Consider the following 94,225-nt stretch of genomic DNA (forward strand, 5'->3'; position numbering starts at 1 on the left):
ATCGCGGTACCACCCTAGTTGTGAAAAGATCTTCACCACTTTATTTGATAACGGTATAAACTACCGTCTTTCATTTCCTCATAATGTGAGATTTATGAAAGATGCTCCAGGACGAACTTCATGAATAATCTATATACTGATTCACACCAACCATCAGCTCTCTGAAATAGGGAGATATTCACTACTATACCCTTTCATTGCCCAAATATTATTTTCCGAATTGATTACTATCATTTTTATCACACATTAAAAATAGTGTCAACTTATATTTTGAATTTTTATGTATTACAATCTATTTAAAAATTCGAAATGTGAGTTTTAGTTTAGAAAACAAGTGGATTAGTACATAACGAATTCTAACAGGCAATAGAAAAAGAATTACGTATTATTGATACTTATTCAATAATACAACTGACCTAGAAACATAACCTGCCTCTATCTGTATTAGTTTTTTAAGAGTTTGATGGATACCAAGAAAATTTTGCATCACTATCCAGTGGCCTATTTTTCGTTTCTTCTTTAATTACACAAAACCATTCATTTAGAATTTGAGTTTTGGACAATTGAGCAGCAAGGCTATCTTCCCAAATTATATGTGAGAACCAGGCTTTCGTTTCCCATTCAAACTGCAATTTTGCGAACGAAATTATAGGGTGATCAGCTTCACGAAATTGCTCATTTACTGCCTTTGAAACTTCTAGGGCTTGCGGTAACAACTCGTTCTGAATTCTAATTCTTATCTTCTCATTTTCTAGCTGATCCCAGAAATACAATTGTCCATTTATTTGATAAAAAATATCAAATGAAGCCTCACCTTTCTTCAAATTCAATAATACGAAGGCACGTTCCACATCATTGTCAGCCGCCTTTACAGCATTAACAATTATATTTTGTGCCATTGATACCCAGTAACTAGTCGCTTCCTCTACCGGTGATTCAACATACAATTCTTCACTTAATTCATGAAGAGTGGCTTCTTGCTCATTTACTTTTTCAACTTTTTTAAAAAACCTATTAAAAAAACCCAAAACTTCCCCCTTATTACTATTTTCTATTTCACAAAATAAAAAATAGATTTTTCTTGCTCATCCACATTTACTCCTGGCGCGTATGTATGAACTTGTTGCAACACTTCTTCTATTAGCAACTCTAACTCCTGCACACTATTTTCTGGATTCCCTATTAATGTATCTGCCATACGTTCATATAATTTTTCAGGTTTAATAGTCATTCGTTCCACATTATTAGGCATCCATTTAAACGCCGGATGGTGTACGTACATTTTATTCAAACCAAATAAAACACCGAATACGTTCCTTTGTACTTCGCAAATAACGTCATAAAGCATAAGCCAATCTTTCCGTTTTAAAAGCGCCTTTCGATTGTGCCAACGATTACTTAACCATAGATTTTCTGAAATCATTCGTTTTGCTAGTTCATCTGGATATGCCGCTACTCTATCTTTTAATTCATTCACTTTCCCTTCTCCATACAAACTAACACCATCATGAACGGATGATACAATACATTGTTTTTCATAACTTATATCATATTGATTCACCACATCCGAAATCACTTTCTCTACTGTCTCTGTTAAAAAGTTACTAATCTCTAATTTGATTCCCTCTTTCGTTAAATACGTTTCCGACCATTCTTCTTCCTCATACGGATGATACGATAATATTGTCCCATCAATATGATGAATAGGAGCCCTACGGTCCTCATCTTCTGGCGGTGTTGACCATAAAATATGTAATTCTATATCTGAATGTTCATCTTCTAGCTTTCTAGCTACTGAACCTGCTAAAATAATAGCTTCTACTTTCGGATTTTGCCTATAAATCCCTGACATCTCTATTGCTTTCTCTTTTAATCCCATTTCATTTCCCCCTAAAATTGCAGTAATCCCCTATATTTCATTTATCTATTTCGATATTACAGCTTGCATTACCTTTTCAAATTTCTACCAAATTATATTTCTACCCAATAACGTTGAACAATTTCACCAGTATGAGAAGAAACTACTTCATTTTCTAACACACCACCAACCTTTTGAATCGTTTTAGCAGAACCGATATTGGATTTATCGCAAGTTATTAACACTTTCTGTAATCCTAATTTTTGCGCTTCAGCTAATGCAAGCTTTAGTTGTTTCGTAGCATAACCGTGGCGACGTTTATTTGGATGGACACTATATCCAATATGACCGCTTTCCCGTAATAATTCTGGATTTAATCTATGTCTAATATTCACAAATCCTATAAGTTCCCCTTTTTCAAAACTTAAAAACTGGCTAGATGGCACTCGATTAGCTAGTAAATTTTCTCCTAGTTCTTGTTTACTCACTTTTTCAAACCATTCATCAAGAGAATCAAAGTTTTGTAAAGAACTACTTCCATGTGGTTGTTCCCCTGAGTGTAAAAATGCGTGTCTATACGCCATAATATGCTCACTATATTCATGGATTGGTTTTAATAGTTTCATTGTTCTTCTCTCCCTCTTCATTCCATAAAACAAACACCTTAATAGCAGCTATTCACTATTAAGGTGTTTCTATCCTTTTTATTCAAATAACCCCATGCTCAAATAACGTTCACCTGTATCAGGCGCAATACATAAAACTTTTTTACCAGCGCCTAGACGTTTCGCTATCATGATTGCAGCGTAAACAGATGCTCCGGAAGACGGCCCAACTAATAATCCCTCTTGTCTAGCTAAGTTTCTCATTGTCGTTAAAGCCTCTTCGTCTGCAATTTGAATAATTTCGTTATACACTTCTGTATTTAAGTTTTTCGGGATAAACCCTGGGCTTGTTCCTACTAGTTTATGAGGACCTGGTACACCACCTGATAAAACGGGAGATCCTTTCGGTTCCACTACTGCAATATATAAGTTTGGTAATTTCTCTTTTAACGTTTCACCAGTCCCTGTAATCGTTCCGCCTGTTCCTGCCGTTGCAACAAAAGCGTCCAGCTCTCCATCCATTTGTTCGTAAATTTCAAGCGCAGTCGTATAACGGTGAATATTCGGATTAGCTGGATTTTCAAATTGTTGCGGGATAAAACTATTCGGTATTTGTTTTTGCAGTTCTAACGCCTTCGCAATTGCTCCTGGCATTCTTTGTTCTGCTGGTGTTAAAACTACTTCTGCTCCGTATGCTTTCAATAAATTAATACGCTCTTTTGACATATTATCTGGCATAATTAAAATCGCTTTATACCCTTTAGCTGCTGCATTCATCGCTAAACCAATCCCTGTATTCCCGCTTGTCGGTTCAATAATTGTATCTCCTGGTTTGATGAGACCATTTTCTTCTGCAACGTGAAGTAAATTATAAGCAGCGCGATCTTTCACACTGCGCGATGGATTAAACATTTCTAGTTTCACATACACATCTGCTGCGTCTTCCGGAATAAATTTAGATAATCGGACGACAGGTGTATCTCCTATTAATTCCGTAACGTTTTCACACAATTTCATAGCGCATCCCCTATTCTATCGTTTTCTTATCACTTGGCAGTAACCATGAAGTGAGTCCAATTAATGGTAGACAACTACATAATAGCATAATAAATTGCAGGCTATATATATCTGCTAATTTCCCAAGAACTACTGCACCTAATGCTCCAAGTCCAAACGCAAGACCTACGATTAATCCTGACACCATTCCCACTTTTCCAGGTACAAGCTCTTGTGCATATACAACAATTACACTAAAACTACTTGAACTAATAAAACCAATACATAAAAATAACGGTACAACCCACACGAGCGAAACGTGAGGTAATAAAAGTGCAAGTGGAGCTGAGCCAAGCATTGAAAATACAATTATCTTTTTCTTACCGAATCGATCTGCTAACGGTCCTCCGAAGAAAGTTCCTAACACACCAGCAATCATAAATGCGAATACGAAATACTGTGCATTTTTTATAGATAAACCGTAATGCTCTATTAAGTAAAATTGATAGAAATTACCGATACCAGCACCGTACCAAGAACGTACAAAAGTAAGAAAAACAAGAAGTATAATAACGAATTTAATGTGTGTACTTACAATTGCATTTTCCGCCTCAAGCGCAGCTCTCTTTTTCCTTCTTATAGCGCCGGTTGCTAATTCATTTTTGTACCAATTCGATACGAAAATTAATAATACAATTCCTACTGCTGCAAATGCTGTAAAACCTAATGAACCAATTTGACCGAGCGGAACGAAAATTAGCGCTGTAAAAATTGGAGCTAAAGAATTCCCCGTGTTTCCCCCAACTTGATAAATCGCTTGCGCTAACCCTCGTTTTGCACCTGCCGCCATATACGCAACACGAGCGCCTTCTGGATGAAAGACTGCGGAACCTAAACCAATAAATAAAACAGAAATAATAACAATAATAAAGTTTGGTGCAAACGCGAGTCCAATCATTCCAAGCATACTTGAAAACATCCCGAGTGGTAATAAAAATGGTGACGGCTTCTTATCTGAATACATTCCAAACACCGGTTGCATAATCGATGACGTCATATTTAACGCAAACGCAATCCATCCTACTTGCATATAGGATAAATTCATTGTTTTTTCCAAAATAGGAAACAACGCCGGCACAACTGCTTGCATCGAATCATTTAAAAAATGTCCAAAGCTAATCGCAAATAAAATTCGATATATTGTCGGTGTTTCTACAGTGTTTTTTTGTGAAACTGCCTGCATATATGAATCTCCCCTTTCTGTACAAAATATATATTTATTACAGTAGGTGTAATAAATTCTGAGTTTTGAAACATTTCTATTCTATACTGCTTTCATTTCTTTTTCCAGAAATATAACTTAACTCCCGTCATTGGCTTGCATGCTTGTAACTTTCAGCGATAAAACATTACAAAAAAAAGACAACCCAATCACATACTGGGTTGCCTCTTACATTAAATTGCAAAACGCTTATACTTCTCGTAATCGCTCGTCTTACATTCTACCTCTAATTTCGTACCTTCGTTTTCGTAACTCGTAGATAAAACGTGTGCATGATTATTGAAATACGAAACTACCTGTCCTTGATCATATGGAATTAACATTTCACACTTCGTATATTCTTTATAAATATGGGAGCGAATCATTTCTACCAGCTCTTCAATGCCAACATGTTTCTTCGCAGATAAATACACGCGATCTTCTTGTACTTTCGGAATTTCAACATCCACCATATCTGATTTGTTATAAGCATAGATCGTTGGAATATTTTCTACTCCAATTTTCTTTAACGTTTCATTTGTAATATCAATTAATTGTTCATAATTTGGATTTGCGTAATCTACGACGTGAATAAGTAAATCCGCTTCCGCTACTTCTTCTAACGTTGAACGGAACGCTTTCACAAGATGATGTGGTAATTTACTTACAAATCCAACTGTATCTGTTAATAAGAATGATTTATTATCTGGTAAATCAATATTTCGTACAGATGTTTCTAACGTCGCGAATAACATATCTTTTTCAAATACTTGCTTTTCTTCTGTACCATTATAAATTTCAAGCATTGCATTCATCGTCGTTGACTTTCCTGCATTCGTATAACCTACTAATGCTACAACAGGTATTTCATTTTTCTTACGCTGCTTTCGCTGCGTTTGACGCTGGGCAACGAGCGCTTCTAAATCTTTATTCAAAACTGAAATTTGTTCTTCAATTTTACGACGGTCTAACTCCAACTTCTTCTCACCGACACCTTTATTTTTCGTACCAACGCCGCCACTCTGTCTCCCTAACGATTCACGAAGGCCGATTAAACGAGGCATCATATACTGAAGGTGTGCTACTTCTACTTGTAGCTGTGCTTCTTTCGTTTTCGCACGTTGCGCAAAAATATCTAAAATTAAAATGGTACGATCAATTACCTTACAATCTAAATCCTCTTCTAAATTTCGAATTTGTGAAGGAGATAATTCATCATTAAAGATGACCATATTCGCATCTATTTCTTGTACATACGCTGCTACTTCTTCAATCTTTCCTTTTCCGATATAATGCGATGGATTTACTCGTTGTAAATTTTGCGTTACTTGCCCAATTACCTCTACATCACAAGCTTCCGCAAGATTTGTTAACTCTTCCATCGAATATGCAAAATCATCTTCATTACCTACATTTACTCCAACTAAAACTGCTCTTTGTAATACTTCTTCCATATATTTATTCCTCCATTTCGATTACGTAAAATAAAAAACACAGGTCGCGCTGCCTGTGTTTTCGTAAACGGATAAGGGTTCACCGAAGAAATAGAAGAAAGCTATGCTTTCATCCTATTTTATAGTCAAAAAGTCCCAAGATTGTATACGTATCCACAATAAGTGTTCACTTATACAATCCCATTCTATTTATAAAGGCAAAACAAAAAGAGGGCGTATTCGTCCCTCCCTCTTTTTCACATATAAGCTTAATAAAGGGTTCCTTTAAAATAGGCAGACCAATCCCGTTCACTCTGTACACAGACAGAGCCTTTGAGCGCTATTCAATTATTGGCACAAAGTATTGAGACGTAATCTGATTAAGATCAAAGGAAGCCCCTCCGTTCATTTTAAGTTACATAAAGTGTAGCATAAGTAATTCGCTTTCACAAGGTTTAACAACCTATATCACACTAAAGAAAATCGTTATATTTTTACTTTAATCGTCATTTTTTGCGAGTTTTTCTCACAATAAAAATAACAAAAGCAATTATCCATAAAAGCCCCATGGAAATAATAGCCACTTGCCACAAACTCAAACCGCTCACCATCTCACCCTTTAAATCCACTTTCTTCGTCGGAACAGACTCTTTTGCAATTTGACTTAAAACCGATTTGTCCGCCCCTGCCTCATCCAATCTCTTCGATCCACTACAACTATGTGTATGTAATTGTTTTTCTGATCCTCTTTGAGTAGAAAATACTAAGTACTCTCCTCCTTCTACAAAGCGAAACATACAATCACCACCCTTTGTATATACGATAATTTGCGAAGAAGTTGTCCCTTTCCAAATTTTCTTCACCTCAAATAACACTTCAGTTCCGACCTCTTCTTTCCTTCCAACCTCAATTACTTTCCCCTCAAACACTACATCGTTTTTTTGAAATGCATCTTCTGTTGATACTTTAATACAATCACAAGCATAAGATTTCTCAGGAAAAATAATAAGAATAAAGCTACAAATGATGATGATGATGATAGGAAACATGTGTAAAATTCTTTTCAAGGAGCTGAACTCCCTTCATTATCAATTTTAGAAACTTCTCGTATATTATTTTTACAGCACTCGCCAAATTCCTTCATAGCAAGTTAATCATTATCGTTTTAATACAACAAAAATCTTTATTGACATTTTTATAACCTAATATTAGTATCAGGTTATAAAAATAAAAGTTAGGAGATGTTCCTATGCATTCTAAATCTCGTATTACTGCAATTGGTACTTATGTTCCAGATCAAATATTGTCTAATAACGATTTAGAAAAGATGGTCCATACGAATGATGAATGGATTGTACAAAGAACAGGAATGAAGGAAAGAAGAATCGCTAGCGATGAAGAATACTCCTCAAACTTAGCCATTAAAGCAATTGAAAATTTATGTACAACATATAAGAAAAACTTAGAAGATGTCGACTGTATCATTGTCGCTACTACTACTGCTGATTACGTTTTCCCTAGTGTTGCTTGCCAAATACAACAATACTTCAACATACCTCATACACTAGCTTTTGATTTAAATGCAACTTGTGCTGGTTTTACATATGGACTACACGTCGGTAATAGCTTAATCACTTCTGGATCACATGAAAAAGTACTTGTCGTAGCGACAGAGACATTATCTAAAGTTACTGATTATACCGATAGAACGACCTGTATTTTATTCGGTGATGGTGCTGGAGCTATTTTATTAGAAAGAGATGAAAACACCCAAAGCTTTATCGCTGCTCACATGGGAACAAACGGTGATGGCGGCATTCATCTATATAGAACAAACTTATCTACTACTATGAATGGCACACCACTGCAAACAAATGAAAAAATCGTTCAAAATGGAAGAGAAGTATATAAATGGGCAACACGCACAGTACCAAAAGGCATAAAAAATTTATTACATACCGTAAATATGCAAGTAGATGATATAGACTGGTTCATACCCCACAGCGCTAACTTACGAATGATCGAATCTATTTGCGAAAAATCTCAAATTCCAATACAAAAAACATTAACGAGCGTGGAATATATGGGGAATACCTCTTCAGTCACCATTCCACTCGCTTTAAATTTAGCTATAAAAGAAGGAAGGTTAAATAACGGAGACACACTTTTACTATACGGATTTGGTGGCGGACTTACGCATTTAGGACTTATTGTAGAGTGGAATTTAATTTAAGTGTGTAAAAAGAGGTTCTAGTCAGTAACTAGAACCTCTTTTTCATTTAATTTCTTGCCCCTTTTCGAGACCATATCACAACAGGAATAAGTAATAACGCTAACACGCCTCCAGCCAATGACAATGCCGCATAACTTGAATTCGCTACTACCATACCTGACATTGCTCCACCAGAAGCTCCAGCTAGCGCAATAAAAACATCTATTTTCCCTTGTGTTTTAGCACGTGTAGACGGTGTTGTGGAATCAACGATTTGTGCTGTACCACTTATCAATCCGAGGTTCCATCCTAGCCCAAGTAAAGACAGAGCAACGATTAATAATAATAAAGAATCACTTGGCGCTATCGCAGCTATGACACCCGCTGCAAGTAAAATCACTCCACCAGCTATGCTCATTGTAGTTCGGCCAATTTTATCAATTAACATTCCTGTAACGAGAGATGGAAGATACATTGCACCTACATGAAAACCTATCACAAGTCCTACTGCACTTAAACCGTGACCGTGGTGTCCCATATGAACTGGCGTCATCGTCATAATCGCAACCATCACTATTTGCGTAAGTATCATTACGATTGCTCCAACTGTAATACCTCGTTTATTTTCTTTCGCTTCTTCTGTTATTGGTTGTCCTTTATATGTATGTTCCTGTTTATATCTTTCTATTATGTTAGCAATAATCAAAGGATCTGGACGAAGCATAACAAAAAGAACTAGACCCGCCAGTATAAATGCTGCTGCCGATAGTATGAACGGACCTGCAAGTTTAGGAACTCCAATTGATTGAGCAAAACTTCCCATTACCCCTACTAAATTTGGTCCTGCAACTGCACCAAAAGTCGTCATTACCATCGTAATACTAACAGCCGTTGCTCTCTGCTTCTTATCTGCTAAATCTGTACCTGCATAACGAGCTTGTAAATTCGTAGCTGTACCGGCACCATATATGAGTAAAGAAATAAGTAAAAGAATAATGCTATTTGTTAAAGCTGCCATTACAACACCAATTGCTCCAAATCCACCTACTATAAACCCTGTTGCAAGACCTATCCGGCGTCCATATCGTTGCGAAAGCTTTCCTACTATGAAAGCTGCTAATGCCGATCCCAATGTAAACATAGCAGTTGGTAATCCTGCAAATGCATCTGTTCCAAGCATTTGCTGCGCAAGAAGTGCACCTACTGTAATACCAGCAGCTAGTCCTGCACCGCCAAACATTTGTGAAATGCTGACGATTATTAACGTTCGTTTGTATAGTTTTTGTTGCTCTTCTTCTGTGTACACATGATTATCTATTAAAGCCCCTGCCTTATCTAGCAATTCTCCATCCTCCTTTTAAAATTAATCCCTCTTGTTAATGTACTATGTATAACGTTACATATTCAATGGCATTTTCCATTCATCCCTTTCATTCTAAAAAACTTTCTAATCATACTCGACTTATCCCATGCTATATTAAAAATACTACTATTCACAATATGCAAGGAGAAAACAATGAAAAAAACAGTAGAATTATGTGAAGCTTGCAAACATGATCCAGTATATAAAATAGAAGAATCCGATCAAGCAAATCAACCTTATAAATTATGTAACCAATGTCATGAGCCTCTTATTTCGTTATCTTTACATCCTAAAGAATGGTACCACCTTGTAATGATTCACTCACCTTATAAATATTATTTGCATGATAGTTTTTATGAAGAAGATGGTAAAGCGAAGCAACCAAAATTAGAGATGAATGAGCACAAACTTACACCCGTGCCCACTTTAGAAGAAGTTCGCTCTAGTTTAGAGGAATTACTTGATTACACCATGACTAGATGGTTTCTTCAAGAAGCAGAAATTGAAGCTCTTAATAGGTACGATCAAAACGAAGTACTAGATGCTGTTATAAACCGCTTTTCAAACACAATGAATGGTGTAATTAAAACTAGATTACTTGAGATTGTTATATGTATACTAGGAGAATTCGCCTCAGATTGGATAAGAAAACTGTGGAAGGCATTTGATGAAGATTTACTTGCACCTCTTTCTCACGCTGCAGCTTATTGTTTACCATTTGAAGAAGCCTTTCCTTTAGTAATAGAAAGGCTAAAAACAGTATTAAAAAGTGAGCTTCCGACCACTTCCTTCATTTGTCTGCATTCTTTTCAATCATCAGAAACATTAGATTGGATAGAGGAACATGCAGTATCATTTCATAACGATTGGGCGCGATTAGCTGCAGTATCACAACTAACTTGGAGACGAATTAAGTCTTGGCTAACAAAAGGACACCCTTTAAGTTTAATAGCACTTGATGCAATGGTTAGCTGTATACCTGCAAATGAAGATGTACTACATGAAATGGATCCAAAAATTTTATTAGCAGATCCGTCAGAAATAAAGTCAACCTTAATAGCTTACAAACAAAGAGACAATGTTCCAACTGTCAAAAGAAGTGTTGAAACTATTTTAGAAAACAAGACAGAAATATTTCAATACATGAATCCTTTACAAATATCTATCAAAAAGAAACCACAAAACTTTTTAGTTATGGATGGCACAGTACAAATCCATGAAAACAGACTGGATGAATACGTAGACTTCATTAATACAAACAACTTTACTGATGTTTACATTAATGATCTTAGGTATAGTTTGCACCATATTAATTTTCTTGAACACTGCCCGCAAATTGAAAGCTTACACATTAGTAGTATATATATTACTGATTATTCAGCCCTATATAAATTAAAAAACTTAAAATCTTTATCACTAGAAGAACCACAAGTTCCACTAAACTTAACAGAGCTAGAAAGCTTTACAAATTTAGAGGAACTTCACATACAGTGTAATAAAAACATTAAAGGCTTCGAATCTTGTCCTAACCTAAAAGAACTATACATTTGGAAATACAAACCGAAACAAAAGAACCTTGAAGAATTAATGTCTTTACAAAAAATTGAAAAACTAAGCATTACACAAGGGAACATTAATTCATTAAAAGGATGTAGGTCATTACCTAAATTAAAGCATTTAGAACTCAATTATTTAAGAAATTTAGAGCATATTGATGAAATTGAAAACAATGCTTCAACTTTAAAATACATCGAATTCGACCATTGCAGTAAACTTAAAAACCACGAATATTTGCGCTATTTAACGGAATTAGAAACTCTCATCTTATCAAGTTGTGGTAACATACGAAATCTACAATTCATTAAAGAACTACAAAAATTAAAACATTTAAGCTTCGTGGATTCTACGATTGTAGACGGAAATTTAGAATCTTGCGTCGGAATTGATTTTGTTGGTTTTAATAATAAAAGGCATTATAGTCATAAATTTAAAGAATTAAATCCAGATTTTTCATACTAACGTAAGGAAAACAGGCTAATAGCAGCCTGTTTTCCTTTACGCTTCTTCTACTATCCGTCCCCTTCTCTTTTTACTCAAAGCTTTCCCTTCCCAAAACAACAAGCTTACGAAAGCACAAATTAAAATAATTGGCACACTTGCTTTATATAAATCTGTAAAACTCATAGCCATCTGATTCTTGGCATAATGATTCACATCATTCGAAAATGTGAGTACCTCTTTCTTTATACTTTCCTCTTGTTTTTCAACTTCTTTTGTCACTTGCCTCATAACTTCTTCTCTTTTTACATCTCTATATTCTACTGGAACTTCTCTTAATATTTCAGCCGTCTTGTCGCGAATCAATTCTTCCTTTTTCTCTTTACTTAATCCCATTGCCATTGCATTTTGTTTTTTATTTATATTAGACTCTAAACTTTGATTCTCTATTTTCTCTTTAGTCATTTGTAAAATTTCAGCTTGCTCAGCACTATTCACATGAATATTCCGCACCTTTTCTTCTGCATAACGATATACCTTTTCTTTATTTACAGTTAAATTGTGAGTTAAGTTAGAGACAAATATTGCGACCGCCAATACAATTCCAACTTGTCGTAACATTGATACAACACTTTGAGAAGCAGTTAGTAATTCTCCTTCAAATGAAGACGCACTTAAAACTGTAATTGGCCCCACTACTAAACCATATCCAACACCTAATATCATACATGGAATAATAATTTCTATATTTGTTGAATGAACATCGATCATTTGCAACCAATAGTAGGCTAGCCCCATAATAAGAAATCCTGACAAAATAATAGTTACTTTTCCGAGTTTTTTAATTAAAGTTGCTGCAACTGGTGAGACAAAAAATATCATTGCTGAAATAGGTGTCACTAAAAAAGCCGCTTCAATTTCCGTTCGACCTTGTAGTTTCGTCAAGAACGTCGGAAGCAATACAGTAACTCCAATTAAAAATAAATTACTTAATATAACAACGATCGACGCTCCGACAAACATTCGATCTTGAAATAACTTTAAATTCACCATTGGGTTATGAATCTTTCGTTCTACTAAAACAAATAGAATAAGAGAAATAGTACTAATTGTATAACAAGACAAAGCAATATTACTTTGCCATCCCCATGTATTACCTTTTACTAATATGAGAGTAAATGAAAAAATTGCTGTGCTACTTAATAGTAGTCCTATCCAATCTATTTTTGAGATAATACGTTCTTCATTTTTTATTTGTAGCATGATGCAACATAACACGATTCCTATTATACAAACCGGAACATTAACGAAGAACACCCATCTCCATCCTAAATTTTGCGTAATAATTCCACCTATTACTGGTCCCATAGCAGCTGACAATCCTTGTGTTACTCCTAAAATCGCAAGCGCAACATGCCTTTTAGCTAATGGCATAGCTGATACACCAATTACCATACTTGTTGGAAATAAAATCGCTGCCCCAATACTTTGTATAAAACGAGAAAAAATAAGAAAATCACCTGTATTAGCAAAAGCGCAAAGTACCGATCCACCACCAAAAATCACCAGACCAAGAATATACATCTTTGCTTTTCCAAAGATATCAGCTATCCGCCCTAACGGAATGGCAAGTACTGCAATCGTCATTGTATAAACATTTAATACCCAAGACATCTTTTCTAATGAAGTATTTACACTCGATTGTATTGCCGGTAAAGCTATATTCATAATTGTCGTATCAATCATACAAAGAAAGATACCTAGACACATTAAAAAGACAATCTTAATACCCTTTGATTGCTCCATCTTTATATACCCCTTTATTTATTGTGAACGCGTTTTTCATTCTTCTGTTTTATTGTTTTCTTTCGCCTCTAACTCTTCTAATTTTTTCTTCAAAGTCTCCACTTGTGCACTATACGATGCAATACCTACGTCTAGTGAAATTTCTTCGACGAAAGTAATACCTACTCTCCACTTTTCATATTTCAATCGAAGATCTGCAATGTACGCTTCTTTTCTTTCAATTTCATCTTTAATCCATTTTTTTATTGTTACATCATCACTATAGTTACCAAAATACATTCTCATTAAAAAATCCGAACGTAAAACATCCTTCTCTACAGGTGTCTGCATGTATTGATAAAATTCTTCACGCCCTTCATCTGTAATAAAGTACATTTTCTTATTCGGTTTTCCCTCTTGCATGACAACCTCTTTTTTTATTTTCCCCTCATTCTCCAATTGTCGTAACGTTGGATAAATCATTCCAAAACTTCCATCAAAAAAATGAGTAAATACGTCTTCAAACACAATTTTAATATCGTAACCAGACAATTCCTTTTCCATTAATAAACCTAAAACAACATCTCTTCCCTTCAAAGTAAAACCCCCACATATTATATAATCAATAATCATATTAACAATGTTAATATGATTATTGATTATATACCTTATTCTGTTAATTGTAAAATGTTTCTAAATAAAAAAGCCCCATAATTTGGTTTCACCAATTCACAGGGCCATTTTCTTATTTACTCTTTAACACCTACATCTTGCAAAACTTCAATATCCTCTTTCATTTCATAATAATAAGAAGGCAATTCTATACCATGTTCTAAGAAATAATCTTCTATGAATGAAATAATGATTTTTAACGTTTTCACACGGGCATACAATTTATCGTTACTTTCAATAATATGCCACTTCGCATTTGGCTTACTTGTTCTTTCAAACATGTCTTCCATCGCTTCAACATACTCATCCCATTTTTCACGATTACGCCAATCTTCGTCTGTAATTTTCCATCTTTTCAAAGGATTTTTCTCTCTATCTTTAAATCTCTTTAACTGTTCCTCTTTACTTATATGATAGAAGAACTTCCCTATTATGTAATGGTCATCTGTTAGTAGTTTTTCAAAATCATTAATCTCATCATATGCTCTCATCCACTCTTCCTTTGTAGTAAAACCTTCAACACGCTCAACTAACACACGACCGTACCATGAGCGATCAAAAATAGTAATTTGCCCGTACTGTGGAATTTTGCGCCAGAAACGTTGCAAATAATGGTAACGTTTTTCATGAGGTGCAGGCGCTCCAATTGGATTTACTTGGAACCCACGTGGGTCAAGATGTTCCGTCACCCGCTTAATTGCCCCACCTTTACCAGCCGCATCCCATCCTTCCATAACAAGCATAACCGCGATTTTTTCTTCTTTCAAAATTTGTTGTAATGCTAATAAGCGCCTTTGATATTTTTCGAGTTTCTTATTGTACTTAGATTTTGATTCAATTTTTTTCGTTAAGTCTACTTTAGCAAGATGTCCATTTTCCATAAAACAAATCCCCCTTGTTGTATGACAATGTTATTTTAACATATTTTTGGCAATTTTTTCATATCCTAAAAAGCTGTGTAGAAACATCTCTACACAACTTCCCTCTCTAATTTCACAATATACAAGCACATTTAACTACATTAAAATAAATAATTTATACGGAACTCTTAGTATATTCTTTTTATTAAAACGTAAAAATAGCCCTTTTAAAAAGGGCAGCAATCTAAGTATAGAAAAAATAAATTTATTCTTTCTTACTACATACGTAATTATGCCAGCTATAAGAGTAGTGAATAAGATATTAATTCAATACTCACAATACCCACTTTACATTATATGGTATATTCACTCGTAAAAAGAAGATAATAACAAGTAAATCCATTAAAGAATGGGAGCTCTCAAAAAATGAAACGAAAAATATTAACTCTCTTTACGCTTATATGTTTAGCACTACCAATGCAAGCTAGTGCTTACACATTTCAGTCACTACCGATTGCGTCAAAGTCTAAACAATGGTATGTCGAAATTGATAAATCTCATAACTCAAACAAGCAAGCAATCCAGCCGAAACAAGGTGTATTTGATACGTATAGTTTACTCGTAAAAAACATCGGTCATGATGTATCAAACGTATCCGTGGAAATACTTGATAACAATCCTACCTCTAAGGCTACCTTTAAACCTACTACACCTAATGAAAATATTTCTAAAAGTCATACAAGCTTTGACTACATGGTATTCCCATTAGACTTTAATAGTCATAATTTTAAAGTTGTGATCACTTGGGAAGAAAAGAATTTCTCTTATAACGGCCATCCGGTAAATGAAGGTAAAAAAATGAAACAAACATTTGTATTTAATGAAGAATAAGTCCTAATTTCTTTAGGGCTTATTCTTCTTTTTTGAAACCTGCTTGTATCGCTTCCGTCACTTCTTTTGTGATTTCTAATTTTGTTGCTTCCATACTAATTTTTTTGTGCCAAATATGTATGGAAGGCTTTTCATTACAAAGTTGTTTTATTAATACTGGTTGATTATATGCTAGGTTATTTTCTATATAGATCTAGCCCTCTTTTCCCATATAATCAATTAAATCGACGAATACTCGGTACAGACAATGCTATTCCAATTGTTAAAATTACTAAACTAGCTAGTGTTATAATAGTTATCTCGCCACCTATGACAGCAGCTAACCAGCCTACAACTACATACCCTAATGGCAATAAAGCAAAAGAACCCAACATATCAAGGCTTGCCACCCTTCCGAATGCTTCTTCCGGTACGAGTTCCTGTAAACTCGTTTCCCAAATGAGTCCAAATATCATCATGCCGAATCCTTCAATTGCCATTAAGAATATTAAAGCAGGTGCCCAAGAAATGAATGGCATAATTAATAAAGCAATGCCACTAATTAAAACACCTCCATAAGCCAGTAATCCTCTCTTCTGCCACCGCTCTTTCCCACCAAATATCAATGCAGCAATTACAGCTCCACCACCAGAAAAGGCCATTCCAAGTCCATACACGTAAGCTTCAAAATGATGATGAACATTAAATAACCATGGAATTAATACGACGATAATGCCGGCATAACAAATATTTATAAAAGAAAAGACTAAAATTGTAATCCATAGCCAAGGATGACTTTTTAAAACGAAAACACCTTCCATAAACTCTTGTTTGTAATCAATGTTACTCTTTTCAATAGACTTTACTTTTTTAAACTTAATTTCTTTTAAAAATAATAAACATAAAAATGATAATAAGTACGTTACTGCATCTAGTCCGAAACCTATCCCTGCAGACGCAACCGATACGATTACCCCACCAAGTGCTGGTCCAATTAATCGTATACCTTGATTACTCATTTGAGTGAGTGCGTTAGCTGCATTACGAATTTCAGGAACGAATACTTTCGCCCTTACAGCAGAATATGCTGGTTGGAATATCCCTTCCATAAGTCCGTATAAGGCAACGAGAATGTATAAAACTGTAATTGTTAATAAATCCATAAATATAAGCGATGCAAGTAATAGCATTAATATACAGCGGAGTATATCCGTAAATAACATTAATTTAACCCGATCAATTCGGTCTACAATTAAACCTGCAAACGGTAAAGCGAGAATATTAGGTAGCATGTACATCGCCATTGTCATTCCCATCACAACTGTTGAGCCAGTTAATGAATACACAACAACCGGGAGTATGACCATAGTTATCGAACTACCTAAGACCGAGAGTAATTGTCCAATCCATAAAAATTTAAAGTGTGGTGATACTTTAACCGGTAATAATAATTTACCAACATAACCTAAACTTTTCTCCTTTTGTATTTCTCCTTGCATGTCTCTCCCCTCTTTTTGAATGACTATAGAATTCACAATGTATAACTGAAAATTTATAACATTCCATTTCTAATTATATAAGAAACAATTATGTTATGGTAAAATTATCAAAAAAAATATAAAGGAGAATACATCATTATGCCTCCAAATTCACATAACATCGAACACCAGATCTATACAATGTGTATGATCCAACGTAACAATGAAGTTTTACTCATAAGACGCCCCAACCATCGAGGTTTCCCTGGCTACATAGCTCCTGGCGGCAAAGTAGATTTTCCCGAAAGTATCGTTCAAGCCGCTATAAGGGAAGTAAAAGAAGAAACTGGATTACTTGTTTCGGATTTAAATTTTAAGGGATTAGATGAATATGTAAATCCGAAAGGGAATGTTCGGTACATGGTATTCAACTACTGGACAGACTCATTTGAAGGTGAACTTCTTTTGAACCCTCCTGAGGGCGAATTATTATGGATACCAATCGATACAGCACTAAAGCTACCTATGCAAACTTGGTTTAAAGAAAGATTCCCATTATTTTTTGAAAAAGGCACTTTTGAAATTCAACGTGTTTGGGATGATGAGCTAGATAAACAAGTTTCTATGACAATTACCCATACATAAAAAAGCTTGGAAACCTATCCAAGCCTTTCTTACCTCTGTGCAATTCTTTCAATCTTATAATGAATATGTAAAAATTCAAGTCCAAATAGCCACATGCTATGATGAGCTGTTAACATTTCATCCTTACCCTCTGTAATGATGAAAGTCTCTGCTAACGGTAAACGGATTGTTAAGAACCGAGTATGTAAATAAATCCCCTCATCTCCCTGGACATTTTCTCTTAACTTACTAGTAATGATTAAATCATGATTATCATTACATAGCCTCAAAATACCAGTCATATTCGAATAAGGTAAAGGCAAGGCGATATTCATATATGTCTCATCCTTATTTGTATGCTTTGAATAAAGAGCTACAAAAATAGATTCACCTGCTTCATTTTTCCTTAGCCAAGCTCTTACATTCTCTCTTCCATCTTCCTCATCCATTACACCAATGATAGAGCCATGCATCGGTTCCCACTTGTCGCCCATTCCTAAATGTATTTGTCCTACACGCTTGCTCATTTTCTCATAACAAAATGCAAATGTGCGGAACCAATGAGCCCATTTAATATTCGATTGCAACTCATACTCTGTTGTATTTTCATAAAAATGAATAATGGTTAAAGGAATCTTCGTTGCTTCAAATGCCTCACTATGAAAATCATTCATTTTATCAACTAAACCATTGTATTCCTTACTGTCTACTAAATTTCTGCCATATAAAAACGCTTCACCAATTGCCACATTTCCTCTTAACTTACTCATTGGTTTTCCGTAGTATTTATAATTCGGAACACTCTTTTCGATCATCCAGCCAACAAATGCTGGTAACGCTACTCCAATTCCATTGACAACACCGTGAATCCAAACCATTTGGGTAATTGTAATCGTCATTACATGCTTCAAATTCCCATATGAGTATATGAGTGAGAACATAATTGTAACCATGAGCGTACTAGACGAAATGATTAGAAGAATCTTTGCACTGATAGTATTAAATTTTGCTCTCCAAACGTAAAATCCATATCCATAAATCGCACATAAATATAGAAACACTGCAAAAAATTCAAATATTCTCGAGTATGTAATTCCTATTGCAACTGTCATAGGTGAAATCATAATGATAAACATAATAGCATCATATACTTTACTTCTCTTTTCTCTTTTTCTCCCTATTAAACCAGCTGATAATGGCAATAGAAACGCCGAATAATGAAAATGTGCAGCTGTGAGTAAAACAATGTCAGAGCTAAAATGCATAATTGAAAGTTTTGCTACTGAAGCAAAAAACCAAAAACCACCTAAAAACAAATAAATAAACGCACTATCTATGGCGGTCTCTTCTAACGGCTTCCATCCTCTTTCTAGCAATCTACTTACACCAAATAACGCAACAATTCCTGTATACACAAACCAAACTAGCGCAAATACATTGTAATTTGTGACGAAAGCTAGCATTGTACAAATTGCTGCGATTGGATATAAAAACGATACGAATTTATAAAATAATAAATACGATCCATCTCTTTTTCTTTTATCAATAATACAAAACGATATTGGTATAAATAATAAAACAGATAATAATATAATTGCTTCAACAGGATTTGTATTCGACCGCTCACATAATAGAAAAACAACATAACAAGCAAGCCCAAATATTATATTTTTCATATCGTTTATTTCCTTTCCACAAATGTTCCCTTATATGAAAAAAGCGAGCCAATTAACGGGTTTCGTACTTGTACATGAATTCGAAAACATTGTAGTTCATCATCATAACTTTCAACAATTTTTGCTTCACCATACAAAAATTTTGGTAACGGAATTTTTCTTCCAAACATATAAAACCATTGTTTCTTTGAAGAAATATGCATTGCACCTAACTCATCGATATGAAAATGCAGTGTAGAAACGAGTAAATGTGGTTCGCCAAAATAATCTACAATTTCATTTTCTTTTTCATCCAATTGCATAACTGCATTAAAATATCTTTTCTTATTATGAAAATAAAAAGTACGATTCCACCTTACTAATTCTTGTCCATATTCATCTCGCTCAGCTGTATTTTGTATCGTAAATGGAATTTCCTCTCCTCGTTCTGAGAAAAACATTCGAAACCTCGATGCAATTTTTAATATGAATTTTACGAAAAAAGAACCACCGTAAATTTCATCCATCTTTCCTTCCCCTGTAAAACTATTTTCTTCTGTAATCGCATAACGCTTCTGCAATTCAGGATGAAGATTTTTATAGATATCCCCTAATAATCGTTCATACATATTAGCCATACACTTATCCCTTTCTCGTCCTCTTGCAATTTTTCGCGCTTGGTAAATCGAAACTATTTATATAACCGACAATTGATAACCCCATTAGAAGAATATTTAATGTAATCGGATTAAACGGACCTGTAAAGCTTGCAATATTCGTAAATCCTGCCGCTATCGTTAAAACCAATAACACAATAATATGCAGGATAAATAATTTTCGTTTTGTTAGTGGCAACAGCCATACGACACCGAAAATTATTTCTAACACCCCAATTATTTTAAGTATATATACACTATTTTCATTTGAACCGATTAATACAGAAAGCATCTTTACTTCTTCTGAATGAGTAAACAGTAGTTTTGGCACTATCCCTTGATATATCCATACAAAAGCAAATAAAAAACATACGAGCCAATACGTCATTGTTCTTCTAATTAGTAACCTAGGATGAAGCCCCTTTTCTAACCATAATTTTAAGGCATCAAAACTCCAAGCCGTCGCCCAACCTAATAACGGACGAAAAATATAGGAATCTATTACATTTCCTATACGACCAAATCTTGTATCATAATCATATTGTGTCTCAAAATGGATGTATTCTTTATTCGGCGTATACTTCCAATAACCACGTCCTATTTGAATAAGAGATAATGTATTATCCGTCCAAAATTTTAAAGAGGAAATTCTTTCACCAGTTTCTTTTCTTATTTCACCTATTGATTCCCCTTCTCCAGCTATTTCAAGCCCAAATCCAATCTTTGTTTTATACAAAAACTTCTGTGGTTCTCCTTCTTTTTTCTCTAAATACGAAATTTCAGTAAAGCGAGCATCCCACTCTGTATGTATATCTGGTTCTTGCGTATATTCCCATAATTTTTCCATCGTCGTTTTCATTTTTGTCGCAACATAAATAGGCTGTTTCCTTTTCATTCTCCCACCTCCTATGCACTATAAGTTTAATGTACATGCAATGAATTTATTTTGCTACATTTTTCACAAACTTCCCTGGAAAAAGAAAGAATTTTAAAAATATATATAAAACACTTGATTCCCCGAAAAATTTAAATTATTATAAAACAAATGTTACCAACAACTTCATAAATCAAACACTCTCGCCTAAAACGTGAGATAGAGGTTGCGATACTTATGAGTATTCTAATGGAGACACAGAGATGTCTATGAACTTAGATGAAAGGAAGTATTGCCGAAATTGATAAGTTTCTCTGCATTTATCAATTGGGGCTGTTTTCGAATAGAAACAGAACTGTCATATGTACAGACGTGTATGTATGAAGAGCTATCTACAAAAAAGAGATATCATTTTTTATGATATTCCTTTTTTGGCGGTTTTTTTATTAGCTCCGTTTTCTGTTTCCCTTTTCCTGTAACAGCACCATCCTCACTTATTTGAGATGGTGTTTTTTGTTTGTCTTTCTGGTAACTACAGGAGTATTGGGATTTATATATTTTCTAATCTATTCTTAAAAATAGACGAAAGAAGGAATTTGTAATGGAAACAATTGTTCAAAAATTTGGTGGCACTTCTGTCGGAAGCGTCGAGCGCATTCAACATGTAGCAAATTTAATTATTGAAGAATATGAAAGAGGTCATAGCGTTGTCTCTGTCGTTTCAGCAATGGGAAAAAGCACGGATGAACTTGTCGCACTCGCTAACGTTATTACAGAAAATCCAAGTAAACGTGAAATGGATATGCTTCTATCTACAGGAGAACAAGTAACTATTTCATTATTAACAATGGCACTGCAAGCAAAAGGCTATCGTGCAATTTCATTAACAGGGTGGCAAGCTGGTCTTACGACAGAATCTGTACATAGTAGTGCACGGATTACTGACATTCATACAGATCGTATTCAATCTTATCTTGCTGAAGGCACAATTGTTATCGTAGCTGGTTTCCAAGGTATAAGTGTAGAAAATGAAATTACAACGCTTGGCCGTGGTGGCTCTGATACGACTGCTGTCGCACTAGCCGCTGCACTTAAAGCAAAAAAATGTGATATTTATACGGATGTGACAGGCGTATATACAACGGACCCACGAGTTGTAAAAGACGCTTACAAATTAGACGAAATTTCTTATGACGAAATGTTAGAGCTTGCAAATCTTGGTGCTGGCGTATTACACCCGCGAGCTGTTGAGTTTGCTAAAAATCATAACGTAGTTTTAGAAGTTCGCTCAAGTATGGAACAAGAAAACGGAACAATTGTAAAAGGAGAATGTAACATGGAACAACAATCAATCGTTAAAGGTATTGCATTTGAGGATAACATTACACGTGTCACAATTAAAGGACTAGAACAAGGATCGCTTTCAACAGTTTTCTCTACATTAGCAGCAGCACACATTAATGTAGATATCATCATTCAAAGTATTACAAATGAAGGAACTGTACATCTCTCCTTCTCCATTCACTCGAATGATTTAAGAGAAACTTTAAAAGTTTTGGAACAAAATCAAGAAACTCTTCACTACGAATCTGTAGAACATGAAAATCACTTAGCAAAAGTATCAATCGTAGGATCTGGCATGGTATCTAACCCTGGTGTCGCTGCAAATATGTTTACTACTTTAAAAGAAGAAGATATTCATATTAAAATGGTAAGTACATCAGAAATTAAAGTGTCTGTCGTTATTGACCGCCTTCATTTAGTAACAGGGGTTGAGGCGCTGCATCAATCATTTATGGCGAAAATTGAGCCTTTAGTGCAAATGAGCTAATTTGATATGCTCAGTAACACTTATAAAAAAATCATATTAATCTACTTCCTTCCTATTAAATAAAAGCTGTTCGTTAACAAGATGCTATATGACATATAAAAAAACACCTTGTCACCTTTTCCTATACTACGACAAGGTGTTTTTGACTGAAAGGAATTTGTAACTACTTAGTAGTATAATTATGAGGATGATTAAATAATAAACTTTTATACATAAGGAGATAAGAATATGGCAAAAAACAAATTACTACGAATGGACAATGTCAGCATCGTTGTAGAATCCCTTGATAACGCAATCTCTTTCTTTGAGGAGATTGGCTTGAACCTCGAGGGGCGAGCCACTATCGAAGGTGAATGGGCTGGTCGCGTAACTGGACTCGGCTCTCAGTGCGTAGAGATTGCTATGATGGTCACTCCAGATGGCCACAGTCGAATTGAACTTTCGCGATTTCTCACCCCTCCTACTATAGCAGATCACCGAAATGCTCCTGTAAACGCCCTCGGTTATCTACGCGTCATGTTCACCGTTCAAGATATTGACGAAATGGTATCCAGACTCACTAAGCATGGTGCAGAGCTCGTTGGCGAAGTAATTCAGTACGAGAACTCGTATCGTCTCTGCTACATTCGTGGAGTCGAAGGAATTTTAATCGGTTTAGCGGAAGAACTCGGTAATAAATAAGCAAGTGACGTTTTGTAAAAAGGCACTATCATTGAATAAAACGTAGACTCTTAAGCGACTTTATTATTATATTTTTGACCCCGTCCTAACTTTAGAACGGGGTTATGCTTGTTTGAGCTTTTAAAATTAAATAACTTTATTATCATTTTACATATAGATTTCAAGGATCTACCCAATTAGCTTTCATATTACCAATATCCCAAAATCATTATAAAACAATTAAAATATTCGTTATACCCTTTCCTAGGAAATATAACTAACTCTTCTCACTTTTTATCACATATATCTTTTCGCTCTTTCCCTTGAAAAAATGATCTATATTCATTCAAAATAACTTTCTTAACATCAGAGTAAAAAACCATCATGAATAACGCCATTCCTAATACAACCACCTGTACTTTTTCATAATCAATAAACGCACTCATAATTAACAAACCAAATCCAATATAAAAACCAAACTCATTCTCTTTTTCAAAATCCTCATCTTCTTCATCAATATGTATTTTTTCTTTAATATTCTGTTTCCCTTTTATTAACTCATCAAGCGTAACATTGTACATTTCGCTTAGTAAAATTAGATTATCAATATCAGGATAACTTTTATCATTTTCCCATTTGTATACTGCTTGCCTTGTCACACCAATCTTTTTAGCAACATCCTCTTGCGAAAACCCCTTTGATTCTCGTAGTTTTTTTAGCTGTTCTCCTATGCTCATAACGTCCCCTCCTTTAACAAATTATTCATAAAAAGAGATATAAATGAAAGAAACCATTAGTAAAACTCTCTGTAAACCATTCGTTTACACAATTAAAAAAAGAGGGAATAGCTCTATATTTAAGCTATTCCCTCACTTCTATTAAAACAGATGAATGTTTTCTTTTTTACAAGCTGCACGTAAATCGTCAGGCCATACAGAAGATTGAACTTCACCGATATGTGCTTTACGTAAGAAGTACATGCACATTCTTGATTGTCCAATGCCACCGCCGATTGTTAATGGTAGTACGTCTTCTAATATACCTTTATGGAAATCATACTCACGTTTGAAGTCTTCACCAGTTTTGGTTAACTGCTCATCAAGTGATTTACTATCAACACGAATTCCCATTGATGATAATTCAAATGAAGATTGTAGTACTGGGTGCCAGAATAAAATATCACCGTTTAATTTCCAATCGTCATAATCAGCCGCGCGTCCGTCATGCTTTTCACCTGAACGAAGTGCATCACCAATTCCAATAATAAAGACTGCACCGTGTTCTTTTGCAATTGCGTGTTCACGATCTTTCGGTGTTAATTCTGGATATTTATCTTCTAGTTCTTGAGAAGTAATGAAAACAATCTCTTCTGGTAAATACTTTCCAAGGAACGGATATTTTTCAAATAAGTGATCTTCTAAATCTTTGAATATTCCATAAATTGTTTGTACTGTTTTTTGTAAGTAATCGACAGTACGCCATTCTTTTTGAACGATTTTTTCCCAATCCCATTGGTCAACGTAAATGGAATGCGTTGCATCAAGTTCTTCATCACGACGAATCGCGTTCATGTTTGTATATAAACCTTCACCAGCTTCATATCCGTATTCATGTAATGCAAATCGTTTCCATTTCGCTAGTGAATGAACAATTTCTAATTCTTCTCCTGAATGTAACATATCAAATTCAATTGGGCGTTCTACACCGTTTAGGTGATCGTTTAATCCTGATTTTTTCGTTACGAATAATGGTGCAGATACGCGGAATAGTTCAAGGCGTTTTGCTAATTGGTCCTCGAAGAATGTTTTAACTTCCTTAATTGCGATTTGAGTCTCTCTTACTGTCATTAATGATTGATACATGGTGGTTTCCTCCTAAAATGTTTGGATGTTGTGAAAAGAAGCCAACAAAAAAAGCCCTTCTTTCCCAAAAAACTGGGACGAAAGGCTTTGGTTCCGCGGTACCACCCAAATTAGCAACAGAGGTTGCTCACTTATACAATACGGAGATGAAATATCTCGATACTGTTCTTCTTGTAACGGCGAAGTTCCCGGCTAAGTCTACTTTCCTATAAAGGATTTCGGTTAGCAACTCCAGGAGGTTCTTCATAATAGGCTTCGTATCAGGCTCACACCACCCCTGACTCGCTTAAACTACGTCCTACTACTACTCGTCCTTTCATAGTCGTTTTGTTGTCACATCTCTGAAACATTTTATTAATGATTATTCTATACAAAAAATAAAGAAAGTCAACAAAAAGTTTTAAAATGTTTTTCAATTCTTTATTTTACGGCTTTATTGATTGTTGTTAATTTAACATCTTTACTTTTTCTGCCTCGTCAATCCAAAAAATGTTTCACTGACCGAAACTAACGTATACACAACAATTAATGTGATCGTTCGGAATATAGAATCCGCAGTATTTCTTATTATTTTCATTTTCTTTATAATTCCTTTCAGTTTACTTGCAATTTCATGATATACTATAGCATTCAAGCAGTTTATTTTTACTTAAAGCAATCATAGTCATTTATAAAGAGTATTTTCTAAATCATTGACTATTATCAAATAAGATTTTTATATAACGGAGTGATCATATGAGTAAAACGAAAGCAAAACCGAAAAAAGGTGTAGGACAAGGTACAGGAAGTAAAGGATGGAACCGTTGGCAATCAAGTGCAAAGAAAAAGGCAGCTGCCAAACCATACAAAAGTAAAGGTACAAAGAAGTAATTTAAATAACATTTGATTTCTTTACTTTGTACAAAACAAAATATAATTATTACAACAAAAAAGCTATGCCCTCATAAATTTGAAGGCATAGCTTTTTTTGTATTAAATCATTAAAATATCTCGAATTTCTTCCTCTGTGATTGAGGACAATTTCTCTTCTCCCGGCTCAATCACTTCAGCGATTAAATTTTTCTTACTTTCTTGCAGTTCATGCATTTTCTCCTCAATTGTTCCCTGAGCTACTAGCTTTATAACTTGCACTGTATTTTTTTGTCCCATTCGATACGCCCTATCGGCCGCTTGTTGTTCAACAGCTGGATTCCACCATAAATCATATAATATTACTGTATCTGCACCAGTTAAATTAAGTCCGGTACCACCAGCTTTTAAAGAAATGAGAAATAGATCTCCTTCTCCTTCGTTAAACCGATCGCACAGCTCTACACGATCCTGCGCTGGTGTACTCCCGTCTAAATAAAAGTATGGAATTGCTTGTCGATTTAACTCACGACCAATAATGGAAAGCATCTTCGTAAATTGAGAAAAAATTAATATTCTCTTCCCTGTACTTCTACATTCCTCTAAAATCTCTAACAGTTGTTCAAATTTAGCTGAACTTCCTTTGTAATCATCAACAAATAAAGCGGGATGACAACAAATTTGTCGCAATCTCGTTAAACCAGCTAAAATTCTAATTTTATTTTTACGTAACGTGTCTTTGTCTAAATGCTTTAACGTTTCTTCCCTTAACTTCGCTAAATAAGCAGCATAGAGACTCTTTTGATCGGGTAATAACTCCGATGATTGTAAGTGCTCTATTTTCTCTGGCAACTCATTTAATACGTCCCCTTTTAATCGTCTTAATACGAATGGTTTCACTCGCTTCGCTATATCTTCACGCCTTAAATCACCGAACTCTTTTCTTCCTGGTAATAATTCCGGGAAGATGACATGGAAGATAGACCATAGCTCTTCTAATGAATTTTCTACAGGTGTACCAGTTAGTCCGAAACGGTATTCAGCTTGAATTGTTTTCACAGCTCTTGCCGTTTGCGTTGTAGGGTTTTTAAACGCCTGTGCTTCATCAAGAAATAGTGTATGAAATGGTCTTGCATATAATCTTATATCTCTTCTCAGTAATGGATATGACGTGATTACGACATCAAATTCCGTTATATCTTTCAAAATTTTCCGGCGCTCTGCTTGGTTTCCATCTGCAATAACTGCTCTAATATGCGGGGCGAATTTTTTCAATTCACTAAACCAATTATAAACAAGAGATGATGGTGAAACGACTAATATTGGCAGTTTCTTTTCTCGAATCTCAGTCAAAACAGAATCTATAAAAGCAATGCTTTGCAACGTTTTTCCAAGTCCCATATCATCTGCTAAAATACCGCCAAAACGGTAATGAGCAAGTGTTTTCATCCATTCGAACCCATATACTTGATACTTTCTCATTTCTGCATTTAAAGTATTTGGCACAGCAAACTTTAATTTTTTCGGGTTTTGAATGTTTTCTACTAACTCTTGAACAGAATCATCCAAACTTAAAACATTGCCTTCATGAAGTCCGTTCATCCATTTTACACTTCGAATAAGCGGAACATTTACCTCTTCTCCATGTAAAAATTCTTTCCGAATACCTGATTCTTTTATAAACTGATTAATTTCATTAAACTCTTTACTCTCTAGCGATAAAAACGAACCATTCGCCAATCGATAATATTTACGTTTCTCTTCAAGGGCCGCTAATACACCTTTAATTTCTGCTTCTGGTATTCCTTTTATATCAAAACGAAATGACAACCAATCAATTCTTTCTTTTCTTCTCACTCTAATAAGAGGAACTGCATCCCCTTTACTAATTCGCAATTTGATTGCTGTCGTCGCATAAATATCAACTAAACCTTTTAATGTTGGCACAACGTGATATAAAAAGTTATACTCAGCTTCTTCATTATGCATAAAGTAACCGCCTTCTGTTTTTGCAAAGGCACTTTCACTCATAATGTCTAAAATCTCTTTTTCTTTTTTCTCATCACGATTAAAAACAGACGGCTGTCCATCCTCTTCTAGCGGATTAATCATGACGTACCCATAGTGAAATTCAAGACCTGCTAATAAGCGATTTTTCACGCGGTCTAAATACAATTTCGCTTTTAGCGAAGGTGTTTCAACACGATCCGATATTACTTCATCAATGTGTACGGTTCCGAGCTTCATTAATCCTGGTACAACTTTCACGACGAAATGTTCCATCTTACTTTCTGGAATATAAAACTGATTACTATTTGAGCGACTCATCATCTTTTGTAATTCAATAAGTCGCATACAATCTTCAATGTGTAAGTGATATAATTTCCCACCATAAAGTGCATTGTTATACATATCCATAACTTGTACACGATTTAGACCATCTATATGAAGTGTAAATCCGCCATTATTTCCCTTCGTAAATTCAAAGTGTAACGGCAACAAACCTTTTGAAACTTGTAATCCCTGAAACAGTTGTTTATTTTGTTTCAGCTGTACATATTCAACTTTAGAAAGTGAAGAGAGCATATCTTTCCATGAAGCTGGTGGTATAAATATCATACTTTCATCTTGTTTCGCATGTACTTCTAGCGCATCCTCATACATTTTTTCGTTATGATACATTTTAATGAGCTGCTGAATAATTGCATCCGTTTCTTGTTTAAAACTATGTACATCTGGTGTATATGTAAATTCATTTGAACAATGAAAAAACTCTCTTTTCTCCACCTTAGAAAGAAATTCTCTAATATGATTTATGAAATACACTTTGGCAAGTTTCAATTGAATTCCAAGTAGAGCCCCACCACTTCTCGTAGCTACTGGTCTACATATAAACTCAACATCTAATATTTCACGTGTATCAAAACGGTGTTGTTTACTTTTTGGCCTCAGTGGTTTGTCTGCAAACAGCTGAAACATACCACTTGTCAATTGATCGCTTCTGTTACTAGTGGAGCTCATTCCACCTGTTTGTTGATTATAGTTTATTTGTATTAATACTGCTGCAACATGTTGACAGTACGTTTGAAAAGACGCTAATGAAGGACAACTACATTTCGCAACAACATCACCCTTTTTAGCTTTTTCTACTGTAACATGGAAATCCTCGTTCCCTTTTACTGTCGCCTCGCAAATTTCTTTATTTTCATCATAATGATTTATTATCACTTTATTTGATTTATAATAGGCTTCACCTCTTTTATATGAGGTCTCTCCGCACACTTCTTTAATAATCGATTTATTCAATGTGAAACTCATCGCTTTGACACTTCCTTAATATAAAACCATTTTCTCTTACTTAACATTTTACATGCTCCACGAGAAAATATAAAATGTTGATTTAACAAAAAAGATGCTTATTTATAAGCATCTTTTTCACTCTATCTCCATCAACCTCTTCGCCTCAAAATACAACACTTGAATAAACTTCTTCGTATTAATTCGCGTATGACCAGAAGGTGCGAGTTCATCTTTCGTCATTTCTGTCATCCGTTTTCTAACTACAGTGAAATCGAAAAATTTTGGAGCATAGCTTTCAAATTTTGGATTTGAAAAGTCTGTTAATCCTAAAGAAGCCAAATGATTTAACGACTGATAAATAGCTCGACGTACTCTTTGTTCAGACGCTTTTTTCTCTTTATCAATATCCGCATCTAAAGCTATATCCCCTAATTTCCTTATCGTAATATGATGAAAAATTTCTTTTAACGCAGGAAAGCCAAACTCAAATGCCTGTGCCTTTTCTTGACCATATAAATATTCCAGCATACTAAGTAAATCTTTACTTCCATTCTCTCCCGCAATACCGAGTTCTGATAGTAAAAAGCGCCCTAAATCCCCTATCTTTTTTCCTTCTTGCACTGATTCAGTACGCAATTGCGGTGTTTCCCACTGAAACACGTTATTCAATGATTTTTGAATATCATGTATAGAACGCTCCAATCTAATACGCTCCATCACTTTGCGTACAACAGATACAACTTCGATTTTATTTAATGGTTTTGTAATATAATATTCTACACCAAGTGTATATGCCTCACCTATAAGCTGCTTCGATTCCACCTGAGAAATCATAATGATTTTCCCCGTAAAAGTTGATGCAATGTGACGAACTGTTTCAATTCCGTCCCTCATCGGCATCAACAAATCAATAAATAAAATATCTACTTTTTTAAAATTTAGTTGATCGGCTTCAATAAAAGCTCCGTCATCCGCCTCACCAATTACTTCTCCAAGATCTCCATCTTCAATAATTTGCGAAAGCATCGAACGAAAAACTTCATCATCGTCTACGATATAATAAAACAAATCTATTCCCCTTCCCGCTTTAAACTATCCTCCGGTAAACAAACGATAAACTTACATCCTCTTTTATTTTCTCGGTCTTCTAATTTCACTTCTCCGCCTAGCTCTGTTACCATTTCATTTATGTAAGAAAGCCCAATACCAGTTGACGGTGTTCCCGTTTGATCATACTTGGAAGTAAATCCTGGCTTAAATACTAATTTCTTATACTTTTGTGTAATACCAGGCCCATCGTCAATTACTTCAAAAAATATATGCTGATTTCTTTTATATAGCTTAATAATAACGAAACCTTTATCTTCAATTGCTTCAACAGCATTCGCAACTAAGTTATTAAAAATTGATAGCACTGTATACACATGGTATGCAGCATGCTCACCTTCTATATGTTTAGAAAAACGTATATCCTTTTCTAGCATTTCAGCATACTTCTCATTTATTCTAACAATCATCTCTGCTAACTCATGTCCTTCTACATATTCAGCCACATTTTTATCTAATAACAGTTTAGATAATCCTGCAAATATCCTTTGATTATCCTTTTTTATTTCATGCACTTCCCCTGCTATTTTCAATGCTGTTTTACTATTTGAATCAGCGCTTACTTGTAAATTCCGATATAGTTGATATGCTTCTTGTGTAATTAACTCCGCATTTTGTAACGTCTTTTTCAAATGAACAGATTCCACATATAAATTAGAAAGATGCATTAACATATTTTCATTTTCTTTTCGAACTTGCGATTCTTTTAATTTCGTTTCATATAAATTCATCATATTTAAAAAACCAAGTGCAAAGAAACTACGAAAAATAGCAATAATAATAAGTTTATTTACTTCAGAAATCGTTATTGTTGTACCGAGTACTAACATGTGATAAAACGCAAGTTCTGACATACTTGCAACAATTTCAATTGAAATTCCAAGGCATCCAATAATGATTGGTTTCTGATGGAACTTATTTACCCTGCAAAGCGAAAAAAGACTGCCATAAATAAAATAATAGAAGAACACAGGATAACGCAAATAAAATGATTCTGTCATATAAAATGAACCTTGCATAATCCAGTCAAGACATACTCGGAATAAGACTACAGATATACCAACAAGAATACCTGCAACTCCTGCTGGTACTCTTCTTAAAAATAATAATAAAAAGAAGAATAGCGGTGTACCGAAGCTAACTCGAAACGTATCATTAAAGGGATGAAAGTTCAGCTCCCCAGCAATCGGAACAACGACCATTAATATAATTAAAAGGGACATATCTTTCTTCCATAATTGATTCCAATTCAAAGGTGCCACTTCCTATACTTTTTTCAGTAGTAAAAGCGAAAGCCCGCTTATTGTTATAAACGGGCTTCGTTTCTATATTCTAACCTTTTCTACCGCTTTTATTTGGCGATACTCTGGCTTCCACATTGCTTCTTTCACTGCCATCTTGATATCGTTATCACTTAAGTTCACTCTTGCAACACCTTCTGCAACTGCAACTTTCGCTACTTCAATTGCAACCATTTCTGAGATATTACGTAATTCTTCGACCTCTGGTAAAATAGGTGCTCCTGGCTGACTTGTATCTACCATACTTGCAACTGCTTCAGCTGCTGCTGCGAACATTCCATCCGTCATAACGCTTGCACGTACTACAATTGTTCCAAGACCAAGCCCCGGGAAAATAAGTGCATTATTTGATTGTCCAATCACATACGTTACACCGTTATATGTAACTGGTTCAAATGGACTTCCTGTTGCAACTAACGCTCTTCCTTCTGTCCACTCGATTACATCTGCTGGTTTTGCTTCAGCAAGCGGTGTTGGATTCGACATTGGTAAAATGATTGGTCTTTCTACGTGAGAAGCCATTTCTTTAATAATCTCTTCTTTAAATGCGCCTGCAACAGTTGATGTACCAATTAAAATTGTCGGTTTTACATGTTTCACAACTTCAGCAAGTCCGATCACATCATTTTGCTTCCACTCACTTACTTCCGCTTCTTGTCTTGCGTACGGAATTTGGAAATCAAGAAGATCTTCCATATTATCTGTAACTAACCCGTTACGATCAATACACCAGAAACGCTTATATGATTCTTCTTCAGATACGCCTACGCGGACCATCGCATCTCTAACTTGATCTGCGATACCGATTCCAGCCGTACCAGCACCAAATACAACAACGCGGTGTTCACTTAATGGTACACCAGAAGCTTTCACTGCCGATAATACTGCGGCAAGTGAAACTGCACCAGTACCTTGAATATCATCATTAAACGTACAAACGTCATGACGGTATTTATCTAAAATTTTTCGTGCGTTACGAGAGCTAAAGTCTTCCCAATGTAAAAGTGCTTTCGGGAATTGTTTATTTACTGATTGTACAAACGTATCAATAAATTCATCGTAAGCTTCACCTGTTATACGAGGATGACGATTTCCAATATAAAATGGATTGTTTAATAGTTCCTCACGGTTTGTACCTACATCTAAAATTACCGGTAATACGCGGCTAGGATCGATTCCAACTGCGGCCGTATAAACAGCTAATTTTCCGATTGCAATGTTAATACCACCAACGCCCCAGTCACCAATTCCTAATATGCCTTCTCCATCTGTTACAACGACTAAATCAATGTTCTCAGCTGTTGCACTAATATTGGTGAATGCTTCTTCAATACCTGATGGATCGTTAATCGATAAATAAACACCACGTGGTTTACGATATTCATGACTATATCTTTGAATTGCTACACCGACAGTTGGTGTATATACAATCGGTAACATTTCACGTAAATGATCTGTTAATATACGATAAAATAATACTTCATTTCGATCATGTAACGCAGTTAAGTATACATTCTTTAATAAATCATCCGGCTGAGAACTAAATTGTTCGTATGCTCGGCGTGCCTGTTCTTCTAACGTTAAAACCGCTGGTGGTAATAACCCTTTTAAACCTAACTCTTCTCTTTCATTTTGTGTGAAAGCTACCCCTTTATTTAAAAGTGGTGTTGATAATACTTCTGCTCCTCTTAATGTTGTTTCTAATGCACCATTAGAAGCTACTGTAAACTTGCTCATAACATCCCTACCTCTATTCATATATAGCATTTCTATATTGTAAACAAAAAAGAGGGGCTTGTCCCCCTCTTCTTTTAATTTTTCTTTAAAAGAGTTGCTCCTGCAATCCCCGGATGTGTCATTTCGAATGGATCTAGAATTAACTCTAAGTCTTCTTGTGACAGTACACCATTTTTAACACAAAGTTCTCGAACGGATTGCCCTGTCGCGATTGCTTCTTTCGCAACGCGAGCTGCAGCTTCATAACCGATATGAGGGTTCACGGCTGTAATAATTCCTACACTTTTCTCAACATACTCTTTTAAGCGATCTTCATTCGCTTCAATTCCTTTTAAGCAATTATCTGTAAAGGCACGGAAACCGTTATTCATAATGCTAATTGATTGCAGTAAGTTGAAAACAAGTACTGGTTCCATAACGTTTAATTCTAATTGTCCTGCTTCTGAAGCAAGGCAAATTGTATGGTCATTACCAATTACTTGGAACGCAATTTGATTAATAACTTCTGGCATAACAGGGTTTACTTTCCCTGGCATAATAGATGAACCTGGTTGACGAGCTGGTAACATAATTTCTGCTAAACCAACACGTGGACCTGATGCCATTAAGCGAAGGTCATTCGCAATTTTAGACATATTCATCATACATACTTTAAGTGCTGCAGATACTTCAGTATAAGCATCCGTATTTTGTGTCGCATCTACTAAATCTTCTGCACCAACAAGCGGTAATTCACTGATTGCAGCTAAATGTTTTACAACTGCTTCAATATATTCTGGATCTGCATTTAAGCCTGTACCAACTGCAGTTGCCCCCATATTTACTTCATATAAATGTTGACGCGATTGTTGAATTCGTTTCATATCACGTTCAAGTACGCGAGAGTATGCTTTAAACTCTTGTCCAAGACGAATTGGCACAGCATCTTGTAAATGTGTACGACCCATTTTAATAACATGGTCAAATTGTTCTGCTTTTAATTCAAATACATCATGCATATAACCCATCGTTTGTAATAAGCCTTCTAATGCATTTAACGTTGCGATATGAATCGCCGTTGGGAATGCATCATTTGTTGATTGCGCCATGTTTACATGACTATTTGGACTAATATAGTGATAGTCTCCCTTTTCCATTCCTAATAATTCAAGAGCACGATTGGCAATGACTTCATTTGCATTCATGTTCATTGAAGTACCTGCTCCGCCTTGAATTGGATCTACGATGAAATGATCATGCCATTTTCCATCAAGAATCTCTTGAGCAGCTTCTGCGATCACGCCACCCTTGTTCAATTCCAATCTTCCTACATCTGTATTAGCAAGTGCTGCTGCTTTTTTTACAATTGCGAATGCTCTAATTAAACCTTCATGGATTTTGTATCCTGTAATTGGGAAGTTTTCAACTGCACGCATTGTTTGTACGCCATAGTATGCATAGTTTGGTACTTCTTTTTCACCTAAAAAATCTTTTTCAATTCGAACACCATTTTTAACTTCAGTTAATGTTGCCATGATTATTCACTCCTTAACGATTTCTTATGCTGCTTTTGTTTCTTTGACTGTTTCTACATATTGTTTTGCTTTCTCATTATCGAATTCGCCTTCCCACTTCGACATAACAATGGCCGCTAATGCATTTCCTAATACATTGACAGATGAGCGAATCATATCTAAAATGCGGTCAATTCCCGCAATTAACGCGATACCTTCTAGTGGTAGCCCCATTGAACCTAACGTTGCTAATACAACAACGAACGATGCACCTGGAACTCCCGCCATACCTTTGGATGTTAACATGAGAACGAATAATAACGTTATTTGCTCCGTTAGTGACATGTGCACACCGTACATTTGTGCAACAAACAATGCCGCTAACGCTTGATAAATAGCCGATCCAGTCAAGTTAAATGTATAACCTGTCGGAATTACGAAAGAGGCAACTGCCTTTGGACAACCGAACTCTTCCATTTTTCTCATTATATTAGGTAAAACAGCTTCTGAACTTGCTGTCGTAAACGAAAGAATCAGTTCTTCTTTTAAAATTTTTATTAATGTAAAAATGTTTACTCCAACCATTCGTGCATTAATACCTAATACAATCACAACGAATAGTATAACAGTTACGTATACAGCTAGCACTAGTTTTCCTAGCGGAAGTAATGTTGCTACACCAAATTTTGCAACCGTAACGGCAATTAATGCGAATACACCAAATGGTGCAAATTTCATAACTTGATTTGTAACCCAAAACATTGCTTCGAGTACACCTTCAAAGAAGTTAAAAACAGGCTTTCCTTTTTCCCCAATTGCCGCAACTCCTAAGCCGAATAATACTGAGAAGAATATAATCGGTAATAGGTCACCTTGTGCAATCGATTCAAATACGTTTTTCGGCACAATGTGAACAATTGTCTCAGCAAAACCTTTCTTCTCCGTTGCATCTGCTGTTTGTTTATAAGAAGAAATATCACTTTGCTGTAAATTACTCATATCAACACCAGTACCTGGTTGGAATATATTCGCTGCAAGTAATCCCATTAAAATAGCAATCGTCGTAATAATTTCGAAATAAAGAATTGTCTTACCGCCCAGTTTCCCAAGCTTTTTCATATCTCCTACACCAGCTACTGCAACAATTAATGCTGAAATAACAATTGGTACTACAATCATCTTAATTAAGTGAATAAATATATCCCCAATTGGTGTGATATAAGAAATCGCCGTTTTATTGCCATAAAAGACTGCCCCTACTACAATCCCTAAAACAAGCGCGACAAAAATTTGTGTTGCCAATCCGAATTTTTTCATTTATGTTCATCCCCTTCATGCGAACGCTTTCAATTTGAATTTATAAAAGCTACTCACACATCTTATAAGCGAACCTACAAAATCATACAAAAACCTACAAGTTTGTCACAAAAAATTCGAATATTTTTCTTCTTTTTTTCATTGACACCATTTTGTAAAAAAACGATAAAATAAACTTGATAAGTAATCAGATTGTTTCGTATAATCAAAAAGATATATACTTACAACAAATCAAAATGAAAAGGAGTGGATGTTATGAAAAACTATACAAAACAATTCGTCCTATCTTCTTCTTTTCTTTTTCATTTTCTTAAAAAGGAACAAAGGCATTCGCCTTTGTTCCTTTTTTATTGCGATCTATATAGGGGGAATTGTTATGAGACCATATAAACGTGTCTTAATTAAATTAAGCGGCGGTGCACTTGCCGATCAAACTGGAAATAGCTTTAACTCCAAACGATTAGAACATATCGCAAACGAAATTTTATCCATTGTTGATTTAGGTATCGAAGTATCCATCGTCATCGGTGGCGGTAACATTTTTAGAGGTCATCTAGCTGAAGAATGGGGAATTGATCGCGTAGAAGCTGATAATATCGGTACACTAGGTACAATCATTAACAGCTTAATGCTTCGCGGTGTTTTAACAAGTAAAACAAATAGAGAAGTACGCGTTATGACGTCCATTCCATTCAATGCAGTAGCTGAACCATACATTCGCTTGCGTGCAGTCCACCATTTAGATAACGGTTATATCGTTATCTTTGGAGGCGGTAACGGCCAACCGTTCGTGACGACAGATTATCCAAGTGTACAAAGAGCCATTGAGATGAATAGTGATGCCATATTAGTCGCAAAACAGGGTGTCGATGGCGTCTTTACAAGTGATCCAAAGCATAATAAATCAGCAAAAATGTACAGCAAACTAAACTATAATGATGTTGTTAGACAAAATATACAAGTTATGGATCAAGCGGCATTACTGCTTGCCAGGGACTACAATTTACCAGCACATGTCTTTAACTTTGATGAGCCTGGGGTCATGAAGAAAATATGTTTAGGCGAACATGTGGGGACATTGATCAATGATGATGTTACGATGCTGGTGCATGAGAAATAATGATTTCCCACCAAAAAGGGTGCCTTTTGTAGGCACCCTTTCCTAATTCATCGTTACAAATAAAAATCAACCAATCCCGCCACTTTTTCCTTACAACGTTCCCAAAAAGATAACTTCTCAAAAAACTCTTTCGTCATTTCTTTTGAATCACGAAAATCCTCTGTTAATGCTTTATTCACGTCCGATACGATAGTCCCGCCATGAATATACAAATTCATCTCATCATTTATATAGAAGCTACGGGCAGTAAAGTTTGTTGTACCTATAACAGTTAACTCATTATCAATTAGCATTAACTTTCCATGAAACATCCCTTTTTTATAACCATATACCGTAATCCCGTTATTAACAGCTTGACGTATGTACGGATATGCCGCCTCTTTAATAAGGGGGATATCTGGTTTATATGACCAAAGTATTTTTACTGTAACACCACGTTTTTGCGCTTCAATTAAAGCATTCATTAATTCTTTATTTTTCGCTATAAAATAAGGTGTTGTAATGACGATTGAATGCTTCGCTTGCTTTATTAACTGTATATATGTTTCAGCGACGTAATGCCCATTGTAACTAGTCATAGTATGTAATGTATTCCCTTTACTAGCGTTATTCGTACTCCTCTTTATCTCTTCTTTCGTATCTCGTTTCCAATCTAAAGCGAATTGCTGTTCTAAATCTTTTGCTCCTTCTCCTTTAAGCCGCACATGATAATCACGCCAATATCCAAATCGCTTATCTTTCCCTAAGTACTCATCTCCTATATTAAATCCGCCTGTATAGCCAATTTCTCCATCAATTGTCGTAATACGGCGATGATTCCGATGATGAAGTGAATAAAATCCGAATGGCAATGCAGGTTTTCTACTATATGTAAAATGTACACCACTTTCCCGCAATTCATTTATCATCTTCCTTTCAAATGATAAATCATTAATGCGATCAACTGATAAATAAACGTTTACTCCTTCTTTTGCCTTCTCTTTTAATAAGTTTAAAAAAGTATGGCTACTTTTATCATCCGACAAAATGAAGAAATAAGTGTAGATGGAGCTTTTCGCTTTTTTTATATCTTCAAATAGCTGCTCATATAATGATTTTCCTTCTACATATAATTGAAAGTCACTATAGTGAGATGCATACTCTGTCGGCATGTTTTTCCCAGCTTCCATTTTCCTACCTAAGGTAACATCGATATGCATCCAAATTAAAATAAAAACAAAAATAGCAATAATAATAGAAGTAACTCGCAATATTTTTTTAATCATTTTGATTTCCTTCCAATCAAATTACTTTCTACTCTGTAGTGTTTCATTTAAATATGTTTTCATACGAAATGTATTTCTATTGATACCAAACGATTAAAGGAGAGAGAAATATGAAAAGAGGAAAAATCCCTATTGTTTTTATCCCAGGTCTTTTCGGTTCAATGAGTAATATTATTATTCCAGGTACTGGTGATTGGAGTTTTGGACTTTCTGCATTTGTTTACGAACCATTCATCATGATGTTAGAAAGTATAGGGTACGAACGAAATAAAGACTTGTTCATCTGTTTTTATGACTGGCGGCAGCGCATTGTTTTTTCTACACAAAAATATTTATTACAAACGATTGCCTATGCTAAAAAAATTACAGGGTGCGATAAACTAAATCTAATGTGTCATAGTATGGGCGGGCTTCTTGGACGTTCTTACGTTCAAAGTGAAACATATAAAAATGATGTGAATCAACTTATAATACTCTGCACACCAAACGCTGGATCTCCACCAAATTATAGTTATTGGACTGGAGGTAGTCTCCCTATCCATGCCTCTTCTAAAATAAATATCGTTCATTTTTATATGGAACAATATATTCGTTACTTAAGCATCTTACATAAAATGAATAAGGTTGAGGCGATACATCTTTACTTTCCAGGATTACAAGATGTTATTCCTTGTAAAGATTACGGAAATTATTTATTTATAAGATCTGACTCTTCTCTTACATTTCTTCCTTATAGTAATATGCAAACGAAAAACCCTTTCCTCGATACATTAAATGAAAATAGATTTATTATACAAAAAAGAAGTATTGAAACTACACTCATTGCCGGAGATGAAGAGGAAACAATTCAATATTTACAAGTTATCCCTTCACACTCCAAACTGAAATGGACAGACGGCAAAGTCGTCGGTGATTTACTTACAAAACATGGTGACGGTAACGCTGTTTTACATAGCGTTTTTCTTCTAGAGGGAAATAAATATGTTGTGCATGCTTCACATAACGAAGTGCTCTACAAAAGCATTCCTATATTACAAAAGATACTCTAAATTACAAACAAAAAAGGTATGGCATTAAGCCACACCTTTTCACATTAAACAAAATTCCTCGCATCATTATTTCTTCCAAACTTATAAATCGCAATTAAGAAGAACGCAATTGCAAAGGCAAATAAAATTAAAATGTTTAAATACAACTCCGAGAACGGTATTCCTTGTTGTAGTTTTGATACTGTATCTAACAACCAGCGCTGCGGAAGAAAATTAGCTACTTTTTGTACTGCATTTGGCATAATGTCATATGGGAAATAACATCCAGCAAGTAAGCATGTTGGTACAATGACCATGTTTTGCATCGCATTTGCCGATGCTGAGTTTTTCGAAAAAGCTACAAGGACTAATGATATTCCAATTGCGATTAATGCAAATAGCATTAGTACGCCCATCATCACTATGAAAGGCATATTGATATTCGTATGAAAAACATTCGTTAGGAATAGGATTGTAATCAAAATTTGTACTGTTAGTATTATCATATTTACCCCGACATTAGATAATATGAATTTCTTCCCATCTATCGGCGTTGATAATAGTCTAAAGTACGTTCTATTCTCTTTTTCTTTTAAAATATGACCTGATAAGTTCGCTGCTGAAAACAGCATAAACATAATAAGGTAACCCATCGTTTGATTTGTCATATCTTTATTTTTCGAAGTATCTTCTAGCGTCTCAGTTTTCATTTTAAATGAACCTTTTTGATATCCTGCGTACATATTATCAAATATACTTTGATCTGTTCCTGCTACTTTACTAATAGCTGCTATATTATCAATATAATTATATAAATATGTTTTTATAAATCCTGTTACTTGATCACCTTTAATCGATGAAATTTCAATATGATCTGGTTTCCCTTCTCGAACACTTTTTGAAAACCCAGAATCTAACGTAATAACTCCATCAAGTTTTTTGGAAGTGAGTTTATCTTCTACTTCAGACTCCTTAACCTTACTTACATTCACATGATTTAATCCTTCTAAAAACTTTATCGTATCATTTGCTATCGGCTCATTTTCTTTATTTACAATCCCAATATTTAACGTTCCTTGCCCTGCATTTCCGTATATCGAGAAGGAAATGAGCGTCCCTATTATCGGCAAGCTAATTATAATGAGTAAACTTTTTTTATTTTTCAAAAGCACAGATAACGTTTTTTGTATGAGCCATAAAATATCCTTCATACTATAGCCCCTCCCGTCTACGTAATGCAATAATCGCAATTAATAAAAAGAGTGCTGATATTCCAAGGTTTAAAGAAATGACTGGGAGCGCTGCCCCTACATCATTCGCATAAATAATTTTCATAACAGCTGTATTTGCCCACGTTAATGGTGATAAATTCGTAACGAAATTTTCTTCTACTACGAAATATGCACCACCAAAAATAGAAGCTAATTGCACAACAACCATAATAATTGCCCTAGACGCTTCAGCTGTTTTCGTAATATATCCGATTCCTAAACCGAAGCTAATTGCTAGAAAAACTTGTGTTAATAAAATAAGAAATATGATTCCAAGATTGTCGCCCCAATTCGCTTGAAAAACAAATTTACTAAATAACATGACGAGTAATATGCACAGGGCATTTGCTACTAGGCTACCAAGTACTTTTCCAATGAATATTTCAGCTTTACTTATAGGTGCAGCAATGAGACGATCTCCTGTTTTACGTATTCGTTCTCCTCGAATTAAAGAACTCGCCCCCATCGCAGCATATAGTGCAATCATCGTTGTCATTACAACCGCATAGTAATCCATAGAACCTGGTTTTTTCGCAGCTTGTAAGGATGTTTCTTTTATATAATCATTATGATTTCCGTTTGAAATAACTGTGTTCACCTTAGTAGGATCTACTTTTGCAACTTCGACCGCTACATTGTACTTATCAACAAATGTTGTAAGCATTCCTTCCACAATACTTCCCTCAATACTACTTTTGTCACTTCCATAAAATTTTGCACCATCTTTATTTAACTCTACATAAGCAGCATATTTATTTTGCTTCACTTCTTCTTTCCCATCTATACTGCTGGAAGCTTTTTTAAAATGAATACCTGATTTATCGACTTCTTTCGTAAATGCTTCAAATGATTGAGAAAATGTGCTACTCGCTTCATCTTTGTATAGCACTTGTATATCCTTAATCGATTGACTATCACTATTAAATGCATTACTTAACGCTGTTCCTAACACAAGCATAAGCACAATCGGAAATGCTAACATAAAAACTAAAGTTCTTACGTCTCTGAAATCTCTTTTAATATGCATAATTGCAATATTGAAGATGTTCAATTGATGAACCTCCCTTTACCTTTTCTTCATTTACTTTTTATTTATCTCGTAAGTTTCTTCCCGTCAATGTAAGGAATACTGTTTCTAAGTTGGGAGCCTGCTCCTCTAATGAACGAATTTCAATATCATGATTGATACAGTGTTGAATGATTTTATTTAAATTATTTAATCCCGCATCAGAATTCACTTTAATTACGTTTTCTTCAATTTGAACTGCTTTCACACCGTTTATCTCTTTTAATTTTTCTACATCTAAATTCTCTACCGATTTCACTTCAATCCAAATATCTTTCGTGTCAGTAATAATTGCTTTTAACTGTTCTTTCGTTCCTTCTGCAATTACTTTACCGTGATCTACTATCGCTATTTTCGTACAAATCTCTTCTACCTCTTCCATGTAGTGACTCGTATAAATAATTGTACTTCCCATTTCATTTAATTTACGTACTGACTGCAAAATGTAGTTTCTTGACTGTGGATCAATTCCAACTGTCGGTTCATCCATAATAATTAACTTCGGTCTATGTGCAATTGCACAAGCAATATTCAATCTCCTTTTCATACCACCAGAAAAGTTCTTCGGATAGCTTTTCTGTTTATCACTAAGTCCTACAAATTGAAGAGCTTCCTCTACCCTAGCTTTTAATTCGGCTCCTCGTAATCCGTACAATCCAGCAAAAAATTTCACATTTTCATAGGCAGTTAGCTCTTCATAAATCGCAATATCTTGCGGAACAATACCGATATTCATTTTCGCAAATCGATTATGTTTCTTTATATTTTTTCCTAGTATGCTAATTTCACCTTCATTACTTCTTAACAAACCAGCAATCATATTTATCGTTGTACTCTTACCAGCACCATTTGATCCTAAAAAGCCAAATATTTCTCCTTCTTTAATAGATAAAGACATATTATCAACTGCGATGAAATCACCAAATTTTTTCGTTAAATTTTTAATTTCTAATGTATTCATCATTTTCACCCCTATTTCGGTTTCTCTGCTTTTAGTATAAACAAAAAGAATGAACCTGCTCAGTGCAGAAGTTCATTCTTTTCACATGAGAATATTCACTTTTTTCATATGAGATGGTTCATCCTCGTACCATTCTCTTTATATTGGCAACAACATCGTTACTGAAAAACCACTTGTCCCATCTACAATAATTTTTCCGTTTACAGACGCCGTTCGCTCCTCCATCCCCATAATACCGAGACCTTTTTTAACAAGAGCTACCCCTTTTCCGTTATCCTTCACTTGTACCTTTACCATCTTGTTAAGTACATGAATATCTATAGAAATGACTGTCGCATCAGCATATTTCATTGCATTTGTTAGTGCTTCTGTAACATTCTCACCGATAATTTTCCACTGAATGGGAGAAATCATATCTAGGTTCCCTTTGTACACGAAAGGAATATTCACATCATTCTTACCGGCAAATTCCTCTATGAATAATTTCATGCGGTGAATGCCAATTTGCTCAGTTGGTGGCTTCATATTTTTTAATGTAATGCGAATACTTTCAATTCCATCTTTTGAAATATGAATTGCATTTTGTAATAACTCCGCAGATTTTTCTTTATCTATCCCCATTAATCTCTTTGCTGCTTCCATTTGAATTAATGCACCCGTCATCGAGTGGCCAATTTTATCATGAATTTCTTGAGAAAGTCGATTTCTCTCTTCTAACTTAAATGTGTATTCTGATTGCCTTATGTACTCTTTATTTTCATGTAAGCTTCTCGTCAATCGCTGCATATCTTTTCGCATCTTATCATTTTGTGATTCAAGCTTTAATAAGCGCGATATATACCGTTCTGCCATAATTAATACGAGGAAAGAAAATGCAACAATTAATCCGTATGTCATTCGAATGCTTTCATTTGTAAAAATAATAGGAATCATCATAATGATAAATAGCTGCCATTTCTTCTCTATATAACGGAATATAATTTCATATAAGTTCAATGGTAAAAACAAAATAAAGAACGAATGAATCTTCCATGTAAATAACATAACTAGACCAATTGATACGCAAGTTAATATGTTTTTGTACGTAGCTTTTTTAAATATAGAAATCAGAACGTTTACAGAAAGATATAAAAGCAAAGTAAGTATAATCCATGGTAAGTTCTCTACATTTAAATAAATGTAACTAAACACAATATATATAAAGACAATTAATTTACTTACAATTAACCAAAATTCCATATCTTTAATCTACTTTCCCTGTCAAATAATAAATCGCAATTTGTGTGCGATGTTCCAGTCCAGTTTTCCCTAAAACTGACGTAATATAATTTGCAATTGTTCCTTCTGATATGAAAAGTTGCTTCGAGATTTCTTTATTCGAAAAGCCTTTTGCAATTAATGCGATAATACTCAGCTCTCTTTCTGTAAAAAGACTTGTATCTATTTTACATTCTTCCTCTTTACTTTCCATTAAATTAGACTTAATTTTATCGAGAACTACATCTTGCATAACTGTTTGGCCGTTATATACTCCTTTTATCGCATCACGAATACGCTCTGGATCATTATTTTTCAATAAATAACCTTTCGCTCCGTTCTTCACTGCATCCAAAATATATTCATCATCATCAAACGTCGTTAAAATAAGCGGTTTTGTTTTCGTCTCTTCACAAATGAATTTCGTCGCCTCTACCCCGTTCATATTTGGCATACGAACATCTAATAGAGCGATATCAACGTCGTTCTTTTTGCAATACTCCACTGCTTCTTTCCCATCATTTACTGTATCTACAACTTCAAACTCTTCATATGTATTTAAAATAATTTTCATGCCTTCTCTAATAAAAGAGTTATCATCTGCTATTAATATTTTAATTTTCATGTTTGTTAGTATGGACCATCCCTACTAACATTCACATCCTTTCTTCCCGTAACATTTCCTACTTGCTCATTATATACTTCTCTTTACCATTTTTTCACACCTTTTTTCATCTAGCTCTCCTGCAAAAAATATATTATTCTTTTTTTATAAAATGTGTAGGGTGACTTATCATTCTTTACGTCTATATAATAGAATGCGTCAAAAAGGAGGGAGAGACCGATTGAGGAAAAACAATTAATTGAAAAAGCACAGCAAGGAAGCGAGCATGCTTTTCGTATCCTTGTACAAACATATCGTCATTATATTTTTCAAGTTATCTTTTCTATTTTAAGACATGAAGAAGATGCTAAAGATGTTACACAAGAAGTATTCGTAAAAATTCATACCTCTCTCCCAAATTATCAATTTCGCGGATTAAAAACGTGGATGGCACGTATTGCCACCAATCACGCTATTGATTATAAGAGAAAGAAAGCTAGAGAACACGAAGAACTCTCCTTATGTAAAGAAACAGAGGAAAATATAAAATCCTCTCATAACATTGAAGCTTTACTATTGACGAAAGAGCAAAAATTACTCATTGCTCAAAAACTGAGAGAACTTCCGGAAAATTACCGTGACGTTGTTCTCGCGCATTACTTAGAGGAAAAAAGTTATCAAGAAATTGCTTTCCAAGAAAACATCGAAGTGAAAACAGTAGAAATGAAACTGTATCGGGCAAGAAAATGGATAAAAAAACATTGGAAGGAGGAAGAGTTTCTATGATGCATTATTCAAAAGAAGATTGGCGCAATTATACATTAGATTTTATAGAAAACAATGAACGTGAATCTATGGAAGAACACCTTTATGAATGTGATCATTGTTTAGCACTTTATATGGAAAGTATTGATGAACAACATGAAAACCTTCCAATGATAAATGATGATTCATTTACGAACGAAGTTATGACGCAAATTAATTTTGAAACGCTACAACCTAATGAAAATATAAAAACAAACTCACTAAAACGCACAATTATTCACTACATAATTGCGACTGCAGCTACAATTATTTTTATGGTAAGTGGTTTATTCCAATATATTTTTACAGCGACATCAAATTTCGAGAAATCTTCAAAACATAACGAGTCTTCTATCTCACAACAAATTGTAAACAAATCGGTAGATACATCAAAAAAGGACGGAGGTTTAAAGCATGAATAAAAACCCCTTTTTAGCACTTGTATTAGGGCTAATTCCTGGGCTTGGACATTTATACTTAAAAAAGCTAGGACGGTTTATTCTATATAGCGGAGGATCTTTATTTCTATTCTCCTTTGCAGTATTTTGTACCATAGTAGTAAGAGGACGTGATATTGCTTTTCTTTCTCTATTTTTACTAGCTGTTCTATGGGTAATTAACTTACTAGATTTAGTTATCACCATTATAAAACAAACGAAAAAACAAGAAGCTGGAGAATTGATAAATTCTTCTAAAGAGAGCGAACGATTTTATATCATTCTCCTATCCATCATCCCTGGACTTGGCCATTTCCAATTAGGACTTATGCAACGCGGCCTTACGTTTTTAGTCGCTTGCGCTGGCTTAGGCAGCATGATTATATTTGTAACATTATTAACATCTCAAGGAAGTTTCCTTATCTTTCTTATTACGTTACCTGTTTTATGGATTTATAATTTCTTTGACGTTGTTCAGCAACTACAGAAAAAAGAACGCGACGAGCAATTAATTGACCGTACTATTTTCGAAGATTTTGAAGAACATCGAGAGCAAGGAAAGAAAAGTAAAACATTTGCTTCTATTTTAGCGATGTTCCCTGGAGCAGGTCATATGTATTTAGGTTTACAACGCCGTGGTCTTCAACTTATGGCAGCCTTTTTACTATCTATTTATTTACTCGACTTATTAAGACTTTCTGCGTTTTTATTTTTAGTACCAATCATTTGGTTCTATAGCTTTTTTGATGCGTTACAGCAAACAGCAAAATACGGAAAAGAACGAGTACAAGACGAACCCATTATCGATTATTTTATAAATCATCAAAGATGGATTGGTATCGGATTAATTACGCTCGGTGGTTATTATTTATTAAATCAAACAGTCCTTCCTATTTTGAATGATTATTTTGTAACTATATTTAATATTCATCTTAGTGAACTATATTATCGCTATTTCCAGACATCTATCGTTGCGCTCCTTTTAATTGGCGGCGGCTTTAAATTGTTACTTGGAAATAAAGAAAACAAAGGTGGGACAAGCGAATGAGGACTTGGCGTGTTGGAACATTCTCAATGGGGCTTTCTATTATATCGTTAGGATGCTTTTTACTATTTTCAGTCGTAAAAGGAATTCAAGTATTAGATACATTAACTGCATGGTGGCCAGTTTTACTTATCATACTTGGAGCTGAAGTTTTACTATACCTTCTATTTTCTAAGAAGGAACAATCATTTATTAAATATGATATTTTTAGTATTTTCTTTATCGGTGTTTTAGGAAGTGTCGGAATTGCTTTTTACTGTTTATTATCAACTGGATTACTAGAAGAAGTTCGTCATTCTATTAACACAACGAGGCAAACGAGTAATATTCCAGACGGACAATTTGATATACCTGAATCTATCAAAAAAATCGTAGTAGATGCGGGACATCAACCTCTAACGATAGAGGGAAATAATACAAATCAAATTCATCTTTTGGGAACTTATGAAATGACGACGAAAGCAAATGAAAAACTCAATTTAAAACGAGATGATTTCCTTTCGGTTCAAACGGCTGGAGAAACGATGTACATCGCTTTAAAATCATTACCTGTTCAGCATACGTTATTTAACTCAGCACCACAGGTGAAACCAACGCTTGTTCTTCCGCAAAATAAAAATGTGGAAATTCGCGCTTCAAATAACGAGCTATCTCTTTATCCTGGCCAATTACAAAATAATTGGTTTGTACAAAACAACTCAAGTGTATCTGTTCATTTAGCTAAAGAAAGTGATGTTTCTTTAACAGCAATAACAAATCAAAAAGAAACACACGGAAACACACCTTGGGAGCAAGTAGAAGATTTAACGAAAAAAGAAAATAATTCTTCAGAAGAACATCCAGAATTAAACGAGCAAGAACATTGGTATAAAAATTCGATTAAAACTGGAAATGGGACGTACAGGTTAAATATTGAGAAAGCTTATAATTTGAATATGAGCGTTATCGAAAAATAAGAAAAACCTTCCACAATTGTGGAAGGTTTTTCTTATATAATCGCTTTAATTCCTTCTAAAATTAATCCAATCATAAATCCACACACAGCACCGTTCACACGGATCCACTGCAAATCTTTACCGACATTATTTTCAATCATTTCGATTAATGTTTTATCATCTAACTTATCCAGGTTTTCTTGTACAAGCTTACCGATTTTCGAATGGTTCTTCTCAACAAGATTCACAACTTGTTTTTGTAACCAATCTTCTATTTTTTGAACAGTCATTTCGTCTTCTTTTATTTGATTCATTTGTTTTTGTAAAAATGGAATAACATATTTATCAGCAAATTCTTCATTTTTTACAAAAGTAACTGCTCTTTGTTGCACTTGCTCCAGCATCTCTTTTATTTTGTCAGTAGCATTCCAATTCGCAATCCACTTTTCTTTCCAATTTTCTAATCCCTGTAATAAAGCTTCATTTTCTTTTACATTTATAATTTCTTGACGAATCTTCGCCAATATAAGTTGTCTTGTGCTATTATCCGCATCTTGTAAGCTGTTAATATTACTAATGATAAACTTCTGCAAAATGCCACCAATTTTATCTTCATCTACAATATTCATAAATGATTTCAAAGTAAACTGCAAGAACCCATCTACTTTTATATTTTCCATTGCCTTCATACCTAAGCTTCCGAGTTGGTAACGAGCTTCATCTTGCGCTGTCCAATCTTTCACTTTTACTAATATGTGATCAAGTGTCTTTTCATCATATTCTTGCACAACTAATTGATCAACAAGCACTTGTAAAATGTTACTTGTATTAATTGTATGTAAATATGTTTTTAATTCTTTTTCAATAATAACAGCTAGCTTTTCTGTATCTATTGTTACAATCGCTTTCTCTGCAATCGTTACAATCCCTTTTTTCACAGCATCAGACTGTATTTCTCTTTCAGCAATTTGCAGCACCATTTGTGCTAACTGCATCTCTTTTACTTTATTCGTAATACTTTCTTTCGTCAGCCATTCATTTTCTAACGTATGAATAAGCCCTTTCGTTACCCGTTTACGATTTTTAGGTAGCAATGCGGTATGCGGAATTGGGATCCCCATCGGATGACGGAACAATGCTGTAACCGCGAACCAATCCGCAAGTCCACCAACCAATCCGGCTTCAAATCCCCCTTGTATAATCTCCCCTGCTACCGTTCCTTGAAAAGGGATAGAAGCCGCAAAACCGACACCCATAACCCCAAGCGAAATACCCGCTATATATTTAGTCTGTAATGACATCGTATACACATCCTCTTATTATGTAAAATAAAGCTTTTTGTTGTATTTATTCAATATTAGTTATCCTTTATATATACTATAAAGAACTATTATGAAAATAACAAAGATTTTTATGTACATGAAAAAAATGAGGCTACAACTAGCCTCATTTTTCTTATATTGTTAATTCTAAACCTTTCTTATAATAATCACTCATTACATCTTGTGGAACCATACTTCCACCCGTTCCCCACACAATATGAGTACCTTTTGTCACCTTCTCTGTTAACTGTTGCTTTTGTAAATACTCATCTTCTTTACATACTTTCACTGGCCCTATCATACCTGCTAGTGCAGAAGGCTCTAAATAAATATTCTCCGTATCAGCCAGTTCTTTTAACAATCTATATAACTCTTCATCGCTTACTGTATAATTTCCACTTAAAAATGGTTCCATCGTTTTCCCAACAAATCCAGACGGTCTTCCTACCGCAAGTCCATCCGCATCTGTTACATTATCAATTCCGATATCTTGAACAGCAATTTTGTCATGAAGGCCTGTCATTAAGCCGAGTAACATACATGGAGAATGTGTTGGCTCTGCAAAGAAACAATGAACGTTGTCTTTATACAATAACTTTAAACCAAATGCTACTCCGCCAGGTCCGCCCCCGACACCACATGGTAAATAAACGAATAGAGGATGTTCTTCATCTACTACAATCTCTAACTTTTCTAATTGCTTTTGTAATCGTGATGCCGCTACTGCGTATCCTAAAAATAAATCATGTGAATTTTCATCATCTACAAAATAACAGCTAGGATCAGCATCAGCTTGCCTTCTTCCTTCTTCTACAGCTTTACTATAATCATCTTCATATTCAATAACATTTACACCTTTACTTCTTAATAAATCTTTTTTCCATTGTTTCGCATCTGCTGACATATGAACAGTGACATTAAAACCTAGTTTTGCACTCATAATCCCAATACTCAATCCTAAATTACCTGTAGAACCTACCGCAATTGAATATTTCGCGAAAAACTCTCTACATGTATCACTATCTAAAATAGAATAATCATCTTCTTCTGTTAACATTCCATGCTGCAATGCTAGTTGTTCAGCATGTTTCAATACTTCATAAATGCCGCCCCTAGCTTTTATTGATCCTGATATCGGCAGATGACTATCACATTTTAATAATAATTCCCCTAAAATAGGTTGCTCGTAATTTTTCTCTAAAGCTTCTTTCATAGAAGGTATTTTCACTAAAGGTGATTCAATTATGCCGTTCGTCTCTTTCGTTTCAGGAAAAACTTTCGCAATATATGGTGCAAAACGCTTTAATCTCTCTTCCGCGTCTTTTACATTTCCTTCATTCAGTGGCGAGTCTTTTATTGCCGTCTCATACTTTTTCGTATTCGGATTCATCCAAAAGACTTCTTCCGTTGCGATTAGCTTGTTTAATAGTGGATATTGTTCTTTTAATTTCTCTATTTCCTTCATTCCTCTTCCTCCTCATCACCTTGTAGCTTGCGATTTAATAAATTATAATTAAATTAATTTTAATATAGTTTAACATAAAAATTAATTTTAGTTTAATTTATTTAAATATAATTTAATATTCATTAAGGAGATTTTCATTATGGAAAATATAGATATTGGTAAAAAGATTGAAAAACAAAGAAAAGAAAAGGGTTTAACTAGTAAAGAACTAGCAAAGATGGCCGATATTACACCATCTATGTTAAGTCAAATTGAGCGCGGGTCTGCTAACCCTTCTATTCAAACATTAAAAGTACTTGCTAAAGCTCTTGATGTTCCAACATTTAGTTTTTTACTGGAAGAAACAAATACAGACGATTTAATTGTACGTTCCCATAAACGAAAGAAAATGATTATCGATAATTTATCATATGAAATGCTTTCACCTGATTTTACTGGAAATTTAGCAACAGCAATTCTGACTATCCCGCCTAATACAGCTTCATCAGAAAATGTACTAGAACATAAAGGAGAAGAATTAGCATTTGTCTTAGATGGGAAAATCACATTATATTTAAACGAGGAAGAATACATATTAGAAACTGGCGATAGTGTAAAAATACCTGCTTATTTAAAGCATAAATGGGTGAATCATTTTGAGAAAAATGCGGTAGTTTTATTTTCTGTTACTCCACCGATTTTTTAATATATCAATAAAAACAGGATGATTCTTATAAAATACGGATTATCCTGTTTTTATTAAATAAGAAAGTGAAATTTTTGTTAAAAACTTAACAGTTGGACCCAATCCGAACAATCCTACTAAAAACATATTTACAAGTGAAACTATCCCTCCCCCATTAATGTTAACGTATCATGAGTCAGATTCATCCCACCACTACCAGAGGCATTTGTAATATTTATATGGAAGTTAATTGATTTTTCGGAATTTTGTTGAAAAATATGGTAAAATCATTCTTATACTTCTTCTATTTTGCTATTATAGAAATAATTAAATTAGGATACTTTTATCGGATGGGAGAATATATAATGAGTGTGTTATTAAAAGAACATGAACAGATTGTCAACGAATTAAACATTTTATATCAAGTAATGGTAGCGGAGCAGTTAATTGAAGCGAAACAATTAAAAGAAAAAATAGAGGAACAGATTAATAAAATTGAAGCTGATTAAAATCTATCGCTTTACTACTCCCTACTAAACTTTAAATATAAGGTCCTAACCGATTGGACAAACATTAAGTATGATACTTTTAGTCAAATTGTGCGTTTAGACAATCCAATAACTGAAGACTTTATTACTTATTATTATCACTTTTTTAAAGCTGAACATGCTACCATGATTGGAAATTATGATGAAGCAAAAAAAGAATACGAAAAAGCTGAATCCCTTTTAAAACATGTACCAGGCGAACTAGAAGAAGCTGAATATAAATATAAATTCGCTATATTTAATCACCATACAAACAAACCACTTACAGCAATCAATTATGCAAATCAAGCTAAAGAGATCTTCTCAAAATATCCACGTTATGAAATTAAAATAGCTCTATGCGAAAATATTTTAGGCTCATGTTCTGTTTATTTAAAACAATTCGAGCAAGCCGAAGAGAACTATAATTCAGCAATCAATATTTTACAAAAACTGAAAGACGACACACTAATCTTAAAAGTTCGAAATAACTTAGGTTGGCTCTACTCTTCTCAAAATCTATCAACCCTTGCTATTAGACATCTTACAATAGTTACAAACAAATTACCTAAACACCTAAAAGCCAATTTTCTACAAGCAAAAGAACATTTTTGTTTAAATGAAAAAGAACTTGCAAACGTTTGGGTTCAAAAAGGCTTAGAAATTTGTAATGAATTAAATAATCAAGAATATAAACACCACTTCACTATCTTAAAAATACAACACACTGGTATTCTAGGCGACTTAGAAAATGCAATCATTGCAGGCACTACATATTTTAACAGTAAAGAATTATACGATTATGTACAAGAATATTACGAATTATTAGCAGTAGAATTTCATAAAGTGAATAAAATAGAGAAATCTCAAAAATATTTTTTCAAAACTTACGAAGCAAAACAAAAATTATTAACTAAGGAGGCACTAAGATAATGAAAAAGATTAGTTTAGCTATTTTAACCTTTACATGCATACTTGCTTTTGGATTTAATAATTTTACTGAAAGTCAACAAGCAAAACAACTTCCAAAATGGGATACAGATAAACAAGAAACACATGCAGACCTATAGAAACCTAAAAACCCCTAATAAAGGGGTTTTTAGATTTCTACAATATAATGATTTAGCATATGATGAAGAAATACGCTTATAAAAGATAGCCATACACAGATACTCTCTGTACATGGCTATTTTTATTTTTTCGGTATCAACAAAATCCCTAAACTAATAATACAAAAGCTCATTATTTGCTGTATTGATAGACCGAATAAAACTGAATTTTGTTCACTAATGATTGAAATAATGATATGTGAAGACCCCACAATAATTAGAAACAAACTTATATTCTTTCCATTTCCGAGCCTTTCATTTTTCATCCATAACAAGCCCATTATACAAAGAGCAAGGATGATCTCATATACGAAAATAGGGTGATATAAAAGTTTAGATTCATATATTTTCATTCCCCATGGTAGTGTCGTTTGTGCACCTACTTCATGATGTAATAGAAAATAAAAGATAATACTCACACACAGACCAAAAGGCAATGCATCAAGTAAAATACGAAGCGAAAATTGCTCCTTTTTACTTTTCCAAACAATGTATACACTCGCAATCACGCATCCTACTACAATATGTTGCATACTTCCAACAGCTAATATTGCTTGCACTGGCGCCACAAAAGCCCATACAGGATTTAAAATTGCTGGTGCAAACTTCCATACAAATACGATGATAAGAAAAGCATTTGTTACGGCATCCATCATTTTTTCATATAATACATTTTGATGCCTCATCTTTCGTTTCATCAACATAAATCCAAATAGACTTCCAATTATAAGAGATATGGGTTGTAACCTCACGATCCACTCCATCGTCACGAAATCTCCTTTTAATTCTCAATCAATTTCTTAAATTTCTTTTCTAATTGATCTGGTGGTAATACACCTCGTACATGATCTACTATAATTCCATCTTTATTAACAAAAAATGTCGTCGGTAAAGAGAATACTTTATAATCTAGTCCAGCTACTCCGTCCATATCTAATAGAACAGGAAACTCAAACCCATAGCGATTAGCAAATGCGCTTGCTTCTTGTACTGGGTCACTAACAGTTGCATTCACCGCAAAAATTTCAACATCCTTTTTATATTTATCATACATATGAACTAAGTCAGGTGCCTCCATTTCACACGGCCCACACCATGATGCCCAAAAATTAATAATATACGGTTTTCCCTTTGCATCATTTAACGACTGCAACTTTCCGTCTAATCCTTTTAATGTGATGCCAGGTGCTTTAAAACCTACTTGTGGTAATACTTCTTTCTCTTGTAACTCTGCTTGTTTCGCTCTTCTTTCCTTCTCTTCTTTCTTTGAATTATAAAAATTGATCCCCGCCCAAACGAGTGCCCCTACTAGTATAATAGCAATTAGTTTCTTCACTCTTTTTCCTCCTTATTTTAAAATCCTGTAACTCCACACCAAATAGACGAATAATGAACACTGTGATTTCCATCATTTGATTTGTATACAATAAAACACCTGTAATATATGATAAATAAGATGTATATAGCGGTAAAAAGCATGATGACATAAATGACAACACCTTAACTCACACTACATAGAGTAGTGTTTATTCTTAAAAAAAGAGGCTATATGCACTCTCCGACAATAAGTACAATCGACACACAGAATAAACCTATTGTTACATATACCGAATTCGTATGTAACGGGATATTAAGCTTCACAACTTCTTCATTTAACACTTGCTCGATTCGTAAATTTATTGCTGTTTTTGCAAATGAAGCTGTAACACATTGATTTTCCATTGTCTTTATTTTAATTAATTTTAATAACGCACTACCTAACTCAAATGAAGACTTCATTTTTTGCATCGCATATTTATCTGCTGCTAACTCTTGATACGTATGATATCGTTGTAACAATCCTTTTAATATCGGAATGTACAACATCCCTTCTGCTAATAACGTAAAACAAAATAATTTTAGCGGATCCCAATTCTTTTGATGATATTCTTCATGGAAAATAATTGCATCAATTTCTTCATCTGAAAACGTCTGAAGCAAACCTTCCGACATGACAACTTTCGGACGGAATAATCCAATTGTAAACGCTGCAACTTCCGCAGTCGGCAGTATATGTATTTGTTTCCCTTTTCTAATGAATGGGATAAGTGGTTTTTGTAATTTTTTACCATTAAAAAATTGCCGCCAAATTCTTTTACACACGGTCAATACAGTAATTAATAATAACCCAGCTATTATAATACGAACCATTGATAGTTCTTTCATATGTTTTTCTAACTGAAACAAGCAAAACTTTGAAAGGAAGAATGCCTTATTTTGAAAAAGAAATGGATATGTAACGTAATACAATAACAAGCTGAAAAAGAGGGTACTAACAATGAGCGCTAACAATACGATTTTACGCATTTGCCATTTCATTTCATCGATCCTCTTTTTTTAACTGATTCAATTTGTCTTCTAATTTTTTTATTAAATTCGGATCAGCCTGCTCTAACTCATCTATCATATGAGTTACAACTAAATCTCCAAATTCCCCCACTAATTCCTGTGTCATTTTCTTCGTTTGATTGGATAAGAATTCTTCTTTCGTTTGTATAGCACGATATATGCCACTTCTTTTTACAGTCTGTTTTTCTAGGTGTAATTTCTCTACTAGCCTGTTCATAACTGTCATAACAGTATTAAAATTCACAGGCGATTCTTCACTTAATTTCTGCTGGACTTCTTTAATAGTAATACCTTCAGTAGACCAAATAATCTCCATAATCTTCGCTTCAAGCGGTCCAAAGAAATGATTTAATCCTTGCTCATTTAACCTATAGTTTTGCGTAAACATCGTATGACTCCTTTCACACTACGAATTGTAGTACAAATTAAATGAGAGGTCAAACACGAGTAATATAAACTAAAATTCACTACCTATAAATACGTACCTCATTCTATTCATTATAAGCCTAACTTATCTCCAAATGTATCAAAGAGATACTGCTCTAATATTTGCACACTAAACTTTTCATTACGCCCAAGTGCAAATAATTCCCGATCTTTCGCTACGATAGTATCTAATGGAATAGCTACATTATCCACGATTTTTGTAATTTCAATTATATTACTTTTTACATTTACTTCTGTTTTAAATTCAACGTTTTCTAACACTATATGTGAACGTCTTCCTGATGCAAAAAAAGTAAAATTAGGATTTTTAACAACGCCAATTTCAGTCTCTAACGCATATAAATAGTGAAAAATTACATCTCTGTGTCCATCTTTTATTATTTTTTCATCCTTCTCATCGTCTAAGTATTCTTTCAGCTTCGTTGTAAATTCAAATCGAAAATCCACTTTTTTCACGCTCCCTCTTTATATTTCATATTAAATAAATATATTGAAATAATTTTACCATATTGTAATACAAGTTCCTATTAAAAGTAAAAACTGTTTTGGAAAATCACTATTATTTCCGATGCCCTTTTAAAATATAAGCATAAATTCAATATGAATTAATGCGTCATTATATCTATTTAAACATATTTTTTCCATATTTTGAAACATTAGTATGAAATATTATATATCAATGAAAGGTTTTTAATTCATTGATATATATAGTCAGTGTTTTCTTTACTATTCCGATATACTTAAGCTATATTTTCTAATTATTGATTACATTACGGAAGGAATGTAACTCTCTTCTATCGAATTTTTATATAACAAAAATGATTAGGTGGTGCTTTACTATGAAATTAGCTGTCATTGGTGGCGGTGATTTACAAGATTCAAATCACTTGCCTATTAATGAACGCCTTATAGAATTAACAAATAAACAGTACCCAAAAATATTGTTTATTCCAACGGCTAGTCATGATGATGAAAGCTATATAAAATTATTTTTAGACACGTTTGAAAAACAATTACATTGTGAAGTACAAATTTTACGTACTACAACAGATTCACCTTCTAAGTATGAAATAGACGAGATGATTCATTCAGCCGATTTAATTTATCTAGGTGGCGGGAACTATATTCACATGCTTACGCAATGGAAAGAACATAGACTCGATGAAAAATTATTATTGGCTCTGCAACAAGGAACACTTATTGCTGGTTATAGCGCTGGTGCTATGTGTTGGTTCACGTCTAGTATCCGATCAGATTATGAAGGTGCTGGTTATATAGAGAGTAACGGATGGGGGATTGTTAATAAAAGATTTTGTCCACATTATAATCAATTAAACAGAATGAACGCCTTCCATTCCTTTTTACAAAATCATCAAGGGAATATAGAAGGAATTGCACTGGAGGATAATTGCGCTTTATATATTACAGAGGAATCCTTTGAGATTATCGGTGAACCGGAAAAAGCGTGGGAGTTTTATATGAGTGATAAAACACTCATTAGACAACATTTTGATATAACTTTAAAAAGCTATTTGTAAACCTGCACTTACGAAAAAATGTCCCTAAGTCTAATAACTTAGGGACATTTTTCTATTTAACTAACTAATCGTGTAATTCGTTTCTTTTGCCATGAAAGCTTATAATATGCATACTGTAATATTAAGCTGACAATAAATGCTGCTGGATACCCGATCCAGATGCCTTCTATTCCAAGACTTGTATGGTAAGAAAGATAATATGCTACGGGTACTTCTACAAGCCAAATTGAAACAACTCCAATAACAGTTGGCCAAAGTACTGTACCGCTCGCTCGCATTGTCGCACTAATAATTTGTGCATGACCGAAAATTAAATAACTCCATAACGTAATCATAACTAAGCTATGAGCAATTTCAATTGTAGTTTGACTCGTTAAAAATAGTGATAAAATATCTCTTGAGAATAAGTAAATAAGAGATATTAACACACCACCGATGACGTAGTTCATAATAATTCCGGCCTTCACAACTTTCTGCAATCGATCAAATTGATTCGCCCCAATTGATTGTGCTGCAAAAATAGAAACTGTAATACCAAGGCTAACTGCTGGCATTTGTACATAACTTGCAACTTGATTCACAACGCCGTAAGCAGCTGTTGCATCCGATCCGTAACGATTTACAAATGCGATTACCGCAATTTCAGATAATGAAACTAATATCATATTAATACTCGCTGGAATACCGAGCCTTAACAATAACTTTAATAACTCCCCATCCATTCGAAGATATTTTCTAACCGTTCCATCTAGTTGTAATGGGTGATTTTTCTTCTTTAAATACACGAGCATGACAATAAACGTAATAACTGTGGATATAACAGAGGCATAGGCTGCTCCATACACATCTAATTTCGGAGCTCCTAACCATCCAAAAATAAGAATCGGTAATAAGATCATATTTAGCGCTGTACTTACAATTAAAAAGTAAAATGGCGTTTTAGAATCTCCTGTACCCCTCATAAATGTTGTGTATGCGAAATATAAAAATAATACTGGCATCGATATAAATAAAATCCGTGCATAATGTACACTTATTTCAATAATATTTTCTGGCGTTCCCATTAGACGCATAATATCCATCGCAAAAATACTGCCTATTATCGCTAACACAAATCCAATAATAAAGGTAAATGTCAACGTCGTACCAACGATAGCTTTTAAACGATCTTCGTTTTTAGCACCAAACGCCTGACCAATTAAAATAGAACTACCCGAACCTATTCCAATTACGAATGAAACAAGTAAAAAGAACAAAGGAAAGAATGCTGATATAGCCGCTAAATCATTAACTCCAAGCCATCTTCCTACTACTACCATACCAAATAATTGTCCAACTGATTGTAGTACATTACTTAATAATAACGGTACTAAAAACATCGACATCGATTTCCAAATCGGTTTACTCTCACTTTCCAACTTATGCGACTCCGCACCTTCTTTATTGTTATCTGCAGGTGGTTTCAAATTTCATTTCTCCTTTTATTAAAAATCTTTTTTCAATATCTATCTCTTTGTATAGTTGTTATTATACTGTGCTTCTATTCATTTTCTTTTCGCATGATTATAACTTCACCCAATATTGACTTCCATCGGCTGTTCGATCTAAAAATCCATATTCGATTAAATATCTTCTTAAAGTTACGAAATCAGGGTATACATTTTCTATCACTGTATTTACTTCTTTTTCAGTATACTTTTTATTACTATCAAACTTCTTTACTAAATGACGTAATATAATTAATTTACGCTTTTGTTTTTTCGGAAATTTAGAAAGAGGTCCATCTAATCCTTCTGTAAAATGAGCTTTTAATACTTCATCATTTTCTTCTTCCGTAATATTGTATCGATCATCCACCATCGTTGCTGTTCTATGAATTGGTACAAATTTCGTTTGTACTTTTGATTTTTCTTCTGATAATTCCATTAGCGCTAAAAATACTTTTGCTTGCTTCATTTTCTCTCGCAGTGTAAATCGATGATTACGAATTGTTGATGTACTTCCGCCATCCATCTCTTTTACTATTTCTTTATCATTCAGTCCCATATGGAAAAATCGAACCATTTTCTTTTGTAAATCTGTTAAACCAGTAAATTTCTTATCCATATTTAATAAATAATCAAACATAGACGTATGCTCATTTTGAATATGCAATTGGACGAATTTCTCTGCTTCATACAAAACTTGGTTATCTTGATAAATAACACCTTTAATAAATCTTTCACCACAAGCTAAGCAAATGTACTCCTCTTTTTCTTCATCAAACACATACCCTTTCTTTAATTCCTCTATTGACGCATCCCAAAACTGCTCCGAAATATCAATCACACTAAACACTCCTTCAAAATGTTTATTTGAAAACCAAACAAATTACTATAACGTTTATTATCACTTCATCATCTTATCACAACAAAAATAAACATTTCAATGTTTCGTTTACCCATTTTATAAACTTTTATAAAAACATCTATCGAAAGGGTTTAATACAACGAAAAGCGAATGTGTTTATACAAATTCATTTTATATGATGTGGAATAGAACATGAATATTCTTCAAGACCCTTGGTTTATCGTTAAGCAAATTGCACGGAATACTTATACGATTAGTAAATATGGAACCGGTATTCACTCATTCCAAAACTTCAGTATTCAATTTTAACTACAAAAAAGATGTTTCCGTATAAGAAAACACCTTTTACTTTTTATCCCGCATTAACGGGCAGTAAGACCCCCACTGATTAAAGTTTCACTTTATATATTCTATTTACAGTCTCTACTAAAACCTTACTTGCTTGTACAAATACATGCTTTCGGTTTCTATCTTCAACAAATTTATTAGCGCAACTACTCATAATCATCATACAACCAATTATGACTAACGCTATCTTTCTATTCTTGTAAGTCACTTCATGTCACTCCACTATTACAAAACTTCTTTTGAATTTATCCCATCAAGAAATTTTACATGAATAATAAAACGTGTGAATATGCAATTCTGCATATTCACACGTTTTATCACAATGTTATGATTTAATTTAGTTAAAGAACAAGTATACCGAGGTGACTAACTTGAAGTTTAAAGCGAAAAAAAATCCATTCCACGTCATTTTCATTACATTATTTATAATTATTTTTTTCGTTTCGTTATTCTTCCAAAATGAACATTCTATTTTTTTCACTCTCATGATGCTATTAAATGTCGTGAATCTTTCTTCATTCTATTTTTCTCACTACAATATAACTGCATCATCTCTTATTGTAAAACACGGTTTCATATTTCATACTGAAATTCCATTTGAAGACATTCGTCACGTTAAATACTCCGGTAAAAAACTTCATTCAAAAAAATGGACTAGACAGCAATTAGAAATCCATTACAATTTATTTGACTCAGTAACAGTTTTTGTACCCCAAGAAGAAGAAAAGTTCATTTCACTCTTAAAAGAAAACTGCCCACAGATGAAAGTAATGAATACGCCTGCTAACAAATAATATTTTTTGAAGCTTGCAGTATTGCAAGTAGATGAAACATAAAAATGAACATCAAAAAAGCCAAGATTCTATACTAAGAACCTTGGCTTTTTCTATTACTCTTTTGGAGCAATCATTTTCTTTGGATCTACAATTTCATCAAATTGCTCTTCTGTTAGTAGTCCAGATTGCAATGCTGCTTCTTTTAAAGTTAATCCTTCTTTATGAGCATGCTTCGCAATTTTCGCTGCATTTTCATATCCGATATGTGGGTTTAGCGCTGTTACAAGCATTAGTGAACGATTCACATTTTCATTAATTACTTCTTCATCTGCTTCAATACCAACTGCACAATTGTCATTAAACGAAACAATTGCATCCGCTAATAAGTGAGCTGATTGTAAGAAGTTATAAGCAATAACAGGTTTAAATACGTTTAACTCAAAGTTACCTTGGCTCGCAGCAAATCCGATTGTTGCATCATTCCCCATCACTTGCGCTACAACCATCGTTAATGCTTCACTTTGCGTTGGATTTACTTTACCTGGCATAATAGAGCTTCCTGGTTCATTTGCTGGAATAATAATTTCTCCAAGACCACTACGTGGACCACTTGCAAGCCAACGTACATCGTTAGCAATCTTCATTAGATCCGCAGCTAATGCTTTTAATGCGCCGTGAGTATATACAACTTCATCATGGCTCGTTAATGCATGGAACTTATTTGGTGCAGAAACAAATTGTTTACCTGTAAATTGACGAATTTCCTCTGATACCATCTCACCAAATTTAGGATGAGCATTAATACCTGTTCCAACCGCAGTTCCACCAATTGCTAACTCTTTCATATATGTATTGCTCTCTGCAATCATACGCTCTGTTTTCTCAAGCATACGGTGCCATCCGCTAATTTCTTGCCCTAAAGTTAACGGCGTTGCATCTTGTAAATGTGTACGACCAATTTTTATAATATGTTCAAATGCAGTTACTTTTTCTGCTAAAGTTTCTTTTAATTTCGTAATTGCTGGTAATACGTGATTTTCTACTGCGATTACACAAGCTACATGAAGCGCCGTTGGAAATGTATCATTTGAACTTTGTGACATGTTCACATCATCATTCGGATGAATATGTACGTCAGATCCCTTCTCTTTCAAAATTTGATTCCCACGATTTGCAATTACTTCATTCACATTCATGTTTGACTGTGTACCACTACCTGTTTGCCATACGACAAGCGGAAAATGTTCATTCCATTTCCCTGCAATCACTTCATCAGCAGCTTCTACAATCGCTTCTGCTTTTTCTTCTGATAGCTTTCCTAATTTTTGATTGCTAAGCGCTGCACTCTTCTTTAAAATTGCAAATGCTTTTACAATTTCAAGCGGCATTTGCTCTGTTCCAATTGGAAAGTTTTCTTTACTACGCTGTGTTTGTGCTGCCCATAATTTATCAGCTGGAACTTTTATTTCTCCTATTGTATCTCTTTCAATTCTGTACTCCATGTTTTCATCCCCTTGAAAATATAATACCTACATCTCTTATAATAACAGACTTTCTCTTAAATGATAAGAATTCTCAATCTTATATATAGATATTCTATATTTATTTTTAAAAATTTCTCTTGACCTAAACTTAAGTTTAGGCTGTATCCTTTTCCTTGTAACCGACTATAACACTACTGGAGGAATTCAATATGAAAAAATATGCTTTTATAACAGGTGGGAATAAAGGAATTGGATATGAACTTGTTCGTCAATTAGCAGAAAAAGATTATCACGTATTTTTAGGTGCTCGTAATGAACAACTTGGACAACAAGCCGTAGAATCTTTAAATGTTTCAAACGTTTCCTATATTCAAGTAGATATTTCAAATGCACAATCCATTCAAGAAGCAACAAAGAAAATTTACGAAACGACTGACCACTTACATTTATTAATTAATAACGCAGGCATAGCGCTAGACTTCAATACGCTACCTAGTGAATTAAATATTGAAACTTTACGCCAAGGATTTGAAGTTAACTTTTTTGGAACTTTCCAAATGATGCAAGCCTTTTTACCATTATTAAAGAAATCAAGCAACAGTAAAATCATAAATGTAACAACTGACATGGCCTCACTAACAATGTTTGCTAATGGTGAAACACATCCAATTAATACACTAGGATATAATTCTTCCAAAACAGCTATTAATGCTTTAACGTTAGCTTTTAGTAAAGAACTTGGTACTAACGGACCAGAAGTTTTTGGGGTAACTCCTGGTTTTACAACTACGGATCTTAATGGAAATTCCCCTGGTGGCCATACAACCACTGAAAGTGCTAAAATTATTATTAAATATGCATTAAGTGAAACAAATTATAATGGTAAAATACTAAATAAAGATGGCATTATACCTTGGTAATAAAAGGATGAATGATATGTATTATACAATTGGGCAAGTCGCCAAAATGCAACACTTAACTATTTCTCAAATACGTTATTACGATAAACAAGGACTGTTCCCTTTTCTTCAAAGAAATGAAAAAGGAGATCGAGTTTTTGAAGAAGAAGCACTGAAATATTTAGAGATGATTTTGTGTTTAAAAAACACTGGTATGCCAATTCAAAAAATAAAACAATTTATCGACTGGTCTATGGAAGGAGAATCTACTATCTTTCAACGGCTGGAATTAATGAAACAACAAGAGACCAATGTCTTACAGCTCATTCAAGACACTGAAAAAAACTTAAAAAAGATACAACAAAAAATTGCTAAATACGAGAATGAAATAACTTCAGAAAATGCTATTAAAAAATAAAAATCACCTTCTACATATTGTAGAAGGTGATTTTTATTTTATGATGCTTGCTTTCCTTTATCTGCATCATCTACATACCAGATGAATTTGCCTGTATATCCATAAATAACTGCTAAAATTAACGATACGAAGCTTAACCACATAAACGGAACGTATGAAAACGTTGCTACCCCTAAAATACCAGCCATAAAAATACCATTATCAGACCATGGAACCATACCTGAAGTTAACGTTCCACCTACTTCTGAGTTACGCGCTAATACACGACGGTCTATTTTTAATTTATCATAGCTATCTTCCATAATTTTTGGTGTTAAAATTAGTGATACATACATCGCACAACCAAATATATTAGCTAAGAATGCCACGATTAATGTAGACAATGTTACATTACCTGCAGAATTTAATTTCTTCTCGAATTTTGATACGATTACTTTTAAAACACCTAATTTTTCAAGTAATCCACCAAATCCTAAACCGAAAATAATAACGGCTACTGAGCCAAGCATGCCGTTAATTCCACCACGGTTTAATAACTTGTCAACAAACTCAACACCAGATTGAATTGAGAATCCGTTATAAGCTGTTCCAATCGCCTCTCCAAAGTTCATCCCTTGGAAAAGAGTTGCCCAAATTGCACCAATTAAAGCTCCCATTGCAATTGTTGGCATAGACGGTTTCTTCATCGCTAATAGAACGATAACAATGACCGCTGGAATAAGCATCCATATTTTAATATCAAATTGCTTTAATAAAGCTTCTTTTAAAAATTCTACTCGATTCAAATCTACATTATCGCCGCCATACATCCAACCAGCTACAGTAAACATAATACTAGTAATAATATAAGCTGGAACATCTAATACGAGCATAGCTCGAACGTGAGCAATAACATCTACTTTCGCCATAGAAGCTGCAAGAACTGTGCTATCAGAAAGTGGTGATAATTTGTCGCCGAAATAAGCTCCTGAAAGAACTGCACCAGCAACAAGCGGAAGTGGTAAACCAAGTCCTTCACCAATCGCCATCATAGCAATACCTGCTGTTCCCACTGTTCCCCAAGACGTTCCTGTTGCGATAGAAGTTATAGAACAAATAATTAATGTTGCTAATAGGAATATGCTAGGGTGAATAAATTCTAATCCATAATAGATTAATGTTGGTACTACCCCACCAGCAATCCATGTTCCAATTAAAGCACCTACTGCAACTAAAATCAGTATTGCTTCTAATCCGTTAGAAATCCCTTTCGTAATTGCATCTTGCAATTCTTGATAACGAAATCCTAATCTTAATCCAAGCGCAATTACTAAAAACCATGAAATAAATAGCGCTAATTGAATTGGGAGATCAAAAATCGTTTGGAAGGAAAAGACAACAGCAAGAAATAGTAATAAAAGAACTATGATTTCTAGCATCGATGGTAATCTTACACTTTTCATTTTTTTCTCTCCTTACAAGTCGATAACATGACGTATGTCGTCTTACATGTATGTAATATACAATTAGCGAAGACAAAACAAAATTTTCATATTATTTCGATTTATTTTTCCAGTATAATATATTCACAACCCTTTCTATTGTAAAAGTAGATTACGTTTTTCGCAATGAAAAATATAAAAAATGTTGTATTTTTATTTATCCCGATATTTTCGGTCAATAAGACCCTTGTATCAAAATTCAGTAAGTGCAAAGCACCTAGTTAAGAAATTAACTACTGTAAAATCCCGGATTGACATGAACGTATTAAAGCTTCACTTTATTTACAAAGAACAATCCCATACTAACTTTTTTAATATTTGCTGCAACAAAACTTTTTACAACTATCTTCGCTTTTTAATTCACACCATTATTTCCCACACAAAAATAGGGCACACATCATTAAAATGATGCATGCCCTACCTTTATTTATACATATTTTGTATTTCTTCTTTATTTTTAAGTATTTCCTCAAACTTATCACTACAACCCTTCGGAAATAACACTCCCAGTCCATATGAATGTGCAAATTGAAAATGAGGGTACTTCGCTTTTACCTCATCCCAAAACTTATATACGCCGAAATCACCACTTCTAACTTCAATATCATGAAATAATACAATACCGTTTTTCGCGACTTTCGGTAGCCAAGTGTTATAATCGTGAGAAACAGCTTGATACGTATGATAGCCATCAATATGCAAAAGATTTATCGTTTCATCTTGAAACCGGTCTACAGCATCATCAAAAGTAGATCGAATTAAATTTCCTATATTAAGGTAGTTATCACTCACTACTTTTTCTACTATTTGAAAAACCCCTTCTCCATATGGACCTGTATGCCCATCTCCAGCCCAAGTATCTACTGCAAAGCATTTAGTCGATAACCCTCCATCTTTTACTCCCTGACAAAAACTGAAGAAAGAAGCACCTAGATGTGTACCTAACTCAACTAAAGTTTCTGGTTTTTCAAATCGTACTAAGTCATATGCAAAATCTAAATGTCCACTCCACGCAGATTGTGACCGAATAATAGGACTAAATGTTTCAAATTCAAATGATGGTTTATGAGTAACCCAGTTCATCGCATAACTCCTTCTGCACATATTTTTAACAAACCAAATTACTCTTATCTTTATTTTTTTATCGCCTTGATTATGATTCTATTTCATGAAAATATGAAGAATTTATTCTTTTCTATTGCGGTAAAGCATCATATACATATGGGTCAGTTGGCTTATTAATTTTCTCGATTTTGTTTACTTTTACAAGTGGAAAGACTGTTCCTTTATATGTCGTTTCATCTAATAATCCTGTTATTTTCACCCATGTTTCTTCTGATATTTTTTCAACATTTTGCCCGGTAACAATCATCCCCCAGACTGATGCATCCGCAATACAACAAGTTATGCCATATCGAGCCACTACTGCTTTATTACCCGTCACATCCTTATCCTTATATATAAACCCTAAGAATGTAATTTCTTTCCCTTTAAACCAATTAACATTTTGACCAATTACATTCATTGTTTGAACATAGTCCTTATCCTTTACTTGCAGTTTACTCTGTCCTAACATACTTTTTACTACTTGCTCTTCCGTTTTATAAGTCGTTGATAAATTTGATGTTTCTTCTGGATCAACGGATACTTCTCGCCCATCAAAATTAACCTGTTCCCCCTCTTTTTCATTCCTTTCCAGACTTCTCGCCTGTACACTTTGATTCATACCCCTTTTTCCTGCTAAACTTCCATCAATTGTTACACTTCCAAAGAGAAAAGCACTAACTATCGGAACAACAAATAAAACATATACAAAGAAACTTTTTATCCCTGATTTTGATGTTGTATGATGTTTACAACAATTACAATCATGCTGTTTCTCTCTTCCATCTCCCCAAACTTGTACAGTACCAAAAATTAAAATCACTACAAAAGCTATATACGTAAATTTAATCATTTTTGGAGCGATAAAATTATAAATATTCCCTGTTACAAGTAGTTTAAATAAGAGCATTGCTAAACCAATTAAAATAATGCCACGAATATAGCGATGATATGCCTTCTGCTCCTCTTTCTCCATTCTTTCTCACCTCCTATAACATTATGATTTGCATGATGGTATACACAGATACAATCACAATTCCTATCAAAAAGAATACAAATCTCTTTTGAAAATATGCAAATAGCATTAACGTATTTTTCATATCAAGCATAGGCCCAAACACAAGAAATGCGAGAAGTGCCTTTACTGAGAAAACATGTCCAAAAGATGCCGCTATAAAAGCATCTGCTGCAGAGCAAATTGATAAAACATAACCAAATCCCATCATAATAAAGGGGGCAATTACTTCGTTATGTGCTATTGTATCCAGTACATTCCGATCAAAAAACGTTTGAAATACACTTGCTAAAAAAGCACCAATCAATAAATACTTACCAGTATCAAAAAACTCATCTACAATATGATTCATAACATCTTTCCAACTCTTTTTTCTGCTTGTTTGAACTGAAACCTCTACATCTTTTAAAACATTTCTTTCGCGATAGCAATAATACACAATTAGACCTATGAATAGAGCAACTAAAATTGTTATCCCAAAGCGTGCATATACTACATAATCATTTTTTGGAAACGCATATACAGTAGATAAAAGAACAACTGGATTCATAATGGGTGCACTCAGTAAAATAACAATGCCTACATGAAGTGGTAACCCCTTTTGAATGAGCCTTCTTACAATTGGTATAATGACACATTCACACATTGGAAAAAGAACTCCCACAAATACTGCCGGAATCATTGCAACAATCGGAGATTTCGGCATTACTTTTTGAATCATATCTTCCGTCACAAACACTTGAATAAATGAAGAAACAATTACCCCTAATAAAATAAAGGGTATTGCTTCAAAAATGATACTTAAAAATACTGTATTCACATTCAACCATTCCTGTGGCATATTTTTGTGCAAATTTGCTAGACTTGTAAAATCTACAAAAAATAATAAAAAGAGAAACATAGCGATAAGAGCTATGCCTATTAATTCTTTTGAAACTCTATTAAAGACCAAGCTTCTCGCCTCCATTTTATTTATATGTAAACATGTGCTTGTCCAAATGCTTCATACCACAGCACAAATTTTATAGTCTATTTCTATTCTTAAATCGTAATCATTATGATTTATTCTTGCTTTTTCTTTCCCCATCGTTTAACATAAAACGTAATCATTACGATTTAAAGGAGAGATCATTTCATGAAAAAAGTACCTATCACTGTATTAAGTGGTTTTTTAGGATCTGGAAAAACTACCTTACTACATCACATTTTGACTAATAAGAATAACTTAAAAGTAGCTGTCATCGTTAATGATATGAGCGAAGTAAACATTGATGCATCTCTTATAAAAAAGGGTGGTTTTTCACGTATGGAGGAAAAACTAGTAGAAATTCAAAATGGCTGTATTTGTTGTACACTACGAGAAGATTTAATGATAGAAGTGAATCGTCTTGTTGAAAATGGTGATATTGACTATATTATTATTGAATCTTCTGGTATAAGTGAGCCTATTCCAGTTGCTCAAACGTTTACTTATACAGACGAAGTTCTTAACATTGATTTAACGAAAAATTGTCGCCTCGATACGATGGTTACAGTTGTAGATGCAAATAGATTTTGGGATGATTTTGCAGACGGAGAAAGTTTATTAGACCGAAAACAAGCAATCGATGAGAATGATACCCGGGAAGTTATTGATTTATTAATAGATCAAATTGAGTTTGCAAACGTAATTATTCTTAATAAAATAGATTTGCTAGAAAAAGAAGATGTGATAGAGCTTCATCATTTACTAAAAAAATTAAATCCTAATGCAAAAATTCTTGAAGCTTCGTTTAGCAAAGTACCATTACAAGAAATTTTAAACACAAATCTATTTAATTATGAAGACGCTAGTCAATCGGCCGGCTGGATACAAGAATTAAATAGTGAACACCATACACCGGAAACGGAAGAATACGGTATCAATTCCTTTGTTTACCGTCGCAAATATCCTTTCCATCCCGAGCGCCTTATGAATTGGCTAGAAAAATGGCCTTTAGATGTTGTAAGAGCGAAAGGGTTCTTCTGGCTTGCATCTCGTAATAATATGATAGGACTTCTATCTCAAGCAGGTTCCTCTATTACAATTCAAGGAGCCGGTGAATGGATAGCCGCATTACCTGAAACTGAAAGAAATCAAATGATTGCAGAAGAACCAGAAGTATTGAAAAACTGGGATAAACAATATGGAGATCGAATAACTGAGCTCGTATTTATCGGTATTGATATGAATCGTTCTGTGATTGAACAATCATTAGATGATTGTCTATTAACAGAAAAGGAAATGGAACAAAAGTGGAATACATTTATTGATCCTATTCCGGCTTTTACTTATACTTCATAACAATTAATAAAAGGCTTCAGTAGAATGAAGCCTTTTTACTTTATAGTACTCTTATTTAATAAGTTTGCTTTAATTATAAATACAATTGTACCTAAAACAATTAATATAGCATATACGATACCAACTACATCACCTATTTTTTCTAAGCCAAGCGGTAATATTATAGTAGCAACTCCAACTATATAAGAAAATGCTCCTGAAAGCTTCGCTAATTTATTTTTATCTCCAACAAACGTTTCTTCTTGATACCCTGCTAGCAAAAACAACCTCTTTTTCACATGTATTTGATACCCTAAAAAAATGATAAGTAACCCTACAAATAAACAAACTAAAAATCCTGCTAACATATCCTTCCCCCTCCTCTACAATATTTTACTATACATAAAAAAATTTTTAGTTAGAAATTTCAGTTTATTAATAAGTCATTCTGTGATATATTGCATATTGTATTCAATTTGTATTTTTAGAAAGGAGAATTTTAGATCATATGGATTCAAATCGATTAAAAGGAATTATAATGGTCATAATCGGTGCTTGTTTATGGGGCTTGTCTGGTACAGCTGCACAACAACTTTTTCAATATGACAATGTTTCAACAGAATGGTTAGTTACGATCCGTTTACTTATATCTGGAATTATTTTGCTCATGATTTCCTCATTCGGAACGAGACAAAAAGAGATATTTGGTATTTGGAAGCAAAAATCTGATGCTATTAAAATGATTTTGTTTGGTCTATTCGGTATGCTTGCTGTACAGTATACGTATTTCGCTTCAATTAAAGAAGGAAATGCTGCCGTGGCAACATTATTACAATATTTAGCTCCTATATTCATCACTGTATACTTGCTTTTCAAATGGAATGTTCGTCCATCAAAAATTGATTTCATTTCAATTACTCTTTCATTAGTAGGCACTTTTCTCTTACTAACAAACGGGTCTGTTCATAACTTGGCTGTTTCTACACCAGCTATTATTTGGGGTATTTTATCTGGATTATCTCTCGCTTTTTATAGTTTATATTCAAAGGAATTGTTAGAAAAATGGTCTTCCTCTGTTATCGTTGGATGGGGCATGATTATTGGGGGTATTGGTGTAACGATTGTGCACTTTATTTCTACAAACGAATTCATTTTATTATCAACTATGAAATATGTAAAAATAAGTACCCTACCGCTCATCACATTTGTCGTCATTTTCGGGACACTTATTGCCTTTTATTTATACTTAGACAGCATACGATACCTGACTCCGAAAGAAACAACATTATTTGGTTGCACAGAACCACTCGCAGCTATTATTTCTTCTGTACTTATATTGCACGTGCCATTTCAATCTTTTCAGTTATTAGGCGCTTTTTGTGTCATTGTAATGGTGCTCATCTTAAGCCAAAAGCCGGATGAAGGGAAACAAAAATTAAAACTTGTTCATGCAAAAAAGGAAAATATACAATGAAAGGATTGAATTCACTATGCCTGTCCCTCAAAATTATAAAAAACCAGGAAGAATTTCAGCAAAATCACTCGTTTTAAATCAACTACAAAATTGGATTATTGAAGGTGTACTAAAGCCCAATGAAAAAATTAATGATGGGGAATTGGCTGAGGCACTAGGAGTAAGCAGAACACCTGTAAGAGAAGCACTTCAAATATTAGAGCTTTCTGGATTAGTGGAAATGGTACCAGGGCAAAAAACGAAAATTGCTCCTATTAATTTAGAAGACGTATCTATCATTTATGAAACGATGGCTGGTCTTCACTCTATTATAGGAAAGCAAGCTCTTCAAAACATTACAGACGCTGATATTCAACTACTTTCTGAAATAAATAATCATTTTCAGCACTCTATAGAGAAAAAAAATGCAAAACAAGCTTTAGAATTAGATATACAATTCCACAATACAATTTCTTCTATTGCTAAAAACCAATATATTGAACCCTTTCTAGAAAATATGCAACTTCACGTTTTACGTCTTGAATATTTGTTTTTCCAAAACTTTGTTCCAGCAAGTCAATCTATTGAAGAACATCACTCTATCATTCAAGCATTACAAAAGCAGGACGAAAAACAAATGGAACAAATAATGACTCAAAACTGGCTCCGTCCCATGAAAGAAATAAAAAAAATAATTTCTACGAAATAAAAAGAGATCTGGTTACACAAAATCGTAACCAGATCTCTTTTTACTAATCTATATAGTTATGCCTGAATATTTGCATAACCTTCCATATCTTCGTACTCTTTTTCCAATTCCTCTAAAGACAGCTCGTATAATTGTTGGTCGCGAATCTTAAACACACCTGCTCCAATTAACTCATCAATTAAATGCCTCTTACGATTTTCAACAGCAAAACGGAGTTGACTACTCATCTTTTAAAAAACTCCTTTCTACGATCATTGAAAATGATAATCTTTATCAATTACCACTTTTGATTATAAAAGATGACTCTTTATAAGTAAAGTAATTTCATGAAATATTTACCTTGCAAAGTATTTGTGGCCACATTATATATATGTATGCCGTGCGAAAAATGTTATGACACTTTTTCTTATCCTTTTTCTTTCATACTTTGCAAGTTGTCTCATCATGATGAAATTCACCATCTATTTCTACTTGAATGGTGACATGTTCTACATGAAATTTCTCCTTTAATACATACGTAGCCTCTTTTAATACACTTTGCGTTTCATTCCCTTTAATAATAAGATGACATGTTAATACTTGAAAATCTGATGTGACAGACCATATGTGCAAATCATGAACTTCTTTGACAATCGGAATATTTAATAACGTACTTTTTACCTCTTCAACATTTATGTGCTGTGGTGCACCTTCCATTAATATATGAACCGTATCACGTGTTACACGCCATCCACTAATAATGACTAAAATAGACACAAAAATACTAGCAATCGCATCTGCAGCAGTCCATCCGAAAAATTTAATAAGTAACGCAGCAATGATCGCTCCGACGGAACCCAATAGATCGCCTAGTACGTGTAAGAAAGCACTTCTTAAATTCAAATTACCTTTCACATCTCCGCCTCTCATTAATATCCAAGCTGATAAAATATTAATAAGCAGACCAAGGACTGCAATAATGAGCATCCCATTACTAGCAATCTCAACTGGTTCTTTAAAACGACGGATTGCTTCAATAAAAATGTATACCGAAATGACAATAAGAACGACACCGTTACATAATGCTGCTAACATTTCGACTCGCTTATATCCATATGTTTTCACAGTTGTTGCTGTTTTTTCTCCGAGCTTAAACGCAAGTAAACTTAAAGCTAAAGATACTGCATCACTTAGCATATGCCCCGCGTCAGATAATAGTGCTAAGCTATTTGTTACAAATCCACCAATAACTTCTGCAATCATAAAACTTGTTGTTAGTAGGAAGGCAATTAGTAACGCCTTTTTATTTTTTGAATGACCATGATCATGCGAATGTCCCATACTTATACTCCTTTAAGTACAATATCTGTATGTTAGTATGAAACAAACTCCCCATCTTTATCCCGAATCGACTGATTGTAAACGCCCGCTTCCTCTGTATACACACTTCGCTATTTTTTAGACAATCCCTTTTTCTCAAATAAAACAAGACTACTTCTTTTTTATTTTCATATTGTTTACTAATGAAAGAATTTTAAGGGGGTTACTTAAATGAAACGTTTATTTCTCTGTATGGAACGTGAACTTGTTGTAGTGAAAGAACAATATGATAACTATGAAACGACTTACCACTTACAAAATATGCAACCTACCTGTATCGCTGTTGATCCGTTCCACCCAAACCGTGTATATTGCGGAACATTTGGACGAGGTCTATGGTTAAGTGACGATAGCGGGGATTCATGGAGACCAATTGGAGATTCTTATCGTTACTTTGATTTCCCTAAAGAAGATGGTATTTTACACTCCTCTATCACTTCCATAACAATAAGCTCAAATGAACAAGTGAACGGATATGGGGTCGTTTATGTTGGCACAGAACCGAGCGCTTTATTTCGCTCTGAAAATGGTGGTGAAACGTGGACTGAACTTAAAAATATGAAATCATTATTATCTTCTTATACGTGGGCTTTCCCGCCTAGACCTTTTACCCATCACGTACGCTGGATTACAGTTGATCCAAACAACCCTAATACAATACACGTTTCAATCGAAGCTGGTGCTGTTATTCAAAGTAATGATAAAGGGCATACATGGATTGATAAAAAATTCGGTGCTCCTATCGATGCTCATCAATTACTTATGCACCCTGAAGCACCAAATCGTCTTTATGCATCATGTGGTGACGGATTTATGGGCGGACCTGATCGTGCTTATCTTGAAAGTTATAACAATGGAAACAGCTGGATCTCATGTAGTGAAGGACTTGAACATCATTATTTATACAGCATGGCAATTGATCCAGCTGATTGTAATACGATTCTAGTTTCTGCCGCGCCAAGTGCTGATCTGGCTCATCACCGTATCCCTTATGAATCTTATATTTATCAAAAAACGAAAGATACTCCGTTCCAGCAAGTACAACAAGGACTACCATCTGCAATCGGTACAGTCATTTCGATGTTTGCGACAAACAAGGCTGAACCACATACGTTTTACACGTTAAATAACAATGGCGTCTTTCAATCCAATGATAGCGGCGAATCGTGGGAACAACTAAATATTCCGTGGAAAGATGAATATAAAACGCAGCATCCGCATGCATTGCTCGTTACTAGTTCTTAACGAAAAAAAGACTGCCTAAATGGTTTTAGGCAGTCTCTTTTTTATTTCTTTAAATCAATGACAATATCATCTAACACAATATCTTTACTCTTCGCTTCTTTTTTCGGCACTTCTATTTTCTTCTCTTTCCCATTCACATACTCTACTCCACCATGATTTTCAGGTGTATGTACTCGCAAGTGCACGCGAGGTGTAACGATAAGCTTTGTTGCATTTTTGTTTAGTTTTTGGAAGGTGGCACTCCAATGGATATTGTAAGGATCGTTGCCACTTCCCCCATTTCCTTCACCCGAATAAATATTCCCTAAATCATCCTTAACCGTCAATTCAACATCTACACTATCCCATTCTTTCCTCGCGCCCTTAGAAACCTCTTGATTGTAATAAAGAATAAATGAAACTGGCGATATTGCGACCTTTTCCATATTTGCTTTTATACCTTCTTTTTCCGAACTCCCACCAATTGTTCTCTCTTTACTATCCACTGATTTTACAGTTAAGGCGAAATTCCAATTACCTTGTATTGATTTTTTCCTATCTGGCATCTCTATTCTCTCTATATTCCATCTAAAGTTTACTTTGTCCTTTTTATTGCTATCATGATGCGTCGTTGTTACCATACCTACATACTTTTTTTCATTAACTTTAGTCATTTTACCACTGCCTGAACTACCATGAGCGTCCATTATATCCAATCCACCTAATATGATAGGATCCTCCCCTAAGTCCTGCTCACTTTCCAGTGAATACGTTATAGATAATGTTCTGCCATCAGAAATTACATCATTAATTGTAACCTTAACTCCATTACTCTCTCTCGTCATATTCAACTCAGTCGAAAATTCTTTATAATTTTCATATAACCCTGTTCTACCATTATCTAAAAATCGGAATATGTCACCTACAATTGGCAATCCCCCCGCATATGTAGGAAATCCGATACCGAGTGTTGCAACTGATAATCCTACTAAAATAGATGCAGCAGCGACACCTTTTTTCCAACTTTTCATCTTTTTCTTCGTACGTATCGATTGTTTTACATTTCGTTTTACTTTTTCCTTTTCAATTTCAGAAGCCTCAATTTCTTCTAGTTCTTTTTCATCTATATCAATATCATTTAATAGTTCATAAATGTCTTTCATATCGCACTACCTCCAAAACTAATATTCGTAGCATTTTGTTGTAGTTTCTTTTTCCCCCGGTACACTCGATTATCAATTGCTGCCCGAGTTAATCCTAACTTGTCACCTATTTCCTCTGTCTTCATACCAAGTAAATATTTCATAATGAACACCTTTTGATCTAGCGGTTCTAATTGATTAATGAGCTTCAATAATTCTTCCCTATCTTCCATAAAGATTAATTCGTCTTCTGCTGATTTTTCTGTACTGATATGAAACTCATCTGAAATGATTTCTACTGTTTTAGTCGATTTCCGGTAATAATCAATTGCTTTAAACTTCGCAATCGCTGCAATCCACTTTTTAAAATCGCTCGGCTCTCCATGAAATTTATTTGCGTTATTCCAAATGGAAAGAAATATATCGTTTATACATTCCTCTATGAGTCCATCATTTTGAATTGGAAGTAGAACTTTATGCGTGATTCCCTTTATGAGTGGTAAGTATGTATCGACAACAAATTCTAACGCGTCTTCTTTTTGCCGTTGTAATCTTTTTATAAAATTTTTCTCATTTGATTTCATGTAGCGATTCCCCTTATTGTTTTGTAAAAGCTTTTACACCCTATATAACGTCTGAGAAAATTTTTTCTCTCATCTTTTTTATTTTTTGTATGTAATGGAATACTTTTCCTTAGCCATTGTCTCACATAACTATGCGTTCAAAGAAAATTTTCTCAAGTCTACAATTTGGTTCATGTAGTACACTATTTATATAGTCATTCTTTAACTTGGTGTATATTTTATTTCGTTAATCTACTATTTTAAATTAGGAGATGAGATATGTATGTGTGGAATTACAGGTTGGGTAGATTGGAAAGAAGACCTTTCAAATCAACATGTTATTTTAAAAAAGATGGCAAATAGTATTCAGCATCGTGGTCCGGATGCTGAAGGATTTTGGTTTTCACCTCGCGCAGCTTTTGCACACCGCCGATTAATCGTAATAGATCCTAAAGGAGGAACGCAGCCAAAAACATTTCGTGCTGGTGATTATACGTATGCTCTTACTTATAATGGAGAAATTTATAATTTCCGTGAACTTAGAGAGCAGCTTCAAAAATGTGGGCATGCATTTGAAACCCATTCAGATACAGAAGTATTACTACATGCTTATTTAGAATGGAAAGAAGACTGCGTACGACATTTAAACGGAATTTTCGCTTTTGCCTTATGGGATGATCAGAAGCAACAATTGTTTTTAGCAAGAGATCATTTAGGTGTAAAACCACTCTTTTTTACAGAAAGAAATGGCAGTATTATTTTCGGCTCTGAAATTAAAGCATTATTAGCGCATCCATCTGTCCCTGCTGAAATTGATGCGGATGGAATAAATGAAGTATTTGGATTAGGCTTATTTCGCACTCCAGGATGTGGCGTCTTTAAAAATATTCAAGAAGTACGTGCTGGACATTCTATAACATTTACACGTCATAAAAAAGTAGTTACGAAGTATTGGAATTTAGAAAGTAAGTTCCATACAGACTCTATAGAAGATACATCTTCGCATATTTTATCTATTTTACAAGATACAGTAAAAAGACAATTAATTGCCGATGTTCCTCTCGTTTGTATGTTATCAGGCGGATTAGACTCTAGCGGTATTACTGCACTTGCGGGTAAAGAATTTGCTGCTGAAAATAAAACACTTCATACGTATTCTGTTGACTTTGTAAATAGCGCAAAAGACTTCGAACTGACATTTGCTCGCACTGGTTTAGATGCACCTTGGGTAAAACGCGTTTCTGAACATGTCGGGACAGCGCATCATGATATTATTCTGAATGCTGAAGAATTAGCAAATCAATTATTCGTTCCCCTTCATGCAAAAGATTTACCGAGTGCTGGTGAAATGGAAACTTCACTATATTTACTATTTTGCGAAATGAAAAAAGATGCGACCGTAGCTTTATCCGGCGAATCGGCTGATGAAGTATTCGGTGGATATCCTTGGTTTCATCAAGAAGAACTACTATATGTAGATAAGTTTCCTTGGCTAACAAATTGGAAAAATACATCTCCTCTTCTACTAAATGAAGTAAGTAACCAATGTAATCTAGAAGACTATATTGATACACGATTCCAAGAGGCGGTACTTGAAGTACCTACTCTTGAAGGCGAAAGTAAAAAATCCGCGAAACAACGTCAAATGTTTTATTTATTTTTAACACGATTCCTTCCTTTCTTACTTGACCGTAAAGATCGCATGAGTATGGCTGTTGGATTTGAAGTTCGTGTACCGTTTTGTGATTATAGATTAGTTGAATATTTATGGAATGTTCCTTTCAACATAAAAAGTATTGATAATATTGAAAAAGGCATTTTACGTAGAGCACTACAACCAGCTTTACCTGACGATGTACGCAATAGAAGAAAAAGCGCTTATCCAACTTCACAAGATCCACTCTACTTACAAACAATCCGTAATTTAACACTTGATATGTGTAACAATAAAAACAATCCTATTTTCTCACTTATTAACCATTCCATCTTACTTTCAATTGCTGATCAAAGTAATAAAGAGATTAACAATTTTGAGGCAAGAAGTGCCATGGAGTATATGCTACAAGTAAATGAATGGTTGAAAACATATCACATCCATATTGCTTAACAAAAAGGAGTTCAAGGATAAAAACCTTGAACTCCTTTTATATTAATTAGCACATTGTTTATTATCAGTATCAATAGACCATCCAATAATCGTGGCACAGTCTCTACCTTTCCACTGCAGTACATTTGTTAATACGGGCTCAATCTGTAAGCTATTTCCGTCGTGCAATATTTCTACTAAAGATTGATCATCATCAAACCTTCGTTTGTCACACTCTAAAATACCGTCCGTTGCCATTACAATGTGATTCATTCCTTTTTCTAATCCTCTTACACCTGACGTAAAGCAAGGTGTATTTGCTGCAAAAATATTTTTCCTGCCAATATATTCGTAATTCTTCCGCTTATTTAATCGTCCTTTTCCATTTTTCGTTTTCTCAGAATGGAATAAATACGCGAAGCAATCACCAACTGATAACCAATATAAAAATTCGCCTTTTCGTAAACAAATTAAGCAAGCGAGTTCCTCATCATCTTGATCACACTTTTTAATAAATAACTCATCTGTAAATAACGCTAATAAGTACATATGTGTATGATGAAAAGCTAAATGTATTGGATATGAGAATAACTCTTTTAGTTTTTCTTTTCTTTCCGAAATCGCTTCTATTATATAATCTATATTTTTTGTTTTGTGATGTGTATCAAAAATCATAACAAATTCAAATTGTAATTCAGGATCCCACCAAGCCAGCACCGCATCTCCTCGTTCATATGCATCACTCTCTTGATTTCCCCCATATACGCCGACTGAAAGAGGACCACATTTTTCAACATGTATTTCATCTACATACATCTGTTCATGACTAATCCATTTGAATGTATTCACAGCTATCATCCTCTCTCTTGCTAAATGTATACCTTTACACATAGATTACCTTATATTTCAATAAAAATAAACTTTTTCAACATTTTTTATCCAAATAAAAGGATTTTATTTCTAAAACAACGAATATATCTTACTATACGATATAAAAAGGGGATTTATTATTATGAACAACATTAATCAACATTGGGAGAGCATTTATTATCACTTACGATACGAATACGAGGACAACCTTTCCCACCAAGCAATTCGTATTTTACAAATCGTTTCTCGTGAGAAAGATATAACAATTGGAAAAGTCGCTACTGAGCTTAGTCTTTCTCATAACACAGCGTCTGAACACATAAAGCGCCTTATTCAAAAGGGCTTCATCATTAAAGAGCGAAATAAAAAAGATGAAAGAGTTGTAAACCTTACATTAACAATTGAAGGAATTGAAGTATTAGAAAAACATACTTTACTAGATAAAGAAAAGATAAAAATATTAGAATCACAGTTATCAAAAGAAGAACAACAATTAATTGAAAAAGCATTTTCGTTATTAGCGAAGGAGGCAAAATATGCATTTCCTCGTTAAAGTAATCGTTTCGGCACTTATTATCGGCATTATCACTGAAGTCGCTAAACATTACAGTACGATAGGTGGCTTTATTGCTGCCCTTCCTCTCGTGAGTTTACTTAGTCTATTTTGGATTTCATTCGAAGGCGGGAATAAACAAGAATTGAGTCAATTTGCTTTAGGGGTATTATATGGATTCCCCGCATCAGCACTACTATTATTTATCGTCTATATTGGTTTAAAAAATTCATTTACACTTAGTACATCTGTCCTACTCGGTATAGGTGTTTGGTGTATCGTTTTTGCTTGTCAAAAATTATTTCAAGCTTAGGAGGAATTAACATTCATAAATTTGTAGAAATAATGGGGCAAAATATAGAAGTACATATAAAAGGAAGTGGTAAACAAACTGTAGTCATTCAAACCGGAATGAGTTGCTCATTTTATGATTGGTTTCCTATTATAGAAAAGCTTTCAGAGCACTTTACAGTCGTTTCATACCATCGCCCAGGTTACGGAAAAAGTGATTTAGGCAATCAGCCGCGTACAATAAGGCAAGTTACAAAAGAGCTACATATGTTACTAAACAAACTAGCTATTCAAGAGCCATTTATTCTAATCGGTCATTCCTATGGAGGATTATGTGCACAACATTTTGCGATGTTACATGAAGATAAGCTGCAAGCACTTATTTTAGTTGATTCTACTTCGATGAACTTACACCGTTTAGATAAACTTCATTTACCAATTTCTGATCAAACTGATTCTGATGATGTTTGGTTTCAAAAATATAATATATATTCCAAAATGGATGTAGACACACTTTATAATGAACTAAAACCTGTGCTCACCGATCAATCAAAACAGCAAATTGAATTCTCTACCTCGTCTTCATTATATAAAGCGACAGCTTCTGAACTATCGGAGTGGAAAAACTGTGCTCTCTCACTAAAAGAGCTATGTAAAACATTAGAAATACCATTAATCGTTATCGGTAGAGATCCTCAATATTCTATTACTCAATTGACTAATGGCGGCATGCCAAAAGTGGAAGCAACACAACTTGAAGCAATGTGGCAAGAACTAATTCACGAACAATTACACCTCGCAACTAACAACCAATATATTCTTGCCGAACATGCTAGTCACGGTATAGAAAATGATCGACCAGATATTATTATTGAGGCAATTCATTTCTTACAAATAAAAAAAGGAAGCAACTAAAGCTGCTTCCTTACTTATCTATTCATAATCTTCTTCATCATCGATTTCTTCGTAATATGAACTTCCATTACTTACATATATAGGGCCATTCGCAACATCAATACGTAGTACCCACGCCCATGGCACAGCTAAACGTTTATGTATCGCTCGCCAAAAGCTCATTGATTTTCTTTCGTACTCCTGGAACTCCTGAAGTAACTCTTTGTAGGAGGAACCGTCTAACTGAATATTTGCTTCTAACAAACGAGAATGGGCATAGTACTGTAACTCTAGTTCAGCAGCAATTTCCATTTCTTCTTCCGTTGCCATACCAATAATTGTTCCATCTTCTGGTGCAATTTCATATACGTTTTGAACTTCAATAAGCCCTTCTTTCTCTTTCTCAAACATGTAAACAGCCTCCTTTAACATATATTTTTTATGTTACAAAGTCATACTTCTACAATAACTTCTCTCTTTCCTCTTTTTTTGATAAACTTTTACAAAATATTTAACCGATGACCTGTTTTCTCTATTCTTTCAGCAGAAATGAAACGATTTTTATCAAAATTTAATTGATACACATCAGGCATATGAAGTGTTTTCCAAAACTCAAAGTCATATTTCGAATTAAAATAATTCATGAGTAATACCATAATATTTCCATGCGTACCTATTACAATATTCTTACCTTCATATTGTTTTAATATATTTTGCATACATATTACAGCGCGCCTTTGTGCGACATCATTCGATTCTCCGCCTTCGTATGCAAAACTCCAATCTTCCCACACATTCTGCATAGCATCATTAAAATTTGATACCGGTTCTGTGCTCAATAATCTTTCACGCAAATCTTCTTCTGTTTGTATTAATAATTTATATGTATTCGCAATTCCTTGTACAGTTTGGATTGCTCTTTTATACGGGCTAGAAATCACAACATCAATATGTTTATCTTTTAATAAGCGTGTTACATTCTCTGCATCTAAGTAACCTTTTTCAGATAAAGGTCGCTCCCGTTCTTCTTTTGTATAGGTAGAATGGGCATGGCGAACGAAATAGATTGTTGTCATTTATTCATCTCCTTTTTCCGTTTCTACCCAAATTCAATACATTACCATCAAATCCCTTTACCTTTATAATAAGTGCTTTCAAATTTAAATGTTGATTTTCATATTAATAAAAGGGAAACACCCCATATGGTGTTTCCCTCATTTAAAATAGACTACATTCAATTAAATACTTTATCAATTTTATTTCTATCGTATTCTAATATCCAATCATTATATGTATTATAAATATCCCTAATTGTATCAGGAGAGGTAGCTAATACATCACAACCTCTATCATCATAAACGTGAAATATAGTATTCTTGTTAACATTTATAAAATACACCCTATGAAAAATACTCGGTTTTATTCCCATATCTTGATTACAAATTGCTTTTAGCATAGGAATGTATGTAAAGTCAGAGATTTTACATTTCAAAGTATATCTATGTGTTTTATATGCTCCATCTTCATCTTCTTCTGGAAAAACATAAGGGATTGTATTTTTCTGTAACTTAAACAAATCGGACTTCTCTTTGACATACTTAGAAAAGATATTCAATTTCTGTTTGAAAATTTCACCGTTTGCATAGTCATTTACATCCACTACAATATAAATATCATCTTTTGTTGAATGTAAAAACTGAAATAAAGTAATCGTCCTTTTATAAACGCCTTCTAAATATAGACAATTTTCATAAATGTTATTACAATCATAGTCCACACCTAATCTAAAACGAATACCAATATCCCAATTATAAAATAGAGGTGGTCTAAGTTCTAAATTCGGAAACGTTTCAAGCATATACTCATTCAACCTCATCTCAATACCTACCTTTAATAGTATGTTGTTTACATAATAAAATTATTTTATTATAATTTATTTCTAAACTCTTCATCTGTTATAGCATCTTGAATAAAATAATTTATATTATTTCTCAGCTTTTGATATACAACTTGATCTTCTATATCGTTAAACATAATTACAACTTCTACTTTATTCCCCTTCTTATCTGTAGTATACAAGCTTTTTGTCAATACGAATGCGGTAGAACCACCTTTTTGCCCCGCAAATTCTAACTTACTATTATTAACTGTTCCTTTGAAAATATTCTCGATTTCTTCTTGCATTAATTTAGGAAAATAATTTCTACTATTTATTTTTTCCATTATACTCATATAATCTTTAGCGTTTGCACTCACTAATCGATCTGACCAAATTCGCTGAAATTCCATATCTACCTTTAATGGAATTTCACGTTTTTTCCATTCTTCTTCATCTTTCATCCATTCATGAATTTGTAACACATGTTTATTATACTCATCCTTTGACATGTTACGTATCATTTCTAATGATTGATTTTCTGGCTTATGAAGCTCTTTTTCTACATACCCTCTCATATATAGTGAAGCTGTATACGAAGAGAACTTATCATGACTAGTAAGCTCTAACTCTTTTATACTTTCATTTACTCTTTCTATTCCAAGCTTATCTAACAAATATGTTGTATTTGCGTTAGAACTATAATGAATCATTCCTTTAGCGACTTCTTCTAAAGCGATTTGTCCATTTTTCACTAATTCTCTCGCTTTGGCATCTTCTAACCAGTTAGGATGTGCTCCACCATCAGTATCTTTAACGTAATATTTTTCTAGCTCGTGCAATGAAATTTGTTCATCACGACTTATTTTTCCTTCTGACACTTGCTTAGCAAATTCAACTGCTATTACGATTTTTGCCGTACTCGCTAATGGCAATTTTTTATTTTCATTTATAGATGTTAATATCTCACCATTTTTTCTAATCAGTAATGAACATGTCTCATCGTCTTTATGTTCTTTTATATAGGTTAATACGTAATCAGAATCTTTTTTTGACAAATAATACTTCATTATGACAAAGAAAGCTATAATTGCTACTATAATCACTCCTGCAACAATTCCTATAATCTTTAATATGGTCACAATATACCTCCTCTAACAAATTTCCTTCTATATCATAATTATACCGAACTAAATTACAAAATTATACAAAACAGAATAACTCTTCCTACACATAAAGAATTATTATTTTATTTCACACTGTATTGCACGAAAAAATCTCATGAATATGTCTAACATTCACATAACAAAAAAACATGCTTTCATGATGAGAGCATGCTTTGTGATATTCTTCACATTGTTTCGTTAAAAAATTATCTTTTTATTTACCATGATGTAACATTAAATCACTAAGTTCTTCTTCAATATGATTTAATTTCGCAACGCATTCTTTCCATTTATGAATATAACGTGAAACCCCAACGAAAAATAAAACGATAATTGTAGAAAGAATAATACCATACACGATTGCTACAGTACTCATAGTTACACTTCCTTATAATTAGTAATGTTGTTATTAGTTATATTTTTATTATAAACCTTTTTCTTTTAAAATACTTCAATTTCAACTTTTTGTAACAAAATTGATTTTTCTAACATTTCGTTCGTAAAAATGGCATATTTTTCACAAATTATACAAAACTTCACCATATGTACTATTACCATATGAGTTATATTATTAAATAGAATAAAGGGGATGATATACTATGACGACTTGGTTTATTGTGATGTTAGTTGTATTTGGAGCATTTAAAATTATCGTTTCTAGCCTTCCTAACACTGTTATTGAATCCATTATTAGCAAGTACGAAACACATCCACAACTTGACGAAGAGAATGTGACTATTACAATTCACGGAAATAACGTAGAAGGCGAAAAGAAATCAAAAATTATTCATGATTTTAACGAAGGTTTATTTTTAGATCGCTATTATGCACCACCCCATAATGAAGGCACTCCTTTAATTATCAATGCAAAACGTGGTAAAAAAGATTTCACATTTTATATTTACAGTCATGAAGAGCATGTTGATGTTGTAAAACAATATAAAAAGAAGGTAGTTGCTTATAGTTTACGCTCTAAAAATCTTCAAAACAGTGATATGTTCGTATCAGCTGATTTGTATAGTGATAATAAAGTTATTGAATTTTGACTAAAAAAGATAAGAGCCTTACTACATTCTATATGCAGCAAGGCTCTTTAAAGTTGTTTCAAATTATATCCATCTGCTTATGTAATGCTTAAAAAATGAATAATAAAGTTGTTTACTTCTTATTAAACTAACGCCCCCGTTAGTTTAAGTGTAACTCTTCACAATTATTTGATATTATATAGATAAATAGAAATATAAATCAGAATTTAGTTTATAGTTATAAAAATAAGTTATTTATACCCTTATAATTCTTCAGAAAGGAGAGTGTATGAAAAAGACTATTGTTTTTGTATTAACGATATTTATATTATTCTCAGGATTCGCAACACAAAGTTATGCGTTGTCAGATTCGAAATCTGTGGCAATACAAGCATTGCTAGATGATGCCTGTCGTACGTCAGGTGTGCCTGGAATGTCACTCTCAATACTTGCTGATGGTGAAGTGTTCTACTTTTCTTCTGGGTATGCAGATCTTGAAAAGGGACTGTCTGCAAGTGAAAATACACTCTATGAGTTGGCCTCGGTGAGTAAAGCTTTTACTGGTATGGGGATTTTGCTATTGGAAGAGCAAGGGCTGCTATCAATGACTGACCCTATCCAAAAATATTTACCTTGGTTTACGTTAAAGTATCAAGGTAAACCTGTTGATATGCAAAACCTTACACTAAATAACTTTCTTCACCATACCAGCGGCCTAACAAATATTAGACATCTTCAAAATATTCCACAAGGTAATACGCCTGATATGTTGCAAAAGACCGTGGAAACGCTGGTAGATGCAGAATTGGCGTTCTCTCCCGGTGAACAATATAACTATGGAACCGTTAATTATGACGTATTGGGTTTGGTTATTGAGATTGTATCACGACAAAGCTATGAAGACTTTATGAAGGAGCAGGTATTTATACCCTTAGGTCTTCACCAGACGTATGTTTATAAAGAAGATGCTCAAGCCACTGGACAGTTAGCACAGGGCTACCGTTCTTCCTTTTTTATAACAACTCCATTTAACGCTCCGGATTATGCTGGGAATAAACCTGCCGGCTATATCATTTCTAATACAAAAGATATGGCGCGTTGGATGGGCATACAGATGGGTATTGTGCAGGACATACCCGAAATATTTCACAGGGCTATCGAAAAATCACATAGGGGTGATATGTCTGTTTCGGCTGTCAATGATATGTATTATGCGGCAGGTTGGTCGGTAAACGCCGAACAAACGTTTATAGAACACACTGGGGGTAATCCAAATTTTAGTACCGAAGTAGCCATACTGCCAAATGAAAGAACAGCCATCTGCTTACTGAGCAACGGCGCAAATACCAATATAAACCTGGTACTAAAAGTTAAAAATATATTAAACGGCAATCTAACTCAGTCATATGAGATAAGCGGCACACAGCTTTTGGACATCATTTTGTCGTCTACCACAATTATTCTTTGCCTATTAGCCGTTCTGTTATTTTTCTTAGGATTAAGAAAAAGGAAAACGAATGAGCAGCAGCCAATGACAAAAAAGAGAACAATCGTAACAATTATTTTCCTAATCGCTACGATTGCCCAGTGTATAATGTTTTTTGCCCTCGATTGGTCAACGATACTTATTTGGCAAACATATAGTGTTCTTACAGCTTTAATTTCGTCAACATTATTAACAGCAAGCATTACTTGGTTTGTATATACTCACCGATTAGATGCCTCGGTCCGAAAATAAGTATAATGTTAAGTAAATAAATCCTAATTTATCGATATTTTTAATTTAAAAAACAGAAGACACCTCGGTGTCTTCTTTAATGTCATCGACACTTCTCCTAGTTAAACCCACTTGCTATTTCTTCCACTAACCTGCCTCGTTAGTAGAAGAAGGATTTTTAAACAACTATATTATTTTTTAAATGACTTTATTGTAAATTAAACAACTTTATTATCTCTGTACATGATTTAGCTTAATACTCATATATAAAAAGGAATCCACGAAATATGGATTCCTTTTTTCTCATTTACTGAAAAATAAGCTCTGTCTTTAAACTATCTTTCGGTAACAACCAGTCTTTTTTCTCTAAACTCCCCATTAATAATTCCCTTTGTTTTGTCGCAATACTTTCTTCATTTGTTTTAAATGACACTTCTATTACGAAGTCATCTTCTAATTTTCCGGTATTACTTAATGGCCAAATTTCAATATTTGCTTTTATGTTTTCAAACTCTCCTGTATATCGTTTCATTAATACAGGACCGTAAATACGAGAATTCTTTAACATTTCTTCTCCCCAATTTGTATACAACCATTTGTTCATTTTCCCTGGTAATTTTTCTATTAACATGTTTTGAGCAGCTTGTTCATTTGGTAAATCAAGTATCCCATATCCTTTAGTACTGTAGCTTTTCTTATTTGAAATGCTTAATGTTTTCTTCTCAAATCCCCAATCTATTTCCGCCTCATAACTATCCGTATTACTATCGAATCCTTCTTTTTTAGCTACTTCTAGTGCATCTTGAATTACACCATTTTGAATAGGATATCTTTTTTTATATGTTAGTTCAAAATCTTTACTAAATTCTTTCTTTCGAATTCTAGCAAACCAACCTTCATCGCTTAAACTTTTATTCGCAGTATCTAAAAATTGCACTTGTATTCTTTCATATTTTGTACCAGCATGGAAATGTTCTAGCACCTCTTGCTTCATCTCTTTGTTATAACCTAATACTTGTTCTGGCTTTAATAATAACTTCACTTCAAAACTAGGTTTCATTGGACTAGCAGTAAACCCTTCCTTAACGTTATAAAGGAAACAACAAAAGAAAATGCTTACGAATACAAATACTTTTTTCATATACCTATCCCCTTTGTATTTTAAATGACTTCTATACGTTCCATTGCAAGTGAATATACATTTTCATATCCTGCTGTACTTAGCTTTTGTTGTAATCGATCTGTATCCTCTTTCAAAGCGTGTACTAGCACCGTATGTTCTGGTAATAATGTATTTAACATCTCTTTAACGTCTCTTATACTTTGGTGAACTTTATACGGAACTCGCTTCACCCTACATGTACTCCTTACAGGTTCTTTCATAACTCTTTCTGCAAAACTCCCTTTCGCAATGTGCCCAGTAAAAATAACGGAATTACGTTTTTCATTCCGAAGCTGTTCATAGTATAACTGTGCTCGTTTCGTTTGCATATTCGCATCACTCATTACAACTATTCCGTAACTATTTTGCATACTAATGTCATTATCCATCACTATTATGTTTCTTTTTAACCTCTCCATAATCCATTTAAATTCTTCATTATTTTTTATCCAATCTTTATATGCGAACATCTCTTCAAATCCAGCCAAGATTTCTTTATCTACTATAAGAGGAAATTCTTTATATCGTTCATATAAATACAATACTATATCTTGCGCCCTACCAAGTTGTGGCAGCGGTAATAATGCTATTCCTTTATTTTGCATAACTCGTTCAATTTCTGCACATAGATCGTCTAATCTTTCATTTTGCGAAACATCATCTGTGTGATAAGCGGCATCTACAATTGCAACTTTTATATTGTGGCCCAATTTCTCAGGTAAATTAGCTCGTAGTATATTAGACTCTGCTGAATAGTCGCCTGAATAAAATACGTATGTATTACACATATCAACTAAAAACCAAACAGCTCCTAATACATGCCCACTATATCCCCATTGAAACCGCAATGTAGGAGTAATTTGTATCCATTCATTTGGATTACTAATCTCATCAATACATACATAATTTAAATCTTTTATATTTTGGTCGATATAAGGTAAATTCCACCCTTTCATCACATTATAGTTTCTCCATTTTTCATAATATAACGGCAGTTGCTCCTTCGTATAACGAGTCGTCCAAATTTTTTTCTTATATCCATACTTCGCTAATAAAGGTAAACCCATCGTATGATCTTCATGAATATGTGATAAAAATACCGCATCTAAAAACGGAACAGCTTCTCTCTCTATTTTTGGATAACTATTCTCATATGATCGATTAATACCACAATCAAATAATATTTTCGCCTCTTTATTTTTTACAAAATAGCAGGAGCGACCGTATTCTCCTGCTCCTCCCCATACTTCCACTCTCATCATGCTACCCCTTTTCGTTTTTGCTCCATATGTTGCAGCAGTAATAAGCATATTGTTGTAAGTCCAACAGAAACAACGGCCATCGCCATTCCTATAGATACTTCACCCTGTTCAAATTGAGCAAAAATAAATGTTGCTGACGTTTCTACTGATGGAGGTAATACGAGAAGCGATGCTACTAACTCTCTTATCGAAATTGTAAATGTCATCGCCCATCCAGCAAGAATACCCGGGATAATAAGAGGCAATATTATTTTTCTAAAAATATAAATATAATTTCCAGAAAAAATACTTCCGGCCTGCATGAGAGAATCATCAATTTGTCCAAGTGATGATTTTACATACTGCACTGTGTAAGGTAAAAAAAGAACAACATACGTTACGATAACCATGACTGGTGTATTGTAAATTGACAGGGGCATATATGGTGAATTCCAAAACAAAATAAGACCTACCACCATAACGATTCCTGGTACCATATTCGGTAACATACCGCACATATCAAGCCACTTTTCAGAGGATTTTTTCCCCTTTCGAATCATAAGTGCCAAAAAGACTCCAATAATTACCGCAATAATCGCTGTTACGAGCGAAAAAAGAAAACTATTCCATAAAGCCTCTAATCCCGGAGATCCCATCGTAAACAATGCCTCATAATGGCTTGTTGTTAAGTTATTTACATGTAATCCGCCGCCTCTTAATTTTGACAAAGAAGCAATAAGTATAGAAAAGTATGGAATTCCAATTGATACGATTAATAAACCAATTACATACATCCATGCTACAACGCGCGTAAATATAGACAATGTATACCTTTTAGATTTCACACCTTTTCCACTAACCATTGCATATGAATACTTTCGATTCAATACATTTTGCATATACCAAATGAGCATACAAGCACTAAGTAATAAAGAAGATAATGCTGTTGCACTACTAAAATCAATTGGCCAACTCGAAATAAATTTATGAATTTCTGATGTTAATACGTGAAATCCTATTCTACGTCCGAATGTAGCCGGTGTTCCAAATTCAGCAATCGTCTTTACGAAAATGAGTAAAGCACCCATTACATAACTTGATACTAATAACGGCAATATTATTTTTCTTAAACGATAGAAAAAACTTCCGCCATGAACTGCTGCAGCTTCTTCTTTACTACTCCCAATCTGAAGTAACGTATTTTTCAGCATGAAATAAAGGAATGGGAATAAATGCAGGCTCATAATTAAGACCATACCTCCTAAACTAAAAAACGATGATGAAATCGTCTTTAGCATCGGAAGAAATTGTTCAAAATAGCCGTTAGGTTGCATGAACAAAACCCAGCCCATCGATCCAATATACGGCGGTGTCATAAATGGAATCATAAAAACAATATCTAACTTACTATACTTTCCTACATTTGTTTTGCTCATAATAAATGCCAATGGAAATGCAAATATTGTAGCTCCTATTACAACAAGTACACCTAGAAGCATCGAATTTAGAAAAATCCCAGCTAATCCACCACTCTGCATCACTTCAAAAGGCTTTAAAAAATTCCAACTGCTATTTTCATATACACTAGAAAATAAAATAAGAAAAAGTGGAATGACGATTAACATCACCACAAGTAATAACGCTACCGTCATTCCAACTTGTCTTACTGATACGAATCGATTTACCATGGAATCACCATCTTATTGAAATACTTTCTTAAATTGTTTTCCTATTTCATCTTGCTCTTTCTCAACTGTTTTCCAATCAATATTTAATACTGGAATCTCTTCTACATTTGGTCTATTTTCAGCTTTTATATCTGTTCTACCTGGCAATAAATACGCTTTAGCAACTTGTTTTTGCACATCATCTGATAATAAATAATCAATAAACTCTTTTGCACCCTCTACATTTTTACTATCCTTCATAATCCCCGCTGCACGTGGGCTAATAACTGTTCCGCTTTTTGGATATACGATATCAACAGGTTCCCCCTTTGCTTTTGCGCTGTACGTCATATAATCAACACCCGCAATTACCATATCTTTCGCACCTGTTACAACTGGATCTAACGCTTCCTGATTTGCTCCTGCTACTGTAACTTCATTTTTCTTAACCTGCTCAAGTAAATTCCATCCATCTTGTCCATTCTTTTTCACGTATCCTGTTACAAAATCTAATGCTGAACCTGAAAGTGCTGGATCTGGAAGGTTCGCTTTCCCTTTCCATTCTCCTTTCGTTATATCGCTCCAATCTTCAGGTGCTGTCTTCACATTTTTTGTATTGTATACAATTCCTAATGCTGAAGCACTATACCCGAAATAATGTCCTTGATCATCTGACCATTCAGAACGCAGCTTATCAGCTTGTTTCGCTTCTTTATAAGCTAACGTTTGCCCCTCTTTCTTTAACCCTTCCATCGCTGGTAAAGAAGCGAGTACGACAACATCAACGACTGGATTTTTCTTTTCAGCTTCCATTCTCGCTAAAATTTTTCCAGTTGTCCCTTGAAACATTTCCACTTTTATACCAGTTTTCTTTTCAAAGTCCTTTTGTATTTTTTCTGCTAATCCTTTTGGTCCTGCACTATATACAACAATTTTCTTTTCATTCGAATTTTTACTCTTTGCATCTGCATTACCTGTCTTTGAACTACAACCTGTTACTACAGTAGAAAATAGTAAAGTACATACAAATAAAGACTTAAGCGAACTGAATTTCTTCATACGATTCTCCCCCTATATGATGAATACATTTTTTTGGTACATATAACGATACTGGTTTCCCGATGCTTAGCTTACTATTGTTATAGGCTGTCCAGATGCCTAAAGTCCCCATATTTATTTTCACTTCATAACGTTCCCCTACATATGTAACGTGCTTAATTTCACCTGTATACATTTCGCACACATCATTTTTTGTCCAACTCACATGCTCTGGACGAATCATTTTTTTACCCTCTACAAGCCAATTCGCCTTACCAACAAATTTGGCAACAAATTCATGAGACGGTTTCACATAAATATCTTCCGGTGTTCCTTTTTGTAATACTTCTCCTTGTTTCATGACAATAATTTGGTCTGACATTGACATTGCTTCTGTTTGGTCGTGAGTGACATACAGTGCAGTTAAACCAATGGAATGAACGATATCCATAAGCTCTATTCTCATTTCTTCTCGCAAAATTGCATCAAGTGCACTTAGTGGTTCATCAAACAAAATAAAATGAGGTTTTGTTACAATTGCTCTAGCGAATGCGACACGTTGTTGCTGTCCACCAGAAAGTTCGTGTGGATACCTTTTCTCCATACCTTGCAAGCGAACTCGCTTTATCGCATCTTCTACTTTTTCTCGTAAATGATTCGTTTGCTTTGTAGCCCTTAAACCAAATGCAACATTTTCAAAAACAGTCATGTGCGGCCATAAAGCAAAATCTTGAAATACCATACCGATATTCCGTTCATGAGGAGATGTCTTTATCTTTTTTGTAGCAGAATACATGCACTGGTCTCCAAAATATATTTCTCCCTTATCCGGTTCTTCAAGCCCTGCTATCATTCTAAGTAAAGTCGTTTTCCCACACCCCGAAGGCCCTAAAAGTGTAGTGAATTCCCCTTGTTTCATTACAATCTGCAACGGCTTTAACGCCTGTGTTTTTCCAAATGTCTTTTCTAATCCACTAATTTTAATATCCATTGCTTCACCTCTCTCCCCTCATTCTTAACCTGCTTTCATTCTATATGGAAGATTTATACTGAATGTTAATGTACTGTAAAGATTAAATTAAAAAACTTCTAATAAACTATTTATTTCTATAGATTTTTTCTATAGTTAAAATAAAAAAGGCGGCAATTCATAATGAATCTCTTAAAATTAGAAATTGTAGTACTTATTAAGAAATACAAAAAGCTTACAATCGTTGCAGAAAAACTTGGCGTTAAACAACCAACTATTACATTTCATATAAAAAGCTTAGAAGAAGAACTCGGTGTGTCTTTATTCGAATTACGTTCTGGAAGGTATTTCTTAACAGAAGCTGGTGAGGCTTTGCATCATTATGCTTCTAAAATAGATGCACTTATGAAAGAAGCTAGACGTGTCACGCAAGAGTTTAAAGATTTTCATAAAGGTGCTATAACAATTGGTGCTAGTTATGTACCAGCGACTTATCTTTTGCCAGAAGTCGTTCATCAATTTCAATGTGAATTTCCCAATATAAAAATAACACTACTAGTGAAAACAGCCCCTGAAATTCGAATGATGCTACAAAATCACGAAATCGATCTTGGGATAATTTCCGATGCTCCATTTGATGAACCACTTTTAAAACAAACGAATATAATGCCCGATACACTTGTTCTTGCCTTTTCCAAAGAACATCATTTTTCAAAGAAAGACAATGTATCGTTACAAAATATCGAAAAGGAACGCATACTATTGCATCGTAATCCATCTACAACGAGAGATTTACTTACACAATGGACGTTAGCGCACAACATTACATTCCAATCTGAAATTGAATTAGACTCATTAGAAACGATGAAACAAATTTTAAAATATGGTAATGGAATTGCCTTTATTTCTAAACTTGCTATCGAGCAAGAAATACAACGAAATGAGCTATGCTATATACCAATCCCTGAATTTGAATTTCAGCGTAACATTTATACGATTCATCATGAGGACAGATGGAATTCTAAAATCATTTCTTTTTTACTACAGAGCATCACTTCATTTGCAACAAAAAATTAAAAGGCTGTCGTTATGCACGACAGCCTTTTAAACTATAAATCTATTTATTTTTCTTT

Annotated in this window: 91 protein-coding genes, 1 pseudogene, 1 riboswitch and 2 other annotated features; of the genes and pseudogenes, 31 read left to right on the forward strand and 61 right to left on the reverse strand. The window is 34.0% G+C overall.

Annotation, left to right across the window (positions count from 1 at the left end; genetic code table 11):
• Positions 1-207: a binding site (T-box leader), on the reverse strand. This feature is flagged as partial in the annotation.
• A 245-nt stretch (positions 208-452) separates the two neighbouring features.
• From MR170_RS05875 to MR170_RS05905, 7 genes are all read right to left on the reverse strand, one after another.
• Complete coding sequence (locus MR170_RS05875; protein ID WP_242307692.1) at positions 453-1,028, reverse strand: hypothetical protein; 576 nt, start codon at positions 1,026-1,028, stop codon at positions 453-455.
• A 23-nt stretch (positions 1,029-1,051) separates the two neighbouring features.
• Entirely contained in the window at positions 1,052-1,879 is an 828-nt protein-coding gene (locus MR170_RS05880; RefSeq protein WP_016082090.1) for a DUF4037 domain-containing protein, read from the reverse strand.
• A gap of 92 nt (positions 1,880-1,971) precedes the next feature.
• A complete protein-coding gene (locus tag MR170_RS05885) occupies positions 1,972-2,484 on the reverse strand; it encodes a GNAT family N-acetyltransferase (RefSeq protein ID WP_016082091.1) in 513 nt (170 codons plus the stop codon).
• Positions 2,485-2,562: 78 nt separating this feature from the next.
• Positions 2,563-3,480, reverse strand: a complete 918-nt coding sequence (gene cysK / locus MR170_RS05890; protein ID WP_000762271.1) for a cysteine synthase A — start codon at positions 3,478-3,480, stop codon at positions 2,563-2,565.
• 10 nt (positions 3,481-3,490) lie between these two features.
• A complete protein-coding gene (locus tag MR170_RS05895) occupies positions 3,491-4,702 on the reverse strand; it encodes an MFS transporter (RefSeq protein WP_001149415.1) in 1,212 nt (403 codons plus the stop codon).
• A gap of 212 nt (positions 4,703-4,914) precedes the next feature.
• Positions 4,915-6,174, reverse strand: a complete 1,260-nt coding sequence (hflX, locus tag MR170_RS05900; RefSeq protein ID WP_000393282.1) for a GTPase HflX — start codon at positions 6,172-6,174, stop codon at positions 4,915-4,917.
• A 485-nt stretch (positions 6,175-6,659) separates the two neighbouring features.
• Positions 6,660-7,220 (reverse strand): cobalamin biosynthesis protein CbiN, encoded by a 561-nt coding sequence (locus MR170_RS05905; protein WP_242307694.1) that lies wholly within the window; start codon positions 7,218-7,220, stop codon positions 6,660-6,662.
• Between the two features lie 182 nt (positions 7,221-7,402).
• Here MR170_RS05905 and MR170_RS05910 point away from each other — a divergent pair, with 182 nt between their 5' ends.
• The gene (locus MR170_RS05910; RefSeq protein WP_071730922.1) at positions 7,403-8,386 is read left to right on the forward strand and encodes a ketoacyl-ACP synthase III; all 984 of its coding nucleotides are present in this window, start codon (positions 7,403-7,405) and stop codon (positions 8,384-8,386) included.
• A gap of 46 nt (positions 8,387-8,432) precedes the next feature.
• On the opposite strand, the gene MR170_RS05915 is transcribed toward MR170_RS05910, so the two are convergent.
• Positions 8,433-9,707 carry an MFS transporter gene (locus MR170_RS05915; RefSeq protein WP_016082095.1) on the reverse strand — a complete coding sequence of 425 codons (1,275 nt, stop codon included), beginning with the start codon at positions 9,705-9,707 and terminating at the stop codon, positions 8,433-8,435.
• A 174-nt stretch (positions 9,708-9,881) separates the two neighbouring features.
• On the opposite strand from MR170_RS05915, the gene MR170_RS05920 reads away from it, so the two are divergent.
• The gene (locus MR170_RS05920) at positions 9,882-11,747 is read left to right on the forward strand and encodes a leucine-rich repeat domain-containing protein (protein WP_242307697.1); all 1,866 of its coding nucleotides are present in this window, start codon (positions 9,882-9,884) and stop codon (positions 11,745-11,747) included.
• 36 nt (positions 11,748-11,783) lie between these two features.
• On the opposite strand, the gene MR170_RS05925 is transcribed toward MR170_RS05920, so the two are convergent.
• The 3 genes from MR170_RS05925 to MR170_RS05935 all read right to left on the reverse strand — a co-directional run bounded on the left by MR170_RS05925 (position 11,784) and on the right by MR170_RS05935 (position 15,064).
• On the reverse strand, positions 11,784-13,532 hold the full coding sequence (locus MR170_RS05925) for an MDR family MFS transporter (protein ID WP_016082096.1): 1,749 nt from the start codon (positions 13,530-13,532) through the stop codon (positions 11,784-11,786).
• A 36-nt stretch (positions 13,533-13,568) separates the two neighbouring features.
• A complete protein-coding gene (locus tag MR170_RS05930) occupies positions 13,569-14,108 on the reverse strand; it encodes a PadR family transcriptional regulator (RefSeq protein WP_000678333.1) in 540 nt (179 codons plus the stop codon).
• A gap of 152 nt (positions 14,109-14,260) precedes the next feature.
• Entirely contained in the window at positions 14,261-15,064 is an 804-nt protein-coding gene (locus tag MR170_RS05935) for a polyphosphate kinase 2 family protein (RefSeq protein ID WP_242307700.1), read from the reverse strand.
• A gap of 405 nt (positions 15,065-15,469) precedes the next feature.
• On the opposite strand from MR170_RS05935, the gene MR170_RS05940 reads away from it, so the two are divergent.
• On the forward strand, positions 15,470-15,934 hold the full coding sequence (locus tag MR170_RS05940; RefSeq protein WP_000823337.1) for a hypothetical protein: 465 nt from the start codon (positions 15,470-15,472) through the stop codon (positions 15,932-15,934).
• 215 nt (positions 15,935-16,149) lie between these two features.
• Here MR170_RS05940 and MR170_RS05945 read toward each other — a convergent pair whose 3' ends face one another.
• Positions 16,150-17,412 (reverse strand): MFS transporter, encoded by a 1,263-nt coding sequence (locus tag MR170_RS05945; RefSeq protein WP_242307703.1) that lies wholly within the window; start codon positions 17,410-17,412, stop codon positions 16,150-16,152.
• A gap of 138 nt (positions 17,413-17,550) precedes the next feature.
• Between MR170_RS05945 and MR170_RS05950 the strand changes: the two genes are divergently transcribed.
• Positions 17,551-18,036: an 8-oxo-dGTP diphosphatase gene (locus MR170_RS05950; protein WP_088115715.1), complete on the forward strand. Its 486-nt coding sequence runs from the start codon at positions 17,551-17,553 to the stop codon at positions 18,034-18,036.
• A 29-nt stretch (positions 18,037-18,065) separates the two neighbouring features.
• Here MR170_RS05950 and MR170_RS05955 read toward each other — a convergent pair whose 3' ends face one another.
• From MR170_RS05955 to MR170_RS05965, 3 genes are read right to left on the reverse strand one after another with little or no spacing between them, the layout of a single operon-like run.
• Positions 18,066-19,691 carry a YndJ family protein gene (locus MR170_RS05955; protein WP_242307705.1) on the reverse strand — a complete coding sequence of 542 codons (1,626 nt, stop codon included), beginning with the start codon at positions 19,689-19,691 and terminating at the stop codon, positions 18,066-18,068.
• 5 nt (positions 19,692-19,696) lie between these two features.
• Positions 19,697-20,308, reverse strand: coding sequence for a DUF4166 domain-containing protein (locus MR170_RS05960; RefSeq protein ID WP_029441962.1), 612 nt, complete (start codon positions 20,306-20,308; stop codon positions 19,697-19,699).
• A 4-nt stretch (positions 20,309-20,312) separates the two neighbouring features.
• A complete protein-coding gene (locus MR170_RS05965) occupies positions 20,313-21,221 on the reverse strand; it encodes a DoxX-like family protein (RefSeq protein WP_016082102.1) in 909 nt (302 codons plus the stop codon).
• A 191-nt stretch (positions 21,222-21,412) separates the two neighbouring features.
• Positions 21,413-21,599, forward strand: a riboswitch (Lysine riboswitch).
• A gap of 202 nt (positions 21,600-21,801) precedes the next feature.
• Here MR170_RS05965 and MR170_RS05970 point away from each other — a divergent pair.
• Both MR170_RS05970 and MR170_RS05975 read left to right on the forward strand, forming a co-directional pair.
• A complete protein-coding gene (locus tag MR170_RS05970; RefSeq protein ID WP_071730914.1) occupies positions 21,802-23,031 on the forward strand; it encodes an aspartate kinase in 1,230 nt (409 codons plus the stop codon).
• 228 nt (positions 23,032-23,259) lie between these two features.
• Entirely contained in the window at positions 23,260-23,712 is a 453-nt protein-coding gene (locus tag MR170_RS05975) for a VOC family protein (RefSeq protein WP_242307707.1), read from the forward strand.
• A gap of 266 nt (positions 23,713-23,978) precedes the next feature.
• On the opposite strand, the gene MR170_RS05980 is transcribed toward MR170_RS05975, so the two are convergent.
• Both MR170_RS05980 and asnA read right to left on the reverse strand, forming a co-directional pair.
• Positions 23,979-24,428, reverse strand: a complete 450-nt coding sequence (locus MR170_RS05980; protein ID WP_016082105.1) for a helix-turn-helix domain-containing protein — start codon at positions 24,426-24,428, stop codon at positions 23,979-23,981.
• A gap of 141 nt (positions 24,429-24,569) precedes the next feature.
• The gene (asnA, locus tag MR170_RS05985) at positions 24,570-25,553 is read right to left on the reverse strand and encodes an aspartate--ammonia ligase (RefSeq protein ID WP_000284912.1); all 984 of its coding nucleotides are present in this window, start codon (positions 25,551-25,553) and stop codon (positions 24,570-24,572) included.
• A gap of 70 nt (positions 25,554-25,623) precedes the next feature.
• Positions 25,624-25,882 (reverse strand) — a binding site (T-box leader).
• A 406-nt stretch (positions 25,883-26,288) separates the two neighbouring features.
• Between asnA and MR170_RS05990 the strand changes: the two genes are divergently transcribed.
• A complete protein-coding gene (locus tag MR170_RS05990) occupies positions 26,289-26,423 on the forward strand; it encodes a DUF3934 domain-containing protein (protein WP_000047588.1) in 135 nt (44 codons plus the stop codon).
• A 102-nt stretch (positions 26,424-26,525) separates the two neighbouring features.
• Here MR170_RS05990 and MR170_RS05995 read toward each other — a convergent pair whose 3' ends face one another.
• The 6 genes from MR170_RS05995 to MR170_RS06020 all read right to left on the reverse strand — a co-directional run bounded on the left by MR170_RS05995 (position 26,526) and on the right by MR170_RS06020 (position 36,657).
• On the reverse strand, positions 26,526-29,720 hold the full coding sequence (locus tag MR170_RS05995; protein WP_242307710.1) for an SNF2 helicase associated domain-containing protein: 3,195 nt from the start codon (positions 29,718-29,720) through the stop codon (positions 26,526-26,528).
• Positions 29,721-29,837: 117 nt separating this feature from the next.
• Positions 29,838-30,770, reverse strand: a complete 933-nt coding sequence (locus tag MR170_RS06000) for a response regulator (RefSeq protein WP_016082107.1) — start codon at positions 30,768-30,770, stop codon at positions 29,838-29,840.
• 2 nt (positions 30,771-30,772) lie between these two features.
• Positions 30,773-32,071, reverse strand: a complete 1,299-nt coding sequence (locus tag MR170_RS06005) for a sensor histidine kinase (protein WP_080681731.1) — start codon at positions 32,069-32,071, stop codon at positions 30,773-30,775.
• A 63-nt stretch (positions 32,072-32,134) separates the two neighbouring features.
• Positions 32,135-33,847: an oxaloacetate-decarboxylating malate dehydrogenase gene (gene malS / locus MR170_RS06010; protein WP_242307712.1), complete on the reverse strand. Its 1,713-nt coding sequence runs from the start codon at positions 33,845-33,847 to the stop codon at positions 32,135-32,137.
• A 74-nt stretch (positions 33,848-33,921) separates the two neighbouring features.
• The gene (aspA, locus tag MR170_RS06015) at positions 33,922-35,361 is read right to left on the reverse strand and encodes an aspartate ammonia-lyase (protein WP_000224200.1); all 1,440 of its coding nucleotides are present in this window, start codon (positions 35,359-35,361) and stop codon (positions 33,922-33,924) included.
• Between the two features lie 24 nt (positions 35,362-35,385).
• Positions 35,386-36,657, reverse strand: a complete 1,272-nt coding sequence (locus tag MR170_RS06020) for a cation:dicarboxylate symporter family transporter (RefSeq protein WP_000713291.1) — start codon at positions 36,655-36,657, stop codon at positions 35,386-35,388.
• 376 nt (positions 36,658-37,033) lie between these two features.
• Between MR170_RS06020 and pyrH the strand changes: the two genes are divergently transcribed.
• Entirely contained in the window at positions 37,034-37,777 is a 744-nt protein-coding gene (gene pyrH / locus MR170_RS06025) for a UMP kinase (RefSeq protein WP_001248059.1), read from the forward strand.
• Positions 37,778-37,830: 53 nt separating this feature from the next.
• On the opposite strand, the gene cls is transcribed toward pyrH, so the two are convergent.
• Positions 37,831-39,042 (reverse strand): cardiolipin synthase, encoded by a 1,212-nt coding sequence (gene cls / locus MR170_RS06030; protein ID WP_061666802.1) that lies wholly within the window; start codon positions 39,040-39,042, stop codon positions 37,831-37,833.
• Between the two features lie 110 nt (positions 39,043-39,152).
• Here cls and MR170_RS06035 point away from each other — a divergent pair, with 110 nt between their 5' ends.
• Positions 39,153-40,091 (forward strand): esterase/lipase family protein, encoded by a 939-nt coding sequence (locus MR170_RS06035; RefSeq protein ID WP_242307714.1) that lies wholly within the window; start codon positions 39,153-39,155, stop codon positions 40,089-40,091.
• Positions 40,092-40,135: 44 nt separating this feature from the next.
• Here MR170_RS06035 and MR170_RS06040 read toward each other — a convergent pair whose 3' ends face one another.
• From MR170_RS06040 to MR170_RS06060, 5 genes are all read right to left on the reverse strand, one after another.
• The gene (locus MR170_RS06040) at positions 40,136-41,281 is read right to left on the reverse strand and encodes an ABC transporter permease (RefSeq protein ID WP_098628965.1); all 1,146 of its coding nucleotides are present in this window, start codon (positions 41,279-41,281) and stop codon (positions 40,136-40,138) included.
• A 1-nt stretch (position 41,282) separates the two neighbouring features.
• Positions 41,283-42,392: an ABC transporter permease gene (locus MR170_RS06045; RefSeq protein ID WP_242307715.1), complete on the reverse strand. Its 1,110-nt coding sequence runs from the start codon at positions 42,390-42,392 to the stop codon at positions 41,283-41,285.
• A gap of 37 nt (positions 42,393-42,429) precedes the next feature.
• Positions 42,430-43,368, reverse strand: a complete 939-nt coding sequence (locus MR170_RS06050) for an ABC transporter ATP-binding protein (RefSeq protein ID WP_001093818.1) — start codon at positions 43,366-43,368, stop codon at positions 42,430-42,432.
• 138 nt (positions 43,369-43,506) lie between these two features.
• The gene (locus tag MR170_RS06055; RefSeq protein ID WP_242307717.1) at positions 43,507-44,607 is read right to left on the reverse strand and encodes a sensor histidine kinase; all 1,101 of its coding nucleotides are present in this window, start codon (positions 44,605-44,607) and stop codon (positions 43,507-43,509) included.
• Between the two features lie 4 nt (positions 44,608-44,611).
• A complete protein-coding gene (locus tag MR170_RS06060) occupies positions 44,612-45,250 on the reverse strand; it encodes a response regulator transcription factor (protein ID WP_071722977.1) in 639 nt (212 codons plus the stop codon).
• Positions 45,251-45,526: 276 nt separating this feature from the next.
• Here MR170_RS06060 and MR170_RS06065 point away from each other — a divergent pair, with 276 nt between their 5' ends.
• Genes MR170_RS06065 through exsE form a run of 4 tightly spaced genes read left to right on the forward strand, consistent with a single transcriptional unit; the run spans position 45,527 to position 48,471 of the window.
• Positions 45,527-46,015 (forward strand): RNA polymerase sigma factor, encoded by a 489-nt coding sequence (locus tag MR170_RS06065; protein WP_071730900.1) that lies wholly within the window; start codon positions 45,527-45,529, stop codon positions 46,013-46,015.
• On the forward strand, positions 46,012-46,455 hold the full coding sequence (locus MR170_RS06070) for a hypothetical protein (protein WP_016082116.1): 444 nt from the start codon (positions 46,012-46,014) through the stop codon (positions 46,453-46,455). The genes MR170_RS06065 and MR170_RS06070 overlap by 4 nt, the downstream gene beginning before the upstream one ends.
• Complete coding sequence (locus MR170_RS06075; RefSeq protein ID WP_016082117.1) at positions 46,448-47,518, forward strand: hypothetical protein; 1,071 nt, start codon at positions 46,448-46,450, stop codon at positions 47,516-47,518. The genes MR170_RS06070 and MR170_RS06075 overlap by 8 nt, the downstream gene beginning before the upstream one ends.
• The gene (gene exsE, locus MR170_RS06080; protein ID WP_242307721.1) at positions 47,515-48,471 is read left to right on the forward strand and encodes an exosporium protein ExsE; all 957 of its coding nucleotides are present in this window, start codon (positions 47,515-47,517) and stop codon (positions 48,469-48,471) included. Before MR170_RS06075 ends, exsE begins: the two co-directional genes overlap by 4 nt.
• A gap of 32 nt (positions 48,472-48,503) precedes the next feature.
• Here exsE and MR170_RS06085 read toward each other — a convergent pair whose 3' ends face one another.
• Positions 48,504-49,751: a DUF445 domain-containing protein gene (locus MR170_RS06085; RefSeq protein WP_242307735.1), complete on the reverse strand. Its 1,248-nt coding sequence runs from the start codon at positions 49,749-49,751 to the stop codon at positions 48,504-48,506.
• A 154-nt stretch (positions 49,752-49,905) separates the two neighbouring features.
• On the reverse strand, positions 49,906-51,237 hold the full coding sequence (locus MR170_RS06090) for a D-serine ammonia-lyase (RefSeq protein ID WP_016082120.1): 1,332 nt from the start codon (positions 51,235-51,237) through the stop codon (positions 49,906-49,908).
• A gap of 139 nt (positions 51,238-51,376) precedes the next feature.
• Between MR170_RS06090 and MR170_RS06095 the strand changes: the two genes are divergently transcribed.
• The 3 genes and pseudogenes from MR170_RS06095 to MR170_RS06105 all read left to right on the forward strand — a co-directional run bounded on the left by MR170_RS06095 (position 51,377) and on the right by MR170_RS06105 (position 53,498).
• Positions 51,377-51,922 (forward strand): helix-turn-helix domain-containing protein, encoded by a 546-nt coding sequence (locus MR170_RS06095; protein WP_242307737.1) that lies wholly within the window; start codon positions 51,377-51,379, stop codon positions 51,920-51,922.
• 344 nt (positions 51,923-52,266) lie between these two features.
• Positions 52,267-53,361, forward strand: a pseudogene (locus MR170_RS06100) (response regulator aspartate phosphatase).
• Entirely contained in the window at positions 53,361-53,498 is a 138-nt protein-coding gene (locus MR170_RS06105) for a hypothetical protein (protein WP_000724012.1), read from the forward strand. Before MR170_RS06100 ends, MR170_RS06105 begins: the two are co-directional and overlap by 1 nt.
• 122 nt (positions 53,499-53,620) lie before the next feature.
• Here MR170_RS06105 and MR170_RS06110 read toward each other — a convergent pair whose 3' ends face one another.
• The 5 genes from MR170_RS06110 to MR170_RS06130 form a co-directional block, all read right to left on the reverse strand.
• Positions 53,621-54,301 carry a prolipoprotein diacylglyceryl transferase family protein gene (locus MR170_RS06110; RefSeq protein WP_016082124.1) on the reverse strand — a complete coding sequence of 227 codons (681 nt, stop codon included), beginning with the start codon at positions 54,299-54,301 and terminating at the stop codon, positions 53,621-53,623.
• Positions 54,302-54,318: 17 nt separating this feature from the next.
• The gene (locus MR170_RS06115) at positions 54,319-54,873 is read right to left on the reverse strand and encodes a TlpA family protein disulfide reductase (RefSeq protein ID WP_016082125.1); all 555 of its coding nucleotides are present in this window, start codon (positions 54,871-54,873) and stop codon (positions 54,319-54,321) included.
• Between the two features lie 209 nt (positions 54,874-55,082).
• A complete protein-coding gene (locus MR170_RS06120; protein ID WP_242307740.1) occupies positions 55,083-55,895 on the reverse strand; it encodes a M56 family metallopeptidase in 813 nt (270 codons plus the stop codon).
• A 1-nt stretch (position 55,896) separates the two neighbouring features.
• Positions 55,897-56,313 carry a BlaI/MecI/CopY family transcriptional regulator gene (locus tag MR170_RS06125; RefSeq protein WP_000495076.1) on the reverse strand — a complete coding sequence of 139 codons (417 nt, stop codon included), beginning with the start codon at positions 56,311-56,313 and terminating at the stop codon, positions 55,897-55,899.
• A gap of 110 nt (positions 56,314-56,423) precedes the next feature.
• Positions 56,424-56,819 carry a DUF3942 family protein gene (locus MR170_RS06130; RefSeq protein WP_000347524.1) on the reverse strand — a complete coding sequence of 132 codons (396 nt, stop codon included), beginning with the start codon at positions 56,817-56,819 and terminating at the stop codon, positions 56,424-56,426.
• 392 nt (positions 56,820-57,211) lie between these two features.
• Between MR170_RS06130 and MR170_RS06135 the strand changes: the two genes are divergently transcribed.
• Positions 57,212-57,910, forward strand: a complete 699-nt coding sequence (locus MR170_RS06135; RefSeq protein WP_016082128.1) for a peptidase E — start codon at positions 57,212-57,214, stop codon at positions 57,908-57,910.
• Between the two features lie 56 nt (positions 57,911-57,966).
• Here the strand turns inward: MR170_RS06135 and MR170_RS06140 are convergent, their stop codons facing one another.
• The 3 genes from MR170_RS06140 to MR170_RS06150 all read right to left on the reverse strand — a co-directional run bounded on the left by MR170_RS06140 (position 57,967) and on the right by MR170_RS06150 (position 60,815).
• Positions 57,967-59,376, reverse strand: a complete 1,410-nt coding sequence (locus MR170_RS06140; RefSeq protein ID WP_242307741.1) for an MATE family efflux transporter — start codon at positions 59,374-59,376, stop codon at positions 57,967-57,969.
• A gap of 97 nt (positions 59,377-59,473) precedes the next feature.
• Positions 59,474-60,238, reverse strand: a complete 765-nt coding sequence (locus MR170_RS06145; protein WP_242307742.1) for a DUF2087 domain-containing protein — start codon at positions 60,236-60,238, stop codon at positions 59,474-59,476.
• Between the two features lie 409 nt (positions 60,239-60,647).
• Positions 60,648-60,815: a hypothetical protein gene (locus MR170_RS06150; protein WP_016082132.1), complete on the reverse strand. Its 168-nt coding sequence runs from the start codon at positions 60,813-60,815 to the stop codon at positions 60,648-60,650.
• 163 nt (positions 60,816-60,978) lie between these two features.
• On the opposite strand from MR170_RS06150, the gene MR170_RS06155 reads away from it, so the two are divergent.
• Positions 60,979-61,401 (forward strand): PH domain-containing protein, encoded by a 423-nt coding sequence (locus MR170_RS06155; protein WP_016082133.1) that lies wholly within the window; start codon positions 60,979-60,981, stop codon positions 61,399-61,401.
• A 95-nt stretch (positions 61,402-61,496) separates the two neighbouring features.
• On the opposite strand, the gene fumC is transcribed toward MR170_RS06155, so the two are convergent.
• Complete coding sequence (fumC, locus tag MR170_RS06160) at positions 61,497-62,885, reverse strand: class II fumarate hydratase (RefSeq protein WP_098628975.1); 1,389 nt, start codon at positions 62,883-62,885, stop codon at positions 61,497-61,499.
• Positions 62,886-63,076: 191 nt separating this feature from the next.
• Here fumC and MR170_RS06165 point away from each other — a divergent pair, with 191 nt between their 5' ends.
• Together MR170_RS06165 and MR170_RS06170 are read left to right on the forward strand one after the other, a co-directional pair.
• Positions 63,077-63,787 carry an SDR family NAD(P)-dependent oxidoreductase gene (locus MR170_RS06165; protein ID WP_016082135.1) on the forward strand — a complete coding sequence of 237 codons (711 nt, stop codon included), beginning with the start codon at positions 63,077-63,079 and terminating at the stop codon, positions 63,785-63,787.
• Between the two features lie 16 nt (positions 63,788-63,803).
• A complete protein-coding gene (locus MR170_RS06170) occupies positions 63,804-64,184 on the forward strand; it encodes a MerR family transcriptional regulator (RefSeq protein ID WP_242307743.1) in 381 nt (126 codons plus the stop codon).
• 38 nt (positions 64,185-64,222) lie between these two features.
• Here MR170_RS06170 and nhaC read toward each other — a convergent pair whose 3' ends face one another.
• The 4 genes from nhaC to MR170_RS06190 all read right to left on the reverse strand — a co-directional run bounded on the left by nhaC (position 64,223) and on the right by MR170_RS06190 (position 68,751).
• Complete coding sequence (gene nhaC, locus MR170_RS06175; RefSeq protein WP_000843986.1) at positions 64,223-65,626, reverse strand: Na+/H+ antiporter NhaC; 1,404 nt, start codon at positions 65,624-65,626, stop codon at positions 64,223-64,225.
• 462 nt (positions 65,627-66,088) lie between these two features.
• A complete protein-coding gene (locus MR170_RS06180; protein ID WP_242307744.1) occupies positions 66,089-66,748 on the reverse strand; it encodes a class I SAM-dependent methyltransferase in 660 nt (219 codons plus the stop codon).
• 112 nt (positions 66,749-66,860) lie between these two features.
• Positions 66,861-67,745, reverse strand: a complete 885-nt coding sequence (locus MR170_RS06185) for a TIGR03943 family putative permease subunit (protein WP_029441940.1) — start codon at positions 67,743-67,745, stop codon at positions 66,861-66,863.
• A 13-nt stretch (positions 67,746-67,758) separates the two neighbouring features.
• Positions 67,759-68,751: a permease gene (locus MR170_RS06190; RefSeq protein ID WP_172452113.1), complete on the reverse strand. Its 993-nt coding sequence runs from the start codon at positions 68,749-68,751 to the stop codon at positions 67,759-67,761.
• A gap of 168 nt (positions 68,752-68,919) precedes the next feature.
• Here MR170_RS06190 and MR170_RS06195 point away from each other — a divergent pair, with 168 nt between their 5' ends.
• Positions 68,920-70,107, forward strand: coding sequence for a GTP-binding protein (locus MR170_RS06195; RefSeq protein WP_242307745.1), 1,188 nt, complete (start codon positions 68,920-68,922; stop codon positions 70,105-70,107).
• Positions 70,108-70,142: 35 nt separating this feature from the next.
• Here MR170_RS06195 and MR170_RS06200 read toward each other — a convergent pair whose 3' ends face one another.
• Positions 70,143-70,454: a DUF3784 domain-containing protein gene (locus MR170_RS06200; protein ID WP_016082140.1), complete on the reverse strand. Its 312-nt coding sequence runs from the start codon at positions 70,452-70,454 to the stop codon at positions 70,143-70,145.
• Positions 70,455-70,594: 140 nt separating this feature from the next.
• Here MR170_RS06200 and MR170_RS06205 point away from each other — a divergent pair, with 140 nt between their 5' ends.
• On the forward strand, positions 70,595-71,560 hold the full coding sequence (locus tag MR170_RS06205) for a DMT family transporter (protein WP_016082141.1): 966 nt from the start codon (positions 70,595-70,597) through the stop codon (positions 71,558-71,560).
• Positions 71,561-71,576: 16 nt separating this feature from the next.
• Positions 71,577-72,248, forward strand: a complete 672-nt coding sequence (locus tag MR170_RS06210) for a GntR family transcriptional regulator (RefSeq protein WP_242307746.1) — start codon at positions 71,577-71,579, stop codon at positions 72,246-72,248.
• Positions 72,249-72,304: 56 nt separating this feature from the next.
• Here MR170_RS06210 and fbpA read toward each other — a convergent pair whose 3' ends face one another.
• Positions 72,305-72,475 carry a Fur-regulated basic protein FbpA gene (gene fbpA / locus MR170_RS06215; RefSeq protein WP_242307747.1) on the reverse strand — a complete coding sequence of 57 codons (171 nt, stop codon included), beginning with the start codon at positions 72,473-72,475 and terminating at the stop codon, positions 72,305-72,307.
• 193 nt (positions 72,476-72,668) lie between these two features.
• Entirely contained in the window at positions 72,669-73,568 is a 900-nt protein-coding gene (locus MR170_RS06220) for a cation diffusion facilitator family transporter (protein WP_095691108.1), read from the reverse strand.
• Positions 73,569-73,778: 210 nt separating this feature from the next.
• Here MR170_RS06220 and MR170_RS06225 point away from each other — a divergent pair, with 210 nt between their 5' ends.
• Positions 73,779-74,852: a WD40/YVTN/BNR-like repeat-containing protein gene (locus tag MR170_RS06225; protein WP_200457962.1), complete on the forward strand. Its 1,074-nt coding sequence runs from the start codon at positions 73,779-73,781 to the stop codon at positions 74,850-74,852.
• Between the two features lie 41 nt (positions 74,853-74,893).
• Here the strand turns inward: MR170_RS06225 and MR170_RS06230 are convergent, their stop codons facing one another.
• Entirely contained in the window at positions 74,894-75,994 is a 1,101-nt protein-coding gene (locus MR170_RS06230; RefSeq protein ID WP_242307749.1) for a DUF4179 domain-containing protein, read from the reverse strand.
• On the reverse strand, positions 75,991-76,557 hold the full coding sequence (locus MR170_RS06235) for a sigma-70 family RNA polymerase sigma factor (RefSeq protein ID WP_242307752.1): 567 nt from the start codon (positions 76,555-76,557) through the stop codon (positions 75,991-75,993). The genes MR170_RS06230 and MR170_RS06235 overlap by 4 nt, the downstream gene beginning before the upstream one ends.
• A 262-nt stretch (positions 76,558-76,819) precedes the next feature.
• Between MR170_RS06235 and asnB the strand changes: the two genes are divergently transcribed.
• A complete protein-coding gene (asnB, locus tag MR170_RS06240) occupies positions 76,820-78,643 on the forward strand; it encodes an asparagine synthase (glutamine-hydrolyzing) (RefSeq protein WP_242307754.1) in 1,824 nt (607 codons plus the stop codon).
• Positions 78,644-78,685: 42 nt separating this feature from the next.
• Here asnB and MR170_RS06245 read toward each other — a convergent pair whose 3' ends face one another.
• A complete protein-coding gene (locus MR170_RS06245; protein WP_002040904.1) occupies positions 78,686-79,513 on the reverse strand; it encodes a PP2C family serine/threonine-protein phosphatase in 828 nt (275 codons plus the stop codon).
• Positions 79,514-79,634: 121 nt separating this feature from the next.
• Here MR170_RS06245 and MR170_RS06250 point away from each other — a divergent pair, with 121 nt between their 5' ends.
• Genes MR170_RS06250 through MR170_RS06260 form a run of 3 tightly spaced genes read left to right on the forward strand, consistent with a single transcriptional unit; the run spans position 79,635 to position 81,251 of the window.
• Positions 79,635-80,045, forward strand: coding sequence for a MarR family winged helix-turn-helix transcriptional regulator (locus tag MR170_RS06250; RefSeq protein WP_016082148.1), 411 nt, complete (start codon positions 79,635-79,637; stop codon positions 80,043-80,045).
• Positions 80,029-80,358, forward strand: a complete 330-nt coding sequence (locus tag MR170_RS06255; RefSeq protein ID WP_000545616.1) for a DUF3147 family protein — start codon at positions 80,029-80,031, stop codon at positions 80,356-80,358. Before MR170_RS06250 ends, MR170_RS06255 begins: the two co-directional genes overlap by 17 nt.
• On the forward strand, positions 80,319-81,251 hold the full coding sequence (locus MR170_RS06260) for an alpha/beta fold hydrolase (protein ID WP_242307756.1): 933 nt from the start codon (positions 80,319-80,321) through the stop codon (positions 81,249-81,251). The genes MR170_RS06255 and MR170_RS06260 overlap by 40 nt, the downstream gene beginning before the upstream one ends.
• A gap of 18 nt (positions 81,252-81,269) precedes the next feature.
• Here MR170_RS06260 and MR170_RS06265 read toward each other — a convergent pair whose 3' ends face one another.
• The 6 genes from MR170_RS06265 to MR170_RS06290 form a co-directional block, all read right to left on the reverse strand.
• On the reverse strand, positions 81,270-81,641 hold the full coding sequence (locus MR170_RS06265) for a hypothetical protein (protein ID WP_000461779.1): 372 nt from the start codon (positions 81,639-81,641) through the stop codon (positions 81,270-81,272).
• 89 nt (positions 81,642-81,730) lie between these two features.
• Complete coding sequence (locus MR170_RS06270) at positions 81,731-82,306, reverse strand: histidine phosphatase family protein (protein WP_016082151.1); 576 nt, start codon at positions 82,304-82,306, stop codon at positions 81,731-81,733.
• 158 nt (positions 82,307-82,464) lie between these two features.
• Entirely contained in the window at positions 82,465-83,088 is a 624-nt protein-coding gene (locus MR170_RS06275; RefSeq protein WP_016084317.1) for a DUF3885 domain-containing protein, read from the reverse strand.
• A 68-nt stretch (positions 83,089-83,156) separates the two neighbouring features.
• Positions 83,157-84,248 (reverse strand): serine hydrolase, encoded by a 1,092-nt coding sequence (locus MR170_RS06280; protein WP_242307759.1) that lies wholly within the window; start codon positions 84,246-84,248, stop codon positions 83,157-83,159.
• Positions 84,249-84,486: 238 nt separating this feature from the next.
• Positions 84,487-84,648: a hypothetical protein gene (locus MR170_RS06285; RefSeq protein WP_016088490.1), complete on the reverse strand. Its 162-nt coding sequence runs from the start codon at positions 84,646-84,648 to the stop codon at positions 84,487-84,489.
• A 65-nt stretch (positions 84,649-84,713) separates the two neighbouring features.
• Complete coding sequence (locus MR170_RS06290; RefSeq protein ID WP_001987133.1) at positions 84,714-84,830, reverse strand: hypothetical protein; 117 nt, start codon at positions 84,828-84,830, stop codon at positions 84,714-84,716.
• Between the two features lie 41 nt (positions 84,831-84,871).
• On the opposite strand from MR170_RS06290, the gene MR170_RS06295 reads away from it, so the two are divergent.
• Together MR170_RS06295 and MR170_RS06300 are read left to right on the forward strand one after the other, a co-directional pair.
• Positions 84,872-85,318: a YfmQ family protein gene (locus tag MR170_RS06295; protein WP_029441929.1), complete on the forward strand. Its 447-nt coding sequence runs from the start codon at positions 84,872-84,874 to the stop codon at positions 85,316-85,318.
• A gap of 268 nt (positions 85,319-85,586) precedes the next feature.
• Positions 85,587-87,035: a serine hydrolase domain-containing protein gene (locus MR170_RS06300; RefSeq protein ID WP_048565278.1), complete on the forward strand. Its 1,449-nt coding sequence runs from the start codon at positions 85,587-85,589 to the stop codon at positions 87,033-87,035.
• Positions 87,036-87,321: 286 nt separating this feature from the next.
• Here MR170_RS06300 and MR170_RS06305 read toward each other — a convergent pair whose 3' ends face one another.
• The 5 genes from MR170_RS06305 to MR170_RS06325 are packed head-to-tail and all read right to left on the reverse strand — an operon-like array spanning position 87,322 to position 93,113.
• Positions 87,322-88,155: a hypothetical protein gene (locus tag MR170_RS06305; protein ID WP_242307762.1), complete on the reverse strand. Its 834-nt coding sequence runs from the start codon at positions 88,153-88,155 to the stop codon at positions 87,322-87,324.
• Between the two features lie 20 nt (positions 88,156-88,175).
• Positions 88,176-89,438, reverse strand: coding sequence for an MBL fold metallo-hydrolase (locus MR170_RS06310; protein WP_242307765.1), 1,263 nt, complete (start codon positions 89,436-89,438; stop codon positions 88,176-88,178).
• Positions 89,435-91,105: an ABC transporter permease gene (locus MR170_RS06315; protein ID WP_242307768.1), complete on the reverse strand. Its 1,671-nt coding sequence runs from the start codon at positions 91,103-91,105 to the stop codon at positions 89,435-89,437. Before MR170_RS06315 ends, MR170_RS06310 begins: the two co-directional genes overlap by 4 nt.
• A 12-nt stretch (positions 91,106-91,117) precedes the next feature.
• Positions 91,118-92,143: an ABC transporter substrate-binding protein gene (locus MR170_RS06320; RefSeq protein ID WP_242307770.1), complete on the reverse strand. Its 1,026-nt coding sequence runs from the start codon at positions 92,141-92,143 to the stop codon at positions 91,118-91,120.
• Positions 92,121-93,113, reverse strand: a complete 993-nt coding sequence (locus MR170_RS06325) for an ABC transporter ATP-binding protein (RefSeq protein WP_098628986.1) — start codon at positions 93,111-93,113, stop codon at positions 92,121-92,123. The genes MR170_RS06320 and MR170_RS06325 overlap by 23 nt, the downstream gene beginning before the upstream one ends.
• 162 nt (positions 93,114-93,275) lie before the next feature.
• On the opposite strand from MR170_RS06325, the gene MR170_RS06330 reads away from it, so the two are divergent.
• Positions 93,276-94,169, forward strand: coding sequence for a LysR substrate-binding domain-containing protein (locus tag MR170_RS06330; protein WP_242307772.1), 894 nt, complete (start codon positions 93,276-93,278; stop codon positions 94,167-94,169).
• The last annotated feature ends 56 nt before the right edge of the window (positions 94,170-94,225 follow it).

The sequence above is a fragment of the Bacillus cereus group sp. BfR-BA-01524 genome (genome assembly GCF_022662595.1).
In the GTDB taxonomy this organism is placed as follows: Bacteria; Bacillota; Bacilli; order Bacillales; family Bacillaceae_G; genus Bacillus_A; species Bacillus_A thuringiensis_S.

Bases quoted from the DNA above. Each gene is read 5' to 3' on its own strand.
- MR170_RS05880 (WP_016082090.1), bottom strand. From the start codon at position 1,879: ATGGGATTAAAAGAGAAAGCAATAGAGATGTCAGGGATTTATAGGCAA.
- MR170_RS05885 (WP_016082091.1), bottom strand. From the start codon at position 2,484: ATGAAACTATTAAAACCAATCCATGAATATAGTGAGCATATTATGGCG.
- cysK (WP_000762271.1), bottom strand. From the start codon at position 3,480: ATGAAATTGTGTGAAAACGTTACGGAATTAATAGGAGATACACCTGTC.
- MR170_RS05895 (WP_001149415.1), bottom strand. From the start codon at position 4,702: ATGCAGGCAGTTTCACAAAAAAACACTGTAGAAACACCGACAATATAT.
- hflX (WP_000393282.1), bottom strand. From the start codon at position 6,174: ATGGAAGAAGTATTACAAAGAGCAGTTTTAGTTGGAGTAAATGTAGGT.
- MR170_RS05910 (WP_071730922.1), top strand. From the start codon at position 7,403: ATGCATTCTAAATCTCGTATTACTGCAATTGGTACTTATGTTCCAGAT.
- MR170_RS05920 (WP_242307697.1), top strand. From the start codon at position 9,882: ATGAAAAAAACAGTAGAATTATGTGAAGCTTGCAAACATGATCCAGTA.
- MR170_RS05925 (WP_016082096.1), bottom strand. From the start codon at position 13,532: ATGGAGCAATCAAAGGGTATTAAGATTGTCTTTTTAATGTGTCTAGGT.
- MR170_RS05935 (WP_242307700.1), bottom strand. From the start codon at position 15,064: ATGGAAAATGGACATCTTGCTAAAGTAGACTTAACGAAAAAAATTGAA.
- MR170_RS05940 (WP_000823337.1), top strand. From the start codon at position 15,470: ATGAAACGAAAAATATTAACTCTCTTTACGCTTATATGTTTAGCACTA.
- MR170_RS05945 (WP_242307703.1), bottom strand. From the start codon at position 17,412: ATGCAAGGAGAAATACAAAAGGAGAAAAGTTTAGGTTATGTTGGTAAA.
- MR170_RS05950 (WP_088115715.1), top strand. From the start codon at position 17,551: ATGCCTCCAAATTCACATAACATCGAACACCAGATCTATACAATGTGT.
- MR170_RS05955 (WP_242307705.1), bottom strand. From the start codon at position 19,691: ATGAAAAATATAATATTTGGGCTTGCTTGTTATGTTGTTTTTCTATTA.
- MR170_RS05960 (WP_029441962.1), bottom strand. From the start codon at position 20,308: ATGGCTAATATGTATGAACGATTATTAGGGGATATCTATAAAAATCTT.
- MR170_RS05965 (WP_016082102.1), bottom strand. From the start codon at position 21,221: ATGAAAAGGAAACAGCCTATTTATGTTGCGACAAAAATGAAAACGACG.
- MR170_RS05970 (WP_071730914.1), top strand. From the start codon at position 21,802: ATGGAAACAATTGTTCAAAAATTTGGTGGCACTTCTGTCGGAAGCGTC.
- MR170_RS05975 (WP_242307707.1), top strand. From the start codon at position 23,260: ATGGCAAAAAACAAATTACTACGAATGGACAATGTCAGCATCGTTGTA.
- MR170_RS05980 (WP_016082105.1), bottom strand. From the start codon at position 24,428: ATGAGCATAGGAGAACAGCTAAAAAAACTACGAGAATCAAAGGGGTTT.
- asnA (WP_000284912.1), bottom strand. From the start codon at position 25,553: ATGTATCAATCATTAATGACAGTAAGAGAGACTCAAATCGCAATTAAG.
- MR170_RS05990 (WP_000047588.1), top strand. From the start codon at position 26,289: ATGAGTAAAACGAAAGCAAAACCGAAAAAAGGTGTAGGACAAGGTACA.
- MR170_RS05995 (WP_242307710.1), bottom strand. From the start codon at position 29,720: ATGAGTTTCACATTGAATAAATCGATTATTAAAGAAGTGTGCGGAGAG.
- malS (WP_242307712.1), bottom strand. From the start codon at position 33,847: ATGAGCAAGTTTACAGTAGCTTCTAATGGTGCATTAGAAACAACATTA.
- aspA (WP_000224200.1), bottom strand. From the start codon at position 35,361: ATGGCAACATTAACTGAAGTTAAAAATGGTGTTCGAATTGAAAAAGAT.
- MR170_RS06020 (WP_000713291.1), bottom strand. From the start codon at position 36,657: ATGAAAAAATTCGGATTGGCAACACAAATTTTTGTCGCGCTTGTTTTA.
- pyrH (WP_001248059.1), top strand. From the start codon at position 37,034: ATGAGACCATATAAACGTGTCTTAATTAAATTAAGCGGCGGTGCACTT.
- cls (WP_061666802.1), bottom strand. From the start codon at position 39,042: ATGATTAAAAAAATATTGCGAGTTACTTCTATTATTATTGCTATTTTT.
- MR170_RS06035 (WP_242307714.1), top strand. From the start codon at position 39,153: ATGAAAAGAGGAAAAATCCCTATTGTTTTTATCCCAGGTCTTTTCGGT.
- MR170_RS06040 (WP_098628965.1), bottom strand. From the start codon at position 41,281: ATGAAGGATATTTTATGGCTCATACAAAAAACGTTATCTGTGCTTTTG.
- MR170_RS06050 (WP_001093818.1), bottom strand. From the start codon at position 43,368: ATGAATACATTAGAAATTAAAAATTTAACGAAAAAATTTGGTGATTTC.
- MR170_RS06055 (WP_242307717.1), bottom strand. From the start codon at position 44,607: ATGGAATTTTGGTTAATTGTAAGTAAATTAATTGTCTTTATATATATT.
- MR170_RS06060 (WP_071722977.1), bottom strand. From the start codon at position 45,250: ATGAAAATTAAAATATTAATAGCAGATGATAACTCTTTTATTAGAGAA.
- MR170_RS06070 (WP_016082116.1), top strand. From the start codon at position 46,012: ATGATGCATTATTCAAAAGAAGATTGGCGCAATTATACATTAGATTTT.
- MR170_RS06075 (WP_016082117.1), top strand. From the start codon at position 46,448: ATGAATAAAAACCCCTTTTTAGCACTTGTATTAGGGCTAATTCCTGGG.
- exsE (WP_242307721.1), top strand. From the start codon at position 47,515: ATGAGGACTTGGCGTGTTGGAACATTCTCAATGGGGCTTTCTATTATA.
- MR170_RS06085 (WP_242307735.1), bottom strand. From the start codon at position 49,751: ATGTCATTACAGACTAAATATATAGCGGGTATTTCGCTTGGGGTTATG.
- MR170_RS06090 (WP_016082120.1), bottom strand. From the start codon at position 51,237: ATGAAGGAAATAGAGAAATTAAAAGAACAATATCCACTATTAAACAAG.
- MR170_RS06095 (WP_242307737.1), top strand. From the start codon at position 51,377: ATGGAAAATATAGATATTGGTAAAAAGATTGAAAAACAAAGAAAAGAA.
- MR170_RS06105 (WP_000724012.1), top strand. From the start codon at position 53,361: ATGAAAAAGATTAGTTTAGCTATTTTAACCTTTACATGCATACTTGCT.
- MR170_RS06110 (WP_016082124.1), bottom strand. From the start codon at position 54,301: ATGGAGTGGATCGTGAGGTTACAACCCATATCTCTTATAATTGGAAGT.
- MR170_RS06120 (WP_242307740.1), bottom strand. From the start codon at position 55,895: ATGAAATGGCAAATGCGTAAAATCGTATTGTTAGCGCTCATTGTTAGT.
- MR170_RS06125 (WP_000495076.1), bottom strand. From the start codon at position 56,313: ATGTTTACGCAAAACTATAGGTTAAATGAGCAAGGATTAAATCATTTC.
- MR170_RS06135 (WP_016082128.1), top strand. From the start codon at position 57,212: ATGAAATTAGCTGTCATTGGTGGCGGTGATTTACAAGATTCAAATCAC.
- fumC (WP_098628975.1), bottom strand. From the start codon at position 62,885: ATGGAGTACAGAATTGAAAGAGATACAATAGGAGAAATAAAAGTTCCA.
- MR170_RS06165 (WP_016082135.1), top strand. From the start codon at position 63,077: ATGAAAAAATATGCTTTTATAACAGGTGGGAATAAAGGAATTGGATAT.
- MR170_RS06170 (WP_242307743.1), top strand. From the start codon at position 63,804: ATGTATTATACAATTGGGCAAGTCGCCAAAATGCAACACTTAACTATT.
- nhaC (WP_000843986.1), bottom strand. From the start codon at position 65,626: ATGAAAAGTGTAAGATTACCATCGATGCTAGAAATCATAGTTCTTTTA.
- MR170_RS06180 (WP_242307744.1), bottom strand. From the start codon at position 66,748: ATGAACTGGGTTACTCATAAACCATCATTTGAATTTGAAACATTTAGT.
- MR170_RS06185 (WP_029441940.1), bottom strand. From the start codon at position 67,745: ATGGAGAAAGAGGAGCAGAAGGCATATCATCGCTATATTCGTGGCATT.
- MR170_RS06190 (WP_172452113.1), bottom strand. From the start codon at position 68,751: ATGGAGGCGAGAAGCTTGGTCTTTAATAGAGTTTCAAAAGAATTAATA.
- MR170_RS06195 (WP_242307745.1), top strand. From the start codon at position 68,920: ATGAAAAAAGTACCTATCACTGTATTAAGTGGTTTTTTAGGATCTGGA.
- MR170_RS06200 (WP_016082140.1), bottom strand. From the start codon at position 70,454: ATGTTAGCAGGATTTTTAGTTTGTTTATTTGTAGGGTTACTTATCATT.
- MR170_RS06205 (WP_016082141.1), top strand. From the start codon at position 70,595: ATGGATTCAAATCGATTAAAAGGAATTATAATGGTCATAATCGGTGCT.
- MR170_RS06210 (WP_242307746.1), top strand. From the start codon at position 71,577: ATGCCTGTCCCTCAAAATTATAAAAAACCAGGAAGAATTTCAGCAAAA.
- fbpA (WP_242307747.1), bottom strand. From the start codon at position 72,475: ATGAGTAGTCAACTCCGTTTTGCTGTTGAAAATCGTAAGAGGCATTTA.
- MR170_RS06220 (WP_095691108.1), bottom strand. From the start codon at position 73,568: ATGGGACATTCGCATGATCATGGTCATTCAAAAAATAAAAAGGCGTTA.
- MR170_RS06225 (WP_200457962.1), top strand. From the start codon at position 73,779: ATGAAACGTTTATTTCTCTGTATGGAACGTGAACTTGTTGTAGTGAAA.
- MR170_RS06230 (WP_242307749.1), bottom strand. From the start codon at position 75,994: ATGAAAGACATTTATGAACTATTAAATGATATTGATATAGATGAAAAA.
- MR170_RS06235 (WP_242307752.1), bottom strand. From the start codon at position 76,557: ATGAAATCAAATGAGAAAAATTTTATAAAAAGATTACAACGGCAAAAA.
- asnB (WP_242307754.1), top strand. From the start codon at position 76,820: ATGTGTGGAATTACAGGTTGGGTAGATTGGAAAGAAGACCTTTCAAAT.
- MR170_RS06245 (WP_002040904.1), bottom strand. From the start codon at position 79,513: ATGTGTAAAGGTATACATTTAGCAAGAGAGAGGATGATAGCTGTGAAT.
- MR170_RS06250 (WP_016082148.1), top strand. From the start codon at position 79,635: ATGAACAACATTAATCAACATTGGGAGAGCATTTATTATCACTTACGA.
- MR170_RS06255 (WP_000545616.1), top strand. From the start codon at position 80,029: ATGCATTTCCTCGTTAAAGTAATCGTTTCGGCACTTATTATCGGCATT.
- MR170_RS06265 (WP_000461779.1), bottom strand. From the start codon at position 81,641: ATGTTTGAGAAAGAGAAAGAAGGGCTTATTGAAGTTCAAAACGTATAT.
- MR170_RS06270 (WP_016082151.1), bottom strand. From the start codon at position 82,306: ATGACAACAATCTATTTCGTTCGCCATGCCCATTCTACCTATACAAAA.
- MR170_RS06275 (WP_016084317.1), bottom strand. From the start codon at position 83,088: ATGCTTGAAACGTTTCCGAATTTAGAACTTAGACCACCTCTATTTTAT.
- MR170_RS06285 (WP_016088490.1), bottom strand. From the start codon at position 84,648: ATGAGTACTGTAGCAATCGTGTATGGTATTATTCTTTCTACAATTATC.
- MR170_RS06290 (WP_001987133.1), bottom strand. From the start codon at position 84,830: ATGGTAATAGTACATATGGTGAAGTTTTGTATAATTTGTGAAAAATAT.
- MR170_RS06295 (WP_029441929.1), top strand. From the start codon at position 84,872: ATGACGACTTGGTTTATTGTGATGTTAGTTGTATTTGGAGCATTTAAA.
- MR170_RS06300 (WP_048565278.1), top strand. From the start codon at position 85,587: ATGAAAAAGACTATTGTTTTTGTATTAACGATATTTATATTATTCTCA.
- MR170_RS06305 (WP_242307762.1), bottom strand. From the start codon at position 88,155: ATGAAAAAAGTATTTGTATTCGTAAGCATTTTCTTTTGTTGTTTCCTT.
- MR170_RS06310 (WP_242307765.1), bottom strand. From the start codon at position 89,438: ATGATGAGAGTGGAAGTATGGGGAGGAGCAGGAGAATACGGTCGCTCC.
- MR170_RS06315 (WP_242307768.1), bottom strand. From the start codon at position 91,105: ATGGTAAATCGATTCGTATCAGTAAGACAAGTTGGAATGACGGTAGCG.
- MR170_RS06320 (WP_242307770.1), bottom strand. From the start codon at position 92,143: ATGAAGAAATTCAGTTCGCTTAAGTCTTTATTTGTATGTACTTTACTA.
- MR170_RS06325 (WP_098628986.1), bottom strand. From the start codon at position 93,113: ATGGATATTAAAATTAGTGGATTAGAAAAGACATTTGGAAAAACACAG.
- MR170_RS06330 (WP_242307772.1), top strand. From the start codon at position 93,276: ATGAATCTCTTAAAATTAGAAATTGTAGTACTTATTAAGAAATACAAA.